The 114,932-nt window shown below is 52.0% G+C and carries 103 protein-coding genes, 1 tRNA gene and 8 pseudogenes (1 of these 112 running past the window's edge); 43 read left to right on the top strand and 69 right to left on the bottom strand.

All coding sequences use genetic code 11. The features are described from left to right. The 7 genes and pseudogenes from JCM12308_RS29920 to JCM12308_RS13440 form a co-directional block, all read right to left on the bottom strand. A pseudogene (locus tag JCM12308_RS29920) lies at positions 1-309 on the bottom strand (type I secretion system permease/ATPase); the annotation flags it as partial. Beyond that, positions 294-482 carry a hypothetical protein gene (locus tag JCM12308_RS29925; RefSeq protein ID WP_054784088.1) on the bottom strand — a complete coding sequence of 63 codons (189 nt, stop codon included), beginning with the start codon at positions 480-482 and terminating at the stop codon, positions 294-296. The gene JCM12308_RS29925 and the pseudogene JCM12308_RS29920, both read right to left, overlap by 16 nt. 265 nt (positions 483-747) lie before the next feature. Further along, positions 748-2,340: a M10 family metallopeptidase gene (locus JCM12308_RS13420; protein ID WP_008548930.1), complete on the bottom strand. Its 1,593-nt coding sequence runs from the start codon at positions 2,338-2,340 to the stop codon at positions 748-750. Positions 2,341-3,081: 741 nt separating this feature from the next. After that, positions 3,082-4,242: a mandelate racemase/muconate lactonizing enzyme family protein gene (locus tag JCM12308_RS13425; RefSeq protein ID WP_054784089.1), complete on the bottom strand. Its 1,161-nt coding sequence runs from the start codon at positions 4,240-4,242 to the stop codon at positions 3,082-3,084. A 58-nt stretch (positions 4,243-4,300) separates the two neighbouring features. Next, positions 4,301-5,857, bottom strand: a complete 1,557-nt coding sequence (locus JCM12308_RS13430) for a BCCT family transporter (protein WP_008549295.1) — start codon at positions 5,855-5,857, stop codon at positions 4,301-4,303. A gap of 15 nt (positions 5,858-5,872) precedes the next feature. Then, complete coding sequence (locus JCM12308_RS13435) at positions 5,873-6,997, bottom strand: mandelate racemase/muconate lactonizing enzyme family protein (RefSeq protein ID WP_008549394.1); 1,125 nt, start codon at positions 6,995-6,997, stop codon at positions 5,873-5,875. 48 nt (positions 6,998-7,045) lie between these two features. After that, positions 7,046-8,398, bottom strand: coding sequence for an FAD-dependent oxidoreductase (locus JCM12308_RS13440; RefSeq protein WP_014284892.1), 1,353 nt, complete (start codon positions 8,396-8,398; stop codon positions 7,046-7,048). Positions 8,399-8,945: 547 nt separating this feature from the next. On the opposite strand from JCM12308_RS13440, the gene JCM12308_RS13445 reads away from it, so the two are divergent. After that, positions 8,946-9,590: a GntR family transcriptional regulator gene (locus JCM12308_RS13445; RefSeq protein ID WP_054784090.1), complete on the top strand. Its 645-nt coding sequence runs from the start codon at positions 8,946-8,948 to the stop codon at positions 9,588-9,590. Positions 9,591-9,671: 81 nt separating this feature from the next. Here JCM12308_RS13445 and JCM12308_RS13450 read toward each other — a convergent pair whose 3' ends face one another. Further along, positions 9,672-9,962 (bottom strand): DUF1330 domain-containing protein, encoded by a 291-nt coding sequence (locus JCM12308_RS13450; RefSeq protein WP_014284894.1) that lies wholly within the window; start codon positions 9,960-9,962, stop codon positions 9,672-9,674. A 483-nt stretch (positions 9,963-10,445) separates the two neighbouring features. Here JCM12308_RS13450 and fucU point away from each other — a divergent pair, with 483 nt between their 5' ends. The 4 genes and pseudogenes from fucU to JCM12308_RS13470 all read left to right on the top strand — a co-directional run bounded on the left by fucU (position 10,446) and on the right by JCM12308_RS13470 (position 14,614). Beyond that, a complete protein-coding gene (gene fucU, locus JCM12308_RS13455; RefSeq protein ID WP_041768324.1) occupies positions 10,446-10,865 on the top strand; it encodes an L-fucose mutarotase in 420 nt (139 codons plus the stop codon). A gap of 216 nt (positions 10,866-11,081) precedes the next feature. Next, positions 11,082-12,608, top strand: coding sequence for a sugar ABC transporter ATP-binding protein (locus JCM12308_RS13460; protein ID WP_054784091.1), 1,527 nt, complete (start codon positions 11,082-11,084; stop codon positions 12,606-12,608). Further along, the gene (locus JCM12308_RS13465) at positions 12,605-13,615 is read left to right on the top strand and encodes an ABC transporter permease (RefSeq protein ID WP_008549151.1); all 1,011 of its coding nucleotides are present in this window, start codon (positions 12,605-12,607) and stop codon (positions 13,613-13,615) included. Before JCM12308_RS13460 ends, JCM12308_RS13465 begins: the two co-directional genes overlap by 4 nt. 55 nt (positions 13,616-13,670) lie before the next feature. Beyond that, positions 13,671-14,614 (top strand): annotated as a pseudogene (locus tag JCM12308_RS13470) (ABC transporter substrate-binding protein). Positions 14,615-14,678: 64 nt separating this feature from the next. Here JCM12308_RS13470 and JCM12308_RS13475 read toward each other — a convergent pair. Beyond that, positions 14,679-16,001 carry an MATE family efflux transporter gene (locus JCM12308_RS13475; protein WP_054784092.1) on the bottom strand — a complete coding sequence of 441 codons (1,323 nt, stop codon included), beginning with the start codon at positions 15,999-16,001 and terminating at the stop codon, positions 14,679-14,681. A gap of 262 nt (positions 16,002-16,263) precedes the next feature. Continuing rightward, positions 16,264-16,899 carry a glutathione S-transferase family protein gene (locus tag JCM12308_RS13480; RefSeq protein ID WP_054784093.1) on the bottom strand — a complete coding sequence of 212 codons (636 nt, stop codon included), beginning with the start codon at positions 16,897-16,899 and terminating at the stop codon, positions 16,264-16,266. Between the two features lie 133 nt (positions 16,900-17,032). Between JCM12308_RS13480 and JCM12308_RS13485 the strand changes: the two genes are divergently transcribed. Then, positions 17,033-17,899, top strand: coding sequence for a LysR family transcriptional regulator (locus tag JCM12308_RS13485; protein ID WP_054784094.1), 867 nt, complete (start codon positions 17,033-17,035; stop codon positions 17,897-17,899). Between the two features lie 34 nt (positions 17,900-17,933). Here JCM12308_RS13485 and JCM12308_RS29930 read toward each other — a convergent pair whose 3' ends face one another. Further along, on the bottom strand, positions 17,934-18,356 hold the full coding sequence (locus tag JCM12308_RS29930) for a helix-turn-helix domain-containing protein (protein WP_208978563.1): 423 nt from the start codon (positions 18,354-18,356) through the stop codon (positions 17,934-17,936). Then, entirely contained in the window at positions 18,326-19,057 is a 732-nt protein-coding gene (locus JCM12308_RS13490) for an AraC family transcriptional regulator ligand-binding domain-containing protein (protein ID WP_208978564.1), read from the bottom strand. Before JCM12308_RS13490 ends, JCM12308_RS29930 begins: the two co-directional genes overlap by 31 nt. Before the next feature lie 227 nt (positions 19,058-19,284). Between JCM12308_RS13490 and JCM12308_RS13495 the strand changes: the two genes are divergently transcribed. The 4 genes from JCM12308_RS13495 (at position 19,285) to JCM12308_RS13510 (ending at position 22,762) form a co-directional block, all read left to right on the top strand. Further along, positions 19,285-19,512, top strand: coding sequence for a hypothetical protein (locus tag JCM12308_RS13495; protein WP_128647401.1), 228 nt, complete (start codon positions 19,285-19,287; stop codon positions 19,510-19,512). A gap of 103 nt (positions 19,513-19,615) precedes the next feature. Beyond that, positions 19,616-20,860 carry an HlyD family secretion protein gene (locus tag JCM12308_RS13500; RefSeq protein WP_208978565.1) on the top strand — a complete coding sequence of 415 codons (1,245 nt, stop codon included), beginning with the start codon at positions 19,616-19,618 and terminating at the stop codon, positions 20,858-20,860. Between the two features lie 107 nt (positions 20,861-20,967). Beyond that, positions 20,968-21,279 (top strand): hypothetical protein, encoded by a 312-nt coding sequence (locus JCM12308_RS13505; protein ID WP_014284901.1) that lies wholly within the window; start codon positions 20,968-20,970, stop codon positions 21,277-21,279. 211 nt (positions 21,280-21,490) lie between these two features. Next, complete coding sequence (locus tag JCM12308_RS13510; RefSeq protein WP_054784096.1) at positions 21,491-22,762, top strand: amidase family protein; 1,272 nt, start codon at positions 21,491-21,493, stop codon at positions 22,760-22,762. Between the two features lie 213 nt (positions 22,763-22,975). Here JCM12308_RS13510 and JCM12308_RS13515 read toward each other — a convergent pair whose 3' ends face one another. After that, positions 22,976-23,344 carry a VOC family protein gene (locus JCM12308_RS13515; RefSeq protein ID WP_054784097.1) on the bottom strand — a complete coding sequence of 123 codons (369 nt, stop codon included), beginning with the start codon at positions 23,342-23,344 and terminating at the stop codon, positions 22,976-22,978. 77 nt (positions 23,345-23,421) lie between these two features. Here JCM12308_RS13515 and JCM12308_RS13520 point away from each other — a divergent pair, with 77 nt between their 5' ends. The 3 genes and pseudogenes from JCM12308_RS13520 (at position 23,422) to JCM12308_RS13530 (ending at position 27,144) form a co-directional block, all read left to right on the top strand. Beyond that, positions 23,422-24,156, top strand: coding sequence for a helix-turn-helix transcriptional regulator (locus tag JCM12308_RS13520; RefSeq protein ID WP_208978566.1), 735 nt, complete (start codon positions 23,422-23,424; stop codon positions 24,154-24,156). Positions 24,157-24,364: 208 nt separating this feature from the next. Beyond that, the gene (locus JCM12308_RS13525; RefSeq protein WP_054784099.1) at positions 24,365-25,318 is read left to right on the top strand and encodes a TAXI family TRAP transporter solute-binding subunit; all 954 of its coding nucleotides are present in this window, start codon (positions 24,365-24,367) and stop codon (positions 25,316-25,318) included. Between the two features lie 69 nt (positions 25,319-25,387). After that, a pseudogene (locus tag JCM12308_RS13530) lies at positions 25,388-27,144 on the top strand (TRAP transporter permease). Between the two features lie 75 nt (positions 27,145-27,219). Here JCM12308_RS13530 and JCM12308_RS13535 read toward each other — a convergent pair. From JCM12308_RS13535 to JCM12308_RS13550, 4 genes are read right to left on the bottom strand one after another with little or no spacing between them, the layout of a single operon-like run. Beyond that, positions 27,220-28,041 (bottom strand): inositol monophosphatase family protein, encoded by an 822-nt coding sequence (locus JCM12308_RS13535; RefSeq protein WP_054784100.1) that lies wholly within the window; start codon positions 28,039-28,041, stop codon positions 27,220-27,222. After that, the gene (locus JCM12308_RS13540) at positions 28,041-29,099 is read right to left on the bottom strand and encodes an ABC transporter ATP-binding protein (protein WP_054784101.1); all 1,059 of its coding nucleotides are present in this window, start codon (positions 29,097-29,099) and stop codon (positions 28,041-28,043) included. The genes JCM12308_RS13535 and JCM12308_RS13540 overlap by 1 nt, the downstream gene beginning before the upstream one ends. Next, positions 29,096-31,306, bottom strand: a complete 2,211-nt coding sequence (locus JCM12308_RS13545) for an ABC transporter permease (protein ID WP_174519195.1) — start codon at positions 31,304-31,306, stop codon at positions 29,096-29,098. The genes JCM12308_RS13540 and JCM12308_RS13545 overlap by 4 nt, the downstream gene beginning before the upstream one ends. A gap of 59 nt (positions 31,307-31,365) precedes the next feature. Continuing rightward, the gene (locus JCM12308_RS13550; RefSeq protein WP_488389902.1) at positions 31,366-32,382 is read right to left on the bottom strand and encodes an ABC transporter substrate-binding protein; all 1,017 of its coding nucleotides are present in this window, start codon (positions 32,380-32,382) and stop codon (positions 31,366-31,368) included. Between the two features lie 161 nt (positions 32,383-32,543). On the opposite strand from JCM12308_RS13550, the gene JCM12308_RS13555 reads away from it, so the two are divergent. After that, positions 32,544-33,572: a LacI family DNA-binding transcriptional regulator gene (locus tag JCM12308_RS13555; RefSeq protein ID WP_054784103.1), complete on the top strand. Its 1,029-nt coding sequence runs from the start codon at positions 32,544-32,546 to the stop codon at positions 33,570-33,572. A 6-nt stretch (positions 33,573-33,578) separates the two neighbouring features. Here the strand turns inward: JCM12308_RS13555 and JCM12308_RS13560 are convergent, their stop codons facing one another. Then, positions 33,579-34,592 (bottom strand): NAD-dependent epimerase/dehydratase family protein, encoded by a 1,014-nt coding sequence (locus JCM12308_RS13560; RefSeq protein ID WP_208609209.1) that lies wholly within the window; start codon positions 34,590-34,592, stop codon positions 33,579-33,581. Positions 34,593-34,890: 298 nt separating this feature from the next. Here JCM12308_RS13560 and JCM12308_RS13565 point away from each other — a divergent pair, with 298 nt between their 5' ends. Further along, positions 34,891-35,517: a flavoprotein gene (locus JCM12308_RS13565; protein WP_083417366.1), complete on the top strand. Its 627-nt coding sequence runs from the start codon at positions 34,891-34,893 to the stop codon at positions 35,515-35,517. Positions 35,518-35,587: 70 nt separating this feature from the next. Here the strand turns inward: JCM12308_RS13565 and JCM12308_RS13570 are convergent, their stop codons facing one another. From JCM12308_RS13570 to JCM12308_RS13580, 3 genes are all read right to left on the bottom strand, one after another. Beyond that, entirely contained in the window at positions 35,588-36,118 is a 531-nt protein-coding gene (locus JCM12308_RS13570; RefSeq protein WP_054784105.1) for a DUF2938 domain-containing protein, read from the bottom strand. Between the two features lie 141 nt (positions 36,119-36,259). After that, the gene (locus tag JCM12308_RS13575; RefSeq protein ID WP_054784106.1) at positions 36,260-37,525 is read right to left on the bottom strand and encodes a vanadium-dependent haloperoxidase; all 1,266 of its coding nucleotides are present in this window, start codon (positions 37,523-37,525) and stop codon (positions 36,260-36,262) included. Positions 37,526-37,638: 113 nt separating this feature from the next. Next, the gene (locus JCM12308_RS13580) at positions 37,639-39,090 is read right to left on the bottom strand and encodes an SLC13 family permease (RefSeq protein WP_054784107.1); all 1,452 of its coding nucleotides are present in this window, start codon (positions 39,088-39,090) and stop codon (positions 37,639-37,641) included. 289 nt (positions 39,091-39,379) lie between these two features. On the opposite strand from JCM12308_RS13580, the gene tsaA reads away from it, so the two are divergent. The 5 genes from tsaA to JCM12308_RS13605 all read left to right on the top strand — a co-directional run bounded on the left by tsaA (position 39,380) and on the right by JCM12308_RS13605 (position 44,822). Beyond that, positions 39,380-39,814 carry a tRNA (N6-threonylcarbamoyladenosine(37)-N6)-methyltransferase TrmO gene (tsaA, locus tag JCM12308_RS13585; protein ID WP_008549072.1) on the top strand — a complete coding sequence of 145 codons (435 nt, stop codon included), beginning with the start codon at positions 39,380-39,382 and terminating at the stop codon, positions 39,812-39,814. Positions 39,815-39,869: 55 nt separating this feature from the next. Continuing rightward, on the top strand, positions 39,870-41,432 hold the full coding sequence (locus JCM12308_RS13590; RefSeq protein WP_054784108.1) for an ABC transporter substrate-binding protein: 1,563 nt from the start codon (positions 39,870-39,872) through the stop codon (positions 41,430-41,432). A 76-nt stretch (positions 41,433-41,508) separates the two neighbouring features. Beyond that, positions 41,509-42,486: an ABC transporter permease gene (locus JCM12308_RS13595; protein ID WP_208609210.1), complete on the top strand. Its 978-nt coding sequence runs from the start codon at positions 41,509-41,511 to the stop codon at positions 42,484-42,486. Positions 42,487-42,490: 4 nt separating this feature from the next. Then, on the top strand, positions 42,491-43,336 hold the full coding sequence (locus JCM12308_RS13600) for an ABC transporter permease (RefSeq protein WP_054784110.1): 846 nt from the start codon (positions 42,491-42,493) through the stop codon (positions 43,334-43,336). Further along, on the top strand, positions 43,323-44,822 hold the full coding sequence (locus tag JCM12308_RS13605; protein WP_054784111.1) for an ABC transporter ATP-binding protein: 1,500 nt from the start codon (positions 43,323-43,325) through the stop codon (positions 44,820-44,822). The genes JCM12308_RS13600 and JCM12308_RS13605 overlap by 14 nt, the downstream gene beginning before the upstream one ends. A gap of 40 nt (positions 44,823-44,862) precedes the next feature. Here JCM12308_RS13605 and JCM12308_RS13610 read toward each other — a convergent pair whose 3' ends face one another. The 9 genes from JCM12308_RS13610 to JCM12308_RS13650 all read right to left on the bottom strand — a co-directional run bounded on the left by JCM12308_RS13610 (position 44,863) and on the right by JCM12308_RS13650 (position 52,879). After that, positions 44,863-45,414, bottom strand: coding sequence for a gamma-glutamylcyclotransferase (locus tag JCM12308_RS13610; RefSeq protein ID WP_054784112.1), 552 nt, complete (start codon positions 45,412-45,414; stop codon positions 44,863-44,865). Positions 45,415-45,494: 80 nt separating this feature from the next. Beyond that, positions 45,495-46,166, bottom strand: a complete 672-nt coding sequence (locus JCM12308_RS13615) for a M23 family metallopeptidase (protein WP_054784113.1) — start codon at positions 46,164-46,166, stop codon at positions 45,495-45,497. After that, the gene (locus tag JCM12308_RS13620; protein ID WP_054784114.1) at positions 46,163-46,711 is read right to left on the bottom strand and encodes a hypothetical protein; all 549 of its coding nucleotides are present in this window, start codon (positions 46,709-46,711) and stop codon (positions 46,163-46,165) included. The genes JCM12308_RS13615 and JCM12308_RS13620 overlap by 4 nt, the downstream gene beginning before the upstream one ends. A 133-nt stretch (positions 46,712-46,844) precedes the next feature. Next, entirely contained in the window at positions 46,845-47,969 is a 1,125-nt protein-coding gene (locus JCM12308_RS13625) for an acyl-CoA dehydrogenase family protein (RefSeq protein WP_208978567.1), read from the bottom strand. Positions 47,970-48,004: 35 nt separating this feature from the next. Continuing rightward, the gene (locus tag JCM12308_RS13630) at positions 48,005-48,439 is read right to left on the bottom strand and encodes an acyl-CoA thioesterase (RefSeq protein WP_008549314.1); all 435 of its coding nucleotides are present in this window, start codon (positions 48,437-48,439) and stop codon (positions 48,005-48,007) included. A gap of 123 nt (positions 48,440-48,562) precedes the next feature. Further along, positions 48,563-48,895 carry a hypothetical protein gene (locus JCM12308_RS29935; protein ID WP_208978568.1) on the bottom strand — a complete coding sequence of 111 codons (333 nt, stop codon included), beginning with the start codon at positions 48,893-48,895 and terminating at the stop codon, positions 48,563-48,565. A gap of 591 nt (positions 48,896-49,486) precedes the next feature. Beyond that, complete coding sequence (locus JCM12308_RS13640; protein WP_054784115.1) at positions 49,487-50,185, bottom strand: glutathione S-transferase family protein; 699 nt, start codon at positions 50,183-50,185, stop codon at positions 49,487-49,489. Positions 50,186-50,358: 173 nt separating this feature from the next. Beyond that, positions 50,359-51,291 carry a LysR family transcriptional regulator gene (locus JCM12308_RS13645; RefSeq protein WP_054784116.1) on the bottom strand — a complete coding sequence of 311 codons (933 nt, stop codon included), beginning with the start codon at positions 51,289-51,291 and terminating at the stop codon, positions 50,359-50,361. Positions 51,292-51,943: 652 nt separating this feature from the next. After that, positions 51,944-52,879, bottom strand: coding sequence for a LysR substrate-binding domain-containing protein (locus JCM12308_RS13650; protein ID WP_054784117.1), 936 nt, complete (start codon positions 52,877-52,879; stop codon positions 51,944-51,946). Positions 52,880-53,004: 125 nt separating this feature from the next. Between JCM12308_RS13650 and JCM12308_RS13655 the strand changes: the two genes are divergently transcribed. The 5 genes and pseudogenes from JCM12308_RS13655 to JCM12308_RS13675 all read left to right on the top strand — a co-directional run bounded on the left by JCM12308_RS13655 (position 53,005) and on the right by JCM12308_RS13675 (position 57,380). Continuing rightward, entirely contained in the window at positions 53,005-53,841 is an 837-nt protein-coding gene (locus tag JCM12308_RS13655) for a transporter substrate-binding domain-containing protein (RefSeq protein ID WP_054784118.1), read from the top strand. A gap of 4 nt (positions 53,842-53,845) precedes the next feature. Further along, positions 53,846-54,819, top strand: a pseudogene (locus JCM12308_RS13660) (amino acid ABC transporter permease). Positions 54,820-54,883: 64 nt separating this feature from the next. Then, positions 54,884-55,690 (top strand): gamma-glutamyl-gamma-aminobutyrate hydrolase family protein, encoded by an 807-nt coding sequence (locus JCM12308_RS13665; RefSeq protein ID WP_054784119.1) that lies wholly within the window; start codon positions 54,884-54,886, stop codon positions 55,688-55,690. Between the two features lie 120 nt (positions 55,691-55,810). Continuing rightward, positions 55,811-56,380 carry a DUF3885 domain-containing protein gene (locus JCM12308_RS13670; protein WP_008549443.1) on the top strand — a complete coding sequence of 190 codons (570 nt, stop codon included), beginning with the start codon at positions 55,811-55,813 and terminating at the stop codon, positions 56,378-56,380. Between the two features lie 40 nt (positions 56,381-56,420). Next, entirely contained in the window at positions 56,421-57,380 is a 960-nt protein-coding gene (locus JCM12308_RS13675) for an alpha/beta fold hydrolase (protein WP_208978569.1), read from the top strand. Here JCM12308_RS13675 and pobA read toward each other — a convergent pair. The 7 genes from pobA to pcaQ form a co-directional block, all read right to left on the bottom strand. Further along, positions 57,369-58,586: a 4-hydroxybenzoate 3-monooxygenase gene (pobA, locus tag JCM12308_RS13680; RefSeq protein WP_054784120.1), complete on the bottom strand. Its 1,218-nt coding sequence runs from the start codon at positions 58,584-58,586 to the stop codon at positions 57,369-57,371. The two genes, JCM12308_RS13675 and pobA, sit on opposite strands and share 12 nt — an antisense overlap. 204 nt (positions 58,587-58,790) lie before the next feature. After that, positions 58,791-59,417, bottom strand: coding sequence for a histidine phosphatase family protein (locus tag JCM12308_RS13685; protein WP_083417357.1), 627 nt, complete (start codon positions 59,415-59,417; stop codon positions 58,791-58,793). Positions 59,418-59,433: 16 nt separating this feature from the next. Continuing rightward, on the bottom strand, positions 59,434-60,135 hold the full coding sequence (locus JCM12308_RS13690) for an HAD family hydrolase (RefSeq protein ID WP_054784122.1): 702 nt from the start codon (positions 60,133-60,135) through the stop codon (positions 59,434-59,436). A 39-nt stretch (positions 60,136-60,174) separates the two neighbouring features. Beyond that, positions 60,175-61,488: a TRAP transporter large permease gene (locus JCM12308_RS13695; protein WP_373282365.1), complete on the bottom strand. Its 1,314-nt coding sequence runs from the start codon at positions 61,486-61,488 to the stop codon at positions 60,175-60,177. A 40-nt stretch (positions 61,489-61,528) separates the two neighbouring features. Beyond that, complete coding sequence (locus JCM12308_RS13700; protein ID WP_054784124.1) at positions 61,529-62,041, bottom strand: TRAP transporter small permease; 513 nt, start codon at positions 62,039-62,041, stop codon at positions 61,529-61,531. A 2-nt stretch (positions 62,042-62,043) separates the two neighbouring features. Further along, positions 62,044-63,078, bottom strand: coding sequence for a TRAP transporter substrate-binding protein (locus JCM12308_RS13705; RefSeq protein WP_054784125.1), 1,035 nt, complete (start codon positions 63,076-63,078; stop codon positions 62,044-62,046). A gap of 247 nt (positions 63,079-63,325) precedes the next feature. After that, entirely contained in the window at positions 63,326-64,264 is a 939-nt protein-coding gene (gene pcaQ, locus JCM12308_RS13710) for a pca operon transcription factor PcaQ (protein WP_208609211.1), read from the bottom strand. A gap of 83 nt (positions 64,265-64,347) precedes the next feature. Here pcaQ and pcaD point away from each other — a divergent pair. The 10 genes and pseudogenes from pcaD to JCM12308_RS13760 all read left to right on the top strand — a co-directional run. Then, positions 64,348-65,042 (top strand): annotated as a pseudogene (gene pcaD / locus JCM12308_RS33005) (3-oxoadipate enol-lactonase); the annotation flags it as partial. Between the two features lie 144 nt (positions 65,043-65,186). Next, on the top strand, positions 65,187-65,546 hold the full coding sequence (gene pcaC, locus JCM12308_RS29945) for a 4-carboxymuconolactone decarboxylase (protein ID WP_054784227.1): 360 nt from the start codon (positions 65,187-65,189) through the stop codon (positions 65,544-65,546). Next, complete coding sequence (gene pcaH / locus JCM12308_RS13725) at positions 65,530-66,288, top strand: protocatechuate 3,4-dioxygenase subunit beta (protein ID WP_054784126.1); 759 nt, start codon at positions 65,530-65,532, stop codon at positions 66,286-66,288. Before pcaC ends, pcaH begins: the two co-directional genes overlap by 17 nt. A gap of 1 nt (position 66,289) precedes the next feature. After that, positions 66,290-66,901: a protocatechuate 3,4-dioxygenase subunit alpha gene (gene pcaG, locus JCM12308_RS13730; RefSeq protein WP_054784127.1), complete on the top strand. Its 612-nt coding sequence runs from the start codon at positions 66,290-66,292 to the stop codon at positions 66,899-66,901. A 9-nt stretch (positions 66,902-66,910) separates the two neighbouring features. Continuing rightward, positions 66,911-67,765, top strand: coding sequence for a CoA transferase subunit A (locus JCM12308_RS13735; protein ID WP_054784128.1), 855 nt, complete (start codon positions 66,911-66,913; stop codon positions 67,763-67,765). After that, on the top strand, positions 67,762-68,553 hold the full coding sequence (locus tag JCM12308_RS13740) for a CoA-transferase subunit beta (RefSeq protein ID WP_054784129.1): 792 nt from the start codon (positions 67,762-67,764) through the stop codon (positions 68,551-68,553). The genes JCM12308_RS13735 and JCM12308_RS13740 overlap by 4 nt, the downstream gene beginning before the upstream one ends. Then, positions 68,553-69,758: a 3-oxoadipyl-CoA thiolase gene (pcaF, locus tag JCM12308_RS13745; RefSeq protein WP_054784130.1), complete on the top strand. Its 1,206-nt coding sequence runs from the start codon at positions 68,553-68,555 to the stop codon at positions 69,756-69,758. Before JCM12308_RS13740 ends, pcaF begins: the two co-directional genes overlap by 1 nt. Continuing rightward, positions 69,745-70,830, top strand: coding sequence for a 3-carboxy-cis,cis-muconate cycloisomerase (locus JCM12308_RS13750; RefSeq protein WP_244271906.1), 1,086 nt, complete (start codon positions 69,745-69,747; stop codon positions 70,828-70,830). The genes pcaF and JCM12308_RS13750 overlap by 14 nt, the downstream gene beginning before the upstream one ends. 32 nt (positions 70,831-70,862) lie before the next feature. Then, on the top strand, positions 70,863-72,251 hold the full coding sequence (locus JCM12308_RS13755) for a M20 family metallopeptidase (protein WP_054784132.1): 1,389 nt from the start codon (positions 70,863-70,865) through the stop codon (positions 72,249-72,251). 209 nt (positions 72,252-72,460) lie between these two features. Beyond that, a tRNA-Phe gene (locus JCM12308_RS13760) sits at positions 72,461-72,536 on the top strand. 194 nt (positions 72,537-72,730) lie between these two features. Here the strand turns inward: JCM12308_RS13760 and JCM12308_RS33010 are convergent. The 9 genes and pseudogenes from JCM12308_RS33010 to JCM12308_RS32765 all read right to left on the bottom strand — a co-directional run. Next, positions 72,731-73,729, bottom strand: a pseudogene (locus JCM12308_RS33010) (tyrosine-type recombinase/integrase); the annotation flags it as partial. Next, on the bottom strand, positions 73,701-73,940 hold the full coding sequence (locus JCM12308_RS13765; protein ID WP_208609212.1) for a hypothetical protein: 240 nt from the start codon (positions 73,938-73,940) through the stop codon (positions 73,701-73,703). The pseudogene JCM12308_RS33010 and the gene JCM12308_RS13765, both read right to left, overlap by 29 nt. Before the next feature lie 79 nt (positions 73,941-74,019). Beyond that, positions 74,020-74,511: a MerR family transcriptional regulator gene (locus tag JCM12308_RS13770; RefSeq protein WP_054784133.1), complete on the bottom strand. Its 492-nt coding sequence runs from the start codon at positions 74,509-74,511 to the stop codon at positions 74,020-74,022. Positions 74,512-75,063: 552 nt separating this feature from the next. After that, complete coding sequence (locus JCM12308_RS13775) at positions 75,064-76,380, bottom strand: HlyD family type I secretion periplasmic adaptor subunit (protein WP_054784134.1); 1,317 nt, start codon at positions 76,378-76,380, stop codon at positions 75,064-75,066. Next, positions 76,373-78,165: pseudogene (locus JCM12308_RS13780) on the bottom strand (type I secretion system permease/ATPase). Before JCM12308_RS13780 ends, JCM12308_RS13775 begins: the two are co-directional and overlap by 8 nt. A gap of 141 nt (positions 78,166-78,306) precedes the next feature. Continuing rightward, entirely contained in the window at positions 78,307-79,482 is a 1,176-nt protein-coding gene (locus JCM12308_RS13785; protein WP_054784135.1) for a galactose-binding domain-containing protein, read from the bottom strand. Next, positions 79,467-79,802 carry a hypothetical protein gene (locus JCM12308_RS13790; RefSeq protein WP_054784136.1) on the bottom strand — a complete coding sequence of 112 codons (336 nt, stop codon included), beginning with the start codon at positions 79,800-79,802 and terminating at the stop codon, positions 79,467-79,469. The genes JCM12308_RS13785 and JCM12308_RS13790 overlap by 16 nt, the downstream gene beginning before the upstream one ends. Continuing rightward, on the bottom strand, positions 79,778-81,103 hold the full coding sequence (locus JCM12308_RS13795) for a calcium-binding protein (protein ID WP_164845310.1): 1,326 nt from the start codon (positions 81,101-81,103) through the stop codon (positions 79,778-79,780). Before JCM12308_RS13795 ends, JCM12308_RS13790 begins: the two co-directional genes overlap by 25 nt. Before the next feature lie 157 nt (positions 81,104-81,260). Next, on the bottom strand, positions 81,261-82,862 hold the full coding sequence (locus JCM12308_RS32765; protein ID WP_083417435.1) for a HAMP domain-containing sensor histidine kinase: 1,602 nt from the start codon (positions 82,860-82,862) through the stop codon (positions 81,261-81,263). Here JCM12308_RS32765 and JCM12308_RS13810 point away from each other — a divergent pair. Next, entirely contained in the window at positions 82,849-83,541 is a 693-nt protein-coding gene (locus JCM12308_RS13810) for a response regulator transcription factor (protein WP_054784140.1), read from the top strand. The genes JCM12308_RS32765 and JCM12308_RS13810 overlap by 14 nt on opposite strands. A gap of 27 nt (positions 83,542-83,568) precedes the next feature. Here JCM12308_RS13810 and JCM12308_RS13815 read toward each other — a convergent pair whose 3' ends face one another. Then, positions 83,569-84,663: an NAD(P)/FAD-dependent oxidoreductase gene (locus tag JCM12308_RS13815; protein ID WP_054784141.1), complete on the bottom strand. Its 1,095-nt coding sequence runs from the start codon at positions 84,661-84,663 to the stop codon at positions 83,569-83,571. A gap of 147 nt (positions 84,664-84,810) precedes the next feature. On the opposite strand from JCM12308_RS13815, the gene JCM12308_RS13820 reads away from it, so the two are divergent. After that, a complete protein-coding gene (locus JCM12308_RS13820) occupies positions 84,811-85,152 on the top strand; it encodes a MerR family transcriptional regulator (protein WP_054784142.1) in 342 nt (113 codons plus the stop codon). A gap of 534 nt (positions 85,153-85,686) precedes the next feature. Here the strand turns inward: JCM12308_RS13820 and JCM12308_RS13825 are convergent. From JCM12308_RS13825 to JCM12308_RS13845, 5 genes are all read right to left on the bottom strand, one after another. Next, entirely contained in the window at positions 85,687-86,559 is an 873-nt protein-coding gene (locus JCM12308_RS13825; protein WP_164845311.1) for an NmrA family NAD(P)-binding protein, read from the bottom strand. A 23-nt stretch (positions 86,560-86,582) separates the two neighbouring features. Continuing rightward, complete coding sequence (locus JCM12308_RS13830) at positions 86,583-87,143, bottom strand: O-methyltransferase (RefSeq protein WP_054784144.1); 561 nt, start codon at positions 87,141-87,143, stop codon at positions 86,583-86,585. Between the two features lie 176 nt (positions 87,144-87,319). Then, positions 87,320-87,883 (bottom strand): OsmC family protein, encoded by a 564-nt coding sequence (locus JCM12308_RS13835; RefSeq protein ID WP_054784145.1) that lies wholly within the window; start codon positions 87,881-87,883, stop codon positions 87,320-87,322. Between the two features lie 81 nt (positions 87,884-87,964). Next, on the bottom strand, positions 87,965-88,780 hold the full coding sequence (locus JCM12308_RS13840; protein ID WP_164845312.1) for an ester cyclase: 816 nt from the start codon (positions 88,778-88,780) through the stop codon (positions 87,965-87,967). A gap of 161 nt (positions 88,781-88,941) precedes the next feature. Further along, positions 88,942-90,294: an adenylate/guanylate cyclase domain-containing protein gene (locus JCM12308_RS13845; protein ID WP_054784147.1), complete on the bottom strand. Its 1,353-nt coding sequence runs from the start codon at positions 90,292-90,294 to the stop codon at positions 88,942-88,944. A 236-nt stretch (positions 90,295-90,530) separates the two neighbouring features. On the opposite strand from JCM12308_RS13845, the gene JCM12308_RS13850 reads away from it, so the two are divergent. Beyond that, entirely contained in the window at positions 90,531-91,433 is a 903-nt protein-coding gene (locus JCM12308_RS13850) for a LysR family transcriptional regulator (protein ID WP_164845313.1), read from the top strand. Positions 91,434-91,689: 256 nt separating this feature from the next. On the opposite strand, the gene JCM12308_RS13855 is transcribed toward JCM12308_RS13850, so the two are convergent. After that, positions 91,690-92,721 (bottom strand): alpha/beta hydrolase, encoded by a 1,032-nt coding sequence (locus tag JCM12308_RS13855; protein ID WP_128647404.1) that lies wholly within the window; start codon positions 92,719-92,721, stop codon positions 91,690-91,692. 317 nt (positions 92,722-93,038) lie between these two features. Here JCM12308_RS13855 and JCM12308_RS13860 point away from each other — a divergent pair, with 317 nt between their 5' ends. Continuing rightward, entirely contained in the window at positions 93,039-93,950 is a 912-nt protein-coding gene (locus tag JCM12308_RS13860) for a LysR family transcriptional regulator (RefSeq protein ID WP_054784150.1), read from the top strand. 562 nt (positions 93,951-94,512) lie between these two features. Here JCM12308_RS13860 and JCM12308_RS13865 read toward each other — a convergent pair. Continuing rightward, positions 94,513-95,388, bottom strand: coding sequence for a LysR substrate-binding domain-containing protein (locus JCM12308_RS13865; RefSeq protein WP_054784151.1), 876 nt, complete (start codon positions 95,386-95,388; stop codon positions 94,513-94,515). A gap of 133 nt (positions 95,389-95,521) precedes the next feature. Here JCM12308_RS13865 and JCM12308_RS13870 point away from each other — a divergent pair, with 133 nt between their 5' ends. Then, positions 95,522-97,111 (top strand): aldehyde dehydrogenase (NADP(+)), encoded by a 1,590-nt coding sequence (locus tag JCM12308_RS13870; protein WP_083417438.1) that lies wholly within the window; start codon positions 95,522-95,524, stop codon positions 97,109-97,111. Here the strand turns inward: JCM12308_RS13870 and JCM12308_RS13875 are convergent. The 6 genes from JCM12308_RS13875 to JCM12308_RS13900 form a co-directional block, all read right to left on the bottom strand. Beyond that, complete coding sequence (locus JCM12308_RS13875; protein WP_444544399.1) at positions 97,108-98,196, bottom strand: proline racemase family protein; 1,089 nt, start codon at positions 98,194-98,196, stop codon at positions 97,108-97,110. The genes JCM12308_RS13870 and JCM12308_RS13875 overlap by 4 nt on opposite strands. Before the next feature lie 62 nt (positions 98,197-98,258). After that, positions 98,259-99,257, bottom strand: coding sequence for a 4-hydroxyproline epimerase (locus JCM12308_RS13880; protein ID WP_054784153.1), 999 nt, complete (start codon positions 99,255-99,257; stop codon positions 98,259-98,261). Positions 99,258-99,277: 20 nt separating this feature from the next. Then, a complete protein-coding gene (locus JCM12308_RS13885) occupies positions 99,278-100,003 on the bottom strand; it encodes an amino acid ABC transporter ATP-binding protein (protein WP_054784154.1) in 726 nt (241 codons plus the stop codon). Continuing rightward, a complete protein-coding gene (locus JCM12308_RS13890) occupies positions 100,000-100,647 on the bottom strand; it encodes an amino acid ABC transporter permease (protein ID WP_054784155.1) in 648 nt (215 codons plus the stop codon). Before JCM12308_RS13890 ends, JCM12308_RS13885 begins: the two co-directional genes overlap by 4 nt. Then, positions 100,647-101,315: an amino acid ABC transporter permease gene (locus JCM12308_RS13895; protein ID WP_054784156.1), complete on the bottom strand. Its 669-nt coding sequence runs from the start codon at positions 101,313-101,315 to the stop codon at positions 100,647-100,649. Before JCM12308_RS13895 ends, JCM12308_RS13890 begins: the two co-directional genes overlap by 1 nt. A 53-nt stretch (positions 101,316-101,368) precedes the next feature. Further along, positions 101,369-102,193 (bottom strand): ABC transporter substrate-binding protein, encoded by an 825-nt coding sequence (locus JCM12308_RS13900; protein ID WP_054784157.1) that lies wholly within the window; start codon positions 102,191-102,193, stop codon positions 101,369-101,371. Positions 102,194-102,497: 304 nt separating this feature from the next. Between JCM12308_RS13900 and JCM12308_RS13905 the strand changes: the two genes are divergently transcribed. Then, positions 102,498-103,736: an NAD(P)/FAD-dependent oxidoreductase gene (locus JCM12308_RS13905; RefSeq protein ID WP_054784158.1), complete on the top strand. Its 1,239-nt coding sequence runs from the start codon at positions 102,498-102,500 to the stop codon at positions 103,734-103,736. A 150-nt stretch (positions 103,737-103,886) separates the two neighbouring features. Continuing rightward, a complete protein-coding gene (locus JCM12308_RS13910) occupies positions 103,887-104,558 on the top strand; it encodes a GntR family transcriptional regulator (RefSeq protein WP_054784159.1) in 672 nt (223 codons plus the stop codon). Between the two features lie 79 nt (positions 104,559-104,637). Here JCM12308_RS13910 and JCM12308_RS13915 read toward each other — a convergent pair whose 3' ends face one another. From JCM12308_RS13915 to JCM12308_RS13920, 3 genes and pseudogenes are all read right to left on the bottom strand, one after another. Continuing rightward, a complete protein-coding gene (locus JCM12308_RS13915) occupies positions 104,638-105,669 on the bottom strand; it encodes an Ldh family oxidoreductase (protein ID WP_054784160.1) in 1,032 nt (343 codons plus the stop codon). 72 nt (positions 105,670-105,741) lie between these two features. Then, on the bottom strand, positions 105,742-105,894 hold the full coding sequence (locus tag JCM12308_RS33015) for a hypothetical protein (protein WP_373282366.1): 153 nt from the start codon (positions 105,892-105,894) through the stop codon (positions 105,742-105,744). Beyond that, positions 105,891-106,632 (bottom strand): annotated as a pseudogene (locus JCM12308_RS13920) (dihydrodipicolinate synthase family protein). The gene JCM12308_RS33015 and the pseudogene JCM12308_RS13920 overlap by 4 nt, the downstream one beginning before the upstream one ends. Before the next feature lie 913 nt (positions 106,633-107,545). On the opposite strand from JCM12308_RS13920, the gene JCM12308_RS13925 reads away from it, so the two are divergent. Beyond that, complete coding sequence (locus JCM12308_RS13925; RefSeq protein ID WP_054784228.1) at positions 107,546-107,812, top strand: hypothetical protein; 267 nt, start codon at positions 107,546-107,548, stop codon at positions 107,810-107,812. 114 nt (positions 107,813-107,926) lie between these two features. On the opposite strand, the gene JCM12308_RS13930 is transcribed toward JCM12308_RS13925, so the two are convergent. The 6 genes from JCM12308_RS13930 to JCM12308_RS13955 all read right to left on the bottom strand — a co-directional run. Then, positions 107,927-108,649, bottom strand: coding sequence for a helix-turn-helix domain-containing protein (locus JCM12308_RS13930; protein ID WP_054784161.1), 723 nt, complete (start codon positions 108,647-108,649; stop codon positions 107,927-107,929). 348 nt (positions 108,650-108,997) lie between these two features. Then, positions 108,998-110,023, bottom strand: a complete 1,026-nt coding sequence (locus JCM12308_RS13935; RefSeq protein ID WP_083417441.1) for a sugar kinase — start codon at positions 110,021-110,023, stop codon at positions 108,998-109,000. Positions 110,024-110,039: 16 nt separating this feature from the next. Then, positions 110,040-111,458 carry a glucuronate isomerase gene (gene uxaC, locus JCM12308_RS13940; protein ID WP_054784162.1) on the bottom strand — a complete coding sequence of 473 codons (1,419 nt, stop codon included), beginning with the start codon at positions 111,456-111,458 and terminating at the stop codon, positions 110,040-110,042. 41 nt (positions 111,459-111,499) lie between these two features. Further along, positions 111,500-112,969, bottom strand: coding sequence for a tagaturonate reductase (locus JCM12308_RS13945; RefSeq protein WP_054784163.1), 1,470 nt, complete (start codon positions 112,967-112,969; stop codon positions 111,500-111,502). A 27-nt stretch (positions 112,970-112,996) separates the two neighbouring features. Beyond that, on the bottom strand, positions 112,997-114,463 hold the full coding sequence (locus tag JCM12308_RS13950) for a UxaA family hydrolase (protein ID WP_054784164.1): 1,467 nt from the start codon (positions 114,461-114,463) through the stop codon (positions 112,997-112,999). A 109-nt stretch (positions 114,464-114,572) separates the two neighbouring features. After that, a protein-coding gene (locus JCM12308_RS13955) for a TRAP transporter large permease (protein WP_054784165.1) crosses the window boundary here: on the bottom strand, positions 114,573-114,932 show its 3' end. Its footprint extends 942 nt past the window's final position; the window shows 360 of its 1,302 coding nt (coding positions 943-1,302); its start codon lies beyond the right edge, outside the window; it ends in the stop codon at positions 114,573-114,575.

Genomic DNA, 114,932 nt, shown 5'->3' on the forward strand with positions numbered 1-114,932 from the left:
GAGCCAGAAGTGCAGCACGAACACCAGACCCAGATAGATCGGCATCCATGGAATATCGAAGAGAGCGGCTGGACCCTGGCCGCCCCAGAACTGGCGCATGGTCTCCAGATCGCGGATCGGGTCGACGTTTTTCCCGGTGTTGCCCATGCGCAGCGGCACGCGCAGGTTGGCAAGGAACGCGGTGCGCGACAGGCGGGCATCGATTTCCTGCGAGATACGCGACAGTCCGCGGGCACGGATGCCTTCCAGCAGAGCAAAGAACAGGTAGAGGATACCGGCGAAGCTGGCGATGATCACCAGTGTTGGCACGCTGTGCTGGCAAGAACCCGGTCATAGATCTGCAGCATGAACATTGGGCCCGTCAGCATCAAAAGGTTGATGACCAGACTTAAAACCCCAACGCCCGCATACCCGGACCGCGACGCACCAAACGCCTCAGATACCAGCGGGCGCTTTGGCTGCCCGTTCTTCGTTGTACTCATGGATACTCCCGAAACCACCTGACCCCAACTCAAGTGCGCAGCATATTCTGACATGGTTGGTCAGAGGCCTAGATGCTGCAAAACTCGTGGTTATGCCCCAATAAAATTTGAGGTGCCTATAGTATGTAAATCGCACACTATTTGAAAGGGCAAAGACGCTAAAATTTTTTCATCCATTCAAATTGAGGCGAACACCGCAAACTTATGATTTAATTAAATAATTATGCAACCTGCCATAAGGGCAGGTTGCACGTTTTTTGGGAGCTTACACGAAGACGAAATCGTCTGCGTTGATGACGCTGGAATCAACACCGGAAAGGGTGATGGAACCACCGTCATAGTTGATCACTGTGTCTGCACCAGTGTCCTGAATGGAGAGGTCTGCAAAGCTGTCTGCGCCGCTTTCAAACTTCATGAAATCAAGGCCATTGGAGAAGTCGATGATCGTGTCTGCACCGCAGTTGATGTTGAATACGAAGGTGTCGCTGCCAGAACCACCGGAGAGGGTGTCGTCACCGAGACCGCCTTCGAGGGTGTCGTTACCAGCATTGGCATAAAGGCCGTTGTCAGCATCGTTACCGATCAGCTCATCGTTACCTGAACCAGAATAAGCATTCTCGATCACGGTATCACGCATGATGGTCATGTTACCGGTCAGACCATTCACGTCAGAGTAAGTCTCTGCGACCAAAGAGATCTTCTGGTCAGCACGAACGGAGCTGAAGTTGATGCTGTCGTTGCCGCCATTGTCCATGATGGTGAACGTTGCTGGGTTCAGATCAGCGATGTCATCGTAGTAACCGCCTGCTGTGGAGTTTTCACCGTAAACGGTGGAGCCGGTACGCAGGTCGGTTGCTGTGCCGTACAGGTCCTGCATAGCGAGAATGTCCGCGATCATCGGAGTCACCACATAGGCGCGGCTTGCGTCCACATTGGTGTTCTCCACCTGATCGAAGTAGGACATGATTGTCGCTTGCCAGGAGTCGTTGGAGTAGTGGTTGTCTACGCCATATGTCGCTGCACCATTGTAGTTGCCAGCATGACCAAGGCCGAGGGCATGGCCGATTTCGTGCACGTAGGTCTGGAATGCATAACCATCCAGATCAGTGCCGTAACGGGCAACCCAATCGGTGCTGACGTTCACGGTTGACGAGAGGATGGTGCTGCCGCGAGTGGTCGAGTTTGCGTAAGCGCCGCTGTCGTTGTCGTCAAATGTGATCTGAGCGTTGGAGCTGACAGTGCGGAACTCAATGCCGGTGACCATTGTCCAAGCCTCGAGAGCCTTGGTTGCCAGCTCACGACCGGAAGAGTTCAAGCCGTTGAGGTTCACGGTGAGAGACTCGCCTGGGCTCACGTCAAATGCGCGACGACCACGACCAGTGCTGTTCCAGTAACCATCTGTCAGCTGAGCTGCAATCTGATCGTTGGTGAATGCGTTCGGATCGGTTGGTGGGTCAGTTGGGCCGCCATCTGCATCAACAGAGATTCTGTAGTCGCCGCTGTAACGGTCGTTATAGGAAGCTGCGCCGATGTAGTAGGTGCCGGTGGTTGTTGCGGTGAAAGTGATTTCGGAGTTACGTCCGCTGCCACCGTCATCGTCTTTTGCAATTTCGTTGGCGTTGGAATCGTAAAGGTACAGATATGTGTCGGAAACGCCCCCACTTCCGATGCCATCCATAGAAATGGTGTAGGTTACCCCTGCCTGCACCTCGAGTTTGATTGCGTCTTTATCGCCGGAGAAACTCAAAGTTCCTTCAAAGGTATCTCCCGATGAAATGGAGTAAGGTGTTGATGTGCTGTAAGGCGCATCGCCACCTTCAATAACTCTGGCTTCCTCACCATGGTAATCTCTAAACATATTATCTCCCCTAGAGTAATATCAGTAGTAAACCATTTAAACGTATGAGACGTGCACTCGAAGGCAATATAGATTTTTGTCGGATTCACAGATGAAAGTAATATCAACACAATCAATAGTTGAAACCTTGACGAGTTTCAGGTGTGCAAATAGAATACGTGATATATTATTTCATGCTTAAAACATTTGATTTTTTCCGTAATTTCAATTCAATATCCTAATATAATTAGATAAAAACACTTTGCCGTCTGATAAAAAATTCTAAAAACTGACCAGTTGATCAAATAATTGTAGTATGTTTTTCTTACGGTCTATTCTAATAAATAGATATTTAATACTTAATTTTATTTAGTGATTCTGCAACTTTAGATTTTCCGGAACTACGTAAAATCGATAGAAATTCACAGGTCCACCGGTGGATCTGAGTGGGGCTGATGGGGTAAGTCGGCACATTAACGGAGCTAATCCGGCAAAATGACCTTAAGGTAACTTGCGTTGCTGAAGCCAGCTAACAAAACACCCCGGTCAATGGGGCTTGACCAGGGTGAGTTGTGGGCAGGGTAATTTGCTACCCAGGGGAAATTTCTTTCCTGAATGGCTCAGAAAGGATTCTCCGCCCCTAAGGGCACTTTGTGAGTACGCGAACCCGAAAAAGTGCAGATGGAGGCGGGGCGGAGAGGGGTCTGCCTGTTTGCTGTGCGAATCTCCGGCCCGTCTAGGGGTGCGAGCCGGGGAAATGCATCAGAGGCTCGCCAAGAACTCCTGGTTCAGATCAATGCCGAGACCCGGAGCAGTTGGTTTGGCAAAACCGCCGTCCACCAGCTCGGCTTCCGGAGTGACAAGATACTTACGCAGCTCGCCGTCAGAGAAGTCTGGATGCACGTACTCAAAGTATGGCGCATTGCCCACTGCGAACTGGTAATGGATCGCGGCAGCGGATGTGATGCCGGTCTTCCAGTTATGCGGCATCACCTGCACATTATTGGCGGTTGCCATCTCGGTAATTCGGCGCAGCTCTGTCAGGCCGCCGCAGCGGTTATAGTCTGACTGCAGCAGGTGTACCTTGCCTTTGGTGATCCACTCTTCGGCTTCAAAGCGGGTGGTGCTCATCTCTGCGCCGCAAATGCGGGAGCGGGTGTTTTCAACCAGCTTGGCGTGGCCGCTGAGATCGTCGTGCTGCAGTGTAGCTTCTGCGAAGTACAGCTCCAGATCCTCAATGGAGTTGAGCAGGCGTGCCACTTCGTACCAGTCGGTGAAACGGTAGAGATAGTCCACCATCATATCGGTGTCATGGCCCAAGATGCCGCGCAGCTCACGCAGGTAATAGGCGACTTCCTTGGTGCTCCAGTCCGCTTTGATTGGCACGCACACTTTCACCGCATGGATGTTGTGGGCCTTGGCTTTCTCCAGCAGCGGCGCGTAGCCTTTAATGGCCACGTCCAAAGACGCATCCACCGGAATGGCCGGGTAGAGCGTCAGGTATGGATGGACCTTGTCCTTGTTGGTGCCGCCGAGCAGTTGGTATGCCGGGACGCCGAGCTGTTTGCCCGCAAGGTCGTAATGCGCCATGTCGATGCCGGAAAGGGCGAACATGCCCATACCGCGCATGCCCTGCCACTGCGTGGCGTCATACATGGCATCCCAGATGGCGTTGATTTCGATGGGCAGGCGACCAATCGCTTTTTCAGTGATGTTGGTTAGCCATTTGTGTTCTGTTTCGATGTTGGCGTAGGCGAGGATCGCATCAGGGGATCCGTCAGCTTCGCCAAGGCCGTAGACACCGTTTTCGTCGGTTACTTTGACGACAACCGTGTTCTGGCTCCAGTTGCTGGCCTGATAATTGACCGGAATGAACTCGATGGATTTGATGGGCGCAACAGCAGGATTGAGTGCCAGTGACATTTTTGTAGCTCCTGTAAGAAAGGCGCCAGTTTTGTAACTGGCGCCCTCATGTGCTTTGTTATTTTTTGCGCATTGGAAGTTCGACGCCGTTGGCAATGTCGCTCTTCAGTTCCTTGATGAAGGAAAGAGCCACGATGCCAAGGATGACGACCATCAACAATCCACCAACCACGGTAGAGATCTGGATGGTACCAAGGTCACCACCAATCAGGTTGATCACGATTGGAATGATGCCGAGGAATAGTGCCCATACAAGGCGGTTCCACAGAGCTGGGTCTGCACCATCTGGCAGTTCTTTGGTGGTCATCGCTGCAAGAGAGAAGGATGCCGCATCAAAGGTGGTTGCCATGAAGACGACTGCGGAAACGCAGAGGCCGATGATGAACAGGGTGCCCAGTGGCAGGTTCGCAAACATGTCGATGATCACGGTGAAGGAAGTCTGGCCGGAAGCCAGCGCTGCTGGTGCATCAAAGATGCCTGCGTCCAGAAGACCAATGCCGTAGTTGCCGAAGATTGCGAAGAACACTGCGGTGCCGAGGGAACCGAACAGCAGGGTGCCCAGAACCATTTCGCGGATTGTACGGCCACGGGAGATCTTCGCGAAGAAGAGACCCTGGAACGGACCGTAGGAAACCCACCATGCCCAGTAGAAGATTGTCCAGTCAGACACAAAGGTGGAGTTCTCTGCGTATGGCTCCATGTAGGTGCTCAGACGAACAAAGTTAGTGACCAGTGAACCAACTGAAGTGGTGAAGGACTTGATGGTGGTCAGGAAGTAGCCGCCGAAGAACAGCACGAACACCAGCAGGCCAATCGCCAGGAAGATGTTGAAGTTGGAGAGCTTCGCCATGCCTTTTTTCAGGCCCAGTGCGGAGCTGATGGTGAACAGGCCAACAACGATTGCCAATGCAGCAAGGTTCATTGCGGTGCCGTGTTCCAGACCCAGCACCTTGGAGATGCCAGCAGCAACAACAGGTGTACCCAGACCAAGGCTGGTCGCACTTGCAGTCACCAGACCGATCATGATGAAGATGTCGACCACGTTGCCCAGTGGGCCTTTGGCGCGTGTACCCAGAACACCCTTACAGGATTCTGAAACCTTCAGAACAGGGTCTTTGCGAACGTAGTAGTAGTAACCGATGGTGATGGAGCAGACGGAGTACAGCGCCCAGGCACTTGGACCCCAGTGGAACATGCCGGTTGTGATGGCCCATTCCTTTGCCAGCTCGGTGCCTGGCTCAAGGCCAAGCGGTGGTGTGGACATGTAATAGATCCACTCACTGGCACCACCCCAGAGGATGCCGGCGCCAATGCCCGCACTGAAGATCATGGCGACCCATGAAATCGTGCTGTATTCCGGCTTTTCATCCGCCTCACCAAGGACGATGTTGCCGTATTTGCTGAATGAGACGGCCAGACAGAAGATCAGCGACAAGATCGCTGCCCACATGTAGAACGCGCCAAATTCATTGGTCAGATAGCTCTTCAGAGAAGAGATGAACGCTTTACCCGAACCCGGTGCAGCAATATCTGCTGCCAGAATGCCCATTGTCGGCAGAAGAACCGCAATGCCGCCGACGAAGAAGTTCGTCTTATCCAGTTGTAGTTTAGCCATGGATGCCCCCATTTATTATTCGAAGACGTAAGAAGCAAAGCTTGCTTCTTTCACTGCGTCCCAATCCATTTCCACGCCGAGCCCGTTGCCCGCCGGCGCGTGCACATATCCCTCTTTGTCTGTGCGGATTTGGGTCTTGCTCGCCAGTTCAAACGCCTCGTAAGGGTAGAACTGCTCGAAGAAGTTGCAGTTGTCGTGAGCCAGAGCGACATGCAGGTTGGCAGCCTGCGTAAGGGTGTACCCCATGCTCTGGATTTCCAGATTCTTGCTGTGGCCGGCCGCGATCGCGAAGCATTTGTTCAGTTGAGTAATGCCGCCGCAAACAGTTGCGTCCTGACGCACGTCTGACCACATCCCAGTGCTCAGTGCGTGCGTAACTTCCTGCAGTGTCAGCAGGCAGTTGCCATGGCTGGAAATTTCAAGATCCGTATTGGCGACAAGGCGCTGATAGGTCTTGAAGTCGTAGTCGGAAACTGGCGCTTCTAGCCATTCCCAGTTGTGGCGTTCCATCCACTTGGCCATTTTCATGGCTTGTTCAGGTGTATAGAAGCCCGCGGTATCCAGCATGAAACGGATGCCGGATGTGCCGTATTTGGCCTCAACAGCTTCCACCAGTGCCACGTCTTTGTCGTAAACGCAGTAGCAGTGCAGTTTGATTGCTGTGAAGCCGTGTTCAATGCAGTCGTCAATGTAAGGGAAGTATTCCTCTACTGTGTCGAACATTGGTGTGGAGGCGTAGGACTTGATTTTAGTCCGTGCGCCGCCAAGCAGCATGTAAAGCGGCATTCCGGCTTTCTTGCCTTTAATGTCCCATGCTGCAATGTCGATTGGAGATTTCGCTGGCAGTCCACCCCAGGTGCAGCGCGCTCCAAGCCAGTTGTTGAGCTCCTGAGTCATCAGCGGGTTTTTGCCGATGAGACCCGGAACGATTGTGCGCAGAGATTCAATGATGCACCGATCAAAGAAGTTCTCTGTGTAGCTCATAGTTGCGCCCAGACCCTCGGTTCCATCCTCGGTGAACAGGCGTACAATGTTGTTGGTGTACAGCAGAGGTTCCTGATTATCCGCCCAGGGAATAGGGGGCGCATTCTCATCAGCCAAAGCATAAAGCTCGACACGGCTAATTCTGCAGTCTTCCATTTTTAACTCCCAGAGTGCCTTGAGGCACCTTCCTTATTGCCCGACTTGTTACAGAGCACTGCCGGCCGCACGCATCGCCTCGCGCAACTCTTTTGTGTCTACATCTCTGTAATTGATCGCTTTTTCGATTTTCTGTTTTGTCGCCACAGCCGCCGCATGGCCCAGCTCAAAGCACTGGGCAGTAACGCGGGCAGAAGCGAGGGCTTCATGTTCAGCACTCAGGCACCGTCCCGCGACAATCACGTTGTCCAGCTCCTTCGGCACCAGCGTGCCGTATGGAACCTCGTAGTAATCTTCCATCAGCCAGTGCAGTTTGCTCTTTTCACCGGCGTGCATTTCAATCGGCCAGGAGGAGCGCACGACGCCATCCTCTGGCTTGTCACAGTTCGCAACATGGTCGTTGGTCAGAGTGTTTTCGCCGCTGATGGTCCGTGTCTGGCGAATGCCCACTTCCGGTGGCATGTCAATCAGCTGAGACTCTTCAAAGCCTTTGATCTTGTCCTTGAAGAAGCGGTGATACTCGCGGGCCTGACGACGGCCATAGACTTCCGCGTATGTGAAGTCAGCAGGGTCCACCACGTTCAGCATGCGGTTGTCCTGACCTGCCAGACGGGTGCAGTTCATCAGGAACACGCCCTTCTGCGGGGTAGGGAATACCCAGACTTTGTTGCGAGGTGTGTCGTACTCTCTGCTTTCATAAGCAGTTTTCAGCTTGTCCATCATGTCAGGCGGGCAGATGGTGTTCTGGCCGAAGTAATCGTAGAAATCGCTTTCCACCACGTCTGACAGACGGAAGATCATGGTTGGGTTCTGGATGGCACCATTATCGCCGAAGCTGTACGCACACCCCGCTTTCGTCACGAGCGCCGCATCTCCTGACGTATCAATGAATGCTTTTGCTTTGAGGAAGGTGCTGCCTGCTTTGGATTCCACACGGATCGCGGTGATCTCGTCTCCATCACGAACCACTTCGGTCATGTAGGTGTGGTAGAGGCACTGAACGCCGGATTCTTCAAGAAGGTCATCGGCGGCTTCCCGCCAGATCAGCGGATCAAAGGTCACCACATGGGTGTTGCCGTAGATTTGTGGAGGCGTTGCACCGCCTTTTGCCTGCAGGCGAGCACGAAACTCTTCTGCGAAACCGAAAACGATTTGCTTGGCGTCTTTGTTTTCGATGTCGTCCTGGGTGAGGAACAGACCGCAGATGGTACCTGAGAGGCCAGCGACCGCTCCGCCTCCACAAAACCCGTTTTTTTCGATGAGGATAGTTTTCAAGCCGTTGCGTGCACTCATAACAGCCGCTGCAACACCAGATGGTCCGCCGCCACAAACAACAACATCTGCTTCAGCAAGAACAGGAGATGCGGTTTCTGCTAGGGCAGTCTCTTTCCAGTTTTTCATGGGCGCTTACCTTGTATGCCACGGTTTATGGCTGTTTGCTTTAGTTCTGAGTCCATGAGGACTGTTTGGGTAAACATATCCTCAAATCTGACATATTAGCAACCTTAAAAGCAAAATGAGGAGGCTGTGGCAATGGTAATAACCCTTAGAAATCGACGATTTTTGCCAAATATACGGCGCTGATATGGCAATTGAATCCGCCTGACATGCCAGTGAAATCATGCCAGTTTCAGAGTATCAAAATGCGATAAAGCGCTCATTACTTTGGCTTTTTCAGTTTGTCTCAAATCTGCAAAGCGCAGCAACTGCCCGAATTCTATGTAGTTTTCGCGTGACAGAATGACACAATGCTGGCAGCTGATAGATTACGGTATGTAAGAGGCGTCCAGGGCTGACATGTCAGGAGATTGCCAAAGGGTCGATAAAGGCCTGTTTCACTGACATAGCAGGAAAAGAAAATAAGAGATTGCTGGCAAAACGGGAATGCACTGTGCTACACTGTGATACAACTGACACAGAAATAACGCTTTTAAAACAGGGGGTAACCGTGCCTCACGAGAAAACGCAGGCGGAGCTTGCTCGCACGGAAATTGAGCGGAAACTGTTTTTCAACGAGCTTGATGTTTCAGCTCTGTACTCTGAAAACAAACTCGCCTCCCTGCTGGATCTGGGCAGAACGCCCGTCCGTGAAGCGCTTCAGGCGCTGGAGCAGGATGAGATGCTGGCGATCCATCCGCGCAAAGGCGTGCAGTTCCTCTCCATCACCGCAGAGCAGCAATTGCAGCTGCTGGAAGTGCGCAAGCAGATTGAACCGATCTGCCTGAGATTCGCTGCCATGCGCGCCTCAACCGACCAGCGCCGGGAAATGCTGGCGCTTGGATCGCTGATCGTGCAAAGCGCGAAGGATGAGGATGAGGTGGCGCTGCTGTCTAACCTGCAAGACATCCACCGCATCGTGACGGAAGCCACCAACAACCCGTATTTCCACCATTCGCTTGCCCGCGTGCAGAGCCAGTCACGCCGGTTCTGGTTTGCCAACAAAGACAAATCTGACAACCTGCTGTGCTCCCGCTTTCACGAGGCCATCATGCGCTCCGTCGCCATGGGAAATGAAGAGGAAGCCGTCAAGCAATCCGGTTTGTTGCTGGAACACCTCACTGAATCCGCCTTCAAGGCTCCAAAGTTCGGTTAGTTCAGGCCGTCAACGAACAGCGAAACACGAGAGGGCGAGTCGCAAGACAGCCCGTTTTTTGTGTCTGAGCTCAGCAGCAAGTTAGTCCAGACCTTCCACAATCACTGTCTCCACATCAGCAATCCCGCGCCGGAAATCTCTGGCGACTCTGTATTCGGGAGAGTTGTAGCAGGTCATGGCAGCGTCCATGCTTTCGAACTCAGCAATCACGTGGCGGTGGTGCTTTTCGCCTTCCATCTGCTCGGCCTTTTCACCGCGGGCCAGAATGGTGCCGCCATATTTGCGCAGTATGCTTGGCGCAGCCTCAGTGTAGAACCGGTAGGTCTCTGGATCCTTGATGTTGATGCGGGAAACCCAATACGCTTTTGCCATCTGTTTTCGTTCTCAAAGCACCATTTTGCATCTGCCTCTGGCCCATTCAAGCGACCAGAAAGAGCGCAGATCTGCATGTCTTTGCACAGTATAAAGCGGGCCTCTGAAACCAATCTTACTGGTTTTGGACCAATCAAAAATTCGGGTAAATCTGACGTTAGGGCGCTTTTCTAAAATGCGCTCAAATTCCGCAAAATGAAAAAATGCTCTTGATTAAACGGAAAGCTTTGCTAACCTGCTAACACGAATTAGCAATGGTTCAGCGCTGCATTTTCCGAGAGATTCAGGGGGCTGTCTCCCGAAGGGATTACCGGAACACTACAGCATCAGCCAAACACCGGAATCAGGGGGCAGAAGGTCTCTCTGCTTCTTCATAGTACATTTATTTGCGGCGGACTTCTGAGCTTTCTTCAACCCTGTCAGCCGTCAGAAAGTTTGCTTTGTCAGTCCGGCTTTGCCGGCGTGTTGTGAGTGGGGGCTCAAGTGCTTAAAGGGATCAACCCGATCATTTTCCCGGAACTTTTAAAGATCCTGCACGAGATGGGGCATGGAGATGAGCTGGTACTCAGCGATGCGCATTTCCCGGCCTATTCCGTTTGCGACAAGGTGCTGCGCGCTGATGGGTGCGAAGCAACCGATCTTCTGCAAGCCATCATGCCTCTTTGGGAGTTGGATCAATACGACCCGGAGAACGTCATGATGATGGCTGCTGTAGAAGGCGACCAGCTGCCGGATGGACTGGTCGACGATTACCAGAACGCTTTGCCAGCAGGTGCGCAAATCACCTTTGTCGAGCGTTTTGCTTTCTATGAGAAGGCGAAGAAGGCGTACTGCGTGGTGGTAACAGGCACCACGCGAAAATATGGAAACGTCATCATCAAGAAGGGCGTGATCCAGGGCTAAAGCGCAGTTCTGCAAGTGGATCCGGTTTCGGATGGAACTGCGCGTGACATGAGACAGCGGTGATTGAGGCGTGGCTCGGGGAGGGGCGGTGTCATCAGTCAGGTAACAACCGGATGTCTCGGCCATATCATTTTGCTGATCTGCATACCGCAGCAACAGTTGGGATCTGTGCGTTCCCACTGAGGTGTGCATGCCAGCTTTGGGGGGAGAAAATAAATGAATACCATCGTCAGAATGACGGGTATTGAAAAGACGTTTCCGGGTGTGCACGCCCTTAAAAATGTGCAGTTTGATCTGCGTGCCGGCGAAGTTCACGCCCTGATGGGAGAGAACGGAGCAGGCAAATCCACCTTGATGAAAGTGCTTTCCGGTGTTTACACCCGTGACGGCGGCAGTATCGAAATCAACGGAAAAGCGGCTGACCCAAAAGGGCCGCGTGAAGCGCAGGAACTCGGAATAGGCATTATCCATCAGGAACTGAGCCTGATGAATGATCTGACGGCGGCACAGAACATCTTCATCGGTCGTGAGCCGCGCCTGCGATTTGGACGTCTTGATGAGGCTGCCCTCAACCAGAAGACCGCTGAGATCTTCAAGAGCATGGCGCTGGACCTGCGCCCGGATGTGCTTGTCGGCAACCTGACCATCGCCAAGCAGCAGATGGTGGAGATCGCCAAGGCACTCTCCTACCGCTCGCAAGTGCTGATCATGGATGAGCCGACAGCCGCGCTCAACGACAAGGAAATCGCCGAACTGTTCACCATCATCCGCCGTCTGAAGGCGGAGGGTGTAGGCATCATCTACATCAGCCACAAAATGGATGAGTTGAAACAGATCTCTGACCGCGTCACCGTGATGCGGGACGGCGAGTATGTGGGCACTGTTCCAGCCGCTGATACCCCGGTTAATGAGATCATCTCCATGATGGTTGGCCGCGAGGTGAAGGACGAGGCCGTTGTGGTGCCGGATCTTTCTGCCGCAGATGTGGCGCTGGAAGTGAAGGGGCTCAACCGTGGCACAGAAATCCGCGATGTCAGCTTCTCGCTGAAAAAAGGCGAAATCCTTGGCTTTGCAGGCCTGATGGGTGCTGGCCGAACGGAAGTCGCCCGCGCCATCTTCGGCGCTGATCCGCTGGATTCGGGTGAGATCCGGGTGGATGGTCACACCTGCAAGATCAACAGCCCGTCTGATGCCGTGCAGGTTGGCATTGGTTATCTGTCAGAGGATCGCAAACACTTCGGCCTCGCCACCGGCATGGATGTGCGCGCCAACGTGGCCATGGCCAGCATGGACCAGTTCTGCAATCGCTTTGGTGTGCTGAATGAGGCTGGCATGGCAGAGGCCGCGGCCAAGTACATCAAGCAGCTGGAAATCAGAACGCCCTCCGACAAGCAAGAGCTCCAGTTCCTGTCCGGTGGCAACCAGCAAAAGGTGGTCATCGCCAAGTGGCTTCTGCGCGATTGCGACATTCTCATCTTTGATGAACCCACACGCGGCATCGATGTGGGAGCGAAATCCGAAATCTACAAGTTGTTGAACTCACTGGCAGAGCAGGGCTGTGCGATCATCGTCATCTCCTCCGAACTGCCAGAAGTGATGCGCCTCAGCCATCGTATTGCGGTGATGTGCGAAGGCCGCCTGACCGGTATTCTGCCCGGCGGCAGCTCAACAACCCAGGAAGACATTATGCGCCTCGCAACACAACGCGACCCGGCAGCGCAAATTGTGAGTGAAGTACAATGACAGACACCACCTTAACTCCGCAAAAGAACCTGATCGGTCGTTTTGTGAGCTCGGGCGCGCACCAGAAGCTGCTCGCTTTCGCCAGCCTGATTGTCCTGCTCATCGGCTTTGGTCTGGCCTCGCCAAACTTCATGCAGATGTCGAACATGATCGCCATTTTGCAGGCGACCTCGGTCAACGGTGTTCTGGCCATTGCCGCAACGCTCATCATCATCACCGGCGGCATTGATCTGTCCATCGGCACCATGATGACCTTCTGCGCCGTGATTGCCGGTGTGGTGCTCACCTACTGGGGCATGCCACTGCCGCTTGGTGTGGCCGCTGCCATTGCCACGGGTGCTTTCTGCGGCCTGTGTTCCGGCACATTCGTTGCTAAAATGAAGGTGCCGCCGTTCATTGCAACGCTTGGCATGATGCTGATCCTGAAGGGCCTGTCGCTCGTCATTTCCGGCACACGCCCAATCTACTTCAATGACACTCCGGGGTTTGACCTCATTTCCCGTGGGTCCGTCATTGGCGCCATCATTCCGGGTCTTCAGATCCCCAATGGTGTGCTGATCCTGTTCCTTGTTGCGATTGCAGCCTCTTACATTCTGGGACGAACTGTACTGGGCCGCTACACCTTCGCACTTGGATCCAACGAGGAATCCGTGCGCCTGTCCGGCGTCAACACGGATGCCTGGAAGATGGGAATCTACGCACTCGCAGGTGGGATCTGCGGCATCGCTGGCATTCTCATCGCATCTCGCCTTAACTCCGCACAGCCTGCCCTTGGCCTCGGTTACGAGTTGGAAGCCATTGCAGCTGTGGTGATTGGCGGGACGTCTCTTGCCGGAGGACGCGGCACCATCATGGGCACATTGATCGGGGCTCTGATCATGGCCGTGCTGACCAACGGTCTGCGCGTGCTCTCTGTTGCTCAGGAATGGCAGACGGTTGTAACGGGCGGCATCATTATTCTGGCCGTCTATGCGGACATGGCCCGCAAGAAAAAAGCTCATGCATAAGATTGGTTGGGGCGCCTTTGCCCCAGCTGCATATTTTTATCGGGAGGAAATACATATGTTTACAAGACGTACTCTGATTGGCGCATTGGCCTCAGCAACATTGCTTGCAACCAGCTCGCTTTCACTGGCAGCAGATAAGGTCTACATCCCGCTGATCTCCAAGGGCTTCCAGCACCAGTTCTGGCAGGCTGTGAAAGCCGGCGCTGACAACGCAGCCGCTGAGCTGAACGTTGAAATCACTTTCGAAGGCCCAGACAGCGAAGCCATGGTGGATCGCCAGATCGACATGCTGGCTGCAGCACTGGCCAAGAACCCGGCAGCTATCGGTTTTGCCGCGCTGGACAGTCAGGCCGCTATTCCACTGCTGCGTCAGGCCCAGTCCGCTGGCATTCCAATCATCGCGTTTGACAGCGGCGTCGACAGTGAAATCCCGCTGGCACTGGCTGCAACTGACAACGTGGCAGCAGCAAGCCTGGCTGCAGACAAAATGGCAGAGCTGATCGGCAAGAGCGGTAAAGTGGCCGTGGTCGCACACGATCAGACCAGCCGCACCGGCATCGATCGCCGCGATGGCTTCCTCAACCAGATGAAGAACTATCCGGAGATTGAAGTTGTCACCGTTCAGTACGGCGGCGGCGATCAGCTGAAGTCCACCGAGTTGACCAAAGCGATCTTGACCGCAAATCCGGATATCAAAGGCATCTTCGGCACCAACGAAGGCTCTGCGATCGGCGTGGCCAACGGTGTTCGTGAAATGGGCAGCAAAGACGTTGTGATCATTGGTTACGATTCTGGCCGCGCCCAAAAAGACGCCGTCCGCAGCGGCTGATGGCAGGCGCCATCACCCAGAACCCGGTCGGCATCGGCTATGAGACCGTCAAGGCAGCCTACATGGCCTCCAAAGGCGAAAAAGTCCCAGCCAACATCGACACCGGCTTCTACTACTACGACGCCTCCAACATGGACTCCCCAGAAATCGCAGCCGTCCTCTACGACTAAACCCGTTGCGTTTCCTTGGTAAATAGAGAAAGGCCTCTCACCACGAGAGGCCTTTTTGCTGCTCTTATCCCTTCGCAAACGCCAACAACTTCCTCAAATCTTGCCTCATTTCCAGCCAGGGTTTGGCGTTGGCTGTTGGGCGGTTCCAGGTTCGCTCTGATTGGCGCATCAGGTGTGCGGCATAGATCGCGGCGAGTATGTTACCGGCGGCGAGGCCTGCGAGGATCCACCAGAGGCCGAGTGTGGAGCCGATGAACAGCAGCGGGAAAACCAAAGCGAAGGTGCGGACCAGCATGATTTTTAGCGCGACACGTGGCATCTGCAGGCCGTTGAAGATAGCGACGGTGACCGCCACGAGGCCCTGAAAGCTGTAGGAGGCAGCAACGATTTTAAAGTAGATGCCGACAAACTCGATCACGGCGGGATCATCGGAAAAGATAGTTGCAATGGTTGGACCGAGTAGGGCGAGGGTTCCGAAGAGCAGGATGCCCAGATAAAACGCAGCTTTGCCCGCAAAGATGATCGCCTGATCGATCCGCTCGTGTTCTTCCGCGCCAAAGTTCTGTGCGATGAAGGGTGTGACCGCCATGGAAACGGCGAAGATGCCGATCAGCGCGAGTGACTCAATGCGCCCTACGATGCCAAAGGCTGCCACCGCTTCTGAGCCATACCCAGCCAGCAGAAAAGTCGTGAACATACCAGTGGTGGGCACAAGCAGTTGCATGAAGATGGTTGAGACGGAGAACTTCATGATCTCAGCAAGACCAGCAAGCGCACCGTTCAGTTTGTTGGTGCCAATCAGCCCATGCCGGATGAGGATCACCATCATACCTAGAAAGATGAAGGCAAAGGAGAGCCCGGTTGCCCAGGCCGCACCTGCCAGTCCCAGTTCAGGAAATGGGCCAATGCCGAAAATCAGCAGGTAATCGAAGACAAGGTTGATTAGGCCTGCGATGGCAAAGATCACCTCTGTCTGCTTGGTGATGCCAATCGCACGTGCAGCCCCGCTGCCTACAATACCCAGCATCAACAAGGGCAGCCCCAGATAGAGCGTGCCCATATAAGCGTCCAGCAAGGGAAGCACCTCAACTGTGGCTCCCAGTGCCGAGAAAGTAGGATCAATAAACTGCCGACCGGCAAAGCTCAAAGATATGGAGACAAGGGCGACCAAAGCCAGCGAAACCATAGTCAGCGTAGCGGCCTTCTCACGTTCATGGGCGCCGACAGCTTTGGCTATGACGGCGGATACACCGACGGAAAACCCCATAAAGAGAGAGGCAAACAGAAAGAAGGCGCTGGAAGAAAACGCCAGTGCAGCGAGCTCGTTGGAACCCAGCATGCCGACGAAGTAACTGTCGACTATCTGGAAGAGAAAGGTGGAGAGCATGCCTAGCTGATGGGAGCTGCCATGCGTAACAACATGGTGTTGACGGGTGTTTCCACCATGGGGTTGGATTGCGTGGTCATGGGGTATCTCGCGGGCTCAGGATTTGGTGGCAGATAGGCGTGGGAGCTTACGAAAGGAGGTCAATATGCTTTTGGAAACTCGCTGAGCCCTGAAGCAGTAGACCCGCTTCAGGACTTGTTAGCGCCTCACCGAAAACCGATTTTATGCTCTCAGTGAGACGCTTAGTGGCTCCATGGGGCCATCAGGCAGCAACTGGCACTTTTGGGGATGTGCCTTGTGCTGCATGAACTTTTAGAACCGCCGGATCTGCTGCCAGCTTGCATACCAATGCGTCGATGTTCTTGTATTCGGAAGTGGACTTTTCAAAACCATAGGACCAGCTGGCCATGGCATAAAGAAAGGCATCTGCAACGGATTTGCCTTCACCCACCATCCATTCTCGGCCTTCCAGATGCTGATCAATCTGGGTAAGGGCTTTGTCGACCAGCTGCTTTGCCGCTGCAGTCACCTCATCATAGCCATTGGCATCCGTGGTGAAGCGCATTGGCGCAAAGACAGGCCAAAAATACGGATGAAGCGTGCCGGAGAGATAAGCCAGCCAGCGGTGCAAGTGAACGCGATCTGCAGATCCAGCAACAGGGCCGATGCCCGCCTCAGGGTTCTGATCAACCAGATAGAGCAGGATCGCAGACCCTTCCGGCAGTGCCAGATCACCATCCACCAGTGTTGGCACCACGCCGGATGGGTTCAGCTTCAGATAATCTTCGGATTTCATGGTCGCAAAATCGATGTGCTCGACGTCATAAGGCTTGCCGATCCATTCAAGTGCAATGTGCATGGCGGTGGCGCAGGTGCCTGGGGCTGAATAGAGTTTCATGGGATTTCCTAACTTCGGTTGGTTGATGTGTTGAACTCGGTGTAGGGAAAAGCTAGGCGGAAACTAATTGTTGCACAATCTGCACTAAATGCGTTTTACTGTTTCCTATATGAGTTAATAGGATAGAGCAGATATGGCTGATCTGAACGCAATCGCAGCGTTTGTGGCTGTGGCTGATGCTGGTACTTTTTCCAGCGGGGCCGCAGCTATTGGAATTCCCAAAGGCAGCATCAGCCGCAAAATCAGCATTCTGGAAGAAAGCCTCGGCGTACGTCTGTTTCACCGCACAACGCGCAAGGTGACGCTCACAGATATCGGGCGCTCCTTTTATGAGCGATGCAAACGCGGAGTAGATGAACTTTCCGCGGCCACTCAGCTGATAGATGAAAGCACAGCAACACCCTCCGGTATCCTACGTGTAGCTGCCCCGGCTGCTTTTGCAGATGGTGTGTTCAGTGATGTGATTGCCATGTATCTGGCGCGTTACCCCAAAACCCGAGTGGAGCTGATGCTCAGTGATGAGTTTCTCGATTTGATCGAGGAGCGGATCGATCTGGCCTTTCGGTTTGGAGAACTGCAGGATTCATCCCTGATCGCCCGCAAACTCTCCACGACCCACCGTATCCTCTGCGCCAGTCCCAAACTGCTGGAAGCTTTGGGAGAACCTAAGAGCCTTGATGATCTGGTGGAGTATCCCTCTATTGTGCATGGCTCAACGTTGAGCCAGAGCTCCTGGCGGCTGGTGGACAAAAAAGGGAGAGAACACATCGCCCGACATAAGCCAAGGCTAGCCGCTCAAAGCATCTCCATGGCTGCCAGCGCTGCAACACTGGGCATCGGCGTCGCCCTTCTGCCCGGCAAGGCAGTTGAAACCGCGCTGGAAACTGGAGAGCTGCAACACATCCTGCCCAACTACGCCACCCCAACCCAGGCCTTTACGCCATCTACCCCAGCAGCAAACACCTCTCCCTCAACGTCCGCAGCTTCATGGACCTACTGAGCAACTCTGACTTACTTGCCAACAGAGACGATGCCTAAAGTTTGGACTTCCGAAACACCGCGGGGGTTGCGCCGGTCCAGCGTTTGAAGGCGACGGAGAAGGCGGCTTGATCGGCGAAGTCGAGGAGGAAGGCGACTTGAGCGATGCTGTCGGTTCCAAGTAACAGGCGCTTGGCCAGATCACAGCGCGCTGTTTCAACCAGTGACTTGAAGTTGGTGCCTTCCTCAGAAAGCTTGCGTGTTAGTGTTCTGCGGGTCACGCACAGTTCTTCGGCCACCTCATCCCCACTTGGCAAGTTACCGGGCAAACGGGAGCGGACGAGCTCGATCACTTTGGCAGACATACCGGTTCGGCTCTTCGGCATCTGGCTGAGCCGTTCCTCGCCATGTTTGAGAAGGTGATCGCGCAAAGCGGCATCTGAAGTGGCTATCGGAAAGTCGAAACCATCCTCTGGCAACTGAATGCCGCTGGCCTTTTGTGCTGAAGAGACTTCGCATCCGGCCAGTTCTGCCAGTGTGGCGCAGTGGTCGGTGTCATCACACTCCAGCAGCACAGACATCTGCCGAAACCGGGACCAGCAATCTGTTCCGTGCGTTTGAGCAGGCCGAACACCAGAAACTCCCGGTGCCTTGGAAACTGATGGGCGCCGATAATGTCGCTCTTCAGACATATGGTCGGGTGATGTTCATCGCCATCCAGTTCAAAACTCAGGTCAGGATCTTCCAGCGCATAGAAGCGCTGCGCGAACCGGAACACTTGCCCCACATTGTCACTGGCCTGCGCCAGATATGCCAGTAATGTCTTCGCCCCCGGAGAAGCCAGACCAGCGCGGGCGGCGAAGGTTGGGTCTTGCAAGGCATCGCAGGCTGTTTCCAGTGCCGCAGCTTCGCGCTGCAGATCGACCCGTCCATTGGCGTCCGCCAAAACGTCGGGTGCAACGCCGACAGCTTCCAGGATTTTATCAAAGCCCAAAGCGGCGGCGGGTTCGCGCCCATAAACCTGAGCTGCATGGCGCAATCGATAGGCGCTGATGCGTGTCATGGCGACTTCCACTCTGTTTGAGAGGGGCGCTTCAACGTTCTTTGCGTCGATTAGCCTCTCAAATGTCCAGAAATCAAAAACCGATGACCAGAACTCTAAAGAACGTCCTTTGCTCATACGTTAATTTACGAACATCAACAAACGGTGCTGCCTAGGACGGTAGCTTTCTAAACGAAGCAAAGGACATTCACCGTGAAGTCGATCATCCTTTCAAGCGTCATGGTAATGGGCGCATTCACCACTGAGCCTCAGCGGCAGGTGGTGAACCACGCTGGTGGGTTCCACCAGGACAGTCTGACAGTTACTCCATTGTCAGCATTGTTGTTTTCTTTCTGGCCTTTCTTTTGGTCGTGCATCTTTATTCCCGCTTTGACCGCTATGCGGAACACAAAGCAAAGGGAACACCGCTTCGCACCACAGTGCCGGTGATGCTGACCGTGGCCCTTGCTTATGAAGTGATGCCAGCTTTGTCTCACTTCAGCATTTTGCTTCCGACTGCGCTGATCCTCACAGCAATCGCACGTGATTTCATGCTGTGGTGGAACCCGAAGATGCAGGAGGCGGAAAAATGATTGAGCTTCTCGTTACTTCTTTTCCCTTCGTCCTGCGGGTCTGGTACCTGCGTTGGAAGGGGATCCCGGTCACCCTGTACAACGTGCATTATGCCTTGGTTTTATGGGTGTTCATGCTCTCGCTGTCTTCTTTGCGGTGTTCTACTACTACCCAAAGTCGTTCACAGGCATCGTGCCCTTCAAAACAGTTCCGGTTGTTGCTGAAAACGGCGGAACAGTCACCGAAGTCTTCGTAACCGGTGGTGATCGTGTCAAAGTTGGCGACCCTTTGTTCAGCACGGAAAGTGCGATGGAACAGGCCAAGGTTGATCACGCCAACCGCAAGATTGACGAGATCAAAAGCGCCATCAAAGCAGCGCATTTGGAAGTGGAAACAGCAGATGCTGCCTTGGATGCCGCCAAAACTGGCCTCAATCAGGCTGAAATGACACTGGCTGATCATGAAGAGCTTAAGATGAAAAATTCTGCAGCCTTCCAGCGTGCCCGATTGGAACGTGCCATCTCTCAGCGAGACACCAGCGTGGCTGATGTGAAAGCAGCAAAGGCAAAACTGGAAGCGGCAAAAGTACAGGCGTACTCCACTCTTCCATCCCAGCTGGCAAGCGCAAAAGCTACTCTTGAGCAGGCTGAAATCGAACTGAAAAAGACACGAGTTTACAGTCTGGTAGATGGTGTGGTTGAGCAAGTTACCCTGCATGTTGGAGCACGAGCTGCTCAGGCCGCGATGGCCCCGGCGATGGTGATCATCCCGGACCGGACCCAGAAGGAAGGCTCCAGAGTGGTTGCAGGTTTCTCCCAAGTGTCCCGAACCGAACTTTACGAAGGCATGGCAGCTGAGATCGCTTGTGAGAGCAACTTCAACATCGCAATGTACCACACAGTTCTGCCAGCCCGGATCACACGGATCCAGAAGTCAATCTCCGCTGGTCAGATGGCTCCGTCTGGAAGACTGATGGAACCGGGAGAACGCGCAAAACGTGGTCAGGTCGTCGCTCACCTCGATCTGGTTTACCCCGAACACCAGAAGTATCTGGTTCCTGGCAGCGGATGCATTGTGCAAGCCTACACAACAGACCTGAAAGGTGACATGGCAGGCGGTTTTACATCCCACGTGATCTCAGCCCTCGGCGTTATCAAGCAGTCGGCCTGCGCGTTAAAGCATGGCTTGGGCTGGCGATGGGAATTGGTCTGGCAGGATCTGCTCACTAAGAGCAAGCGAGCTAACAAAGTCAAAACAATCAAGTTTCTCCCGAAGACGGAAAGCAAACCGATCAAGCAGACATGGATCCGGACTGGTTCCGCTCGGGAGTATCACAGAAGAGAGCAGCCTAACTGGCAATCTGAGTAACCCGTTCTCTTCATCAAAACCCACGGTCCCATACGAGAGGTTCTTTGCAGAGAATCCCAAAGCGCAGAGAGCCTCTCGGGACCACCCAAACAAAAAGAAGAAGAAAAATGAACGTTAAAGCCCTGACAATCGCAGCAGTCGCCCTCTCCGTTGGTTACACAGTTGACTATAACCCAAGACCGTCTCAGCCGGGCACCAAGTCCATCTCACCAATCTCCTTCAAAGTGAGCGAAGCCAATGCCCAGACGGCCTCACAAAACGCCGCTCGCCGGACAGCACGCCGCACATCCCGCCGGGTTAACCGCCGCCACAACATCGCAGGCTGTACCCCATATAACGGCTACTACAACTGCGGCGGCACGTATTATCAGGCCATCACCGAAGACGGCAAAACAGTTTATGTGGTTGTAAATCCATAAGGGAGATTACCGTCCCTCCCAGATGTCCCACCGTCCTGACATCATGGAAGCCCAACCACAAAAGGCCTCTCACCACGAGAGGCCTTTTTTCGTGCGTGTGGAACGTTGAGGTGTCTTAAAACGAGCATGTTGCTCTCTTAGTTTCCAGCTTTGACAGGTTGAAAAACTCGGCTTTAGTATGCGTGGTGAGAGTTGATGGAGGGGTGTTGGAATGGTGGTGGATGATGTTGAAGGGCTTTGGGAGAGGCTTGAGGGGGAGGAACTTCGCGGGGTTTTTATTGGGCTGAACCGGGAACTGGTTGAGGAACTGGTTGTGGCGGCGCAGGTGCGGCGGGCTTCTGGTGAGAAACTGAGCGCAATTGATGGAGAACTGGTTGCGATCAAAGGGAATATCGCGCTGAAAGGGCGGGAGACGACGGCCGGATCGGTGGCGTATTCTACTGAAGTTGAGGATGAGCATGCGCTGGTGGTGCAGCGGGTGATTGAGGCGGGCGGCATCCCCATTGGCCCTGCGAACCTGGCTGAGTTCGCCTATACTGGTATTGGCCTTAATCCGCATTATGGTAATGCGCCCAATGGGTTGGACCGCGCGCGGGTGCCGGGTGGGTCATCTTCGGGCAGTGCGGCGGCGATTTCCAATGGTGTTTGTGATCTGGCGATTGGCAGTGATACCTCTGGTTCAACGCGTGTGCCTGCCGCCTTTCAAGGCATCTGCGGGTATCGGGCGACTATGGGGCGCTATCCCATGGACGGTGTTGTGCCGCTTGGGGCAAGCCTTGATGTGCTTGGACCCATGGCGCGAACCGTTGAGGGCATCTGCGCTTTGGATGCGGTGATGTGCGGCAAGCATTCCACTCATGATACGACGGCAGAAGATCGTGCATTTCGCCTTGTTGTGCCGGATCTGGATGATCTGGGCATCTCCGCTGAGATCATGGAGATGTTTGAGCATAGTATTGATACGCTTTCAGCGGCTGGCATCCAGATTGTGCGGAGAGATTTGCGGCCAATTCTGAAAGCACATTTGCTGTTTGCGGAGCATGGAACGCTGGTGAGCGTGGAAGCGCGGGAGCAAATTGCGCAGTATGTAGACGTGAGCAAGGACAAGATCGATCCGCAGATCAAAGCCCGTCTGGAGCGAGCCTTGCCTATGACGCCGAAGAAGCTGGCGTATTTGCGCCGGCAGCGGGCGGTGCTTCAGTCCGAGATTGAAGTGCAGTTGAAAGGTGACCTGCTATTGATGCCGACAGTGCCAGATGTGCCGCCTCTGATCTCTGAAGTGGAAGAGAGCGTTGAGGCGTTTCAGGAAGCGAATGCGCTGGCCTTGCGGCTGACTATGATCACCGCGTTCCTCAACATGCCATCCCTGGCTCTGCCGGTTGATTTGGAAAAGCCATCTCACAGCATCTCCATTTGCGGGGCTGCTGCGCAGGATGAGCTGGTGCTGGCGGCTGGGTGTGCCGTGGAGCGCGTGCTGCGATAGCGTTGAAGCCACGCGCTCCATGATCAGGCACTCTGCTTTCTCATGGAGGCGGTGGTTTGGTTAGACCGTTTCTGTTTGGTCCGACGAGGCCCAAACTTCGACCGGATGTTCTGATCCATCGGAGACTTCATAGAAGGTCTCTGTGATCTGTCCATCAAGGGTCAGCTTGATGAGGACTAAGTCATTGAATTTACTCGCTTAGGAGAGCTGGATTCAGCTAAATGCTTCGGTAAAGAAGATGAGTTTGTTTCTGTCCAGATCTCTCACATAAGCGGAGAAGTAAGGGCCGCGCTGGTTTGGTTCGCCTTCATCACTTCCGCCCAGCTCAATGGCCAGTTTGTGGAGCCGTTTGACTTCATCGGTAGAGCCTACCCCAAAGCCGACCATGGTGCCGTTTCCGTTTGTCGCGGGCTTGCCGTCAATGGGCAGAGCAGTCGCAAAAGCGAACTCCTCGTTCTGCCAATAGGTCAGCCTGTCTGTCTCGGCAATGCGCTTTGGTCCAGCTTGCTCAAAGAGGGAGTCATAGAACTTTGTTGAGGCGGCGCGGTCGTTGGTGCCTACTGTGAAATAACCAATTTTCATCGTGTGTTTCCTATGTGTTGTACTCAGGTCACCTCGACTTTATTGACAAATAGGACATTTAATGTCCTATTTTTTCGATGGCAGGTACAAATTCAAATGGCAGATTAAGACGGATGGAGTTGCTGGCTGTTCAGCTTAAGCAAGAGGAGCTTTGCACGGTCAAAGATCTGGCGCTTCAGCATGGGGTTAGCGAACGGACGATCACCCGAGATCTTCAGCTGATGCGGGAGCAGGGTTTGCCCATTGATGCGGATCGCGGTCGTGGGGGCGGCGTTCGTCTGGACCGCAACTGGGGCGTTGGCCGGATGAATCTGGCTTACCCGGAGGCGGTGGATCTGCTGATCAGCATCGCGGTGGCAGAGCAGATGGACTCGCCCATGTTTCTGGCGAGCCTCGGTTCTGTTCGGCGGCAGCTGGTGGCGTCGTTCTCACCGGAAAAGCGGCATAAGGTGAACCGGCTGAAGGCGCGTATCCTGATAGGCTCCACAGCCTCCACCTATGTGCAGCGGACGATCAACCCGCCGCCCAAGCGTGTCGTGCAAGCACTGCATCAGGCGTTCATTGATCAGGGTAGTTTGGTCATCAAGTACCAGCGTGAAGATCTGGCAGAATCCAAACGTACCATCGAACCGCACTACCTGATGCTCAACTATCCGGTTTGGTATGTGATCGCATTTGACCATCTGAGGAACGGGCCGCGGACATTTCGGGCAGACCGGATTTTATCCGCTGACATGACCGGAGAGCACTTTCGTCTGTTGCCGAAGGATGCGTTTCAGGAGACTTTGGACAGAAACGGTCTCCTGATATGATTGCCCTGTCATTTAACGTAGGAACGCAGATTTCGCGTAAAAAACGCAAAACTGCGCAAAATCGCGCAAGCTGTTCGTTCTGTCATGCATTCATGAGAAAATTTCCGTCTCAGAGCGATGGTAAGCTGATCCCCCTACTTGAAAGACCTCATATACTCGATAAAATCTCTCAGCAATTTTAAGCATTTGTCGTTCCAGAGGATGATCCATGAAACTATTACATTCCTGCGTGGCTGCTGCAGCACTTGTCGCGTTTTCATTCAGTGCTCAGGCAGAAACCCGTGTTACTTATAAGTCAGCAAAAACCTCATCCTCTTATTACCAGATGGCGGTTCAGATTGCCGAAGCGATGAAGGAAGCTTCTAACGGGGATATCATCGTCACTGTTGAAGAAAGTCAGGGTTCTGTTCAGAACGTGATGGAAGCTGCCGTTCGTCCTGGCAACTACGTTTTCACCACTCCGCCAGTGCTGGTTAAGCTCGCCAAGGGCGGCAAGGCAATGTTTGAAAAGCGCGCCAATCCAAAGTTGGGTGAAATCCGTGCGCTGTTCCCAATCCCGTCTCTGACCATGCACTTCGTGGTTGGCGAAGACAGTGGTATTGAGAGCTTTGCTGACATGAAGGGTAAGAAGATCCTCATCGGTAAAGGCTCCTTTGGTGCGAAAGAAGGCGCTAAGTACCTGAAACTGTTTGGTCTTGAAGGTCAGGTGGAACTGGCAGACGTGGAACTTTCCAACGCTGTGCCTGCGCTGAAAAACGGCCAGATTGATGGCTTCGTGACTGCAGGGTCTTACCCGGCACCAAACGTGATTGAAGCGGCTGCGGGTACCGGCGTGAATGTTCTGTCGCTTTCAGATGATCAGATCGCTCAAACCAAGCGCACCAAACTGGTGATCCCGGCTGGCACTTATGCTGGTCAGGATGCTGACATCACAACAACCTCTCTGCCAGTGGTGGCTTACACTACAACGCAGATGGATGATGATACCGCCTACGCGCTGACCAAGAGCTTCTGGGATCAGAAAGCAAAAATGGGCAAGGGCGCAGCATGGTGGAACGGCGTGGACAAGGATCTGCTGAGCAACATCAGCGGCAAGATCCATCCGGGCGCGTTGAAGTTCTACGATGAAGTTGGTTACACCATCACCGACGCGCAGCGCTAAGCGCATTCATTTCATCAAACATTCAGGCCCGGAGTACACTTCGGGCCTTTCTCTTTCTAGGTTATTTCGTTGAATAGAATTCACCGTTCCATCTGGCTGGTGCTCGGTCTGGCCACCGTGCTGTTTCATCTGGGGCTGATCTTCTCCGGTCTGGTTCCCAATCTGGTCAGCCGTCCTTTGCATATGGCCTTGGCTCTGCCATGGGCGCTGATCCTGATGGCACGTAATCCCCTCGAGAAGGTGACGGGTTATGTGCTCACGGCCTTCGGTGTGTTCGCCGCTGGCTGGATTGCGTGGAACCACTCTGCCCTTGGCGATCAGTATGGCTATCTTATTGATGACTTTCAGGTTTATCTGGCCCTCGGCCTGCTGATCACGGTGCTGGAAATGGCGCGACGAGCCATCGGTTGGCCGCTGCCGCTGGTGGCTTTGATCGCGCTGGCCTATGGCATGTTTGGGCAACATATCCCCGGTGAGTTTGGCTACGCTGGCGTTCCGCTGGAAAGTTTCCTCGGCACCATGACCATCGCCGAAGGGGGATTATGGGGCAAGCTGACGGGAGTATCTGTTGGTGTTGTCGCCATCTTCGTGATCTTCGGCGCGTTCCTCAATGCCGGTGAAGCAGGCGCTGGATTCATGAATGTGGCCGCTGCGGCTGCTGGCAAGCTGAAAGGCGGAACGGCAAAAGTTTCAGTGATTTCATCGGCTTTGTTCGGGTCCATCTCCGGCTCTGCGTCTGCCAACGTGGCCTCTACCGGTGCAATCACATTGCCCGCTATGACCAAGCTGGGTTATCCGCGCGCACTTGCCGCCGCCGTGGAAGCTGTTGCTTCCTCAGGGGGACAAATCATGCCGCCGCTGATGGGGGCAGGGGCGTTTGTCATGGTGGAGCTGACCGGCGTGCCGTACACCGGCATTATGGCTGCTGCGATTTTGCCCGCATTCCTGTACTTCTTCGCGGTCTGGATGGGGATTAATGCCTTTGCCCGGCGCTACGACCTGAAGGGATTAGCGCCAGAAGATCAGCCGGATACGCGCTCGGTTATCATCACGTCGCTGTTCTTCCTCGTGCCATTTACGGTGCTGCTCTGGGCCATGTTCGTGCTGGGTTATACCCCTCAGTATGCGGCGTGCCTGTCCATTATGGTGGCTGTGGCGCTGCTGCTGATCGACAAGAACTTCAAGCTGGATCTGCGGAAAATCGGTGCGCGCTATGAGCAGGCGCTGATGAACTCCGGCAAGCAGGTGGCGATGATCGCCTCGATTATCCTCTGCGCTCCATCATCATCGGCACACTGGGCGTGACGGGACTTGGGGTGAAGATCACCTCACTTATCCTCTCCGGCTCCGGCGGCATGTTGTGGCCCGCACTGCTGCTGACAGCACTGGCTTGCATGGTATTAGGCATGGAAGTGCCAACAACAGCGGCCTATGTGATCTGCGTTTCCGTTGCTGGTCCAGCGCTGATTGATATCGGGCTGGAGCCGCTTCAGGCGCACTTGTTCGTGTTCTGGTTTGCGCTTTTATCCACCATCACCCCTCCAGTCTGCGGGGCGGTGTTTATCGCCGCTGGCATGGTCAATGAGAACTGGCTGAAGGTGGCGTTGTTCGCCATGGCGCTGGGGATCGGCCTCTATCTTATACCATTGGGAATGATAGCAAATCCGACGCTGATCACTCTGGTGAGCTCACCAGCCTGGTCGCTGCTGGCAACGGTGAAAGTGGGGCTTGCGCTCTCTGCGATTTCCTATGGCGTTATCGCACCGTTTTCGCCACTTATTCGCGGTGGGCTGATTGGCGGCGGCGGGGTGCTGCTGTTCATCTGAGCACAATAAAAAACAGGCGCTGCTCTGGGTGAACAGCGCCTGCAAGTTTTGCTAACTCATTGACTACTCGGGAGATTAGGCGAACTGAGTTAGATTGGTGAGGTCCAGAACCTCATCAAAAACCTGTGGGGCAGCGCCCAAAACAGGATACGGGGCGCTTGGGTTCTCAGCGACCGGAAATGGGAGAATTTTTCCGCCAGCTTCTTCGATAAGGCAGTATGCAGCCATGCAGTCCCAGGCAGACATGCGCGGCTCAACGTAGCCAACCAAGCGCCCCGCAGCGACCCATGCCAACATTAATGCACCGGAGCCATAACGAGTGTAGCTCACGCCTGCGGACATAAGGTCTTCGAACATTTTACCGACCTGCGCAGGTGCCACGCGATCATTCGCGCCCACGCCCAGCATGCCAGTCTGCAGGTTAAATCGATCGGTCACCCGTACAGGGGAACCGTTGAGAGTGGTGCCTTTGCCGCGCATGGCCGCAAAGCGCTCCTTGAGGACCGGAACATCGATAATGCCGATGGCGGCACCGTCTTTGTCCATGACGGCGATGCATACGCACCACCCCGGTAAGCCATTGAGAAAAGGAGCAGTTCCGTCAATTGGATCGATGACCCAGGTGTAGCCGGTTGTTCCTTCTACGAAGCCGAATTCCTCACCGAGCAATGCATCCTCAGGAAAATGCTCGGCGATCAGAACGCGGATTTTCTGCTCCACAGCCTTGTCAGCTTCTGAAACGACATCCTGAGGATGCCGCTTCGTGTCGATGTTCAGATCACCACGATTGGCGAAGTGCTCAAGCGCGAGCACAGACGCTTCATCAGCCATTTTCTGGGCTGCGTTGAAGCGTTTTTTCAGCTCTGCAGCTTGGTCTAGAACGGCATCTGTCAACATTACTTACCGCCAATCAGTGCAAGACCGCGTGCATCAAAATCGATGCCAACAGAGGTTCCGTTGCCGAGCAGTTCATCGGTGTTGTTGTCAATCACGAACAGCTGGCCGAGATCGCTGAGCACTTCGTACTGGAAGTGATCCCCCAGATAAGCCGCGCTCTTGATCTTGCCGGTCAGACCGCCGTTCACGTCTTTGCTCAGCTTAATGGAGTTCGCCCGCGCTGCCAGCTTACCCTTACCAACGCTATGGTTCCGACTGCGCAGGTCAAAGCCTTTGCCACCAACAACAACATTCGCGGTGTCTGCATTCACAGCGCTGATGTCACAATCGAGAATGTTCGCTTCACCAATAAAGTCCGCGATGAACTCAGAAGCTGGGCTTTCGTAGAGCTCGTAAGGCGTACCGTCCTGCTCGATGATGCCGTCGCGCATAACCACGATACGGTCGGAAACAGCAAGCGCTTCTTCCTGGTCGTGGGTTACGTAAACGGCTGTGAAATCAAGGCGCTGCTGGATTTCACGGATCTCGGTACGTACCAGACGGCGCAGGCGGGCGTCCAGGTTGGACAGTGGCTCATCGAGCAGCAGAACCTGTGGCTCCAGAACGAGTGCGCGCGCCACAGCTACACGCTGCTGCTGACCACCGGAAAGCTCGGAAGGAAGACGCGGTGCCTTTTCCCGGAGGCCTACAAGGTCCAGCCCTTTCAGAGCCATCTCTTCTGCATCTTTGAAGCCACTGGACTCCAGACCGTACTTCACGTTCTCCAGCACAGTCATGTGCGGGAACAGAGCGTAGGACTGGAACACCATGGAAACGTCACGCTGGTTTGGTGGAAGACGGGTAACGTCATCCCCCCCAATCATGATGCGACCAGATGTTGGGGTCTCCAACCCTGCAATCATGCGCAGGGTTGTTGTCTTGCCACATCCGGATGGCCCCAGAAGGGTTACCAGCTGGCCCGGTTCAATAACCAGATTGAGATCCGGGATTGCAGTAAAGTCGCCGTAGTTTTTGCCGACATTTTCGAAGCGGACCTGACCAAATTTTGCATGTGTCATGCTGCGGCTTCCTTCAGTTTACCCTGAGCAGGAGATTTTTGAGTAGTTTCTGGACGACGGAGTTTTCTTTCACCAACCAGCAGCTGGAAGATGAGAATGACGGTGACCATCACGAAGATGAGGACGGAGCTGTAGGCAATCGCCACGCCGTATTCGCCGTTTTCAACCAGACCGACCACATAGGCCGTCGCCATGTTGTATTTTGCGCTCACAAGGAAAATGACCGCAGAGATGGATGTGATTGCACGCACGAAGCTGTAAACCAGAGCCGCCTGAATGGCTGGACGCAGCAGCGGCAGGATCACTTTCTTCAGTGTGCGTGCACTGTTTGCGCCCAGAGTCAGGGATGCTTCATCCAAGTTCTTATCCAGCTGGGACATCGCTGCCACACCGCCGCGTACACCCACAGGCATGTTACGGAACACGAAGCAGAAGATCAGGATCAGAGCTGTACCGGTCATCTGCAGCGGTGGCAGGTTGAACGCGAGGATGTAGCTGATACCAATCACGGTGCCCGGAATTGCGAAGCTCATCATCAGACCGAATTCAAAGGCGGATTTGCCTGGGAAGTCCTGACGAACGATGAGCCATGCGGACAGGATGCCAACTGCAGCGGTCAGTGGAGCTGCTGCAAGCGCGATCCACATTGTGGTCCAGAAGCTGTTCCACGCAACGCCAGTGAAGGCAAAGCCGTTTTCGAACGAGATGGAGAATGCGGTGATGTAGTGCGCCAGCGTGACGCTGTGGTCCAGACCCCAGACTTTCACGAAGCCGCCGAACAGGATCAAGCCGTAAACTGCAACAGTGAACAGGCTCCACAGGGCAACGATTGTGCCGACTGGGATAGAGATACGCTTTGGCAGTTTCGCATAGCGGCCACCATCACCCTTACCGGTCACAGTCGCGAAGTTACGCTTACCAAGCCACATACGCTGCGCAAAGAATGCAGAGAGTGTGAAGCCAAGCAGGATGATCGCCAGAACAGCTGCGCGGGATGGATCGCTCTGCGCACCAACAACCGCGAAGAAGATTTCAGTTGAAAGCACGCCGCCATTGCCGCCCAGAACCATCGGGTTACCGAAGTCAGCCATGGACTCGATGAAGCCGATCAGGAAGGCGTTTGCCAGGCCGGGAGCCATCAGCGGCAGGGACACTTTGCGGAAGGTTCTCCAGCGGCCAGAACGCATGGTCTGACTTGCTTCTTCCAGTGACGGGCTGATGCCTTCAACAACACCAACCAGAACGAGGAAGGAGATTGGCGTGAAGCTGAGCATCTGCGCAATCCAGATACCTGGCAGACCGTAAATCCAGCGGCCCAGCTCAAGTCCGGTTGCAGCTTCAATAGCTTCAGTAACAAAACCTGTACGGCCCAGCATCAGTGTCAGGGACAGACCAATCACGAATGGAGGGGTGATGATTGGCAGAATGCTGAGGATGCGCAGACCTTTGCGGAATGGCATCTGCGTACGTGTCACGATCAGCGCGAAGGCAAGACCCAGCAGGGTAGAACCAGCAGCTGTCGCAAGAGCAAGGAACAGTGTGCGCCATGCGATGCCACAGGACTTGCCAGCCAGACAGCCGAGTGACCAGATCTGCGGATCAACGATGTTGCGGGCCACACCATCTGTCGAGAAGTTGCCGCGGAAATCCTGAAAGGCGCCGGCGAACATGGACAGAATTGGATAGAAAACAAAGGTCGCTACAAGCAGGATCAAAAGGGAGACGGCAGTCAGAACGATTGCGTCGCCTTTGAGAGCGCCCTTTTCAGCAAGACCAAATGAAATGAAAGTGGTGAATGTGAGAGCAAGAAGAACCGCACCGGCACCGAACGCAGGCTGACCATCTACCTGGCCAAACATTGCCTCCAGCACGCTCCAGTTCCAGCCGCGCAGGCCGATGGAGAGACCTTCCAGCACCATCCAGAACAAGCCCAGAGCACCGATTATGGCAATGGTTTTGCCACGGCGACCCGGCTTAGCCTTCAAGCGCAGATAACCTGCAGCACCAACAAGAACAAACACTGGGAGCAATTGCAGCTTTCCAAGGAAAAGCTGGAAAAAGCCCGGCCAATAGCGCTCTTTGCTCAGGAAATCCAGAACCCATTCGCCGCCAAAAAAGCCGCTGCGAATGTGGAACCAAGGCAATATAAACAACCCAAGGACGCCGCATATGAGTGCGAGGTCCAGCCGACGATTTTCATTTGTCATTTGGAAAGAACCAGATTTTTTGGGGAAACGGGGCAGGCTTCAGCCCGCCCCGATCTCAATCAGTTTGCAGCAGCGCCAACTTCCATGTCCCAGCGTGCCAGCAGGTTTCTGCGGCGGTCGCTGCTTCCGTATTCAGCAAAATCGTAGTCGATCAGACGTACGTTTTCGAGCTTCGGAGCTGCTTCTGGCTGAGTAGAACCCTTGTTGGATGGGATCTGGTAGGAACCAGTTTCAGCCATCAGGTTCTGTGCTTCTGGGGTGAGCACCCAATCGTAGAATACTTTTGCAGCATCTGGGTTTGGCGAACCATCGATGAGAGACATGGAGCCGATTTCGTAACCGGTGCCTTCACATGGAGCGACAACCTCGATTGGGAAGCCTGCTTCTGCCTGCTTTACAGCGTCGTGCATGAACACGATGCCGAGGCCTGCTTCACCGCGGGCTGCAGCCTTAACAGGTGCGGAGCCAGACTTGGTGTACTGTGAAACGTTCTTGCCCAGAGCCAATAGGTATTCAAAGGCTTCTTCTTCACCCATCAGCTGAACGAGAGTAGCAAGCGCGGTGTAAGCAGTGCCGGAAGAGTTAGGATCTGCGATAGAGATCTCACCCTTCAGAGCAGGGTTGAGCAGGTCGGACCAGCACTTAGGACCTTCAATGCCCTTTTTCGCGAGGATCTCTTTGTTGTAACCCCAGCCAAGTGCGCCGGAGTACACGCCTACTGTGCGGTAGCCGGAAGTTTCTGCCTGAGCAACAGCCCATGGAAGAAGTTCTTCAAGCATTGGCGACTTGTAAGCCACTGAGAGCTGATCGTTTGCTGCCTGCAGATGCGGATCACCGGTACCACCCCACCATACGTCCGTCTGCGGATTGCGAGCTTCTGCACGGATCTTTGCATAAGCTTCACCTGAAGAAAGACGGATCATGCTGACGTCAGTACCTGTCTTTTCTTCAAACTTTGCTGCGAGCTTTTCACAAAGTGCGTTGTCAGCAGAGCAGATCATGCTCAGTTCATCTGCTGAAGCTGCGCTTGCACCTGCACCCACAATAAGGGTTGCACCCAACAAAGCTGTCTTAATGGATTTCATAATAACTCCTCCCAAACACGTTGTGTACACGTGTACATAATATAGTCGGCTAAATTTTTGCAATGTCAACTTTATTCCAAGAAAGACTAATTTATTTTATGGATATTTCCTGATATGGAGATGCAACCGTGTACAAAAATCAGCGAAATTTGATGTCGGAAAAAGTGTCTTCAAGAAAGCAGCAGGTCAGGGCTGAGGACGTGGCGCGCCACGCAGGTGTCTCCCGTGTTTCAGTGTCCAGAACCTTCACTCCGGGGGCCAGTGTTTCCGCCGCTACACGCGCTAAGGTATTGAAATCCGCAGAAATACTAGGGTACCGCGTAAACCGCCTCGCAAGCAGCCTCAACCGCTCGGAGAGTGGCATCGTGGCGCTCATCGCAGCCGAGATTGATACGCCGCACCGCTCTGCGATGATCGCTGAACTTTCTGACAAGCTACAGGCCGCTGGTAAGGTAACAATGCTTATCAACACCAGTGGATATGAGGAGCGTGTGAAGGATGCTTTGCTGCAAGCAATCAGTTTTCGCACAGAAGCAGCGATTATTTTGTCTGGTGCACCGGACCCTTCCTTAGCCGACACATGTTTTAGCAATGGCATGAAGCTGGTACTGATCAACCGTGAGGAAGACTTTCCTGGTTCTCTGCAGATTGGGCCGGATAACAGGGCGGCTGGCAAGACTGCGCTGAAGGCTCTTTTGCGTGCAGGATGCAAGCGAATCGCCCTTGCTAACTCCGCAAATGCCACCTGGAGCATCCTTGAACGCCAGAAAGGCTTTGTGGATGCCGCTGACGAAGCAGGGGTTGAGGTTCTGAGCGAAGTGGGCGGCCTCACGTCCTATCAGGCCGGTCTGGAACTGGGCACTGCACTGCTGGATAGGGAAGACCGCCCAGATGGCATTTTCTGTACAACTGACCTGATTGCCTGCGGTGTGATTGATGCTGCACGCCAACGCTTTGGCCTGCGCACACCAGACGATCTTTCTGTCATTGGCTTTGATGATATCGCGCAGGCAGAGTGGGAAGGCTATGACCTGACCACCTTCGCGCAGCCAACGGATCAGATCATCGAGAAGTGTCTGGAATGGTGCACCACAGAGCAGCCGGAGACTGAGACGGTGAAACTGCCTGCCAAGTTTGTTTGGCGCAATAGCGTGCAGAAAGCACGCATCCCGTTGAAGTAAGAAAGATCAGGCTTGCGGCGCGAGCCTGACGTGCTCATAGGCCTCATAAAACTCTGCGAACATCTGCTGAATGCCCCGCATCGGAACCCCAAGGCTGTCACGCTTGCTGAAGTCAAAGCGTGTCGGTGGTTCCGGGTCTTTGCCTAGCGGAGCAGGGAGTGCCTCCAGCGGCACGTACTCCGCAATCTCTTGATAAATCCGTGCCCAGCTCCAGCTTCCGCTGAGTGCAAAGTATCGGCCTGCGGCCTTTGGATTCTCCAGTGCAGCCAAGGACATCTTCGCCAGATTATCTGGTGAGGTCAGCGACATAGAGCCTGCTGGAACTGTGCTGTGCCAACCAGTTTTGCCGTGACGCAGTTTTGCAAGAAAACTGAGAACATGGCCTTTCAGGTGGGATGGCAGGAGCGGAGCACCGACCATCATGCTTGGCAAAAACGTGCAGAGCCGCATGCCATGCTCTTCGGTGAAGGCTTCTGCGGTTGCCTCCATCACGATCTTTTGGGCCTGAGCATATTTCCTTTGCTGGATCTGCATCTCAGCGTCAGAAATGTCTCTGTCCTCGTGTTTTTCAAAGGATGGTGTGGCTGGCTCTGCAGAAGCGGTGCTGGAGCAAAGAACAGCGGTCTTTGCACCTTGTCTCTGCGCGGCTCTCAGAATGTTCAGGCAGGCTTGTTCTGCAGGGCGGATGATTTCGCTCATGCCGCGATCGCGATCCAGCTCGGCAGCAGGTGTTCCATCGGCTCCATGTTTGAGCGTTGGAATGCAGGTGATGAACACGGCGTCAGCCTGCGTTAAGGGCGCATCGAAGCTCTCAGACACTGAGTTATCTGCCGAAAACAGGTGAAGTCGCTCTGCTGCACCGGGCAAACGCATCAAACCGCTGACTTTATCGAGTTGGGAAATGTCGCGCAGGGTGCCGTTGACGCGGTAGCCGCGAGCAAGGGCTTCTTTGACCATATAGGCCCCGGCCAACCCGCTGGCGCCTGCTATGCAAATGGTTTTGACTTCCGCTTTCGACATCAAACCCTCCAGATCCAGCAGCCTCGCGGCTCTTGCTGAGCGGAACTGTGCCAGCACTACATTTTCATTGCACATCGGAAGTTCTGAGGCTGGGTATCAGAGTTGCTGAGGGCACGTCCTCAAGAAACCTGAGGAGAGCAATTCAAAGAAACAATTGGAATATCCGGCCTGATTTGAGGTCATCTGACCCCAGAAAAAGACACCGCGCGATGAGCTGGCTGAGCTGTACAACAACCTCCCCTAGGGTTCAGCAGACTCCGCAATGACGCCAATCGCGCGGGACCTCCATCATTTTGAAATGAATTTCTACAGAGAGGATATTTCCATGGTCACCAATGAGACCCCCGACAAGGCCCGTATTTTGATCGGCGCCAGCGCATCTCTGGATGCAACACTGCTGCCCAACTATCTGCGCGAAATCAAGAATTCGATTGATTGCACGCTCACCGCCATGTTCACCCCCAATGCCATCAACTTTGTGAACATGGACAGCATCGCGCTGTTTGTGGATCGGATGATTTGCGGTGATGATCCGAAGGACTGGGCGACAGACAAGCCAGGCCGTATTGCAGCGGAACATGACATACTCGCCGTCATGCCAGCCACTGCGAACACGCTCTCTGCCGTGGCGCATGGTTCTTCCCTGAACCGCCTGACCACAGTCATTCTGGCAGCGGAGTTCCCTGTGCTGTTCTTCCCGGTGATGGGCGGTCCAATGTGGAAGAAGGCCTCTGTGAAACGCAACGTGGCTCAGATCCGTGAGGATGGCTATGAGGTGTGTGATCCGGTATGGCGCGAGAATTTTGATCCGCATATGGGCAAGATCCACGGCCACCAATCACTACCTGATCCTGAGGTGGTGGTAGAGCAGATCAAAAAGCACCTGCCGCAGTATCAGGTGCGTAGAGAACTTGAGCTCAGTTAAGAGCTGTATGTGACCAACAAAAAGCCCGCCGCTCCGAAGAACGGCGGGCTTTCTCGTGATCCTGAAACTATCAGGATGCAGAGGAAACAGGGGTCTCAACTGGTTTGAAAACCTTGGTTTGAATCCAAAACGCCACGTACATTCCCAATCCGAAAGAGAAATGCGTCATCAGGCTCTTCAGGCGGGCGAAGTCCGGGTTTGGCCGGTTGGAGGCCATGATGCCCGCGCCCAACGCTGGTTGCATGACGAAAAACGGAAACACAATCATGGCAACGCCAAACAGAATGGTCAGGATTAAAGAGGGTTTCTGTAACTGGCGTGTTCCGAAGATCATCACAAACGCGGCCACGAAAATGACGCCGATGATGTAATGCGCTGTCCAGCCAATGGCGCTTTCTCCCGCAATGGGAGCGGCCCGGCGGATACTTTCGTGCGTGAACTGCCCATCCAGCATATGCCCCATCCAGCGGCCCACGACCGAGAAATTGCTCTGCGGAATGCCAAAAAGACTATCTGCTGCAACGGCCCAGATATCCATGAAGAGCGTGGCGCCAATGCCAACAAAGAGAATGCGGAGTGCTAAACCTGTTCGATTTTCCATAGTACCTGTTCCTTTAGATCTGCGGGTGCTTTGCCGGAAGTGGCGCTTGCATGTGCTCCCTTTTCTGGGGTGAAAAAAAAGCAGGCCGCGAGGGGATTGGAGTGCGGCCTGCGAGTGCAAGCTAAGTCAGGAGGAGCTGACTTAGCGGCTGCTTGCACATTTGTTTGTTGTGTTGATTGGTTTCAGCGGTTGCAGAGCCGTTTCAGCCACATAGGAGCCGATCTGATAACCGAGCATGTCGCCAACAGCGTTGGAGCGACGGTAGTGAACACCACCCAGAACGCGGGACTCTGACTCTTCCTCTGCAAACTGCTGGAAGCTGACATAATCCTTGGAAAGGCCACCCTTGCCGTTGAAGGTGAAGGCCATTTGGCCATCGCCAAAGACGGATTCCAGAACCTCCTGAGCCGCGCTGCCACTGGTGCAGTGCTGGCATGGATATTCAGGATGCATCGGTGCAGGCACCAGTGAGCTCCACTCCATGTTGGTCTTTAGAGTTGGATGCTTGTAGCTCTTGCCCAGAGCTTCCATGGCGGTCTGCGGGCGCCACAACGCGTACTCATATTTTGCGTTGAAACCAGCCACCAGAGCGTCTGTTAAAGCCAGGTTGAGAAGCGCGAGGGTGCGGGCTTCTTCCAGCATGGACAGATCACAGGACACACTGCTCTTGCGTGCTATCTGGTTCCACGCACCAGAGCCGGACCCTGCATGAAGCTTAGCGATGAAGACGTTCTCTTCGTTGGTCTGCGTTTCTTTGCCACCCAGCTCAACCACTTCGCTCAAACCGCGCTGATACTGCATGCTGTCCAGCGCTGGCGGCGGCGGCACGCGGAAGTGAGTTGCGGAAGCCAGAACAAACGGTGTCATCTCGCGGATCTTCGGAGCCACCATCTCGCGTGTGGAGGTGCGCTGATAGACGCCAGCTTCTGCCGGGCCCGGAGTGTACTCGGTTGAGAAGTCAGCGTTGTCTGATGCACGCGCTGCCAGAATTTGCTCAGCAACCGCTTGTCCCAGTGCCATGCCGGACTGTGGGTTCTTCAGGTTTGCGAGGCGTTGTTTAGCAGCGGCCAACAACTCGTCTTTGCGCTCTGGCATCAAGGTGGATAGCACATGCACGGCAGCTTGGGTCACAGCTGCTTCAGCGGACGCATCCGGGTTGTTTGGGCCGGTGTAAGCATAAGGGGTGTAGATGCCTTCGACTGCGTTTGCTGCGTCGAACATGGCGGTGTGCAAGATAGCCAATGTGCGCTGACGTTTGGCGCCCGGCCATTTCTCAGCGTTGAACAGTTCAATGGCGGTGCCCTGCCAGTCGGCAGCCAGTTCTGCCTTGGCGGCTCCGCCGGTAATCACAAGCGCCAGAGCGCCGCTGTAAGCAATTGTCTTCAACCATGTAAATCGGGTGGTCATACTAAAACCTCGCAATTTGAAAACGGCTATAGCTAGGGATGGAAATTCACTTTGCACAAATCGAAAGAATGGAAGGCGGGCCTCAGAATTTGTGTGGGCCCGCCTGCCGAGACCTAAAGAAATCCGAGCAGGTACCACCACATCAGATCGATGGGGACTAGGAGGAACAGACTGATGACAAACAGCGTCAGACACAGTTTGATCACGGCCTTGGGTGGCAGGTTGCCAACCTGAATAGCAGCCACCAGTGGAGGGGCCTGAAACGGCAGGAACACGTTGGAAAATGCCATCACCTGCGTCATCAAAACGGTCTGCAAGGGAAGGCCAGTTGCCTCTGCCAGATCACCTGCAACTGGTGTCATCACAGCAGGTACGCCGGGCAGGTTTGTTGCCATGGCAACCAGAGTGGACAGACCTGTGAGGACGGAGAGGTTCCAGATGGGACTATCCTCCGAGAACCCTGCTTGTCCGCCAATGGTCTGAACAATTGCTTCTCCCAGACCTGCCACGGAGATTACTGCGCCCAATCCCATGATCCCCGCAACGAACATCAAAGAGCCGTAGCTGAGATCCTGATTGATGCAGGTTTTGGAGGTCAGCTTAGCATTTGGCCAGAAGCAGGCCAGCGCTGCTGCTAGACCAACCCAGGCAGGACCAATGGGGTGCAGGCTGTCTGTCAGCCAGAACAGCAAGCACAGCGCCAGAATGATCATCAACCGCCGTTCCTGACCGCTGACCGGCGTTGCCTCCTCCGGATCCTCATGAGCGTTTTCAGGCAGTTTGTCCGGGAAGAGGACCAGTGTCAGCCCGATCAGAATGAGAGACTTGAGGATACCCAGAACAGGGAAGTTCAGGCGCAGGTAGTCCCAATAAGAAATGCTGAGGTCATAAAGGCTCTCACTCATCCCCGCGAGGATCATGTTGGGGGCGTTGGCCGGCAGGATTGTGAAGGCTGGCGCAAAGGTCGCGAACGCAGCAGCACAGAGCATACCAGTGCGTCCGTTGGAACCCGGCTTGAACCCGATCTGCGCGGCAAGGGCTGAGATCACCGGCAGCAAGATCATGATGCGGCCAATGGAAGAGGGCACCACGAATGCCAGCGCTACACTGAATGCCACAATGCTGGAGATCAGCCCGGCATAACTGTTGAGCGGCAACCGCATCAGCAAAACAGCCGCGCGCTTATCAAGCTTGGTGTGTTTGATGGAGGCGCCGAGCACGAGGCCTGCAAACAGCAGCCAGAAGGTGGAGGTTTGAAAGCCGGAGAACACTACATCCGGCGGCGCGATACCGATGACAATCGCTACGAAGAAGAAGGCAAGTGCTGTCCAGTATTCCGGTACTACGCCCGTGGCCCAAAGGCCCAGACAGCCAACGGATAAGACCGCAGCAACAGTCATGCCAGCGGGCAGGTAGGCGGAAGCGAGAAAGCCAGCAAGCGTTGCGGCAACTGCAACGCCGATGAACTGCCAGGTCTGTTTGTTGTTAAAGGGGGATTTGACGGTTTCTGGAGCGGGTTGAAGGCCGGAAGCCCGCCGCGGGTTGTGCTGGGTGTGATCTGTCATAGCGACCTGTGATTCTGAGTTAATCCGAATGAGGTGCCAGAACTATGTTTTTTGCCGCTGCTAATAATCCAATCGATTTATCAGAGGCATAGCCTCAGCATTTTCGAATATGCTGATCAAGGACGCCTCAGAAATTCTGAGGTAGGCTATCGGATAAATCGAATTTACTCGGATATCGTCACCAAGTATCGATCTGGTGTTGAGGCGGGCTTTGGCTTTGGGGGCGTTAAGTGTTTAATTTTGCAACCTATTACGGCTTCAAAAAATGAGTAATCAGCAAGAGATCTCTATGTCTTCCAGCATCTCCCTAAACCCGGTTGGTTTCATCCGAACGGGATTTTCAGAAGTGCGCCAATGTCCAAAATCCAGCAGACGTAATCCTGACCAATGTCAGTTGGAAATTTCCTCACCCTATGCGGATGCGCTTTTGAACATCACCATGGCCTCCCATCTGTGGGTGCTGTACTGGCTGCATCATTCTGACGGGACTGCTCTGATCCGGCGGCCTCGTGGAGATGAAGCAGCCCGTGGTGTTTTTGCCAGCCGTTCACCCAACCGTCCCAACCCGATCGGGCTCAGTGCGGTTGAATTGATTAGACGGGACGGCAACGTTTTGACGGTGAGTGGAATGGATTGTGTTGATGGCACACCCATTCTGGACCTGAAACCTTATGTCCCTATAGAAGACCACCAGCCAACCGCGCAGATTGCGTGGCAGCCATGATCAGGAACCTGAGGATGCGCATGTTGCCGTGCGTCCCGCTCAGAAAGTCTGAGGCATGCACCTTTTCCATCACCCCCTCGTGCGCGTTGTTGCCGCGACCCTCGCAGCTTTATTGTTGACCCTTGCAGCGGCCACGGCCGGACCCGTCGGCCAGCTCGTGATAACCGATGCCCGTGGTGACCGTGGTATGTTGGCGCCCTACATTCATGGCAAAAACGGCATCGGGTATCTCTACACCACCTACGTTTTTGACAGTCTGTTGAGCCAGAAGAAGGACGGTGATGTGACACCGGCTCTGGCTAAACGCTGGACTATTTCCCGCAATGGCCTCATCTGCGATATCTACATCGACTTACGTGCCCATTGGCATGATGGAGAGCCGGTAACGGCAGAAGATGCTGCTTTCACCTTCAGCTATATGCAGGAACATCCTTATGTTTTTGCAGATGTAAGGAATGTGAAGGAGGCGAAAGTGCTCTCCCACGATCATCTGCGTCTGCAGCTCAAAAAACCGGATGCCGGATTGCTGACTGGTATGCTGCTTTCCATGCCTGTTCTGCCTAAACATGTGTATGCGGATGTTGCAGAACCGCAGCGCTTTGCTGAGCCAGAGGCTGTGATCGGGAGCGGTCCATACAAGCTGGCGGACTACAACAAGGCGCAGGGGCGCTATGTGCTCGAAGCGAATGCTGACTATTACCTCGGCACGCCAAAGTTCAAGCGCATCGCAATTGTGAAGATGGCAACGGACGCCGCGCTTCGGGCGGCTAAGGCTGATGAGATTGATATCATCTCCTACCTGCCACCAGAGCGGTTGGAACAAGCCAAAGAGAGCGGCCTCAATGTCGTAAAAGCGTTTAGCAATCACTCTGTTCGATTAGGCTTTAATCATGCAGGCCGGTTTGGAAGCAAAGACCTGCGTCACGCCATAGCCTACGCCATCAATCGGCCAGCACTGATCTCGACGGCTTATCAGGACACAGCAGACGTGGCTGATACTGGCTTCTTTCAGGAAGCATCGCCCTGGCATTCTGATGATGTTCACCCGCCGTATGCCTTTAGTCCGCGCAAAGCAGCAGATTTGCTGACAGCGCAGGGTTGGGCTCGTGCAGAGGATCAGCTTTGGTACATCGATGGTGAGCAGGTTGTTTTGCGCGTGCTGGCCAGCAAGCGAGAGACCAAGGCAGCGAAGGTTCTGGCAGAACAGTTGGAGACATTCGGCATCAAACTGGATGTGCGCATCATGGAGCGTGCAGCATTGCAGGATAGTCTGAGCGAAGGCAACTATGATCTGGCGCTTTATGCATCCAGTACTCTTGGTGATCCAAACGGCATTCTGCGCCGCGTTTTTGGAAAGAAGTGGGCCAGTGACAGGTACTCCGGCAAAAAGCTAAGAGCGCTTGCGGATGCCCAGTCCGTGGCGACCTCTCGCCAGCAGCGGCAGGATATTCTGAATGAGTTTCAGGAGGTCTATTCGCAGGAGTTGCCAGCCTATGCCATCGCTAACCCATACATGGTGACAGCGTACAACGATAAGCTTTCCTCTCTTGAGTTCATGCCGGGCGGCGTTGCGATTGGCGTGCCTTCGGCTTTGCATAAATCCTATCTGGTTGACTGACCAGCTTGGTTCACCCAACGCCAGCTGCCTTTGTGCAGCTGGCAAAAGGCAAACATAAAACAGGTAGGCCGTTCTTGTGGTTCCCCCGATACTTATAAATCTTCTGTCCGGTCTTAGTGTCCGTTTGCTGGTGTTCTTCCTGTTGGTTCTGCTTGTGTTTTTTCTGCCGCGCCTGTTGCCGGGCGATCCTGTTGCAATCTTCCTGTCCTCCGACCTTTCGCGGGACTTGAGCGGAAGTGAAGCGGAAGAGCTGCGCTCTCAGTTTGGTGTGGCTGGCGGCTGGCTTCAGCAACTGGGGGAGTACCTATCCAATCTGGTTGTCGGTGATTTGGGGTATTCCGTTCCTCATGCGGCTCCTGTCTCACAACTGCTCAAAGCGGCGATCCCTTGGACACTGCTTTTGATTGCCTGCGCAGCGCCGCTGTTTTTGATTGCGGGAGCTGCTGGAGGAATCGAAGCGGGCAAAGCGCCGGGGGCTTTGTTTGATCGTGTGGCTACAGGCACTGTCACTGTGATTGCCAGTATTCCGCCTTTTACAGCAGCCGTTCTGTTGCTACTGGCCTTTGGCATTTTGTGGCCGGTGTTGCCTGCTGGTGGGGCAGAACCTCTGTTTCCCAGTGATAACCCTTTACAACGTGACTTTGACGTTGCCCGCCACGCCGTACTGCCCGTGCTGGCGCTGTCGCTGCATGAGGTGTCCCGCTTTTACTTTCTGGCACGCGGTGAAGCGATCACGCTGTCTCAGCGGCCTTTCATCATCAACGCTTGTGGCCGCGGCATCAAAGGCTGGCGGCTGCGGACAGCCTACTACGGAAGAAGCCTGTTTCCGGTCTTTCTTGCGCGTATGAGTGACTCGCTGACGGGGTTGTTCGGTGCGGTGTTGTTTGTTGAGATCGTCTTCTCTTATCCGGGCACTGGACACCTGATTTACAACGCTATTTTGGACCGTGACTATGTGCTGCTTCAAGGGGCGGTGATTGTGATGGCGGGGCTTGTGCTGCTGCTCAACTGGATCATCGATGCAGTGGCAACAAGTCTAGCGCGGAGAGGATGAGCTGATGCTTGGTTACTGGTCTCCCGTCACCCAAAGTGCAGGCTTCGTCTCCAAAGGTGCATTGGCTGCTTCCGTCATTTTGATGATGGCTGGCTTCACATTGTCGGAGAGCCTGCCTGCCTACAAAACCAGCCCGGATGTGCTGCATCCTCCCAGTGCAGAGTACTGGCTTGGAACCAACGGTATCGGGCAGGATGTGTTCATTGGTCTGGTGCGTGCCGCGCCCATCACAATCTTTCTTGCCTTGGTGACAGCAACGGTTGCTCTGGCGCTGGCTTTGGCCGCCTCCAGTCTGGCGGCCTTTGGTGGTCCGGCAGTGCGCGGGGCGGTGCTGCGCGTGGTGGATGTGCTGCAAGTGATCCCGTCCATTCTGCTACTGTTGCTTTTGGCGGCCTGGATACAGCCCGGCTTCCTTGGGCTTGTGGTGCTGTTGGCACTGACGGGATGGCATGAGGATGTGCGTGTGGCTCTTCCGATCCTGTTGCGCGAACTGACACGCGAGAACGTGCATTTTGCGCGGCGGATGGGCGCCAGTCGCACCTACTGTCTGCGCCATCACATCCTGCCTGCCATCTGGCCTGCGATTGTGGGGCTGTTTCTGCAGAACGTGCGGCAGGCTGCTTTGAAAAGCGCAGGGTTTGGCTTCCTCGGCCTGACTGATCCGCGTCTGCTCACATGGGGCAGCATGATGCAGGATGCGATGGAGCATCTTTATACAGATGCCTGGGCATGGTTGCTTTTGCCCCCCGCAGGCGCGCTTTCTCTCTTTCTCATCGGGATCCTCATAATTGGTGAAGGGTACTCGCAAAGTGGTGGGCTCACCGGAAAGGAACAATATGATCCGGGTTGAGCAGCTGAACCTGTTTTTCGGAGAGCGTCCATTACTGCAGGATGTGTCCTTTGAGATTGGCCGTGGCCAGACGCTTGCAATCATTGGTGAACCCGGCGGAGGCAAAACCAGCCTTGCCCGATCGCTGATGGGATTGATCCAAGGGCGCAGATTGGCAGCCCAAGAAAAGCCGTTGCCCTCTAGCCATTTCTGCTGGAGCGGAGATGCCTGGCTTGGGGAGATGAATGTGCTGCGTTCTTCTCGTGCTCAACTGCAAGCGATGCGTGGGCGGTCGGCAGGCCTAATTGTGCAGGCACTTTCGGATGCCCTCAACCCGCACCTGACGGTACTGCAGCATGTACAAGAGATGTTAAGGGCGCATGGCTTGAGTGAGAGGGACGCTCGCGAAGAATGCGCCATTGGAAACATTCCTGACAGGCTTTTGCCGCGCTATCCCACTGCCTTGAGTGGGGGAGAAATACAGCGGGTGCTGACCGTGCTTGCCCTTGCGAACTCTCCGGAGTTTCTGATCATGGATGAACCGACAGCGGCGTTGGACAGCTTCAACCGGGAGATCGCGATCCGCTCCTTCCAAAATGGCTCAGAACAACGGTGTCAGATGTTGATCACACACGATATTGAACTGGCCCGACGTTTGGCCACCCATGTTGGTGTGTTGCGCAAAGGCAGGTTGACCGAGATTGGCCCCTCTGAAGATGTGCTGGACAGGCCGCGCAGCATTTACACGCAGCAACTCCTCAAACTCCGCCGTAATGCGGGCAATCCAATGCCATTGCCGGTTTCTTCCAGCGGTGGCAATCCCGCGTTGGAAGTGCGTTCTGGCAATGGGTTGGTCATGGATAGGCTCAGCCATTCCATTGAGAACAGAGGCCTGCTCTCCAAGATATCCGCCTTTGTGCCTGCTGGCAGTTGCCTTGCTATTCTGGGAGGCAGCGGAAGCGGGAAGACCACACTGGCGCGTTTGCTGAGCGGTTATGAGAAGGTGCAGGAAGGCTACGTTTACTGGCAGAACGGAACGGAGCGCGAAAAATCTGTCATCGCTTTGATCCCGCAACACCCTCACCGGGCTATGGCAAGCCACTTCTCGGTGTCTGATGTGCTGAAAGAAGCGCTGATGTTGTCACGTGGAGATCAGGCGGAAGCGAACCGACTGTTAGACCGGGTGGGGTTGCCGACAGATACCGATTTCCTCAACCGCAAAACGCGAGAGCTTTCTGGCGGCGAAGCACAGCGGCTGGTGATTGCTCGTGCCCTTGCCACGCGCCCGCAGTGTCTGGTGGCGGATGAACCCACATCCGCGCTGGATATGCAGGCGCGCAGTCATGTACTGGAGATTTTGCGGGGCGTGATGCGCAATCGCAAAATGGCGCTGGTTCTCTTCACGCACGATCAGGCCGCCGCGCGATCCCTTGCAGACAAGGTCTGTCATCTGGAGCAGGGTACTCTCATTTGCAGTGAGGCACCTGTAACGAATGTGGCGAGTTGAAAAGTGCCAGCACGCCGCTGAAATTGGCGTGCCGGGTTTGTCAGGCTGTGATGACTTCTGAGGCCTGGATTGTGCGCACACGATCGGACAGCCAGTCGAGATCCGGATCAGCAATGCCCAACTCCCGCAGATGGTCAGCGGTGTTCCAGAGGTAATCGCAATTCGGGCCTTTCTCGCCCGCTGCTGTGGCGATGATTTGCGCCTGCTCCTCAGCATTGAAGGAGCCGTATTGCTCATGCTCCCGGTTCACCACATAGGTCAACGCCTCCACTTGCCGTCCATCCTGCAGCTGAAGTGTTGTGATGATCTCCCGGTAAGCTGGATTAAACAGTTCCCGCGCCCGCAAACCTTCCAGCACTTCGTCCTGCCTGTCCTGCGGGATGCCCAATGCAACGCCGCTGCAATAGGATTCTGGTGCCGCATCAAGGGCAAGGACGAGGCCGTGCTGGTCGAAAGTTCCACGGTAGCGCAGAGAGCAAAGGCAGAATCGGCGTTTCCAGCCATCCAGACGGGCTGGCACCTGTTCAACGGGCTCAAAACCGGGGTGCCAGATGAGGGAGCCGTAGCCAAAGACCCAGAGAATGTCGGTCATTTCATTTCCCTTTCAGGGTTCAACGGAAAAGCAAAAAGGGCACCTTGTAAGGCGCCCTTTGGTATTCGTGGTCTGCCGGATCAATCCATGATCAACTGATAGGAAGCAACCAGACTGGTGTAAGGCGGCAGGAACACGGCCTTTGGCTCACCATTCAGCATGATCGTATCTTTGGCATCAAAGTGCAGATGGATCGGAAGCGGACCAAGCCAGTTGTTGGAGATCTTGCCAATGCGGCTGCCCTTGGCGATCTTGTCCATCGGCTTCACCTGAAGCGTTTTCATATCCAGATGCACATAGCGATACAGCGTGCCGGTTGGGCTCTGGATGGTCACACCAAACCGGCCTACATGAGCCACGATGCCATCTTCGGCTGCCACTGCCCAATGCTTGCTGGCTTCACAAGTTGCTGGGCGAATGTCCTGTCCCTGGTGACCACCTGAGGCGCAGAGTGGCAGATCAGCCTTGCGGAACTCGCAGAAATTATCGCGCCATGGATAGGAGTAGTTGGCTGGATCACACTCAGACCCACCGTTGCCCTTGAACCCGCCAGGTGCATAAGCGTGTGAGTTGGCATAGGCTGGGCCGGACTCCACCGGAAAGCGCATCTGCGGGAAGTAGATGGCGTGGCTGGCAACACCCTGACCTGTGTTTTCAATCAGATCTCCCGGCATCATGAAGCGGGATGTGTCGTCGGCCTGAGCGGAGAAGCTGAAGGCCAGCGCCAGGCAAAGAGAGATAAAACGCATCATTGGGCCGCTCCATTCACGACAAGAAGGGTCTGAACGACACTGTTGAGGAACTCTGGCTTACGACACCGCACATCCTTGATCGGGTTGTCGCAGGTCAGGCGGATGGTGTAATGCGCGCCGTAACGGTTGAGGTTGTAATCCGCACCGCTGCCGATGCTCTCATAGGCGACGGCTTGGTGATGACCTGTCAGATCCTCAGTTCCTGTCAGCACGGTGTGCGACCCAAGAATGCTGACCTGCGCGCCCTCTAGTGTATAGAAGGCGACGTAAGCTGATTTCTGGTTGGCGAACTGTGGTGTTTCCATCTTGGCATCGCTGCCGAAAATCAGGACAGGCAGTTCAACAGTTCGCAGCGTACCGTTGGTGGCGGCGACGAACTTTTCGACGGCTTCCGGATCACGCGCCAGCGACCGTTTTGCGGCGATCTTGGCGGCGGACCAGTCGATATCAGTCGGCACCCGCTCTACGCCGTTCTTGGCGAGCGCTGGTGCTGCGGTTGTTGCTGCCAGAAGAGTGGCCGCAAGTGCGACTTTGGCAAATTCCATAAGTAACTCCTGTGAGCTCAAAGAAAGAGCAAAGCCCCGGCAATATCGGGGCCTGCCTGATATCATGCTGTTTCCAGAATGCGCTCCTGCGGTGGCTCTGCTGCTTCTTTTGCAGCCTTGGCTTCCAGTCGTTTCATCTGGCTGATGATGTTGCGTCGGTGCATCTCTTCGGTGCCGCCCACAGCGCAGAAGGCAAGCGCATCCCGGAGGAAGGTGGAGACCTCGCCTGATGGTAGCCTTTGGTGCCGTAAAGCTTGAGAAGATCAATTGCGCCGCTGGTGATCGCCTCTGCGCCAACCAGTTTGGCGATAGAGCAGGTCATGCCTGCTTCCGGTGCGCCAGCCAGTAACTGTTGAAGGGCACCATAGGCAGTCCACTTTGCAGCTTCTGCAGAGATGCGCATGTCGGTCAGCTTCTTCTGCACGTACTGGAACTCAAGCACCGGCACCTCAAAGGTCTGGCGCTGCTGCGCATAGCTCATAGCTGCTTTCAGCATTGGTTCCACCAGCCACGCAGAAACGAGACCGTAATAAAGTCTGCCCAGAGACACGAAAGTGATGAGGTTGCGTAGGCCCTTGCCGGGAACACCAAGTAAGTCACCATAGTGAAGCGGGATGTTGTTGAACTTCATCGGTCCAGTTGGCAGATCCAGATTGCCGAGCTTCTGGTCATACTCACCAACCTCAAGGCCCTGGGTACCAGCATCCAGCAGGATCAGCGAGATGCCATCGCGGGCATGTCCATCCAGCTTGCACACGACGAGCGTAAAGTCCGCCACAGGTGCATGAGCAATGTTGTACTTGGCGCCGTTGAGCACGAAAGTCTCGTTTGGTCCCGGTGTCAGGACGGAGGACGTGGAGCGCACATCTGTACCCGTGTCCGGGTCGGCAATCGCTGTTGCACTCAGTTTGCCCTTCAGGATGCGGCCAAGATAATCCCTCTTCTGCGCTTCCGTGCCAAACAGGTTAAGCGCATGCACCATGCCCGCCTGCGCGATGACGGAAAGCAGAATGCCCGGCGTGCGCACGGAGGAAGCAAGCCCTTCCAGTGCTGCCGTAAAGTCCCACCAATCGGTGCCTTCACCGCCATACTCAGCAGGCACAATGATCTTCCAGAGACCGGCTTCTAAAAGCCGGTCCCAAGTGTCCTGATCAAAAGCCTGTCTGCCAGCATGCAGTGCGGAGTAGTCAACCTGGCTGCCAATTTGAGCATACTTTGCCCGCAGAGCCTGTTGACGTTCATTCCATTGTAGATCCATCAGAGATCTCCAGATTTCGAGAAAAGTGACAGATCTTATGCTGGCTGGTGCATGGCGACAGGTTCTTGAAGTTGAGCCACGGCAGCCTTGAAGTCATCCGGCACTGGATAGGTTGACTGCTTTTCGTAGTCGAACATCACGTGCGTGGAGGAGGCGTTGGCGACGACACGGCCATCCGCATCATCCAGACGCATTTCGTGCTGCATTTCAAAGCTCTTGCCACCAAATTTGGTCACGCGGCTCAGCACCACCAGACGATCGCCATAGAGCGCCTGAGAAACGTAGTCACAGGAGGTCTTCACCATGATGTGCGGCAGCTTCTCAGACTTTGGCAGTTTGAGCAGGTCATGCATGTATTCCAGATACGCAGATTGCATGTAATCGTAGTAGATCGGGCTGCTCACATGGCCCATGGAGTCAGTATCGCGGTAGCGGATTTCGATTGGTGTTTCATAAGCTTTCTGTGTCATGAAATTCCCTCCTGTTGGGGTTTTGAAATTCACTCGTAAACGATGGGTGGGAGGCCGGGGTGGCTTGTAGTGGGCCGTGAATAGTGAAGCCCATGGGCACAGGACCGTGCTTTCTTAAGATTGTTAGAGAAAACTCGTTGGCGGCGCACAGCGTGGTGATGCAGCATCCGCTTCACCTTTGGCACAGACAGCAGCAGCTTGCGCATTGCTGGTGACGAACTTGCGCTCAATAGACGCTGGGATCAGCTTTTCAGGTGCCGGGTGTGTGGCGCAGAGCTTGGGTGTTTTGCCGGTAGAGGAGGCCAGAACCATGTTGTCGGTGTTCATGATAAACACGTCCATCAGCTTCAGCTCGCCGATGTGCTCGTAAATGATAGAATGCAGATGCGGGTAAGCCACCACGCTCAGCAGAACGGATTTTCTGCACTTGGCAACGGCTTCCGCTGCCAGCTCCATCGTGGCATGAAGAAAGACCTCAGCATTCTTGCAATGGCGTGCAGCCCACCTCAGGGCAGCTCTCTCGCAGTTCGTGCCGGTGGGTCCAAGTGTGTGCACTTGTCGGACCCAATCAAAGGACAGTGGGGCTGTTCCTTTTGCCGAATATTCCGGTGTTTCAAGATGTGCATCCATAAATCCTCTGATCCTTCACCTGGAAAGAAAATCTGAAAAATGCCGGTTCAGGAGATGCGCATAGCGCGGCCCCTGACAAACTGCGTTGGCTTGTCATTTTTGTTATGCGTGGGCAGAGAAAGAGCGTTCACAGACCCGGTCGAATCTGTGCTGTGTCACTGCCGGTTGTGAGGTAGGTTTCGTCCCTCGCGTCCAATAATATTTTTTCGTGTGGCCCTATGGAGCCGGAAAGGATTGCTAAGAACAAGATGAAAATACTGATGGCTTCCCTCAGGATAGATGAGGCACCCTTCAGCAAACTTTATATCTGGCAAATTATTGATAATACAATGACTTGCACAAAAAGAAGGCATCGCAGAAAATGCGATGCCTTCTGAACATCTTATGGATTTTGCGTTGCCTGAAGAGTGTGCAGCGTTAGGCTGCGACTGCTTCGCTGACCGCTTTGCGGCCCACACCATCATGAAGATCGAGCATGCGTTCGAACCACATCTGGACAGGGTCCGTTGCTGCAAAAAATGGATCTGCGCAACAGACGTTGCACCACTGCAGCGTGCCGAACAAAACATAGTCAGCATGCATGGCTTTCTCGCCGCCAAGCCAGTCTTGCGTCGCCAGCAGATCGCGCACCGGATTGAGCTTCTCCGGCAAGGTTGCCAGCTCTGCATCACGGTTAGCGTAGACGTCCTCCAGCGATTTTCCGAAGCGCTTTTCACGTGCAGTGCGGAAGTAAGCACGGTCCGCATCACTCATGATGTTGTACATGTCCATCACGGCAATTACAGCCAATGTCGGGTGCAGAACTGTTTTGCAATAACTCTCCACGAAACGTGAGAGATGCAGGCCGCCGTCCCCATCAAATAAGCTTGGTGTGTCGTTGTAGGTGGTTTCCAGATATTGCGCGATCTCGAAGCTGTCGCCCAGCAAGGTGCCCTGATCGTTGAGCACAGGCACGCTGTTATAGGAACCGTCTTCAATGCTGGAAATGTCGCCGAAGGAAACGGGCTTCAGGTCAAACGCGAGTCCCTTGTGCTTCAGGGACATGATGATCTTCCAGACATGCGGGGAATAGTGCTGCCCGGAGGCACCGCTGAGGCTGTATAAAATTCTTTGCATGTGGCTTCTCCCGATGAGAATTAAAAATGAAAAATTCCTCATTATTCCGGATTGTTGTTGTCTTTGACGCCAACTGGGGAGAGCAGCCATCCACCCAATTGGAAAGCAATGTGCAGCGAACTTCAGCCCAGAAGCTGGGCTGAAGTTGTGCGCGTTTGTTTTCTTGAAAAAGATCAGGAGGCGATCAGCGCCGCCTCTATGTTTTGGTCACCTTGAAACGGAATGCTGGTACAGTTGTCTGTTGCCAGAATGGAACGCACCGCTGCGATTACAGGATCGTCGATCCGGCAGGACAAATGCGCAAACAGCACGCGGGCTGATTTTTGCACCTGTGTCAGCAGCACGATATCGCCTTCCTGCTCCCGCGGGTTGGTTGAATTGGCATGCACAAGGCCGATGCCAACGCCGCTGGCGATCAAAGCGCGGGTGACCCCCTCGTCATCCACGTTGATCACGCGTTTTGGCCGGATGCCGTGTGTTTCCAGCAGATCGCGCGCAAGCCGCCCGCAACAGGAGTTGCAACTGGGGTAGATCCAAGGCACGTCTTCCAACGCCTTCCAGTTTACCTCAGAAGCCGACGGCACAAGATTGGCAGGTGCAGCGAGGTAAACGCAGAAATTGGAAATTTCCAGCGTGGAGAGATCGGAATCGTCTTCGCCAGTCTCCGTGTAGAATCCTGCATCCAGACTACCATTGCGGATGCCTTCCAGCACTTTGACCGATGCCCGATGTTGGAGCTCCACCTCCACCTCGGGGAACTCCTGGGACATGGCTGCCAGAAGATTGCTGACCACGCCGGTGCTGGAGTTGCGGCCTGCGCCGAGTGAAAGTTGCCCTGCCAAGCTGCCGCGCAGCCGGGAGGCTTCCTCCAGAAACTTCTGGTGCCTGTCGAGCAGCTGGTGGGCTTCGTTCAGCAAACGCTGCCCATCTGGCGTCACCGCCATGCCTCTTGGGGTGCGCTGGAACAGGGTGAGTCCCAGCGTTTCTTCCATGTTTTTTATGTGCGCACTAACAGCCGGTTGGCTTCGAAAAAGCAGTTCAGAAGCTTTGGTGATGCTGCCCTCACGAGCAACCGTCACAAAGGTTTTGAGTTGATGAATGTCCATCCTTTTCCTTCCAATAAGAAAAGAGTCTCTTGAACGTATTCGGCTCTGAAAAGGACAATAACTGTGCTCAGCCGTTGGCTTTGGGCTAGTATGCTGGCTCCCGCTAAAAGGGTATGCCCTGTCATCAGCCTACGATAACTCTGCAGCTACACCAAGCCAACTTTCGGGGACGTGCTCCGAAACGGGTGAGGTTCCAGCTTCGCTGTGAGGAACCTGCAGGCAGATTGGGTGCCGGTTATTGTGAACGCGGATTGATTCCATCGCGATAAGTAAAATAAATTGTGGTTTTGATGAATATTTTGAGTGATTACCATCATCTACGCAGTTTTGTTTCCGTAATTTCGATTAGTGATTTTAATTTTATTATGTTCATCCATGTAAAAATCTATTTTTATGACTACATGAGATTTATCTATTTAATGTGACAATACATGACTTCAGAATATTGTATAGATTTAAAGTGGAATATTGATAATCACTTAGAGGAATTCTAATTTATTCTTGAGTTTGTTAGGGCGATTTGCTCAAAAAAAGTATCATGCATCTGACGAAATGACGGCTTTCGCAGCACACAACTGGCAATGTGTTTGCGGACCTGTGTGATCTACTCAGAGATTATCCAAGGGCTTTGACAAGCCCGGTACATCTGTTGCTAGCGGATATGCATCGCTTGCATTTCAGCACTCAGCCAGTTGATGAAATCCCACACCTGAGCTGAGGGAATGGAAGTTTCCGGCAGCACGAACTGGAAGGCCCGCTGGCAAGGGAGTGTTTCCCGGAATGGTTCGATCAGCGTACCTGCATTCAGCGCATCTATGACATACAGATCTCTGAGGATGGCAAAGCCACGCCCGGCAATGGCGCTTTGCAGGATCAGGTCCGTGTTGTTGAAGGTGAGCTGCGGGACCATCTGGCCGGAGAAGTCTGGCCAATAGGCTTCCAGATACTTCTGCCAGTGAAACGCCTCGTCCTCATGGATAAAGTCCGCCTTTGCAAGCAATTCAACGGGGGCTGAATGCGGGGCTATCGGCTCGCCTGCCAGTGCTGCCAGATAGCTGGGCGCACACACCACCCGCATCCGTTCCTGTGGCAGTGGGATGAGAGGGGAGGCCCCAAGATCCCCTTCCGTCTTCGGCAACAGGCGCAGAGCCACATCCAGCTTCTCCTCCGCAAAATCAACGAAGCGGTTCGCAGCGCTGATGCGGATGGCCACGTTGGGATGCAGAGCGGAGAACTCGGCCAAACGTGGGACGAGCATAATGGAGGCCAAAGAGGGCGCGATGCCGATTGTCAGCTGTTTTCGCGCTGTCTGGCTAGCCAACAGGTATGAGAGATTCTCTATACCATTGTTGATTGCAGAGACTTCAGAAAGAATATCCTGCACCAGCTCCGTCTGCTCCAAATTGCGCCCGTTCATGCGGAATAGTTTGACATCCCAGCGTTCTTCTAACTGTTTGATATGATATGAGATAGTTGGTTGAGAGACGTTCAGTTCCCGCGCGGCAGCAGAGATAGATTTGTGCCGTGCAACAGCATCCAGTGCGCGTAATTCCTGAAGGGTGGGGACGAAACGTCGGGAGATAGCCATGGGCCTTGTATAGAGTTTTTCTATACATGGATCAATCAGACTGATTTGTCTTGCTTTGAATCGCACCTATAATCTGCCCAAAATTTTGAAAATTGTCCGTCAGAATGACGAAATAGGGGGTTGGGATGTTTAAAAATACCGGAAAAGCCATCATTGGGGCTGCATTGTTTGTCTCTGCAAGTGTTGCTGGTCTGAGCGTGCAGGCTGGAGAGGCTTTGGACGCGATCATGAAGAACAAGACGCTGGTTGTAGGGTCAAACTCCGACTATCGCCCGAACGCGTTCATGGGAGATGACAACCAGCTGCAGGGCTTCGACATCGACGTCTCCAAAGAGATCGCAAAGCGCCTTGGCGTAGACGTGCAGTTCGTTACCCCAGGTTGGGAAGTGATGACCGCAGGACGCTGGCACGGCAGATGGCACATGGTGGTTGGCTCCATGACCCCAACGAAAGCCCGCGCGCAGGTGCTGGATTTCCCGGCTGTCTACTATTACACCCCGGCAGCGTTTGCGGTTCATAAGAACTCCAAAGCCACCTCACTGGCAGATCTGAACGGCAAGGTTATCGGTGTTGTGGGTTCGTCCACCTACCACAAATATCTGGAGCACAAGCTTGAGATTGATGCGGTTGGTGCGCCATCTTTCGAATACGCTGTGACACCGGGTGAGATCAAACTTTACAGCGACATCAACGAGTTCGACGAGCTGTCCCTTGGTGACGGTGTGCGTCTCGATGCGCTGGCGCAGTCCGTTCCTGTCATTCAGCAGGCAATGAAGAAGGGCCTCCCGATCAAACAGCTGGGTGATCCAATCTTCTATGAGCCGCTGGCGATTGCGATCGACAAAGGTGACAAAGAGCTCAACGACAAGCTGGCTGCTATCGTGGATGAGATGAAGAATGACGGCACACTCGCTGAGCTCTCCAAGAAGTGGCACGGTGCGGATTTGGTAAGCGTTAAGTAAGACCATGATCACACTCACCAATGGTGCTTTCAGGCAGGGGCCAGCCCGCCTGAAAGCTGCAGCAACGCTCGGACTGCTGGCCTTCGTGCTGGCGTTTGCTCTGGCTTTCAATCAAGGCCTGATCGGCTCGTTCCTGCGCCCTGCAATGAGCGAGGAAACACTCTCCGGCTGGTGGGGGCGCTTTTCTGTATCCATGGTGATTTTCCTGGCAGTCTCAGGCCTCGGCTATCTGGTCCTGAGCCTGTCCCGCCGGGCGCAGCTGATAACAGTCTGGCTTCTGCTGGCAGCAGGGGCATTTGGTTTCTTTCTCAGTTTTGAGCTGAGCTTCGAGTTCATCGGCAGAAAACTACCCTTCCTGCTGGGCACCGGAGCCTTCACCACACTCTACGTCTCTGCCATTTCCATTTCGCTGGCCTTTGCGTTTGCGCTCATGGGCGCCACGGCGAAACTCTCAGGCATTGGTGTGATTGAAGGTGTGGGGGCGTTTTACACCTCCTACTTCCGCGGTGTGCCGCTGCTTGTGCAGCTCTTCCTGATCTACCTCGGCCTGCCGCAAATAGCTATGTGATTTCGCCGGTGCCAGCCGCCATCATCGCACTGTCGCTGGTGTACGGGGCCTACATGACCGAGATCTTCCGCTCTGGCATTCAGTCCATTTCGGTTGGCCAATGGGAAGCTGCGGATGCGCTCGGATTGCAACGCTTGCTGACCTTCAGAAAAGTCATTCTGCCTCAAGCCATGCGGGTTATTGTGCCGCCGACGGGCAACCAGTTCATCGCCATGCTCAAGGATTCCTCGTTGGTTTCCGTGGTTGGGGTCTGGGACATTATGTTCATTGCCAGAACGCAGGGGCGATCTGACTTCAAGATTTTGGAGATGCTGATCACCGCCTCCATCATCTACTGGGTGATGTCCGTTATGCTGGAGTTTGTGCAACAGCGGATCGAAAACCACTACGCCAAGTCGCTGAAGCGATAACATTACTTTCAATGATTTCAGAGTGCGCTTGCGCAGATATTTAGTACCCTGAAGGGATACGCTCATGACAAATAACAGTGGCATCACCACTCTGCCGAGTGCGGTTGCCGAAAAAAGACCTATTGTCGGCATCCTGGCGAATTCCTCAGAAGAGGCCGGTCTGACAACGCAGACCATTGATGATAAATACCTGACCGCCGCGATGCAGGCTGTCGGAGCTGTCCCAGTCATCCTGCCAACTCTGCTGAGTGACGCAGAACTGGCGCATGTCCTTTCGCTGGTGGACGGTGTTATTCTGACAGGTGATGCTTCCAACATTCAGCCGTCTTACTACCGTTGCGGTGGTACGGTTGAGAGCCACGGCCCATTTGATGACAAGCGGGATCGTGCTGCCTTTGCGCTGATTCGTGCCACGTTTGCAAAGAATATCCCGCTGCTCGGCATCTGCCGCGGCATGCAGGAGATGAACGTGGCCTTCGGCGGCACCATCCGTAACGATCTTTATGAAAACGAAGCCTTCGCGCTGCACCGCCCCATCGACTACAAGCTGCCACCAAAGCAGCGTTATGGTGCAGCCCATCAGCTTTGCCTTGAAGAGAACGGGCTCCTTCGCGACATCCTTGGCGATGGCACCCACTACGTGAACTCACTGCATGAGCAGGCCGTGGACACGCTGGGGGAGGGCCTCATGCTGGATGCGACTTCTGAGGATGGGGTGATTGAAGCCTTCCACCATCCGGAAAAGGAGTTCTTCCTTGGCATTCAATGGCATGCGGAGTTTGAGGCGGTAAACAATCCGGTTTCAACGCGCATTTTCGCAGCCTTTGCTGAGGCCATGCAATGCACAGAACGGGTGAAGGCTTTTCTGTAATTCCTGCGAATTCAAAGAGGATTGCATCAAAATACCTAGGAGAATTCGAACCAATCTCCACTAAGTCTCATCGGATCACCCAATTGTTCTGCTGAGTGGTTGAGACAGGGTTGTATCATTGTGAAAAGGTTCATTGACGAGTGGAAGGGCTATTTTGGGGACTTACCTCCCTACAGCCATTATCTCCGCAATGTGATGCCTGAAAGGTGGGTCAGGTTCCACGCCTTACCAGATGCCAAGCGCTATGCCGAGACACCGGAAGAAGAAGCAATCGTCTTCGACCGGGGCCGCATTCTGGGCAACCGGATCTTGAAGGAGGGGCAAAAATGCCTCTTCGTTGAGTACTTTCCCAACTTTGAAGAATACCCTTTGCCCTATAGTCATAAACTGCTTGATCAGTTTCGGCTGAAATACTGGTTCAAGTGGAAGTATGAGGAAGACCCGTTTGGTGAGCAGGAGACAATTGGCTTCTATGGAAATGAAGTCCGGTGGTTTCCTGAGGTCTATCGAGGCGCCTTTAAAGATGCAGCACATGATGACGAGCGCTTCTTGCTGATGAACCGTGAGAGCTCGCGGATTCTGGCACCTTATGATGGCGGTTTTGACTGCTTCTTGCTGAATGAGGAAGAGGTGACACGCCTTAAGTCTGAGTTTGAAGAATGGCTTTCTCCCTGTAGCTCTGGTCTATAGTATTTCAAAGAGCTGCTGCACCATATGAGGGATGGGACTGATGAAATTTATTGAAGCCGGGGTGCTGAACGTTGCCTATATGGATGTGGGACCGAAATCAGGTGTTCCTGCCATCCTGCTCCACGGCTTTCCCTATGACGTGCACAGCTATGATGAAGTCTCCGTTATCCTCGCCAATCGCGGTTTCCGCTGCATCGTGCCTTACCTGCGCGGCTATGGTCCGACGCAATATCTTTCCCCTCAGACTCCTCGTTCAGGCCAACAAGGAGCGTTGGCGTTTGACCTGCGCTCGCTGATGGTAGCTCTTGAGATTCCGCAGGCGATCCTAGCCGGGTATGACTGGGGTGGCCGTGCAGCCTGCATCGCAGCGGCTCTGTGGCCGGAAAAGGTGAGGGGGCTGGTCAGTGGCGGTGTAGCCTACAACATCCAGAACATCCCGGCAGCCTATCGCCCAGCTTCGCCGGAAGATGAGCATCTGTGGTGGTATCAATACTACTTCCACACCGAGCGTGGGCGAAATGGTTTGGCTGAGAATAGGGAAGACCTAACACGGCTGCTCTGGCAGCAGTGGTCCCCGACCTGGGAGTTCTCCCGCCGCACGTTCCGTGAAACCTCCGAGAGCTTCGATAACCCGGATTTCGTGGATACGGTGATCCATTCTTACCGGCACCGCTTTGGCCTCGTAGAGGGCGATCCGGCCTATGAGAAGATTGAGGTTCTGCTGACCGCACAGCCAAAGATCAACGTACCAGCTATTGCGCTGCTCGGTGCAGATGATGGTGTAAGTCCGCCGCGCCAAAGCCGGGGGCATGAAACCAACTTCAATGGATACTACGATGCCCGTGTGATTGATGGCGTAGGCCACAATCTGCCTCAGGAAAGCCCGGAGGCGTTCGCGGCAGCGATCATTGAGATTGCGGACCGGACAGAGCCTAAGCTTCGCCACAAGGGTGGGGAGAGAGGGATGGGCCTCTCTCCAATCGCTGGATCAGGCAGCTGACAGAGTCAGCGCGTCCAGCTCTTCAAACGGCAATCCAACATACTCTTCCGCCAGAGCCCGTTGTTGGGTTTCGTTTTGCAGCAGCAACTCGTAGCTGTTCTGCTGGATCTTGGCATCAAACCCGTTCATCTCCGGGAACACATGCATCAGCTGTGTCATCCGCCAGGAGAAATTCTCAGAGCTCCAAACCCGGCGCAGAGCCAGTTCTGAATAGCGCTCCAGATGAGTAGAGCGATTGCTCTTGATCTGCTCAATCAACCCGCGTGAGAGATAGAACACATCAGAGGCTGCCAGATTGAGCCCCTTTGCGCCTGTTGGTGGCACGATATGCGCTGCATCGCCAGCAAGGAACATACGCCCGTACTGCATAGGCTCTGCCACGAAGCTGCGAAGCGGCGCGATGGACTTTTCGATGGAAGGGCCGGTGACAATCTCTGAAGCGACTTCCGCCGGGAAGCGGGCCAGAAGCTCTTCCCAGAACCGCTCGTCAGACCAGTCCATAACGCTGTCTGTCAGCGGACACTGAATGTAATAGCGGCTCAGTAGCCGGTTGCGTTGTGAGGCAAGGGCAAAGCCACGCTCATGATAGGCATAAACCAGATCCGGTAGCGGCGGTACTTCTGCCATGATACCTAGCCAACCAAACGGATAGGCACGCTCGTAGGTGCGCAAGATGTCCGCTGGGATTGTCTTGCGGCTCACACCATGGAAGCCATCGCAGCCGGCAATGTAATCACAGTCCAGATGATGCGACTGCCCGTTTTTCATATAGGTCACATAGGGCGCGTCTGCTGTGACGTCATGCAGGGTCACATCTGCAGCTTCATTGATGATATTGCCGCCCGCTTGCTCGCGTGCGTCATACAAATCTTCAGTGATGTCGGTCTGGCCGTAGACCATCATCTCCTTGCCGGTCCATTTGTGCGTATCAATGAAATGGCTCGGGAAACCCTGCCGCGTAATCCATGAGCCCTTTTTGCTCTTGCCGTTCTTGTCCATGCGTTCTGCCAGGCCGTAATCGCGCAGCAGCTGCACAGTACCGGTTTCCAGCAGGCCCGCCCGGATGCGGGAGAGGACATAATCCTTGGTGCGCTGTTCCAGAACAACGCTGTCGATGCCGTTTTCGCTCAGGATGTGAGAAAGTAATAAACCAGCCGGACCGCCGCCGATAATCGCAACCTGAGTACGATCTCTATGGTGGGTCATGAAAAATTCCTTAGGTTCAAAACATCTGTCAGATCGCGGCAATTGGGATATGCGCTAAGTCAGAAGTAAAATGGATTGCGAATACACGTTTGAATAGTGCTCAGTGTTGCCGTTTATGATTGCTATGTAAAATTGATTTATCGGCAAAAATCATAGCAAAATTGCTATGTGAGCCTTTGGGAAATTGATGAGGTGCTCTCGATGTTAATTTGACCTTTGAAGATGGCAAACATCATTGAGTCTTACCACTCTTGAACAGCCATCTTCATCACGTTTCAAATGTGTAATGCTGCAGGGCCTGATGTCATACATAATGTTCTGCAGGTGGGTGTCACTTGAAAGACCAAGCCACCAGTTGATCATGCAGATTATCGAGTTTGCATGACTAACAACCACTGCCCTCTCAATATTGGCCGCATCCAGATGGTTCATGTACTGTTCAATTCTGCTGTACAGCATCCTCCAGCTTTCTCCACCATCATACGGAATCCAATCAAGGATTGGCTGAGTTGGAGGAACTCGGATTTTATCGGCTTCAGCTTTAGGTAGATCCTTTGCTGCTCCGTTGTTCAGCTCACGTAGTTCTGGAGCTTTGACGAGCTGGCCACCGGTTCTTGCAGCTATCCATTTACTCGTCTGGGATGCACGCTTCAGGTCACTCGTAAAAATCGGAGCAGAATATAAGCGAGCATTCTCGGCCAGATATTCAGCTGTTCGCTTTGCCTGATCAATGCCATGTGGTGTTAAGGCGGTATCAGTCCAACCACCCACAACACCCTGCAGCAAATGCTCACTTTCGCCGTGTCTCAAAAGGATAAGTTCGTTCAACATATTGATCGTCGGTGGTTTAGTGAAGGCCTAGAAAGGCTTCGATTTCTGGGTGCAAATCAAGCATATTTCTTGCTGTCAGATATCTACTTGAGGACGGAGCTTGGACACCAACTATTATGCATTTAATGTTCTGAGAGGACGCAAAACCAAAATCAGCTGAGACACTATCTCCGATCATGAGATAGTCATCAGGGTTATTGTTTTGGGCGAGTTCTACTACTCGGTCGAAGCAGGCTGGATTGGGCTTTTCGATACCAGTGTTTCCTGACGAGATGATTTCGTCAAAATAGGTGTCCAGTTCAAGGTCCCTGACCAACTCAGGTAATTCCGGTACATGATTGCTCAGGATGTAATTACTTCCTCCGTTGTCTTTTACGAGTTGAAGTACATCCTCGATGTTTGGTGTAATCTCCCAACGCTTCACATCTAAAAATGTGTTTCTGAAATGTTGCATTAGGTTATCGTCGTCTACTCCACAGGCATGAGCAGCTTGATAGAGGATGGGCTTTATGTTGTCCCACCATTCTTCGGCACCTAAAGCGTCATGCAGCTTTTCTGGGCGATGCCAAGGAAAGCCGCTGGAAAAGTGTGCTTTGATAATCTCGCTATCTGCTACAACATTATAGACGTCTTTCAGAACAACTTTCATTGTGCCTGACCAGAGGCCGGGTAAGCGCGCAATAGTGCCGTCAAAGTCCCATAAGATATTCTTTTTCAATACTCATGTTCCCCAATAACAAAGCAAACACGCTGAAAACTAGGAAAGCAGCTTTGGTAGCCAGAGGGTTAGGGCTGGGAAGCTGACCAGAATGGCGACGCGTACCAGTTCGGCTCCGAAGAAAGGTGCTACGCCTTTGAAGGTCTGGCTCATTGGCGTGTCTTTGGCCAGAGCCGAGATGACGAAGACGTTCATGCCCACTGGTGGCGTGATCAATCCAAGCTCGACCACAATCAGCGCAAGAATGCCAAACCAGATTTTCAGGTCTTCTGTGCTCATGCCATATCCGGCGCCATCGGCACCTTGATACATGCCGCCGTTCAGTTCCATCAGAACCGGCCAGAAGAACGGGATCACCAGTAGCATCATGGACATGCTGTCCATCAGGCAGCCAAGTGCAATCAGAGCCAGCAGGATCAGGATCATCACGGTCATCGGCTCCAGACCAGAGCCTGCAATCCAGGCAGCAGTCTCTTGCGGAAGGCCAATGCGAGACATGAAGATTTTAAGCAGTTCAGCCCCCAGCAGGATCAGATAGATCATACCTGAAGTGGCTGCTGTCTCCTTCAGTGCTTCGATCATGTCTCCAAATGCCAGATTGCGCTGGAGCAGTCCGAACATCATCACGAGGAACACACCCACCGCAGCAGCTGGTGTCGGATTATAGAAGCCGAAGTAGATGCCACCGATGACAAGTCCGAAAACCGTCAGCACAGGCAGCACGCCTAGGGAGGCTGCGAGGAACTCTTCGCGCGTTCCGGCACCCCCAGCAGGACCGGAGGAGGGGCTGACGAGAACGTAGAGCGCGATGACCGCTAAGAACAAAAGAACGGCCAAAATACCCGGAATAAACGCAGCAACGAACATAGTAACGATGTTCGCTTCCACGATCACAGCATAGATGATCAAAATAACGCTTGGCGGGATGAGAATGCCCAGAACTCCGCCAGCAGCGAGCGTTCCAGTCGCCAAAGCGCCTGAATAATTGTAACGCTTCAGCTCTGGCAGAGCCACTTTGCCCATGGTTGAGGCGGTCGCGAGCGAGGATCCGCAAACTGCACCAAACCCAGCACAGGAAGCAATGGCGGCCATTGCAGTACCGCCCTTCATCCAGCCCAGCCACGCATTGGCCGCTCTGAACAGAGACTGGCTCAAACCAGTTTTTGAGGCGAGCGCTCCCATCAGAATGAACAGTGGAATGACAGAGAGGTCGTAGATCGCGAACTGGCCATAAGCCAATGTTTTCAACTGGCTAAGCAGCAGCATCGGGCCGTTGATCAGCGCAATCCCGACCCCGCCGACAAGGATCATGGCGTAAGCAATCGGGATACGGATAACAATGAGGAACACCAAAACGGCGAGGGCACCAAAGCCATAAATAGACTAGCCGCCATCAGGTTCTCCGGATCAGATCTCTGGAGTTTTCACTCAAGGTGATGATCGCGCCAATGCTCAGCAGGAAAAGCGAAATCAAAACAGGTACATACGCATACCAAACAGGGATCTGCAAAATTGCGGTGGTGTATTCGTATTCTCGTTGATCAGACATACCGTAGTACATGCGCCACAAAAGCAGCAGCCCAAACCCAAACGCAATCACAGACGCGATCAATGCAAGAAGCGCTTTCAAACGAGGCCCGGCTTTGCTGGTAAAAATGTCCGCTGTGACATTGGCATCGGTGATTTGGCAGAACGGCAGGAAGGAGAAAACTGCGATAGCAACACCGATCTCGGTGAGCTCAAAATCTCCGGGAAATGGAGCGGCCCACATGTTGCCGAGGGTGGAGTAGATGTTGACTGCGACCACTGCCAGCAGAACCAAACCACCGGCAAGTGCCCATGCTACAATAAGTTTTTCGAAAGCACCGGCAATGCCGGTGCGTCCGAGTTTTTGAAAGGCGCCCATAGCTACTCGCTGTGCTTGGAAATCAATGCCTGTGCTTTTGCAACCATCGCGTTGCCATCAATGCCTTTTTTGGAAACTTCCGAGGTCCACTTTTCTACCACTGGAGCCAGAGCTTCTTTGAAGACAGCTGTTTCTTCGTCAGAAAGAGTGATGTGTTTGTTGCCTGACTTTACTGCGAGGCCGATGCCAAAGTCATCAGTTGCGCGCCAAACTTCACCAACCTTTGCCCACCACTCAGGACCAGATGCATCGCGGAATGCTTTCTGAATATCAGCAGGCAGACCTTCCCAGCGGCCTTTGTTCATGGAAACCTGGAAGACAGAAGTACCAAAGCGTGCTTTGCCAGCACCTTCGATCTGGTATTCAGTCTGTTCCTGAATTTTCAGCGGTGGGATGATTTCCCAAGGAATGAACGCGGCATCAATCACGCCCTTCTGCAGAGCTGTCGGCAGTTCCGGAACTGGCATTGCGGCTGGAGATGCGCCGAGCGCTTCAATCACCCAAGCGCCGGTGCGGGATGGTGTGCGGATGCGCATGCCTGCCATATCAACCGGGCTGCGAACTTCCTTGTCGCGTGTATGAAGGCCTGCACCTGCATGCACATGCAGGAACATGACTTCCAAGCCCTTGTATTCAACTTCAAGGTCGCTCTTGAACATATCGTAAAGTGCAAGGTTTGCAGCGCGAGGGTCATCAAGGAAAACAAACGGCAATTCCATCACTTCAGTGCGTGGAAAAAGGCCAGGTGTGTAGCCATTCAGGGTCCAGACCAGATCAACTACACCGTCACGAGCCTGGTTCACCAGCTCAGGTGGGCGACCACCCAGTGACATGGACGGGTAAATCTCGATTTTGACCTGACCACCGGAATTCTCTTCAACGGCCTTTGCCCATGGTTCCAGCATTTTAGTCTGTGCCGGTGCCTTTGGGCTTAGAAAATGGTGAAGCTTAAAAGTGTATTCTGCCGCGCCTGCCATGGAAACACTGGCAAGCAGAAGCGCTGTTGAAGCGCAAAGGCCTTTGAAATTACCAAACATAAGTATGTGACCCTCCTGAAGAATGGTCTAAACCAGACATGCCTTCCTGATCCTGCACTTGGGACAGTCTCAGCTCCCGAAGGCTGTCGAATTCTTAATCACGATCCGGATGATCCGCCAAGGAAATTCTTAGGAATCACCACTGTGAATTCGGAGAATTACATACACTTTTCAAAATGAATAATGAAAAATACCGTGCTTTTCATGCCGCATTGGGTATCAATATGTACTCCGAAATGATGTCCCTTCAGTAGGCTGGCGCGTGTGTTTCTTCCCGCTCGCTCAGGTCCATCAGAATCTCCGCAAAGCATTGAGCTGCACTGTCCAGTGTCTCGCCTGCACGCATGTTGAGGCCGACCGATCCCACCGTTGCACGGGTATCAATGGGCAGTTCCACAAATTGGCCGCTCTCAATCTCGCGGGCAATCACGCCGCGAGAAATGATCCAGATTGCATTGTACTCCTGAGTGAACGCTCTGCCGAAGGAGTCTGATACCGTCTCGATCGCCTGCTCTGGTTCCGGGATGCCGTGTTCAATGAAGAGACGGTCCACGAAAGGGCGGATAATCGAGGCTGCGGAAGGCATTAGGAGCGGAAAAGCATCCAACTCACTCACGCTGATTTGTGGCTTACCTGCCAGAGGATGGTTCTTGTCGACGGCAAACACAACACGCTCACGGTAGTGTGGTTCAAACACCAGTCCTTGCATGTTCTCGGGTGCGGGAAGGCGGCCCATAACCAGATCCAGTTCACCATTTCGCAGTTGATCCAATAGCACATGGTTCTCACCAGTCACGATATGCAGTCGATTGCGCAACCCCGTATCAAGGAAAGCTTTGACGGCTTGTGGGATGAGCGAAGCAGCGACAGTTGGCAGCGCGCCGATGCGGACCATTGGCCCGTCGCTATAGCTGAGCTGAGATAATGCATTGATGCCGTTACGGGCAGCCGCTAGACTGGTGCCTGCATGGCGCAGGAACACCTCACCATAGTGGGTGATGCGAATGCCTCGCCCGTCTTTTTCTATGAGTGGCTGGCCGCAGATTTCTTCCAGTTCTCGGATAGTCCGCGTCACAGCGGGTTGGGTCAGGTGAAGTACCTCCGCAGCGCGGCTCACGCTGTTCTGGCGGGATACCTCAACAAAAGCTTCCAAATGCCTGAGCTTTAATCTGCGCAAGTTATTCATAACAATCTCAATATGATTAATCTGGATAATATCATTATTCATTTTGAAAAGGGCATGCAATTTATCCGTTTAGGGGGATGTGCATGCACTTCATAGACTTAAACGCGACTACGCTTCACTTCAAAAAGACCAGTTCAGACACAGCTGCTCCAGCGCTTGTTCTGATCAATTCATTGGGAACGGACTTTCGCATTTGGGATGAGTTTCTGCTTCATCTCGGGCATCAAGGCGAAGTGCTGACCTATGATAAACGAGGGCATGGTCTTTCTGGTGTTGGGGATGCGCGTTTCTCCATTGATTTGCATATGCGAGATCTTGCTGCACTCATGGACAGTCAGGGCATCAAGAATGCGGTGATTTGCGGTGTATCTGTAGGGGGAATGATCGCAATGGCGCTGCAGGCAGCCCGACCAGATTTGGTCAGAGGCTCATCCTGTGTGATACCGCACCACGCATTGGTGACCCTCAGGGGTGGCAGGACCGCATCGACGCGATTGAGGCCAACGGGATGGAGGGGGTCGCCGATGCGGTGATGTCCCGTTGGTTCTCAGCAGGCTTTCAAGAAGAGATGCCAGCTTCTGTCGCAGGTTATCGCAACCTGTTGTGCCGGACACCGGTGGATGGATACCTCGGCACTTGCGCGGCCATTCGTGATGCGGATCTGACATGCTCAGCAGCTCAGATCGACGTACCTGTTTTGTGCATCGCAGGGGAGGATGATCAGTCCACCCCACCAGAGCTGGTGGAAGAGATGGCAAACCTCATCCCGAACGCCAAGTTTGAGCGGGTACGCAACTGCGGACATTTGCCGAGCATTGAGCAACCTGAGTATCTGGCGCATCTGGTTCGGCAGGCAATCTCGCGTTGGCCGGGTAACGTTGATCAGCGTGAACAGCGTCAAACTGAAATCTACAAACAGGGAATGCAAACACGTCGCCGGGTGTTGGGGGACACACACGTGAATGCAGCTGAAGTACAAAAGAACAGTTTTGATGCGCCATTTCAGGAACTTATTACTGAAGCCGCATGGGGTCATGTATGGTCAAGGCACAACTGGACATTGCGAGAGAGGTCCATTGTAACTATTGCGCTTCTCGCTGCGTTAGGGCACCTAGATGAAGTGGCCATGCATGTGCGGGCTGCAAGAAACACCGGGGCAACACGGGAAGATATAAGCGAAGCTCTGCTGCACACCGCAATTTATGCCGGTGTGCCAGCCGCAAACAGCGCCATCAAAGTCGTAAAAAATGTGTTCGCGCAGCTTGATGCGTCAGGGGAGTGAGATGAGCAAGCCAACGACCAATGCTGGTCCGTTCTTTCCGCGAGATCGAAACTGGCACCCGCAGGCATTGTCGCCCAATTACAAAACGAGTGTGTTGCGGTCTCCGCAAAAAGCACTTCTGTCATTCGGAAATACAATCAGCGAAACCACTGGGCCGGTGTTTGGTCACAACATGCTTGGTGAGCTGGATCATGATCTGGTGTTGAACTACGCCAAGCCCGGTGAAAGCGCGTTGGGAGAACGCATCATCGTGCATGGTCACGTTATGGATGAAGAAGCCAAACCTGTGCCAAACGCGCTGGTGGAGGTGTGGCAGGCCAATGCAGGTGGTCGTTACCGTCACAAGAAAGACGGCTATCTGGCACCGCTCGACCCAAATTTCGGTGGATGTGGCCGCGTCACCACGGATGAGAACGGTTACTATGCCTTCCGCACCATTCGTCCCGGACCGTATCCATGGCCAAACGGGGTAAATGACTGGCGTCCTTCACATATCCATTTCTCTCTCTTCGGTTCCGGCTTCGCGCAGCGTCTGATCACACAGATGTACTTTGAGGGTGATCCGCATATTCCGATGTGCCCGATTGTTCGAACCATCAATGATCCTGCAGCCATTGAGATGCTTGTTGCCAAGCTGGACATGAACCACACGGTGCCAATGGATGCACGCGCCTATCGATTTGATATTGTTCTGCGCGGACGTCGCTCGACCATGTTTGAGAACCGTATGGAGGGCAATTGATATGACTAAGCTAGAGTATCTGAAAGAAAGCCCAAGCCAGACCGCTGGTCCATACGTTCACATTGGTTGCACACCAAACTTCATTGGCAACGCGGGGATCTTTAAGGAAGATCTTGGTGCCCGCATGGTGAATGAGCAGAGTAAAGGCCAGCGCATCACCATTAAAGGCCGCGTGTTTGATGGAACTGGCACACCACTAAAAGACGCCCTGCTGGAGATCTGGCAGGCCGACAGTGAGGGCCTGTTCAACAGTCCATCGGAAACACGTGGAGATGCAGATCCAAACTTTACAGGGTGGGGACGTCAGCCGGTTAATCTGGAAACTGGTGAGTTCTGCTTTGAAACTGTGAAACCGGGTTCTGTGCCATTTCCAGATGGCAGAGCGCAAGCGCCGCACATCAACTTCTGGATCGTCGCACGCGGAATCAATATCGGCCTCAACACACGCATGTACTTCCCGGAAGAGGAAGAGGCCAATGCCGCGGATCCGGTTTTGAGCCGAATTGAGCATCGCGTTCGTGTCCCGACGCTGATCGCCAAGCAATCCGGCGACACCTACACCTTTGATATTTACATTCAGGGTGAAAACGAAACCGTCTTCTTTGATATCTGATTGATAAATATGGCTGAATTTCTGTCTCTAAAAGATGCGGTCAAGAAATACCTCAAAAGCGGCGACATGGCCGCTTTTGAAGGTTTTACGCATCTCATCCCCCACGCTGCTGCCCATGAAGTCATCCGGCACGGCATTGATGAACTCACCATCGTCCGCATGACGCCGGATCTTATCTATGATCAGCTCATCGGTATGGGCTTGGTCAAAAAGATGATCTTCTCCTATGCCGGCAATCCGGGAGTTGGTTTGCTGCGCCGGGTGCGCGATTCAATCGAAAACGGTTGGCCGCGGTCTATTGAGATTGAAGAGCACTCCCATGCAGCCCTTGCCAATGCATATGAAGCAGGTGCAGCAGGACTGCCATGTGCGGTCTTTCGTGGCTATCTGGGAACAGAACTTCAGCGCGTGAATCCAAACATCAGAAGCGTAATATGTCCCTTTACAGGTGAAGAGCTGGCAGCCGTTCCATCCATTCGGCCTGATGTCGCTTTCATCCATGCTCTCAAAGCGGATCGCAAAGGCAACGTGCTGATTGAGGGTATTGTGGGTGTGCAGAAAGAAGCTGTTCTGGCGGCCACATATTCCATCGTGACAGTTGAAGAAGTGGTTGATGAGCTGGACACGCATATGAACGCTTGCATTCTGCCGCACTGGACAGTTTCAGCCATTTGCAAAGTGCCGGGTGGAGCGCATCCATCTTATGCGCAAGGATACTACGGCAGAGACAACAAGACGTACATCGATTGGGATCCGATTGCTGCAGATCGCGAAAAATTTCAGGCGTGGATGGAAGAGCATGTGTTGAAGCAGGGGCCAGATGTGTTTGCTGGCCGCATCAAAGGGCTGGAGGTGACGTCATGACTGAGCAAGACTTTACCCCGGACGAGATGATGGCCATTGCTGCATCCCGTGCCTTGAGCAACACTGATGTCTGCTTTGTCGGCATCGGCCCTCCATCTGCGGCTTGCAACATCGCGCGCCTCACGCATGCGCCTGATATCACGTTGATCTATGAGAGCGGGACGATTGGCACTGCGCCAGATGTTCTCCCCCTTTCCATTGGTGATGGTGAACTCTGCGATACGGCGCTGACAACTGTTTCTGTAACTGAGATGTTCCGCTACTGGCTGCAAGGCGGAAAGATCACTGTCGGTTTTCTGGGGGCAGCGCAGATCGATCGTTTCGCCAATATCAACACAACGGTGGTGGGTGACTACGACAATCCAACAGTGAGATTGCCCGGCGGTGGCGGTGCACCAGAGATCGCTTCTTCCTCTCAGGAAATCTACATCACCATGAAGCAAAGCAAGCGTGGTTTTGTTGAGAAACTGGACTTTTTTACCTCCTTTGGACACGGGGAGGGCGGTGACCACCGCGCACGTATGGGCATCACGACAAAAGGCCCGACACTGCTGATTACAGACCTTGCCATCTGGAAGCCGGATCCTGTCACCAAAGAGCTGACGGTGGTATCCCTTCATCCGGGTACGACCAAAGAACGGGTGCAACAAACCGTGTCTTGGGCTGTACGTTTCAGTGATGATTTGCAGGAGACCCCTGCGCCGACTGAGGAGGAACTGTCTGTTCTGCGCGCATTGAAGGCGCGAACAGCGGCGGCGCATGCGGGTAACAGAGTGGGGACGGCCTGATGTCAGAGGCATATATTTGCGATTATATTAGAACACCAATTGGTCGTTATGGGGGCGCACTGTCTTCAGTTCGGGCGGATGATCTGGGTGCTCTGCCAATCAAGGCATTGATGGAACGTAACCCTTCCGTGGATTGGGAAGCGGTTGATGAAGTGTATTACGGCTGTGCCAACCAGGCGGGCGAAGACAACCGCAACGTTGCACGCATGGTCGCTCTGCTGGCAGGCCTGCCAGAAGCTGTTCCAGGCACAACACTGAACCGCCTGTGTGGTTCTGGCATGGACGCCGTAATTGCAGCGGCTCGTGCGATCAAAACAGGTGAGTGTGATCTGGTGATTGCAGGCGGCGTGGAGTCCATGTCTCGCGCACCTTTCGTCATGCCAAAGGCAACCACCCCGTTTTCTCGTGCAAACGAAGTGTTCGACACCACCATTGGCTGGCGCTTCGTGAACCCAAAAATGAAGAAGCAGTTTGGCATCGACAGTATGCCTGAGACTGGTGAGAACGTAGCTGAAGATTTTGGCATCTCCCGTACGGATCAGGATGCCTTTGCTGCCCGCTCTCAGGCAAAAGCTGCTGCCGCTCAGGAAAATGGTCGTCTTGCCAAAGAGATCATCGACGTAACAATCCCACAGCGCAAAGGCGATCCGATTATCGTCTCTGCTGATGAACACCCACGTGCAGGAACGACCGCTGAAAAACTTGCAAAGCTGCCAACACCATTCCGCGAAAACGGCAGTGTCACTGCAGGCAATGCATCCGGCGTGAATGATGGTGCGGCTGCGTTGATTGTTGCATCTGCTGAAGCAGTCAAGAAATACGGCCTCACGCCAATCGCACGTGTGTTGGGTGGAGCAACAGCTGGCGTATCTCCGCGCATTATGGGTATTGGGCCTGCCCCTGCTGCAAAGAAGCTCTGCGCCCGTTTGGATCTGCAGCCTTCCGACTTTGATATCATCGAGTTGAACGAAGCCTTTGCAAGTCAGGGCATCGCTGTCCTTCGCGAGTTGGGCCTTGATGAAAGCGCTGAACACATCAACCCGAATGGTGGTGCAATTGCATTGGGTCACCCACTGGGTATGTCTGGTGCGCGCATCACCGGCACCGCTGCTCTGGAATTGAGCCTGCAAGGCAAAAAGCGTGCACTGGCGACCATGTGTATTGGTGTTGGTCAGGGCATCGCAATCGCGCTTGAAAGGGACTGATGTGGTTGTGAGCCTCTTCACAGACCCGGTGTGGAGCGGATTGTTTGGAGACGAGGAGGTAGAAAGTGCCTTCTCACTCGAAGCAACGCTGCAGCACTATCTGGCTTACGAAGTGGCTCTCACTAATGCTTTGAGCGAACATGCGCTCATTTCAGCGGATGCAAAAGAGGCTGTACTCAAAGGTTGTGAAGGTTTCGAGCCAGACCTTGCTGGACTGAAAGCAGGCGTTGCCAAAGATGGTCTGCCAATCCCGGCTTTCATCGCCCAGTTGCGTGCCCGCATAGGTGAGCCGCACGCTTCTGCATGTCACAAAACATCCACCAGTCAGGATGTTATGGATACGGCACTGGCTTTGGCCTTGAAACAAGTCTCACAAGTTCTGACTACTCGTCTGGCAGCAGTGATTGACGCACTCGAGACGCTGAAGTCAGCAAATGCCGATCATACACTTATGGGCCGAACCCGTATGCAAGCTGCCCTGCCAATCACAGCAGGTGATCGCATTGCTACGTGGATTGCACCGCTGGAGCGTTATCAGCAGAAACTGGAAGATGCTGCAAAGCAGGTTTCTGTGCTTCAGTACGGCGGTCCTGTTGGAACTTCCGCAACACAAGGTGAGCATGCCGAGGTTATTGCCTCGCAAATGGCGGTCGAGTTAGATCTGGGAGTACCCACTCAGTCATGGCACACACAGCGGGATGATCTGGTTGATTATGCGAATGTGCTTTCCATGATTTCCGGAAGCCTCGGCAAGCTGGGTGCGGATGTTACGTTGATGGCTCAACAGGGTGTTGGTGAGATCAAACTTACCGGTGGAGGCAGCTCGTCCGCCATGGCTCACAAGCACAATCCAATCAATGCAGAACTGTTGGTTACACTGGCGCGCTACAACAGCACGCAAGTATCCGCCATGCATAGTGCGCTGGTGCATGAGCAGGAGCGTTCAGGCGTTGCATGGGCTTTAGAGTGGATGATCTTGCCTGGCATGTGCATGGCGACGGGAGCCGGTCTTCAGAGTGCATTAAAGCTGCTGCAACAAACAGAGTGGATTGGAGCTCCCTTAAGTGATTAACTGCGCCAACTGAGTTTAGAGGGAGAATGAGAATGTCCAGTCGTAATGAAGCCATCCAACGGGCGGAAACCTACTTCGACAGCGGCGCATTCCTCAAAGACCTGGCACGATTGATTGCAATTCCTACTGAAAGCCAGGAGCCTCACTCTAAGCCCCAACTGATGCGTTACCTGAAAGAAGAGATGCGCCCTCTGCTCGAACGTCTCGGCTTCAAAACGCACATATTCGACAACCCCAACCCAGCCGGTGGACCTTTCCTCTATGGTGAGCGGATTGAAGACCCTAGCCTCCCAACCATCCTCACCTACGGTCATGGTGATGTAGTACGTGGGCAGGCAGGCAACTGGATGGGGGGCAGAGATCCCTTCGTTCTGGAAGAAAATGGTGATCGCATCTATGGCCGGGGGACTGCAGACAATAAATGCCAACACCTGATCAACCTGCAAGCTTTGGGCTGCCTGCTTCAGGAGAAGAAACAACTCGGCTTCAATTGCAAAGTGATTATTGAGACATCTGAAGAGACAGGTTCTGCTGGTCTTCAGGAGTTTTTCGAAGAACACAAGAGAATGCTGGCCGCTGATGTGCTCATCGCTTCCGATGGTCCACGACTGCAAGCGGATACACCAACTGTTTTCACAGGCGCTCGAGGTGCTCAGACCTTCACCTTGCAAGTGAACCTGCGTGATGGTGCAAACCACTCTGGCAACTGGGGTGGGTTGCTTGCTGATCCTGCCATCATCCTTGCCAACGCAATTTCCTGCATTGCTGATGCTCGGGGGCAAATCCAGATTCCGGCCTGGCGTCCAACCAGCCTGACGCCGGACATCCGTGAAGCACTCAGTGAGCTGCCAGTTGGGGATCCTCAGGGACCAACAATCAGTGAAAACTGGGGTGAGGAAGGGCTGACACCTGCTGAGCGTGTGTTCGGTTGGAACTCCTTTGCCGTATTGGCCATGAAAAGCGGCGTTCCAGAAGCCCCCGTCAATGCCATTGACGGCTACGCTTTCGCTGTCTGCCAACTGCGCTATGTGGTGGGAACGGATGTTCAAGGCCTAATTCCAGCTCTGCGCGCTCATTTGGATGCGAATGGCTTCAAGGATGTTGAGATCAGACAAGAAGACCGTGGCTTCTTCCATGCGACCCGTCTTTCTCCGAACAATCCGTGGGTAAAAATGGTCTCTGCTTCCTTGGAGGAAACAAGTGGTAAGAAACCACATGTGCTGCCGAACCTTGCTGGATCATTGCCTAATGAGTGTTTTGCTGAAACTCTCGGAATGCCAACAGTTTGGGTGCCACACTCCTATGCTGGATGTTCTCAGCATGCCCCTAACGAGCACATCCTCAAGCCCGTTGCGCGAGATGCACTGCGTAACATGGTGGCTTTGTTCTGGGATATTTCAGAAAATGGAGCACCCAACTGACAGGTGAGTGTCAACTAAGAACCCTTAAAGCCGATCAAAGCTGCTAAAAGCGCTATGATTTAAGGAGCTTACGAATTTCTGTTGAGTGGACAGTGGAGAAATCAGATTTCTTTGAAAAAAATGCATTTGCCCGCTGGACAGGAGAAATCTGGCACCCTATAAGACGCTCACCTTCGCGGGACGGAAAACAAACCGCCCCAGCAGAATGTGCCCGGATAGCTCAGTTGGTAGAGCAGCGGATTGAAAATCCGCGTGTCGGTGGTTCGAATCCGCCTCCGGGCACCACTTATCTCCTTGAAATTAATAGATAATAAACCGAGCATTCGCTCAGATTTCTCAAAGTTTGACACTTTTTTCGGCATGGTTTGACACTTTTGCTCTAACCGCTTGCTGAACTCTTCCCCGCGCAGAGTGATTTCCTTCTCAAATCGGACTGCAATATCCGACATGCTTTTGCGCAAATCAGCTCCTTTTGCATAAAGCCGTGCCATCGCTTCTGTCTCATGTCCCAGCGCAGCGGCAAGGTCTCTGTCATTCAGCCCAATCTCCCGCAAAATGGTCGCCACCGTATGCCGCAGACCATAAAGAGTAAGACCCGGCTCAATCAGGTTCTTGTCTTCTAATTGGATGCGCAACTTTCTCCACGATGCTCTGAACCCCGAAACAGTCCATGGTTGCCCTCTGGAGTTTGCACAAAGTGTTGGAGCTGAGTGGGTAGGGGCTTCATCAAGAGCTGCTTTCAAAGGTGCAATGACAGGCCAAAAGACCGGAGCTCCTGTTTTGGCTCGCCGGGTTGAGATGAAACCATTTTGGTATTGTTGCTTGGAAAGCGTAAGCGCGTCTTGTGGGCCAAGCCCCGTATACATCATTAAGGTAAGGGCAGGGACCATTTGAGCCGGGGCGTGTTTTAAAACGATCCTGCGCTCATTATCTGTCCAGGGCCTGTTGGCGATTGGAGCGTTCTTAGGTTTGCGGATGGATTTAACCCCAAGCGCAGGGTTTTCTTTGACGAACCCACGTTCTTTGCCCCATGAAAACAGAACAGAAAGCACCTGCTTTACATAGTTTGCAAAGCGCCTCTTATGTTGCTCCTCTGCTCTATCTCTGAGTTTGACAATGAAGGGTGAGGTAAAGCGGGTGAGGGGTGTGTTGTTGATTGGCGCCAGATAATCAAAGACCTTTTGATAGTCCGACTTGGTGCGATCAGCCAACTCAAGGAAGGCAGAGCTGGCTCGATACTTGTCAATCAGATTGCCGAGCGTGCCCGGCCTGCTGGTATCAGCCATTGACATCAAGCTTGTCAGTCGCTCGCATTCCGCCAGAAAGGCAGCACTGCCGATTGGCGCTTTTTCCAGATTGATCGCCTCTCCAGTCTTGCGATGATAACACCGCAGCTTGCCATGCTGGTCTTTGAAGATCTTGAAGCCTTTGACCCGGATCATCGTCATATCAGGCTCCAAGTTGATTGAGGAGATCATCGTCCGATGGACGGCTGTCTTCCTTTAAGCCTTCAATCCAGCGATCCAGATCCTTGACGTCCCAGACCTTACGCCCTCCAGGAAGAAGAACAGCGGGAACCGGGCAATTGGCCAGGAAGCTGGTTGCACTTAGACCGCAATAAGAAGCCGCATCAGCTCTCTTCAGCATGCGATACGGCTGGATACTCAAGTTCAACTGCGCTCTTGCCATATCGATCCCCTCTCGATCTTCAGGCTATAGATGTTTTGATGCCGACAGCATGGGCCTGTGATTTAATGAGCCAAAGCGATTACTCGCTCTCCTCACGAACCTTTGTGCAAGACACCAGCACTTTCAAAAACAAAGCACCACAATCGACAATATGATAGGCAGGCTGACGTTTTGAGCTTCGCATAATCTGAGTGATCGCCTCCAGAAGCTCTTCCAATCCGAGATGCATCTCTATCTGAATATTTTCCTCATCCATTGCATTGTTGCAAAGGCAGAAAACACTACTTTCTGTGCCAAGAATACCAGGCCATTTGTTGGCGAGCTGCTGTGAGACAGTCCCGGCAATCAGCTCTGCAATCGTATTTGTGCAGTGAGAGCGTACCATGTTGTGGTAAGTGGCAACGGCCATCACATCATTAAAGGTATATCGGGTCCAGCCTTGGCGCTCGCCCTCAAGCACCAATTGCTTCCGCCGCCTCCAGACCCGCAACGTCTCGATATTCATCCCAACGATCTTGGCAACTTCGGACGCCGTATATGTACGGCTGTAAGTGTCACTCTTCCCAGTCATGTTCGACTCACTTCTTGAATTGGGTCGAGAGTACCACTTTATCTAAATGGGTCAAGTGAAACGAAAATGAATCTTCTAACTGATTGGTTTAGATGGAGTACTGTGTGTTGGGAGTTATGAAGAAGCTTAAGAGATGGGCTGAATGCTTTGTTTGCGATCTACCACTAACCAGACGTTTGTGTACTTTTATTAAGGATTGAGGCAACGTCAGGCGATGAGGCGATGAGGCGATGAGGCGATGAGGCGATGAGGCGATGAGGCGATTGGTTTGTGGGATAGGAAGTTCTCTACTCGGTATTAAGCGCTCATTGCAGACGTTGGTCAGAGCACAGAGCCTTGCTGGTGTAGCAAGTCGCTTGTGACCATAAGCGGACATTCGTCATCGCTTCGGAGTCACATTGTTCTTTTACTCTTGCTACTTCTGATTGTAGGAATTTTCAGGCTTGGGGTGTGAGTGGCACCCCATTTATGCCAAGCAAATCAACCATCACCTACAGGTGCTGAGACACCAGTAGACAATGGCTAAGTTACTTAGTGCTACGCCATCGCCCCTTACTTCTCCTTGAGTGCATGAGCGATTTGGTCCTGGAGGGGTTTTACGAAGTAGGAGAGGACTGTGCGTTCTCCGGTTTGGATGAAGCCTTCGACGGGCATGCCGGGAACGAGGGTCTGGCCGTTCAGCTTTGGCATCTCGCTTTCCAGGATCTTCAGGCGTGCCAGATAGAACGGCTCGCCGGTGACCTCATCACGGGTCAGGTCCGGGGAGACGTTGAGCACGGCAGCACCCAGCTCCGGCGTGGTGCGCTGGTCGAAGGCGGCAAGGCGCACATAGGCATCCTGCCCAACCTGCAGCTGGTCCACATCGATTGGCTGCACCCGGCTTTCGATCACCAGTTCGCTGTCTTCGGGCACCACCAGCATCAAGGTATCTCCTGGTGCGATCACGCCGCCCACGGTATGAACCGCAAGCTGGTGCACGTAGCCGGACTGCGGCGCGCGGATATCGATGCGTTTCAGACGGTCTTCAGCGGCAACTTCCTGTTCTTCCAGTTCTGCGATCTGAGAGCGGATGGTCTGCAGGTCAGAGAGCACCTTTTCAAGGAACTCCTCATCCAGTTGCAGGATCTGCACGCGCTTTTCGCTGATGGCTTCCTTGGTCTGGGCGATCTGGGAGATCAGCCCGCCGCGGTCACCAATCAGCTCGGCGCGTTCGCGTTTGATGGCGGTGACCTGAGAGGCATTGATCAGGCGTTTTTCCAAAAGCGAGGAGAAGTCAGAAAGTTGCTGGGTGACCAGATCAATGCTTTCTGCCTTGGCATCACGCTGCACCTGCAGGCCTTCAATCTGCTGCTCCAGCTGAGCGATCTGCTCGCCAAGCTGTTTCTTGCGGCCTTTGATGCCTTGCTGGCGGGCGTCAAACAGAGCCTGTTCACCATCCAGAGCTGTGGCGGCGATCTCGTCAGTCTTGGCCAGCTCAACAAGAGTTTGCGGGAAGATCACACGCTGCTCGCGGCGCCATTCGGCAGAAAGGCGGGCTTCCTGAGCCTGCATCTGATGCAGACGCTTGCGGGTGATGGCAAGGTTGGCTTTGACCACAGTCTCATCAAGGCGGAACAGCACGTCACCGGCTTTGACCTCATCGCCATCTTTGACGAGGATCTCACCGACAATGCCGCCTTCCTGATGCTGGACCTTCTTGGCCTGACCATCAACCGCGATGGAGCCGGAGGTGATCACCGCGCTGTTGATCTTGGCAACAGAGGCCCAGCCTCCAAGGCCAACAACCAGAACGCCCACAAGGGCAATACCCCAGCGCAGGTGTTTTTTACGAGAAGACTGAATGGAGGAAAGTGTTGTTTGCTCAGGCATGTGGCACCACGCTCAATGGTCCTGTTTTTGCTGCCGCTGGCGCTGGCTTAGTGCCGGGGGCCGGAGCACCAGCTGGTGCAGGCACGCCGGTTGGGGCGCTGATTTTTGGCAGGACTTCTTCTTTCGGGCCAAAGGCGGCCTGCTGGCCATCCTTTACAACAAGCAGCAGCTCAACGGCTGAGATCGCGCTTGGGCGATGGGCCACCACAATCACGATGCTGCCGTTCTGGCGCATCAGTTTGATGGCGCGGGTCAAGGCCGCTTCGCCTTCTGCATCCAGATTGGAGTTTGGCTCATCCAGCACGATCAGGAACGGGCTGTCATAAAGCGCGCGGGCCAGACCAATACGCTGGCGCTGACCGGCAGAAAGCAGAGCACCGCCTTCGCCAACCTGTGTATCATAGCCATCTGTCAGGCCGGTCACCAGCTCATGCACATTGGCAAGCTGGGCGGCTTCGAGAATTTTCTCGTCATTACGCTCAGGTGCAAAGCGCGAGATATTTTCAGCAATGGTGCCGTCGAACAGTTCCACGTCCTGTGGCAGGTAGCCGATGGCGGTGCCAAGGCGGTCCTCAGACCACTGGCCCAGCTCGGCGCCATCAAGGCGCACGGAACCGCGATGGATCGGCCATACGCCCACAAGGGCGCGCACCAGACTGGTCTTGCCGGAGCCGGACGGACCGATGATGCCCATGCCGTCTCCGGCCTTGAGCTCAAAGTTGACGCCGGCCAGCGTGACAGCGCGCGCACCTGGAGGGGCCGTTGCGATCTGCTGCACATTGAGGGTCTTGCTTGGCAGAGGCAATTCGGTTTCTGGTGCGCTTTCATCCAGACCTTCCAGCGCTTTTTCCAGACGGGCACGGGCCTGACGGGCAGCGATGAACACGCGCCACTGGCCAACGGCCTGCTCAACAGGAGACAGAGCACGGGAGGTGATGATGGAGGCTGCAATCATGACACCGGGAGAGACTTCCTGCAGGATCGCCAGCCAGGCGCCAACAGCCAGAACGGCGGAGCCGAGCAGGAAGCGGAAGGCCTTGATGGCGGTGGCAAACAGGGAGGCGCGGTCACCTGCCTTGGTCTGAGCATCATAAAACCGGGCGTTGGCTTCATCCCACTTGTTGGTGAGCGTGGAGCTCATGCCAAGGGCGCGCACCACTTCCGCATTGCGGCGGGCGCCGGTGCGGGTGTTGCTGCGTTGAGCGTTCTGCGCAGCCAGTTCTTTGGCAGGCGCACGGCTCATGAACTCGTTGGCAAGCACAAGCGACAGAATGATCACGCACCGGCCAATGCCAGAATGCCAAGCCAGAAGTGCAGCACGAACACCAGACCCAGATAGATCGGCATCCATGGAATATCGAAGAGCGCGGCTGGACCCTGACCACCCCAGAACTGGCGCATGGTCTCCAGATCACGGATCGGGTCGACGTTTTTGCCGGTGTTGCCCATGCGCAGCGGCACGCGCAGGTTGGCAAGAAACGCGGTGCGCGACAGGCGGGCGTCGATCTCCTGGGAGATACGCGACAGGCCGCGGGCGCGAATGCCTTCCAGCAGGGCGAAGAACAGGTAGAGGATACCGGTGAAGCTGGCGATGATCACCAGTGTTGGAACACTGTGGCTGGCCAGAACCCGGTCATAGATCTGCAGCATGAACATTGGGCCCGTCAGCATCAAAAGGTTGATGACCAGACTTAAAACCCCAACGCCCGCATACCCGGACCGCGACGCACCAAACGCCTCAGATACCAGCGGGCGCTGAGTTGAAAGAGATTGTAGAGAAGACATGTTTCACTCAGGATCAGTAAGTACGGAACCTATTAAGGCAGGCCAGACAGATCGCAGCCGTTTCCGGCCTAACCAAAATTGACAATCCCACCAGTGGTCAGAGAGACACGGGCCGTCTCTGGCCCGTGTCCTATCGATTTCTTAGGCTATGAAATCACCGTAAATGTCGATTTCGGCAATGTGCAGATAGTCTCCATCTGGGTGAGTGACGAGCACTTGATCACCAACAATACCCCCAATATCAAACATCTGATTATGGTCTGATGTCAGTTCGGAAGATGTCCAAACCACATCCCCATCATCCAGTATCTTGATTTTCGCTCCGATCAAGCGATCACTTGTGAGATCGTTATCCTGACGGTTCTCAAGGTCGATAAACTCAATCAATGCATCTTCACCCAGATTGATCCTCAACCAATGAGATTTATCGCTCCCCTTTGTGTGGTTGAATGTTCCGGTGTCACCGTCGAGCACGTTGCTTACGAGATGTTTGTTGGCGCTGGACATGGTGCTGGATTGCTTGACGGCGCTGAAGTCCAACGTGTCTGTCAGGTTTGTGAACTCATCGTTGTACGCGCGTTCAGCTAGTGCGGATGTCGCAATGGTCACATCGTATTTTGATGCATCGGTTTCATTTGCTGAGACACTTGTGAGGAAGGACGATTTATCCAGTCCTGTCCAAGTCACTGAGTTGCCACTATCAATAGCAAGGCTGTTGCCTGATTTGGATAGCGACTTCATCAGCGCATTGTAATCCGACTTACTGAGCCCTTCGAAGACCAAAACATCTTTGGTATCCAGGTCGGTGATCGTGTCTTTGCCAGAGTCCCCGGTAAACACAAAGGTGTCAAAGCCGCCACCGCCAGTCAGACTGTCGTTTCCACCAGCACCTGATAGGATGTTCTCACCATTGTCACCTTTGATGGTGTCATTCCCATCTGATCCAATCACATTTTCGAAGTAATACAAGACATCGGTATCTTCCGTAATGTCTTTATCGCCATCATTGTTGGTCACAATCGAATAAGTTGCATGGGAAACTGAGTAGTAGATGCCAAGATTTTCATTCCAAATCTTTGTGCCCAGATCAACGACGACGGAATCAGCTCCAAAGAAAGCTATAGTATCGCTGTCGGCAGAGCCGTCGAGGTTCTCGCCGCCATTGATGATATCTTTGCCTGCCCCTCCAAACAAAAGATCATCACCACCCATGCCATACAAAACCACCTTATCAGCGTAGTATCCGCTCTCTTGAGCAGTTTTGTTGGCCTCTGTTGGCACAAACCCGCCGAGGATGTCATTCAGATTAGTCCCCACCAAGTGTCGTTGTCATCTTCATTGTCGTAGATCGTCCAACCTGCATAGGCGCCCAAATCCATGTAAGCCACACCGGAGCCAGCCATTTCGCCGGTCCAACCTTCATCCAGCTCCTGTATTTCGTCTCCGAAGTAGAGGCTGGTTCCGTCATAGCTGACATAGCTTTCCTTCAAACTTGCTCTGAGCCCATCCATAATTTCACTATTGATCGTGGCACCCTTGCCATTTACGGTCATATAGTCTGGAAAGAAATCAACAAGGTCGTCAGCCCATTTGACGCTGAGGATTTCGTAGTCTACGTTGTCGCGATTGTCCCGCAATGTGAATGCGTAATCGTTACCCGGCTCCCATGCGAAGAGGTAGTTTTCACTAGCACCTTCCGCGGTATTCCCCATCGGATCAGGATATGATCCTCCAGCGGATTGAAGTCATTGACTACAGCTTCAGAAGTCGTGCCCCAGTCTGCATCAATGGTGAAAGTTGTTTTCCGGGAACCCGTCATTTTATAGAAGGTGTCAAAACCGGAGGCTACGGCTCTTACAGTATTTCCGCCCAGCCAAGCCAATTTGCTATAGCCCCCAAAACCGGAGACCAGCAGGCCGGCCGTATCCAGGATCGACGTCCAGCTGTTTCCCTTATCGCTGAAGGCTGCTGAAATATCGAGAACGAAGTCACTGGTGTAATCGGTGCTGCCATCGCCAATGATGAACATGTCTGCACCAGAACCGCCCCAAAGCTGGTCACTCACGGTTTGGTCTTTCATCGAGCCGGAGGAGATAATATCGTTCCCTGTTCCTCCATAGATTGTATCAGCGCCCGTGCCGCCATCCAGAATATCATCGCCGTCATAACCGTAGATTGTGTCGTGGCCTGAACCACCATAGGCTATGTCGATATTGTCTGTTGGGCCATACAAAGTATCATAAAATGCTGCCCCATGAATGATGTCATTACCTTCACCACCATGCATTTTGTTGGCGCTTTCCGCGGTATTGCCGGATGAGCCACCCCAAATTGTATCATTTCCCTTGCCGCCTTTGAGCAGATCAGCTCCTGAACCGCCGTAGATCGTATCCACGCCATCTCCGCCTTCAATGTGGTCATCGCCTCCATAACCGAAGAGCGTGTCGTTTCCTTTCCCGCCATAAAGGGTGTCGTTATGTTGTGTACCCTTCAGCGTGTCATCACCACCCTCCCCATAGGCAGTAACTCCATAAGACAGACCACTAAAGTCGGCGATATCATTCTGACCGGTGAAGTTGAAGATCTCAATATTGTGTGCCGTGACAGTTAAGCTACTGAACGAGTTTGTATATTCAGTTCCGTATCCCCCTACGACTGTGACCGTGTCTTTGTCGACAACTTTAAGATCAATCGCTGCGATGTCCGGGCCATCGTAGATCAAAGAATCTATGCCATCATAACCGTAGTAATGGAGATGTGGGTTTTTCTTTGCTTCTCCGCTTACCTTGCGCAATGATGCAAGAGTAACATGATCACCCTGGTCGGAACCAAAAATGTCGAAGTTACTCTTCTTCTTTTTGATTCCACTGAATGTTTCCCTACCGGTAACATACTCATTTTTGCTATTGATGTATCTTGATCCCATTTGCTTATCCATGTGCCAGGCCGTGCATTCCATGCCGCGCAAACGTCAGGTATGTGCGTTGCCTTGTTTCCCAGGACAGGATTGTCCAGCTCATACATGGATACTGCGGGCCTGACTTGAGATCTCGTGACAAACTGTGACAAACGCCTGCCACAGTTTGTCACTCCGATTAATCGTAGGCATGCAGAGGAAGGCGAAGCACTGCTTGCAGCCCTCCTGTGGGGCCGTTCAGCAAATGGACGCTGCCGCCGTGGTCGACCATAATTGTCTTGGTGATCGTCAGACCTAAGCCAGTGCCGGGTACATGTTGGGTCAGGCGCTCGAAGGGTTGGAACACGCGTTCGAGTTCATCCTCCGGAATGCCTGGGCCTTTGTCGGAGATGGTCACAATAGCTTCATCTCCGTCTTTTGATACACAAGCGCGGGCTTCTCCACCGTACTTACAGGCATTTTCAACCAGATTAGACAGACACCGTTGGATCGCGTTTACGCGACATGACACGATCACAGGTTCTGCGTCTGTCATCTCAACAAGTGCACCTTGCCCGTAGTGTTCTTCAACCACCACATCCAACAAAAGTGCAAGGTCAACCTTTTCAAGATTACCATCTCGCATCACTGCACGCGAGAATGACATGATCGAGTCAATGTTGGTCTGCACACGATTTAGACGTGTCTCGATCTGGTTCTTTGTAGTGTCCGGTTCAACAGATCCAACAAGCCGCTGGACCGCTGCCAAGGGGCCTTTAAGATCATGAGCAAGGCTGCGTAAAAGGCCGATTTGATAATCCACGGTCTGCGTGACACGCTCATTCATCCGATTGAAGGACTTGATGATTTCTTGAGTGTCGCGTGGGCCTTCTACAGCCAACTGAGACGCCAACTCACCACGACCAAGTCGCTCTGCCTGATGCGAAAGATTCCAGAACGGCCGCATAATGCGTCTGCTGATTAATAAGAGGACTATCGCGATCAAAAGTGAGGCGAGGCTTGATATTATGAGTTTCGTGTAAACTGAGTTGATCGGTGGTAAGCGCCTGAGCTGATAAACAGTTAGCCAATCGCCTGTAACATCATGGCGCAATGCTACTCTGTGAACTTCAACGCGTGGTTGGCTCCGAAGTAGGTTCATAAAATTGCCTGGCGGGGCTTGTTTCTCTTTAAAAACCCACTCCGGGACACTTTTGCGGTCAAACTCATGCACCCAAAGTGTTCGCGGAGGTTCTCCCAATCCCAAAATCGGTGAGCGTTCTGCAACCATCCCCTGGCGGGGAGGGGGAGTTGGATAGCCTCGTTCTGTGACAACAACCTCTGAGACAGGTAAACCTGCTCGTGTGTACCAGGAAAGCGCTTCGGCCTCGATATCTGGACGGCGCACATCACCTTCAAGGACGGGCTTTTGAGGTCCCCATTCCATATGAATAGCTGGATTGGATAGGGATTGCGCATACCTTGCTCTCTGGTCTTTTGGCAGGATAAGACCTCCGCGAAAAGACTGGCCAGCCAACGTGATATGACGGGTTGTTTGACCTTCAGTCACAAGTTGCACGTCAGCAATGCGTGCTACAATCACATTTATAACTTGAACTGCCAGCACCAACCCGATGACGAGCAACATAAGTTGTTGACCGAGCGTAAGACGCAACGACAACCTCATTGTTTTTATCTTTCTAATTTGGCATTGGCACATTTTGACGCGAAGACTGCATCTGATGGGCACGCTGCAAATCCCATTGAATAGTTGAGGCCTGCACTTGATGAGTGAAAGCATTTTGATCGTGGACGATGATCACGCCCTCGGGGAGGAGCTGGGAAAAGCTTTGATCACCGCAGGTTACACAACTCATCGCACGACGAGTGTCCCTGAAGCTCGTCAGGTTTGGAACAAGACGAAAATTGACCTCTGCTTAGTCGACATCGTTATGCCTGGCCCCTCTGGCAAAGTGTTTTGCCGCGAAATCAGAGAGCGTTCTGATGCCGCTATCATTATGATGAGCTCACTCAGCGATCAAGACACGATCATTGCACTGCTTGATATTGGTGCTGATGACTACATCGTCAAACCATTTACTTTTCCGGAGATGATGGCGCGCGCAAGAGCCGTTTTGCGTCGTCGCAAAGATCACATCCAGCCACATTCAGCGTCTACACTGCAGATTGGAGACTGGACATTCGATCTTCAGTTGCGCCGCCTTTCCAACGCTGACGGTCTTGCTGTACCACTCACGCAAAGCGAAGCAACGGTTCTTCGATTTTTTGCGCAAAGCCCTGGCGTTGTTTTCTCCAGAGAAGACATTCTTGCCGTTGCGCGGACACGCCAACATGCTGGCAAGGACGACCGTTCTGTTGACACCCTAATCAAGCGTTTGCGGCGCAAGATTGAGGTTGAGCCTTCGAGCCCCAAACACATCCTGACGGAATGGGGCAAAGGCTACACTTTCCAGAACTGACAGGCTGGCGAGCTCACCACACCACATTCAATTATTGACTGGGGCTTCTCTACCCAAAGCTCTGTTAAACTTACTCAAGAACAGATCTTTGCCCTTAATGAGACGCGTAAGGAAGTTTCCGACTGTCATCAAAGACAAGAAAGAGTTCCCTTTTTCAGGACCAAGGGGGATGAGGATCATTTGCTTGTTATCAGGTGCAAAGGCTTTCTGTTCTTCCAGTTTTTTGCCTTGAGAGACAGCACGCAATAGCTTGGCAAGCCAAGGTGCTTGCCGGTTAATTGCTATAACTGTCATGGGATCACCGTTGTCAGCGACATCTCCAACGGCAAACACATTCGACAAATCAGATGGGCGCATCCAGGGATCGACTTTAACTCTGTTGGCGCTGCTCTTTTCGACGCCCGGCAAAGCTTCCAGTAGCTCAGAACGTGCACGCGATCCAATGACTGGGAATATCAAGTCGGCAGAGATCTGATCTCCATTGCTGAGTTTCAATGTCCCTGAGTATGGCTCATTCAAGCTTTTCAGGTTCTCAGCCATAGCTCCAAGAATGACTTTGACACCTGTTGCTTTCAGCTTTGCTTCAAGATTACGGCCAAGACGACTTGGGAAGTCTGGGAAAAGAGTCGAAGCAGACGAAACTAATGTAACTTGCTTGTCAGGCATAAAGTGAGAAATCTCACCCGCTAACTCAGTCCCAACCGCACCAGCACCAACTATCGCGACAGAACGAGCAGCCTTCAGTTGTTGATGAACATCTGCGTGATCATCAAGAAGCGCTTTGATGCTATTTTCCTTTGGTTTGAATGGTGTCGCATTCGCAGAACCGGTTGCCACAATGATGTAATCGGCAGGCACATGTTCTCCATGTTCCAGCAAAACTCCGTTCGCCTCGACACTCTGCGCCCTTCCATGAATTATGGAGCCCTGCTTGAGCAAGCTATCATAGGGGATTAAGGCACGTTCCAGGATCTTTGGCTGGACAACCGCTCTTACCATTGCAGGCGTGTGAACAAAATGGGTGTTCTGCTCAATGAGAGTTACGTTCATATGCGCTTCTAAAGATTTAGCTAGCTCAATTCCGGCAAACCCGCCGCCGATTATTGCAACACGCTTTTTCATTGTTTTTGCCTTCCGAAAATACGATGAATGCTCACAAGGACCTGAGTAAGCCGCTTGTAGGCAGCATGACTGCTTGAGCGCAGCCTCTAATTAAGGTATGTAATAGTAGATATCGCAAACCATGGACCATTGTCAACGGTATATATTATGAAGATTGGCGAACTAGCAGAAGCAACCGGCCTAACCAGAGATACCATTCGGTTCTATGAGCGGAATGGGCTGATCAAATCTGAGGCAGGCAAACAGGCAACCAACTCCTACCGTGACTATCCGGAGGAGCTGGTTTTCCGACTGAATATCATTCAGCAAGCAAGAGATGCAGGAGTTTCCGTCTCTGATATTAAAGCAATATTCGACGCACTGGACGGAAGCTGTGACCCCGCTGACGCAAAACTGGTAGTGGCAGAGAAAATCGCAGAGTTGGAAGCGAGTAAGCAGCAGATAGAAAGCACGATTGCCTTCTTCAAACAACAGCTTGCCAACTTGTAGTTCGAGCCGATGTTTGGGGTAACCATGCCAGCGTTTGTATGACTTGCTGCATTGCCATGAAGTAAATCATGCGAACGAGAACAGATTAATATTGGAGTTAAGCAGTTTTACAACTCATCGAGTTGGAGTAACCTATCATTAAATCATCAAGTAAGCGATAATTCACAAGTAAAATTGTAGAGTGTTAGATGGAGATCTGGCGAGCCTTTAAGCCAACTCTGCATACTTCAATCCTGGATTGAACTAGCTGAATGTCCGCTGTTGGCCCCATGCATCATTGATATTTGAATAATAGTTGCTATGAGTAGAAGTGCGCGGTGATAGTATTATTATATATGGTAGATATCTCGTAGCGTATTAATTCTGCAAATTAGAGTGCTTGTCGGTATAGCAATTTTGTTTTAGTAAGCAATAGTAGCTCGCTACAGATATTACTTTAGGTTTGCATTAAAATAGATAATTTAGATATTTACATTTATACTATAGTATCCGAAGAAATAAGCCATTCGGATACTATAGTATGTATCGACAAACTCAGAATGCGGTTTCCACAAACGCTTCAAAGCCTACATTTACACCTGAGAGCTCATTCCCGTTAAACTCTGCAACTAGTAGATCGTTGTCGATTCCGCGATGCAGCTCATTAAACAACTTCGCGTAATGCTTGCTAAAACCGATATGCGGTTGCGTATAGGCTTCGATGGATTGTTCATCAGTAAGTTCAAACACGCTGACATCTTTTCCGACTTTGCGACTAATAATCTTAGCCACCTCCAAAAAGCTCAGATTTTCACCGTGAATTTCATCAATAATTTTTCCCGACCACTTGTCTGACGTTAACCAGCTGACGGCACGATCTGCAATGTCATCAGTAGAGTTGTATATCGTTTTGCTTTCAGCTTTGACCGGGAGAGGGATTATGCCTTTCTCATCAATAGGATTTTTAAACCAGAGGAAGTTTTCCATGAAATAGCAAGCTCTAAGATGTACAACACTTGCAGCAGTACGATTGAGTTCTTGCTCAACATGGAACAACCCAACAATTGGTCCTGTCCCATATGGCAGGTGTCCTCCATATGATGATTGAAAAACAACCCTAGGGATCGCATTTGCAATCACCGCATCACGAAATTTTTTGCCTTGTTCAATAAAATCCTGGAGATAGGTATCTGAGCTGTTACTCGGAGGGACCACCATATAAAGAACATCCAAATCAACTGTGCTTTCAATGAGTTGATCTAAGTCAGTAATGTCACAATTAGTGACTTTTACTGTGTCCCCATACGTTTCATAAGATTTTTCCGGTCGATGATCTAACAGGACTAGGTCGTGCTCTGAATCGGAAATCAAACGGCGCACTATTTTACTTCCAACGTTGCCACGCGGCGTAGTAATACCAACCTTCATTTTTTTCTCCATCGTGATGATATTTATGTAGAGCGGTCAACTTTCTGCAGAACGAATGTGTCGCCTGCTTCGATGGGGCTCTGTGCCTTCCAGAGTTTAGGGTTAGAAAACTCATCGGAAAGCTTCTTAGCTGTGTCTCGATCCGCTAAGGCGATGTTTGCACAGACGAGGTAACCTCCTGAATTTAAGAGATTTTGTAGCTTCCGAATGATCGGAATAGTGGGTGCAAAACCATCAAAGAAAATTAAATCGTATCCAGGTGTCAGCTGTTTGAGTGTCCTTTCAAAATCACCATGGAACAATGTTACTTGTCTGGATAAGCCAACTTCTTTGATATGTTGGCTAGCGAGCTGAATGTGAGTGGCATCCGCATCAATTGTGTCTACTAGCGCAACTGGTGAACTAGAGGCCAGACAACATGCTGTATAGCCAAGTGCCGTTCCCAACTCGAGAATACGCTTTGGACGCAGAGCTGTTGCCAACTTTACGAGTGCGGCTCCATCTTCATATGTGTAGGCTCCACAACCGTGATCTTGTTGATGTCGTCGAGTAGCCTCTTGAATTTTTATGTACGGATCAACCATCTTAAGAACAGCCCTTCTTACTCGAATGAGACAACCTTTTTATCGTGTTAGTGTTTTTCTATGGGCTAGAACTTCTTTTTTTATATCAAATCATACCAACGACGTTTCTCTATCGGATGTGTTGCATTTAAGAAATAAGGCAAAGAATCCAGTTATTTACAGTGTTGAATACTAGGCTAATGAGTAGCGCCATTGTGTATGCACTTAATAGAACCAGGTACCGCACGAATAATTGATTGGAGTGCTATGCAGCTTTGTTCCGTTAACTTCGTTAGTGCCTGAATTACTTCAGGATCTTCCTGACTTTCTATAATGATGCTCACTTCGACCCCATTGCTCTGGCCTTCTTGACTCTGAGTCGCTGGTTCAACGGCAAGCATCGTGCTGAAATGCATTTTTAACTCAACCTTGAGGCTTTCAATCGCGATTTGTTGATGGTGTATGAACTCTTGCAGATGTGTCAGAAGACAGAAAGCAACACCAGAAGTGAAGTAGCTCAGAGGAGAGGGAGCTTCATCACTTCCCCCCATTGCTTTCCCCTCATCACAGTGAATAACAAAGTTGCTCCAGCTTGGCGCGTTAGGTTCAACCTCGGCAATTTTTTGCATTCCATTCAGGGGTTTGGCGACGACATTCAGCTCAAAGTCGAATGAAGATCCTCTGCGTGGGGGCTTGAAAGGTGTAACTTCAAAACTTTCTGGTTGAACAGCTTCTGCTTTTTTTGAAACAAGGGGAAACATTTTGAAGATCCAACTCTCAGACTATTTTATTATTATTTGTCGAAGTCGCGTATAAACATGCCTACACAGCGACTATATTTGTCACTTGACTGACACAACTTGATCTAATGCCTTTAACCAGTTTTCTAAGTGCCAGATATTTTGAATTTTACCGTTTCTAATTTCTAGAATGTCAGTTGCTTCTACTTCAAAGCTTTGACCATTTGTTTCGTAACCAAATAATGACGTCTTAGGGGTCCCGCGTATTATCGATCGGACAACCGTTTTCCCGTCACCTGTGATGATATCCACGTTTTCAACGCTAAAGTCTGGAATGAGTTCTAAGAACTGCGCTATGGACCGCTTCATAGCCTCAGGTCCAGCTTCGGACCCAGCATGGGTCGGATGGTTCACCAGTGTTGGTGCCATGATTTCTGAGAAAACTGTTAGATCTCTCGTGTTGAATGCTGAGTACAAAGCTTCAACAATCTTTATATTTGTGTTGTAAGCCTTTACCCTTGAACGCTCCCCATCACATGAAGCAACTTCTCTTATCGGGGCCGATGACATAAAGCGTTGGCCATCAGGCGTTACATAAGATGCATTTAACTCCATTTTCGAAAAGTCAAAAACATCGACGACGTTTGCTCCACTTGCTTCCGTCCAACTCAGCAAGATCAGTTCAGAAGTAAGATCTTTGCGGTCTAATGTCTCGTTTGCTGACTTGCCTGTTTCACCGTTCGGAGCACTGATATAGGTCCAAGTCAGTGCATTCTCTCCAGTAAAACTTACACACAAGTGATAGTCCGACACTGCGTACTCAAAGCTACGGCCTGACAACTGTGTATTACTGTAGCTTAAATCTTGCGCGCTGAGTGGGGCACTCATTGCGAGAATAGCCGCCAGTGTCCAAGACATGCACTTCATATTGAGCTCCTTAAAATTAGCTAGGAGTTAATATCGAGAAATGCCTCTTATTCCGCAAATGAATATATCGGATTTAGAAAATTCGAAAATCGAATATTATATTGTAAGCTTTCACTAGATCCAGCTTTGGCACTGAAGCTGTTTGTAAGGTTTTATGGGTGCTTATAGCCGTAGATCAACAGAGGATTTTGTCGGCCATGCAAATGTACTGGCGTCAACCTGATCCAGTGTTTGCTTTCTTCAGACGAACCCGCTGCTTGCATAACAGCATGAGAAGCAATGATCTCCATATTGGCTTCTTTGGTCAACTGCTCCAATCTTGCAGCTGTGTTTACAGCATCACCTAAGGCAGTGAACTCCAACCGTGTATCGCTTCCAACTACTCCAGCAAATACTCGACCATGATGTATACCAATACCAACCTTCACCGAGTAACGGTATTTCTTAGCTTGGTCACGAGCCCACATTCTCACATTCATGGAAATTAGTCTCGAACACATTATTGCGCGTTGTGCGGTGGACGCGCCGTCAAAAAGTAAGAGTGCTCCATCTCCAATGAACTTGTCTATGATAGCATCTGTCTCCTCACTAGCATGTTGAATTATTTCACGAAATTCAGAAAGGAAAATACTAATAGTCTTGGGATCTTGCATTTCAGACCACTTAGTGAACCCTCGAAGATCAACGAATAAAATCGTCATATCCCTGAGCTGACCTTCTCTAAGCTTTGAGAGTCTCCCCTCAGCCAATGTTTCTACAACTTGAGCGGGCAGATATCGAAACAAGTTCGCTTTTTGTTTTGCTTCAATAATTGATTGACGGAGCAGCCAGCGAGCTCTTTGAACTGCAACTACAAGCATTGTACCTAACAATGCAGTTAATACTATTCTAAGAGAGTTTGGCGGTGCCCCAAAGGCTAATGCTATCCGATCATTGATATCAATCGCCAAGACATCCGGTTCCCAAGAGACCAGAATAGATAGGCCTGAGACAAGAAGAAGAGTTACATAAGTTTGCAATAGCGGATTAAATCTGAGGGCCCCAAATGCGAGTACGAGTGGAGCAAGCCAGACTAGAGGCATTGCGAAAATAAAGTCTCCAGAAATCATTGAGTTAATGAGTGAAAACCAGCCATTCAAGAAAAGAAAAGCACAATCTGCTGTAACTGCGACCCAGCTCATCCAAAATTTGAACGCGTTAATCTTGATGATAAGGATACTTACGATGCCAACAATCAGATAAGAAAGGCACGACACTATCGCAATTTTAACTTGCCGACCGAGGTAGTCTTCACCTATCTGCTGCACATCATCGATAGCAAATATGATGGCTGCCAGAACTCCTAAAGAGACGATTATGCGCATCGCTGCAACAAACATCTCTGCATCAATTTCGGCGGCTCTGAGAAGGATGACTTCATCATCACTTATGTGGCGATGTCTATAATATACTCTGTCTTTTAGTTCTTGGAACTTGCTTTTCTTGACTGACTTACTTTCTCGCATGCCTGTTGCTTCTTATCTTACAGAGCTCAAACTTTTCTATGAAGCAGCTGAATTAGTTTAGGCTGTCCCGCGCGTTCGAACTGCTTTGTGATTACTATTTAAATTTCAAGTTGAGTGAGTAAACATATTCATTCATCAACTCTGCTCTTTAAGCTTGATCTGAACGTTAAATCGCTGCATTTAAATTATTCATCAAATGAATTTATCGGATTTTCTAAATGCGAAAATCGAATTTAATGCGCTACAATGCTAGTCATCTAGTTGTGTTCCAATCATTGATGAGAACACGCAACGTAACCACTACAGCCTCTGAACTAAACATGAGTCAGCCTGCTGTTAGTCGGGTTCTGGCGCACTTGAGAGAAATGTTTCGCGATCCCCTCTTTATGCGAAGTAGTGAAGGTATGGTGCCATCTGCGCGTGCTTTGGCAATTGCAAATCAAGTTTCAGTAATTGTTGATGATCTTGCAGACCTAATCTCGCCAGAAGAGTTTGAACCATCCAGATCTGATCGTGTCTTCCGAGTTGCATCCACGGACTACGGTGTAAACACCGTCCTCCGACCACTCTTTGCTAAGCTGAGTCATCTAGCTCCTGATATTCAGGTCGAGATTGTACCTATTTCAATAGATAGTCAGAAGGAACTTACTAACGGTTCGCTAGATTTGCTTTTGTTTACGACTGTATCTACGGAAACAAACTTCAGTTCAAAATTTCTATTCAAAGAATCGTACTCTGGAATTTGCTGTGAAACTCACAACTTGGCAAAACAGAAAAAAGTTGGTTTAGAGGAGTATCTTAAATGGCCGCATATGGTTAGCACCCCGCTAGGTCGTAAAGGTAGCGTCGTAGACCGAAAGTTAGCAGAACTAGGCAGATCTCGCCATGTCGCATTGCGGCAACCATACTTTACAACAGCACCGTTACTGTTACTAAACAGTGACTTGGTTCTAACAATACCAACTCGTTCCGCAGTTTTGATGTTAGAGATCGCTCCTTTGAAGATTTTTCAACTTCCATTTGAAGCTCCGGGCTTTGAGTATAATCTCTACTGGCATCCACGGAGTGATAACGATGCTGCTCACCTTTGGTTCCGAGAGCTTCTTTGCAAACAAGTAGACCAATCAAGGCAGTTATAAACGCGTATGGTTTTTGTTATGGCCGAACATCATTGCGTTCAACTCGATGGAAAACAGGCGCATCAGCTCCAAGCGCGAGCCTGGAGGCTGAATCTTATATGTTGCGATGCTGTAGCATTACAGGAGGATGCTTGTCTTTTGATATCTTCTGTAGCATCGGGTAACGCCAGCAATCTGAAGTGATCAATTTGGTTTTGTTACTCCACTTAAAAGAATCTAAGTTGCTAGAAAACGAAGGTTGCCTAACATGTCACCCTTACATTTCGCTTGCTGAGGTATTGAACCACTGATCAATATGGTCTACCGCGCGTTTAATAGTTGGGATATCATCGTAGAACTTTGTTTGGAACTGATCTTCAAACCAAACAAGTTTTTTGTTCTCAGTGGCGATTGAACTAAATAGCTTCTTCGGGATTTCGGGGCCGCTTGCAGCTTTGTCGGAATGAATGACTAGTGTAGGCTTGTTAAGCTTCTTGAGATCAGTTTCGGTATCACCATCCCAAATATCTAAGATACTCATCCGCGTAATGCGATTTTCCCATTGTCCACCTTTGCCATTGGCGTTGGTTGCCCATGGCATATACCAATCATAAATTGGCTTGAACTGAAGCAAAGCTTCTTCTTCTGGTGTTCCTACGATTGGAACGTACTCAACCTCTCCAGTTTGCTCGTATTTTTCTTTAGCGACTTTTGCCTTCTCAAGCAGCGCCTGCAATTTTTCTTCACCACCGTTGTATCGTACAGCAACGTCAGGATGCAGATAGTGACCGGCCACCAATGAAACAGACTTAATGCGCTTATCTTGAGCAGAGGCACGTGCCATCCAGTTTATACCTTGGCAAATTCCAAGGCCGTAAATTTCATCGGCATTAACGGATGAGACCTGACTTAAGTAATCGATAGATGCGATGATATCTTTTGTTTTCTGCTCACCATTTTCATATCGACGAGGTAAACCTTCACTTGCACCGTGATAAGTCGGGTCAAAAATCAAAGCTGTATAGCCTTTAGCGGCCAGTTCTCTCGCATAAAATGTTGGCGCTTGTTCTTTCACGAAACCAACTGGGCCAACAATGGTCACTGTCTTGTTGTTGGGATTTTCAGGTTTGAAGAGTACGCCTGAAAGTGTATTTTCACCGCTCTTGAACGTAACAGGCTCAATGCTAAATGCATCGTTTGTGTCATTTGCAGAAGCGTTCGCACTGATCATGGAAAACGCTACCATTGCTATTTTGATGAGGGATTTATAGCGCCCTGTTGAGCATTTGTTGCTTGAGTGTTTTATCATTGGGAGACTCCATTATGAAAATAGAGTAAGGAACACAATGCCACCTGCACAGTCGAACGGAAGTTACTTCATTAGAATTGCTTGATATCGACAAAGGGAATGTCTAACCTGTTTGGTTAAAGCAAACCATTGAACAGATTAAATCTTCTGCAGAAAGCACTATCAGTTTTTATTTGCGAATGTACCAACTGCTAGCATTAAGCAGAAATCTACTTCCCCCCTCAAATAGCATTTCTAAGATCTATCCATTTTCAACTTGATCCTTACCTCTACTAGGAATAGAAAAAAATATTGAGTTGAAAAATGACTAATTAAGTATGATACTCATTCATATTATGGATATATTAGACATCCCACCACGTCAGTTGCTGTTATTTGTAGACTTGTGTCAGACTTCATCAATCACAAAGACAGCCGAAAATCTGGGTTTGAGCCAACCTTCTGCCAGTCGTCACTTGTCGATGCTTCGAGATGCTTTAAGGGATCCACTCTTCGTTCCGGCAGGTAGAGGGCTCGCTCCAACACCAACAGCAATACGTTTACTGCCGAAAATTGATAGCCTCATTCATGAGTATGAACGCTTACCAGGAGCGGCGGCCATATCTCCTCCTGAAATGTCAGGGATCGTCCGATTTGCAACAACAGATTATGGAGCGATGGTTGCACTTGGTCCTGCGCTGCAGAGAGCAAACAATGAAGCACCCAACCTAGCTTTTGAAATCTTCCCGCTTGAAAACGACGTGTTTGCTAGATTGATTGACGGTCGGTTAGATTTTGTATTCTTTTCAGACGACCCAGTTCGCGATGGAATTGAGCATTATGACCTTTTTGAGGAAGACCATGTCTTCATAGTCAGGAATGGTCATCCGTTAACTCAGCGCCAAAATGTAACCAAACAAGATGTTGAGGAGTACTCGCGATTACTCGTGAACATTATAGGAGATAGGCACTCTTACGTCGACGATGATAGTCTCGGTAAAGCAACTCCAGGCATGTGGGTTCCTTACTTCGCTGCAGCCCCATTTCTCGTTACTCAAAGCGATATGGTGATGTCTATTCCCAAACGTGCAGCTGATAGTTTTGCAGCTTCGCTGCCAATGACCATTCTTCCCATATCTCCAGAGGAAGAACCGTTTACCTATCGATTGCTCTGGTCCAAGCAACTGAACGATGATCCAGTTATCAATTGGATGAAAGAACTAATTCGGGATGAGACGCAGCAGACATAACCAGAGGACGATGCATGACATCTAGGGTACTCCGAATGGTTTAAGTCGCTTCAGGAACTAGTTTGAATGCTTTGCATTGCGCCTCCACGACGACGTCTACGCTAGCCGGTTATCAACTGTTGACCTCAAGGCTTAGCTTAGTTAGAGCCTCAAACTGTCTGCGACTGCTCTATAAGCAAGCGAAGTTCCGCTTTAGCTAATAGCCTCGCTGCACCTGCGTAGTTACGTGCTCGATACAACGTCAGCATGGTCGCAAAGTAACCCGTTCATGTTGGTGGTTATACCTTTGTTTACCCAGAAAAGTTCTTGAGAAAATGAGACTGAGATCACCTCTGTGAGAGCTAATACAACCTTTGATGGAAACCCTTGAATGACGGCTTTTGGCCCACTTTAACCCTGTCACTTTGCAGCGTGTTCATAGTTTGCCATTGATGTAGGTGAAGATTGACGGCAGCTAAGGCATAGCCGAAATTGAGCACGACCTCATAAAGTAGATGGCTGATTGTAGAAAGTGCATGTTTTCTGAGGCGACTTCACATATATAGCAGAGCAAAATTGACACTTACTCACAAATTGAACTCCCCTCAATCCAATCCAGAAAAACCAGTAGTCCTTTTCTCTCTTGTTGTTTGTCTGGGTAGACCAGATAGTAATTTCGCAAGCTTGGTACGGTGAGGCCAAGAAGCTGAATGAGGCGGTTGGATTTTAGTTCATCTTGAATGAGTGTTGGGTCCATCAGAGCAACACCAATACCAGTGGAGCAGGCTTCCAGGATTTGGGAGCTGTTCTGGAACTCTAGGCGAGCGGTGGGAGCGTTGAAGGGTTCTCCAAGGTGGGAGAAGAACTCCGCCCACTCTGTTAGAACCTGTGTGTTGTAAAGAAGGGGCGCAGAAGCAAGGTCGGTTAGGTTCGAGATGGTTTCGTACATCTGAGGAGCGCAAACTGGTGTGAGTTTTTCGCTTAAGATCAGTTTGGAGGTAAGGCCCGGCCAGCTGCCTTTTCCACGTCGAATGACGAGGTCCAGATCTTCTGTTTCAAAATCTGATTTTTGAGTACTGGTCTGGATTGCGAGTTCCCAATCTGGATAACGCAACTGAAAGTTTTCGAGCCGGGGCATCAGCCACCTTGTGGCAAAGAATGGTACAACGGACATCTTGATTGTACGGCTGCGCTTGGGGTCCATCACCACGTCTGTTGCTCGCAGAAGGATTTGGATCCCCTGCTGTACATTGCTGAAGTAATACTCACCAATTGGCGTAAGGGTTACACCTCTTTCAATGCGTGTGAACAGCTTGGTGTTGAGTTGCTGTTCAAGTTGGCGAACCTGATGGCTAACCGCTGAGGGGCTGATGCATAGCTCTTGCGCAGCCTTATTAAAGCTTAAAAGCCGTGCAGCAGCTTCAAATGTCCGCAAACTGTTCAGAGATGGATAAGCCAAAGGTGATCCCGTGAATTTGGATAGCTGTATAGGTGAGTATTTACTCATCTATATAAGAATTATCACCTTTTGTCTGCCCAGGCGCTGCTGAATAAAATGCCTCAATCATTTCTCAGTTATATATGGAGGCAAAATGATGGACCCGACAGGCAAACTCCTGATCAATGGTGAGTGGATCATCAGCACACAATCAGGAACTTTTTACGCAGAGAACCCGGCGACTAGTGAGGAACTTCCAACGGCATTCTCTCAGGCGACTTCGGAGCATGTTGAAGCTGCGGTGGGTGCTGCAACAGATGCATTTGCTGTCTACTCTAAGATCTCAGCTGTAAAGCGTGCGAGCTTTTTGGAAGCCATTGCTGGAGCAATGGAGCGTACCGCAGATCAGATTGTGGAACGGGCAGGGTTGGAAACAGGCCTTCCGGATATGCGGCTGCGCGGTGAACTTGGTCGTACCACCGGGCAGCTGCGCTTGTTCGCAAACCTATTGAAGCGGGGAGATTGGCAGAGACCAGTCATTGATCGAGCTGATCCGGATCGCCAACCAGTGGCAAAACCGGACATCCGGCTCACACAAACCCCGCTTGGTCCTGTTGTTGTGTTTGCTGCAAGCAATTTTCCGTTGGCATTTTCGACAGCAGGTGGAGACACGGCTTCTGCGTTGGCTGCGGGATGTCCGGTGATTGTGAAAGCACACTCTGCTCATCCGGGAACCTCGGAACTTGTTGCGAACTGCATTCTTTCGGCAATTGAGGAAACTGGCGTGCCGGCAGGGACGTTTGCATTGCTTCATGGCCCGGGCAGAAGCCTTGGTTCTGCGCTTGTGCAACACCCTGGGATCAAAGCTGGTGGTTTCACAGGTTCTGTTGCGGGCGGTAGGGCCCTGTTTGATCTTGCTGTGCAGCGCCCTGAACCAATTCCGTTTTTTGGTGAACTTGGGTCAACCAATCCGGTGTTTCTTCTGGATGAAGCTCTTGCGAGCAAGAATGAAGCCATTGCCCAGATGTTCGTTGGTGCAATGACACTAGGTGCAGGTCAGTTCTGCACAAATCCCGGAATTTTGGTCGCAAAGCGGAGTGATGCAACCACTTCATTTTGTGAGTTGGCTGCAAGTCTGATTGCTAAGCAAGGTCCGCAGACTATGCTCACCTCTGGAATCTGCGCAAGCTATCGTGAAGAGAACAGTCAGCGGCAAGAGGAAGTGTCTGTTCGTGTTCTTGCTCAGGCACCAAACGTCAATGGCAATGAGGCGCAGCCTGTTTTGATGAGTGTGTCAGCAGTTGACTATCTTGCAAATCCGCAGTTGCAGGAGGAGATTTTTGGGCCTTCAGCCTTGCTTGTCCTTTGCGAGAATGATGAGGAGGTGCAAACGGTTGCGGCAAGTTTCCATGGTCATTTGACCTGCTCAATTTTTGCTGAGGAGGCTGATGTCAAAGCAAGTGCGGAACTGGCAAGCACACTGCAAAACAAAGTTGGCCGGGTTGTCTTCAATGGCTTTGGGACTGGCGTTGAAGTCTGCGCTGGGATGTCTCACGGTGGGCCGTACCCATCTAGCACCAATGTTCAGTCAACGTCTGTTGGGGAACGTGCCATTGACCGCTTTGTACGCCCATTGTGTTTCCAGAACACTCCGGACGTCTTGCTGCCAGATGAGCTGAAAGACGCAAATCCGCTTGGTGTTTTACGTCTGGTCGATGGTGAATGGACCACGAAAGCGCTCTAGCCTGCTAAAGAAAAACACCCGCAGATCTTAAATCTGCGGGTGTTCTCGAGCCAATGCTTATTTAAACCATGTATCGGCGAGCCGATAACCAGTTGGGAATGGGTCTTCAGGATCGACGCCATACTGCGAAATCCCGGTGAGCCACGCACGACCTTTGATCTGTGGCTTGACTGCTTGCAGATCTCCGACCTGCGAAGTTCCGAGGATTTGACATTCAAACTCAGTATCCAGAATTGAGCGATGAATAAACTTCTCTCCAACCTTAATTTCGCCTCTGGCATGCAGCAATGCCAATCGGGCTGACGAGCCTGTGCACATGGACAGCGATCAAGGCGTCCTGGGGAGACGATTACAGCATTCTTCGAGGTTTTAACGCCGTCTTTTGTCTCGAGAGGACCAGTGAATTGTGTCTGATTGACCGTATGGATTTCGGGAATTTCCGGATGAACTGAAGGCAATTGCTCGGCTGCTGCTTTTTTCAGAATCTCACCAATTTCAACCAGATCCCGTGACTCAGACGGGTGTAGTGAAAAGCCAAACTCTGCGGCCTCTGCAATCACATAGATCATGCCACCATAAGAGACATCAACACGTCTGGAACCGAAACCGGGTACGTCAATGATGCGATCACGGTGCATGACAAATGATGGAATGTTATCGAAAGAAATCCTGCGGCATTTCCCGTTTTCACATTCTGCTGTCACGTGAACGAGGCCTGCTGGAGTATCAACCACCACTTTTGTGAAGGGTTCAGCCATCGGCACCATGCCGGTTTCAAGTGCAGTTGTTACAGTGCAAATGAGGTTTGAGCCGGACATGTGAACGTAATAGTCTGACTCCATAACGATCATGCCGAAATCTGCATCTGGATGGCACGGTGGTGTGATGTAGTTTACGGAGGTGTTTACGCTTCCGCGTGGATCGGAGAGCAGCATTTGCCGGACCCAATCCATATTATTTTCCATATTAATGAGCTTATCAAGCATGGTTGCACCCGGGGGTGGGAGCAGACCGCCTGTGATTACACGCCCGACTTCACCTTCGGCGTGGGCACCCACGACCGTAATCATATTATTCAGTTTCATGAAAATCTCGTTTGTCTGGCGAGCTTGATCGTATGGCATCAAGCCCGCCGCAACTGGAGGGATCAGCTCAATTGGAAGCCATGAGCGAATGGATCGCGATCATCAATGTAGATCGTGTTGTGACCAGTTATGCGTGACCAACCACCAATGCTTGGATAGATGCAGAGGATCTCACCAATCTTACCGACACTCTCGACCTTGCAATTGTACAGAGTGCCGATGATGCTCTCATGTACGAACTGATCGCCGCATTTGAGGGTGCCGCGTGCAAAAAGTTGAGCCATGCGCGCAGATGAGCCGGTTCCACAGGGCGAGCGGTCAATGGCTTTGTCGCCATAAAACACTGCGTTTCGTGCATCGGCTTTCTCGTTAATGGCCTTATCGCACCACATCACATGGCTGACACCTTTGATCCTGGAATCTTCAGGATGCACTGGCTCAGTCACTTCCTGGATCGCCTTTCTGACTTTTTGGCTTAGCCCGACGAGTTCGGATGGTGATTGAGCATCAAGTCCTGCCCAGTTCTCTTGCGGTTCTATGATTGCGTAAAAGTTGCCACCATAAGCGATGTCAAAGGTAAGTTTGCCAAAGCCCTCTACCTCAACAACTAGATCGCTGGCGTGAAGATAAGAGGCAACATTGAAGATGCGGACTTCTTCAACATGGCCTTCTGTAAGCGAATACTCCGCATCAACCCGTCCGGCAGGTGTTTCAATTGCCAGTTTGCCGGGCACTCTTGGGGAAACAAGGCCTTCCTCAATGGCATAGGTTGTTGCTCCAATCGTGTCATGACCGCACATTGGCAAGCAACCGCTTGTCTCGATGAAGAGGTATCCGATGTCGCAATCAGATCGCGTTGGAGGATACAGGATTACTCCGGACATAACATCATGGCCGCGCGGCTCGAACATAAGGCCCTGACGCACCCAATCGTGGTTTTGGAGAAAGTCCTGGCGGAAGTCTGCCAGGCTTTCACCGGTTAGCTCGGGGGCGCCTCCCGTGACAACCCGACATGGGTTGCCACAGGTATGACCGTCGATACAAGAGAATGTGTGACGCATCTTAAGTTACCTCCCTTGGATTAGTGAAGTACACGTTCAAGGAACTGCCGCGTCCTCAACTCACGAGGATCATTGATGACCTGTCGGGCGTCACCAATTTCGCAGATTTTTCCTTGATCGAAGAAAGCCACGCGGTCACTGGCTTCGCGGGCAAATGGGATTTCGTGCGTGACAATAATCATGGTCATGCCTTCGTCTTTCAGCATGCGCATGGTGTCCAGCACTTCGCCTACCAGCTCAGGGTCAAGTGCCGATGTAACCTCGTCAAACAGCATGTATTCCGGTTCCATCGCCAGAGCGCGAGCAATGGCAAGGCGCTGTTGTTGCCCACCGGAAAGTTGACTTGGATAGTGGTTCAGCTTGTCGCCTAGCCCAACATGTTCCAGATGCTTTGCGGCCAGATCCAGTGTGTCTTTGCGCTTCATGCCTTTGACAACGCGCGGAGACAGAGCAACGTTTTCAATGGCACTGAGATGCGGAAAGGCATTGTATTGCTGAAAGACGATCCCGATCTTTTCGCGAAGCTTGTTCAGGTCTGTTGCTTTGTCGAATACATCGATTTCGTCGACAAGAACCTTGCCATCATCAATGGAATGCAGGCCATTGATGCACTGAAGCATGGTAGATTTTCCGGATCCAGAGCCACCAATCAGACATAGGACTTCGCCTTTGTCGATGGTCAGATCGATACCCTTGATCACGTGATGCTGGCCAAAGGACTTTTGCAGATTTTTTATCTCGATCATTGCTTTAGTTTCCTTTCAAGTGTCTGGCTGTACCGTGAGATCGGGTAGCAGATGATGAAGTAGAACAGACCGGCCCCAAGCAGGATCAGGATTGCTTCATTGGTTCTGTTGATCAGGATTTGGGAGGCGCGAAGAAGTTCGATGTAGCCAATGACACCAACAAGGGCGCTGTCCTTGGTTAGGCCAATCACAAGGCCGATCCAGCTTGGAAAGACCACGCGTAAGGCGAGAGGAGCCGTGACATATCGCATTTCAGTCCAATAGCCCATGCCGAGTGAACGGCCTGCACGGCGCAGTTCTGGCCTGACGGCTTGCAGTCCGGCCTGCACAACTTCTGAGGTGAAGACCCCCATGTAGGAGCTGAGCACAATCGTACCGGACCATAACGGGTTAAGCGGGTACCCGGCGATGGCAATGAAGCTGTTGAACAGCACAAATTGGATAATAAGCGGAACGCTGCGTGTCACGTCCACATAGGGAGCGACGATCCAACCAACCAGACGACTGGAATCTCGTAGCCAGCCCAGGGCAATCCCAAGCACTGTGCCAAACAGTGTGGCTAGTGCTGTCAGCAAGATTGTTTTACCTGCACCATCCAGCAGGAAAAGCAGGTCTGACCATGATAGGCCTGAGTAAGCAGACATCAGCGACCTCCTTTAAGAAAACGCCATTGCACGAGCGCTGCAAGGCCCAGAATGATCTTGGCGATGACGTAGTACATGGCAGCAGCAACGAGGAAGAACTCGAAGGTACGGAAGGATCTGGATTGGGCAAATTGAGTTGCTCCAGTAAGTTCCTTGAGGCCGATCACCATACCCAGTGACGTGTTTAGAAGAGCCCACATCGATTGGTTCATGATGGGGCGGAAAGTTACGCGGAACACTTGCGGTAAGACGACGTAACTGTAGACGCGAAAAGAGTTCATGCCGAGGGAGTGCGCTGCTGCATATTGCGTTTGCGATATGGAGTTGAAACCACCCCTCAGGATCTCAGCAAGATAACCGGCATTGTTAAATGCGATTGCGCCGAGGACGGCTGCATAGCTGGATATGTTTATCCCTAGAGCACCGAGGCCGAAATAAGCGAGATAGATCTGAAGCAAGCAAGGCGTGTTTCTGGCAACTTCGATCCAGACAGAGGCCAACCTGCTGGCTATGGAGCCCTCATTGCGGCGTGCAACTGCAAGCAAAACAGCCAGTGTAATACCGATCAGCATCGAGAACACAGCGATCTGCAAGGTAACAATTGCACCCTCTGCAAGCTGAGGGATTTCCTGCCAAACGGTCCTCCAGTGAAAACTGTAGCCAAACATGGAAACACCTGTTGGTTGCTGGGCATCAGAGATGCCCAGTCAGTTGCTGAAAATTAGTAGTAGGTGTTCGGAATAGTCAGCGCAGGCACTTCATCTGAGCGGAAGTACTGTTTGTAAAGCTCTGCATATCGGCCAGATTTCTGCTGCTCCCAAACAAACAGATTGGCCCAACGCAACAGTGAGTGGTCGTTTTTGTTAACGGCGATGGAAACCAGATCAACCGTGAACGGTGCTTCTGAACGGATCTCCAGATTTGGGAAGTTGCCGCTTGCAATTAGGTCTGCTGCTTGAGCGCTGGATCCAATAATTGCCTCAACTTTACCCTGACTGACGGCCAAATAAGATTCAGCATCAGATCCAAAGCCTGTGTAGTTGCCGTTCGGATCATCCCAATTCTCAAAATGTTCAAGGAAGAACTGTTCCGGAGTAGTGCCGACAACATTACCGACAGAGCGCCCCTTAAGGTCTTCAAAGCTCTTAATGTCGCTGTCTTTCTGAGTGATGACGACATTGGTGTACACCACATAAGGCATTGTGAATGCGACGGTCTTAGCGCGCTCAAGAGTGTTTGATGCGGATGCGATCATCACATCCACGCGTTTGGAAACAAGGGCCGGAACACGCTCTGGGGAAGGGGTTTCAACGACCTCTGCTTCTACTCCCAACGCTTTCGCCATGTCTTTGCAATACTGAACATCAAAACCATCAGGCTCGTTGCTTGAGTTACGAAAACCGGCAGGCGGAAAGTCCAACATCACGCCACATCTTAAAGTGCCTGTGCCAATGATATCGTCAATCTCATCCGCCTGCGCAGGGGCTGTTGAAGCAATAAGTGCAGCTCCGACAAGAGCAAAAGAGTTCCGGATCAGTTTTTTCATTTGTCATCCTCCCAATACAACTCGGCCTGACAATCAGGTCGATATTGCCTTATTGACAAATCATATGATTGGATCCAATAATATCATTTGTCAATATCTGATTTTGGAAAGACTCATTGAGAGGCCTTTCTGAAGGCGGTGGAGAGCCTCGATAAACCGAGGGTCAAAGCGGTTCAGATGGAATGAAACAAGCAGGTTTTGCTGCTTGAAACCGGAATATCAGCCAATGCAAAGTTCTCGGAACCTGCACTGGGAGTTAACAAAGAGCAGAGCGTTATGGCGTTCAGCCTTTCAGGAGAAATCCATGAGCAAGACGATTGTTTTAGGCGCAGGTATTGTTGGGCTGTCTTGTGCCTATTATCTGATCCAAGCAGGCAAAACAGTTGCGATCGTGGACCCTTCTCCGGAAGGGGACAAAGCCTCTTTTGGAAATGCAGCAGGCTTTGCTGTGACTGAATGCATACCTGCAGGAGTACCAGGATTACTCTTCAAGCTTCCAAAGTTGCTTCTAGATCCATTAGGACCGTTGTTTCTGAAGCCAACACATGTACCTGCGATGTACCCCTGGTTGTTAGAGTTTCAACGCTCGAGCAGTAAACGTCGCGTCTTAGAGATCGCGCCTGCATTAGCAGCGCTGAATGATCGAACGTACAAGGACTTTGCCCCAATCCTTCGCGATCTTGAATACGAGCGACATGTCCATAACAAAGGGTGCCTTGTTCTCTACAATGATCGCAGTTCATTTGAAAAAGATCGCTTCTCCTGGGATTTAAAAGCAAAGCACGGTGTAAAGTTTGAGCAGTTAAACGCTCACGAAGTACGAGAGCTAGAGCCTGATATTGGTCCCAGAAAACAGTTTGGCGTGCTTCAGACTGACTGGTCTCACATCAGTAGCCCAAAGCAGTTGATGGACCGGTTCCTCAATTGGGTCAAAGATCAGGGAACCGAAATTATTCGCGAAACTGCTGTCGCACTTGAACATTCAGAACGCGACGTTTCAGTTCGACTTGGAAATGGTGAGGCTCTCACCGCCGATGATGTGGTCGTCGCAACAGGAGCCTGGTCCAAGTCTCTGGCAAACAGTATTGGAGACAAATGCCTGCTGGAGTCTGAGCGCGGCTACAACACGACCTTCAAAACTCCGGGCATATCTTTGTCCCGAGAGCTCCTATTTGCCGAAGAGATGTTTGCAGTTACCCCGATAAACGAAGGACTGCGCGTGGGAGGAGCCGCTGAGTTCGCGGGTTTGAAAGCGCCACCAAACTATGAACGAAGCCGGGCTCTTGCAAAACTAGCATCTAGGATGCTCCCGAAATTGCAAACAGATACAGGTGACCAATGGATGGGGCACCGTTCAGCGACGCCGGATAGTTTGCCAGTGATCGGCTCCTCGCCCAAGGTTAGAGGTGTACATTACGCATTTGGTCATGGCCATCTGGGTTTGACCCAGGGGCCCGCAACAGGCCGACTGATTGCAGACCTTGTTCTAAGGAGAGAGCCCATTGTTGACGTAAGGCCTTATGGGATTGAAAGATTTACGTGAGGCATGACCGTACTCTAGTGCTTTGTCTCACCTGATTGGAGTAAGCTGGCTTGTTGATAGAAGTAGATGACTTGATGAATTTGATAGAGCGAACCATTATTCAGGAACATAGTATCCAATAAGGCGATTTGAAAAAGTAAGAGGCAGAACATGGAATTGAAGCGGTCTATCAAACGACAGAGTGTTCCAGATGCTCTTGCTGCTGACATTCGCCAGAGGATCTTAAGCGGTGAGTTTCAGGACGGCGATCAAATTCGTCAGGAGCAGATCGCCGAAGAATATGAAGTCTCGCGCATGCCAGTGCGAGAAGCCCTCCGACGCCTGGAGGCTGAAGGGCTTGTCGCTTTCCACGCACATCGCGGAGCTATCGTGACAGAGCTTTCTCTCGATGAAATTGCAGAGATGTATGACCTGCGTGAACTCATTGAGATTGAAACACTCAAAGTTGCCATTCCAGCTATGACTGAAGCTCATCTCGAAGCAGCTCGCGAAATTCTGAGCAATCTTGAAAGTGCTTATGAATCTAAAGATGTAGCGGCTTGGGGAGCTTTAAATACTCAGTACCATGTGGCTCTATGTGCATCTTCGGGACGCAAACAATCACTCGCATTCATCAAACAGATCAACAGTCAGATAGAGCGCTACATTCGCCTTCAGTTGAAGGCTGAAGGAGCGATGGATAAGGCGGAAGATGAACATCGCCAACTGCTCAAGCTGATTGAAGACAAGAACGTAGATGCAACTGTCGAGCTTCTACGCAAGCACATTTTAGATTCAAAAGAAGGTATGCTCGCTGAAGTCGCCGCTCATCGTGCTGCTTAGATTTGCGTGTTCCCGTGATTGCAGCAAGAGGATCAAAGAGGCCTTTAAGCTAATGTGGCCTCTTGAAATCTTATGCAGCCTAAGTCACTTGCTCATGATTAAGCAGTTTCAGAATGTCAGCATAAAGAGCTTTAGGAATCTCGATTGCATTTCGTTTCAGATTTTTCGCGCGCGCCTCATATCGTCTCTGCGATGGAAGGCGTGCACCCTGATCTACGATCTGCGAAAACAACCTTTCAGCGCGAGCATTGTTCTCCTTAGTTCTGCCACCGGACAACAGATGAGGATCGAAGGCTATGATCAACTCTCCATGATACGGTGTTGAACCTTTGCCGCCGTCAAACTCCAGGCTCTCAATGCTTGTCAGATCATCGATCAGTGGGCCAGCAAGCAACTCAATCATGATGGAGAGTGCAGAGCCTTTGTAATCGCCGAATGTGAGCATAGCTCCGTCCAGTGCAGCTTCCGGGTCAGTCGTCGGATTGCCTGCGCTATCAACGGCCACACCTTCCGGCAACGGTCGTCCTTCTCTACGGTGCAGCTCAATCTCTCCGCGTGCAACAACACTGGTTGCAAAGTCAAATGTGAAAGGCTTTTCTCCAATGCGCGGCCAGCTGAATGCGATCGGATTGGTGCCCATGGTTCCTTTGGACCCGCCTGCCGGAGCAACCCAAGCATGGCTGGGCACCATGGCCATAGCAGCCAAACCAGCTTCTGAAAGCTTTTCAACTTCAGGCCAAAGTGCCGAGAAATGGTAGCAATTATTGATTGCTAATGCCGCGATACCCATTTGCCGTGCTTTTTGGACAAGCAATGGCCGCGCTTTTTCAAAGGCGACCAGAGAGTAACCACCGTGTGCATCTGCGTGCACTGACGCAGGAGAGGGCTCAGATATAGTGACGCCAGCCTCTCCGTTCACATGGCCGGCTCTGATGGTATTGGTGCAAACCAGCAGGCGATATAAGCCATGTGAATGGCAATCATCCAGCTGACATGCACAAATAACATCAGCGATGCTTCGTGCATGGTCTTCATTAAAGCCATTGCTTTGCAGCACCGAAAGACTGAGCTCATGCGCATCTTTCAAACTGAGTGTAACTTGCTCAACCATAACGTCCCCAGTCTTTAAATCTATCTGGTGTTGCCGAACCCTGCGGCCCGGCAACAGATATTCCTTCAGGAACTACAGTGTTTTCAAGTCTTCAATGGCTTTTTGGACCGTGCTGATAACATACTCACGTTCTTCCCCGACCAAAGGCAGGCGCGGGGCACGTGTCCACTCCGGCGCGCCATAAACCAGATGTTCTGCCAGTTTGATGTATTGGACCAGCTTCACGTGCACATCCAAATGATATGATGGTGTGAGCAAATGATAGAGCTTGCGGCTTCTTCATAGTCGCCTGATTGACAGAGGTTGAACAGCTTAACTGCTTCTGCTGGCCAGACATTTGTCATGCCAGACACCCAACCAGTCACGCCGAGTGCGGAGCTTTCTACGATCAGGTCATCAACACCACAGAAGATGCTGAATCTATTGCCAAACTCCACATAGAGATCGGTGACACGACGCACATCACCAGTCTCTTCCTTAATGCATACAATCTCAGGCACATCCTTCAGCAGTCTCAGCGTTTCAATGTCTACATCCACGCCATAGGCGATTGGGTTGTTGTAGATCATGATCGGTAGATCAGAAGCGCTGGCAATGCCTTTGTACCACTCCGCGGTCTCGCGAATATCGGTCTTGTAACCAAGGCTCGGGAACACCATAAGCTTGTGCGCCAAAGCTCTTATAGAGCGCAGCGTTTGCTTTAGCGTTTTCAAGCGTAACTTCAGCAAGACCAGAAAGCACAGGCACGCGCCCATTCGCCACTTCAACAGCCCGGCGAATAATAGCTTCGCGTTCTTCCATGCTCATCGAAGCATTCTCGCCAAGCATCGGCAAGACGATCACCCCAGAAACACCATTCTCGATCAGACGATCGATACTCGCCTTCGTGGCTTCAATGTCCACTGCCCCAGCTTCAGTCAACTTCGTCGTCACCGCCGGAAACACACCCGTCCAATTAATCATACCGCATCCTACCTCTCTACATTGATTGATGGATTGGATATTGGATACAATAATATGATTTGCGTGTCTACCTGAATTTGAAAAGAGCTTTTGTGACGTGTTGAGGTATTAATTGCTTGCGGGCGTAAACTTCTTGAGCGGTGTATCTTCTTGCTGCGCTAGGTACGTATTCGAAAACGCTTGATCGGTTGTGCCTCAGCATGCCCGTTGTTGGTCCTAGGCATCCTAAAGTAGTCATCCTAGTTATCAATTTTAACGCTGCAACGGACGACTGCTTTGGTCTGCAAAGAGGCTTCTTGCTCTTCTAAAAAGCGGTTCCCAGGGCCCTCACAATTCTGCTAGCCGGGAGCTACTAGAGGTTGAGAGTAAGTTGTGACTAAGAATAAGGTAATAACGTCGGCTTGCTTGCCGATAGTCCTCTGTGTGCTCTCGTGAGCGAACCTACTTCTCCTTCACAACCGATCTGAACAACTGTGGGTCCTTCCCAGCCCTTCCTCGTCCTACGGGGAGTTCAGCAGAGCAGGGCTTGCGCTTGTGTGGGGTTTGCGGAGGCTTGGTGTTTATGTTCATGTTGTTGTTCTCATGTTCTAACCCCGCTAATCTTATGGGTTTATGGGATTTTTCACCTTCATCTCATTGACAGTTTAAACAATCCATCGCATGGTTTAAGCGAGGCGTCGAAACCTCTCACAGAGCGGTCACCGCTGCCGTTTACAGGCGGTCTTTTTGTGTCTGGAGTTAGGTCTTCAAACACAAACTCTCGCTTATGGGCGGGAGGGCGGTGAATACAATACTTTGCGGGGGAATAAACCCGCCTGTCTCTGTCAGGTTTCGAACCTCCCGCTCGCCAGTGGGTTGTCGAAAGCCTTCTGCTGAGTGGTTTGTTCAACAAGCCGACAGAGAGGGCTTAATGATGACTGATACTGGAAAAGAGAAATGTGCCCATACGTCCCTTCGCAATGAAGTGGATCAGCTTCGCTTATCAAGCAATCACCTCAAAAATCTAGTTTATTCCATGAGCGTGGTGATGAGTGAACGTATGGAACACACTCAGGAATATGAAGCGTTGCTGACGCTGTTTGATACTGTGCGCACTCACATCAATGATGTGCAGGAAAGCGGTGAGAAGATTTCCGAGCTGCTTGATCCCTGTGCACTGGAAATCTCTAAAAGCAAGTAAGTTGGAATGATGAGAGGCTTGCCTCTTAAGGAATATTCTGGCTTGGGAAGCGTGAGCTTCTCAGGCCTTTTTAGTGTGTGGCCGCTGAGGTGCCCAAAGTACTGAGAAGGGCATTCACTGATGGAGTGCTGCTTGGCTGCGTTCTAATCGTTGCCTTTCTTTTGCAACTTCTTCTTTCAAGAACCAATGGCCGGTTTCACCGTCATGTTTCGAGAGTTTTTGGGATAAGGCCTTTCTCTTTGAGGTCTTACAAAGAACCTCAAAGAGTGGGTCTGATACTGAGATAAACTTGGATGTTCGATTGAGTATCTGCATTGCTGCTGCTTTGGCGCTAGATGATACTGATTGAAGTTCACCTGTATTATTATTTGTATATTTATCTTTATTTCGTGGTGCTCTCACGTCACCCTTTCGCTGCTCATTTTGGCATGTTTTTTGGTCTTTTTTGTCACTGCAACCGTGTTCAGGCCGCGAGTTTGGTACGACCATAGGTGCTCTGCTGTCACGTTTTTCATCCCCTATAGGACAGAAGGCATAACGATTGCTTTGCCCACGACCACGTGCGCGTTGAGCTTTAAAATATCCAGCTTGTTCTAGCTTCTTCAAAGCCCGGATCACTGTTCTTCTGCTGGTGCCTGCATCCTCTTCAAGGCGAGAGATGCTTGGCCAGGCATCTCCGGTCTTTGTATTGAAGTAGTCGCACAGCGCGATCCCCACGACCTTCTCTGAAGCAGAAAAGTTATGATCCCGGCACAGCTTGCTAATCCAGACAGCTTTGTCGCTGTATTGGATGGTTAAGCTGTTACAATGCTGTATCTTACCAGTTGAGCCACTCATCATTTCCTCCCCCACTTCAGCAGGCGAGAAACCTTTGACAAAATTCGCCCTGTTATTTGACGTTTAAATAGCGGTTTGACGTTTTGTACGGATCTAAGCCATTGGAAAATAGACAAGAGTTCAGGATTGAAAATCCGCGTGTCGGTGGTTCGAATCCGCCTCCGGGCACCACTTATCTCCTTGAATTACTAGATAATAAACTAAGCATTCGCTCAGATTTCTCAAGGTTTGACACTTTTTTTCGGCATGGTTTGACACTTTTGCTCCAACCGCTTGCTGAACTCTTCCCCGCGCAGAGTGATTTCCTTCTCAAAACGGACAGCAATATCCGACATGCTTTCTCGCTTCTCAGTTCCTTTGGTGTAGGGAGACACTATGTTCGAATTTGCTTCCGGCGGTTTTGATTATCGCTCCTTTAAACTGAACTACATTAGCCGCGATGGAATGAGCCTCTTTCGCTGCTTCAGATGTTGTTCGCTCTAACAATCTTGAACCAACATATCCTGCGGCAAACGAGTCTCCTGCTCCGGTGGTATCGACTGGGATAATGTCGCTTTGTGGGGAGACGGTGGTTTTCTCTCCGTCCTTTAAGATCAAGCAATCATTACCGCCATCTTTTACGACAACCTCTGTTGAACCCCATGAAGACCAAGTGGTTGCGATCATATCTTTTGATGTCCGTTCCCAAAGAGTGATGTGATCTTCCTTTGAGACAAGCGCGATATCAGCTAGCTTTGCAAGTTGTTTATTGGTTTGGCGGCAAATGTCATTATCAGGCCACAGGTCTGCCCGGTAGTTGGGGTCGTAGGCGATGAGGCAATGTGGTTTCACAATATGTAGCGCTTCAATCAGATTGTGTCGTTGTACTTCATCCAGAATGGCGAGTGATATACCGGAGAGGTACAGGCAATCGTAGGATACCAATAGCTCAGCAATTCTTGCGGAGGTCCAGCGGTCAAACATGTGGCGGGCGGCAGATGCTGAGCGCCAATAATGGAAGTAGCGCTCACCAGAAGCGTCGTTTTCGATTATGTAAAGGCCGGGCGTACGCCCCTCAATGCATTGAAGCGCATTCGTGCGGATACCTTCGCTTTCAAATGCAGCAACCATTTTTTGACTGTATGTGTCACTTCCTACACCTGTAATATAAGAGACATCCAGTTCGTCGCTGAACAGATGCGCCAGATAAACTGCAGTATTGAAGGTGTCTCCAGCAAAAGACTGCTTGAACAAACCGTTTGCTGTTGAAGTAAGTTCCAGCATGCATTCTCCAATGCAGGCGATGGATTTTCTTTTTGGATTTAACATTGAGAGGCCCGTACACAACATCAGCAAAAGGTGAAAAAATGAACAGCCAACGATGCCTGTGATCATGTTGGCTGTATCAATGCTAGAGAGCGATATTCAGTTCAAAATAGCGATTTGCATTGTTGAAACTGATATCCTGAACCATGCCACCAAGCAGCTTCATATCTTTTGGCGCTTCGCCATCAATCACCCAGGTGCCGATCATGTTACAGAGGATTCGACGGAAGTACTCGTGGCGGGTGTACGACAAGAAAGATCGACTATCTGTCAGCATTCCTATGAAACGTGACAGCAGGCCAAGTTGGGATAACTGCTCCATTTGACGCAACATGCCGTCTTTTTGGTCGTTAAACCACCAGCCAGACCCAAATTGGATTTTGCCTGGAATCCCACCACCCTGGAAATTGCCGCACATGGTTGCAAGCACTTCATTGTCTCTTGGATTAAGCGCATAAAGGATTGTTTTCGGCAGAGCGTCTTCTTCGTCAAGTCTATTGAGCAGTCTACTAAGTGGTTGTGCGATCAGGCCGTCATTGATGCTGTCGAAGCCAGTATCTGGTCCCAACAGGCTCAACATACGGGAGCTGTTATTGCGAAGTGCACCAATATGATACTGCATGGCCCAACCGCGGTGCGCATATTCCTTGCCCAGATAGATCAAGACGGCTGTTTTAAATGCTGCGGCTTCTTTTTCACTGACGAAGGAACCGGAAAGGCGGTTTGAAAGGATGTTGTTGAGCTCAGCTTCAGAGGCTTCTTCATAAACAACTGTATCGAGAGCATGATCGGAGATTGTGCAGCCGTGCGCTGCAAAGTGGTCTAGCCGCTTAGACAGTGCAGCACACAAATCTGCGAAGCTATTGATTTCAGTATCAGACACTTCAGAGAGCTTGGCGATGTAATCGACATAGCCTGTTGCGTTGATCAGAAATGACTTATCGGGGCGCCAGGATGGGTTCATCCTAATAGAAAAACTATTGTCTTCCGCTGTTTTCTTATGCGCCCTTAGATCATCAATTGGATCGTCAGTTGTACCAACCATACGCACATTCATTTTTCTCATGATGGAGCGTGCTGAAAACTCCGGTGAGGCCAGCATTTCATTTGCACGGTTCCAGATATTCTCAGCTGTAGCGCCATTTAACAAACTATCATCAATTCCGAAGGGGCGGCGGAGCTCCAAATGTGTCCAGTGATAAAGCGGGTTGCCGATGGTTGCTGGTACAGTTTCAGCCCATTTCTGGAACTTTTCACGGTCAGATATGTCTTTGCCAGTGCAATACTTCTCTTCAACACCATTGGCACGCATAGCACGCCATTTGTAGTGATCTCCTTTGAGCCAGATCTCTCCGAGATTTGCGAACTGATAGTCGTCAGCAACTTGCTCTGGCGGCAGATGACAATGGTAATCAATGATCGGCATATCCTTCGCGAAGTCATGATAAAGCTCGCGTGCGACTTCAGAATGAAGAAGGAAATCGTCAGTTAGAAAAGTGGTCATTTTGATACTTTCAGCTGGAGAAATATCGGGATCTGGAACAGTTAGGAAGATGCAGCACCAGTCCAATCCGCTAGGCGATCAAGCGTGAATGGTTCAGCTTGAAGGAATGCAAGTGCTTCAAGTATCAAAGCCACTAAAGCATCACTTACAATAGACTTGCCCCAGAACGCTTCTTCACTGAGAAACGCTCGGATCATAATGTCTGTGCCTTCTGTAACTTGCAGAGTGTTGAGCGTCCCAAAGCGCTCGAGGACTTCGTCAGCGTCACGGGCTGGAAGTTCCTCAGCGTGCTTGAAAGCGCCAGTATAGAAAGTCAGCCACGCAGCAAGAGAAAGTGCCATGTATCGAGGAGGCTTGCCCTTGGCGGCAGTATAGCTTTCAAATCGCGGAAGATTTCGGGTTTGAAACTTTGCAATGCCATTGAGCGATATGTCATGCCAGCGATGCTTAATGTATGGATTGGAGAAGCGGCGCAGGACCTCGTCGCTAAATGCGCTCAGTTCATCTTTCGGCAATGAGAGGAATGGGATGATTTCCTCCTGCAACATACCTTCCAGAAATGCTCTGCCGACAGGATGTTCGAGTGCTGACTGCACGGTTTCAGTTTGAGAAAGTAATGCGAGCGGGCAAAACCCAGTGTGAGCGCCATTGAGGATTGCCACCTTTCGCTCTTTGTAGCCATCTGCATTGGAAGTTATCAGTGTGCCGTTGTCATACTCTCCCAAAGGTAAGAGTAACTCAGGTTGATCTTCTCGTTTCTCAATGACAAGAAAATGAAAGAGCTCTGCAGTCACCATCAAAGGGTCTTCATAGCCAAGCTCTGCCTCAAATGTCTTCGCTTCATCACGAGGATAACCTGGAACAATGCGATCAACGAGCGTGTTGTAAAATGCAGAATGTGTACTGATCCAGTTGACGAACTCTGTTGGTAGTTTCCAATCACGAGCATGCTGGAGGACAATCTCTTCAAGAGTGTCCCCGTTCTTTTCTATCAACTCACATGGCAAGAACTGAAAACCAAGCGCGCCTGAGCCACCGCAGCTGTGGAAGCGCTCTAGGAGTAGCCTCGTTACTTTTGCAGGAAATGAAACTGGCGGTTCATCCTGAAGCTCACAGTCGGGCACATAAGTGATGCCTGCCTCTGTGGTGTTGGAGATAACCGTTGCAAAATCTGAGTTTCTCGCGAGAGCAAGAACATCATGCCACTCGCTGGCTGCTGACATTTCTTTTCGAACACATGCGACCTGACGAATGTCAGAAACTGGTTTCCCTTCCCGATCAACCCCACGAGTGATTGCGGTGTATGCGCCGTCAGACTCATTGAGTGAGAATGGGATTCCACCGTCAATGGGCCGGACCACAACAACACCAAAGTCAGTACCTGCGCGTTCATTCATACGATCAATTTTCCAATCCATGAAAGCGCGTAGGAAGTTACCTTCTCCGAACTGGATCACTCTTGGTGTTGGGCGAGGACGACCTGCCAGGTTTTTCTCTGAGATACGGTTCATAAATCTATCTCCTTGTGATGTTTCCAGCTACAGAGTGACGCCCGTCTTGAAGATGACGATCTCTTGCATACGATTGATTTCATTGAGTGTCTGTTTGCCGCTGGCGACTTGCATTAAGTAGTCTGCAAAGTCAGTGCACAGCTCATCCATATCCGTATCGTCGTGAACCAGCGTGCCTGCTGAAAAATCGATCCAGTGCTTCTTCCGATCAGCAAGCTCAGTGTTGGAAGCGACTTTTACGGTTGGAACGACAGTCCCAAGAGGGTTGCCGCGACCAGTTGTAAACAGCACCATATGACAGCCCGCGGCTGCCAGAGACGTGATCGCCGTTCCATCATTTCCGGGAGCTTCCAGAAGGTTCAGTCCGTTCTTGCTTAAGCGATCCTGATAGCGCAGTACGTCTGTAACGATCGAAGTACCTGCTTTCTGCGTGCACCCAAGAGACTTCTCTTCTAGCGTGGTGATCCCACCCTCTTTGTTGCCGGGCGATGGGTTCTCATAAATGGGCTGATCGTGGTCGATGTAATACTGCTTGAAGTCATTAATCAGTGAAACGATGTCAGCAAACACAGACTGGTTTTCAGCGCGCTTCATCAAGATACGTTCAGCACCGAACATTTCAGGCACTTCTGTAAGAACTGTGGTACCACCTCTGCTGCAAAGCCAATCGGACAAAGCGCCCAGCAATGGGTTTGCCGTTATGCCAGAGAACCCGTCGGAACCTCCGCATTTCAAACCAATCCGCAAACGATCAACACCTACCGGCACACGTTTGTCGGAGCTCAGAATGCCTGCAAGATCCTGCAGGTGGCGGTATGCGGTTTCGAACTCATTTTCAGTTTCTTGGGCGACCATGCAGCGCAGACGTGATTGATCGGGCATCTCCAGGTTTTCGAGGAACTCGGTAAGCGTGTTGTTCTCACAGCCGAGCCCCATCACCAGAACGCCACCTGCATTCGGATGCATGACCAGATTTTGCAGAATTGTGCGCGTATTAACGTGATCATCACCAAGCTGGGAGCATCCAAAAGGATGCGCCAACACAGTTACTTGGGTGCCTTCAGGAAGTTCTTCGCTGCGTTCAAACTGACGTGCAACGGCTTGGGCAACACCATTTACGCAGCCAACAAGTGGCACAATCCAAAGATCATTACGAATGCCAATGTCGCCGTTTGCTCGTTCAAATGCCAAAATCTGCGGAACTTTTATCTCACGTTCCCGTTGCTCTGGTGCACCTGAGTATGTGTAAGTCTCGTCGGTCCTAAGTCCGGTCTTTAAGTTATGTGAGTGAATATGGTCTCCGCATTTGATTGCCGAGCGCGCACGTCCAATGGAAGCGCCATACTTGATGACATGCTCACCTTCAGCAATGTCAGCTCGTGCAATCTTGTGACCTGCAGGTATATCTTGAAGGAGGCTAACGCCTTCAATAACTTCATTTTTCTTGAACGACTTCAAAGCAACGAGAACAGTATCATCGCGATGAATTTGCATGTGGGATCTCACGGTGACTCCAGACCATGTCTATCCGTGCAACAAACACGGGCTTTTCGCTGATTTTGAGGGAGGGGTTTGAAGGGTGACAGTGCACCCTTCATGCTGGTCAGTGCATTCCAAACAGACCCGGTAAGAAGAGTGAGAGCTCTGGAATGTAAATGATAGCTAGCAGCGCAATCAGTAGAGCACCGAAGAATGGCAGCATTGGTCGGATCATGTCGTGTAGTTTGACATCTGAAACCGAACAACCGACGAACAGCGCCGCTCCAACGGGTGGAGTGCACAAGCCGATACACAGGTTTGCGACCAACATAATCCCAAAATGCACTGGATCCATGCCCAGATCTTTTGCAATTGGCAGAAAGATCGGAGTGAAGATGAGAACGGCTGGTGTCATGTCCATGAACACACCAACGATCAACAAGATCACATTAATGATGAGCAAGATGACTATAGGGTTCTCAGA

The sequence above is a fragment of the Pseudovibrio denitrificans JCM 12308 genome (assembly GCF_001310815.1).
Classification (GTDB): Bacteria; Pseudomonadota; Alphaproteobacteria; order Rhizobiales; family Stappiaceae; genus Pseudovibrio; species Pseudovibrio denitrificans.

What these genes read in the sequence shown, in the direction of transcription:
- JCM12308_RS13950 (WP_054784164.1), bottom strand. Translation starts at nt 114,463, where the DNA reads ATGCAAATTCATCGCGATGATACTGTTCTCGTTGCTTTGAAGTCGTTC.
- JCM12308_RS13735 (WP_054784128.1), top strand. Translation starts at nt 66,911, where the DNA reads ATGGCTGAATTTCTGTCTCTAAAAGATGCGGTCAAGAAATACCTCAAA.
- JCM12308_RS13925 (WP_054784228.1), top strand. Translation starts at nt 107,546, where the DNA reads ATGACTGATACTGGAAAAGAGAAATGTGCCCATACGTCCCTTCGCAAT.
- JCM12308_RS13610 (WP_054784112.1), bottom strand. Translation starts at nt 45,414, where the DNA reads ATGACCGACATTCTCTGGGTCTTTGGCTACGGCTCCCTCATCTGGCAC.
- JCM12308_RS13895 (WP_054784156.1), bottom strand. Translation starts at nt 101,315, where the DNA reads ATGTTTGGCTACAGTTTTCACTGGAGGACCGTTTGGCAGGAAATCCCT.
- JCM12308_RS13485 (WP_054784094.1), top strand. Translation starts at nt 17,033, where the DNA reads ATGGCTGATCTGAACGCAATCGCAGCGTTTGTGGCTGTGGCTGATGCT.
- uxaC (WP_054784162.1), bottom strand. Translation starts at nt 111,458, where the DNA reads ATGACCACTTTTCTAACTGACGATTTCCTTCTTCATTCTGAAGTCGCA.
- JCM12308_RS13775 (WP_054784134.1), bottom strand. Translation starts at nt 76,380, where the DNA reads ATGCCTGAGCAAACAACACTTTCCTCCATTCAGTCTTCTCGTAAAAAA.
- JCM12308_RS13755 (WP_054784132.1), top strand. Translation starts at nt 70,863, where the DNA reads ATGTCCAGTCGTAATGAAGCCATCCAACGGGCGGAAACCTACTTCGAC.
- JCM12308_RS13900 (WP_054784157.1), bottom strand. Translation starts at nt 102,193, where the DNA reads ATGAAAAAACTGATCCGGAACTCTTTTGCTCTTGTCGGAGCTGCACTT.
- JCM12308_RS13435 (WP_008549394.1), bottom strand. Translation starts at nt 6,997, where the DNA reads ATGGAAGACTGCAGAATTAGCCGTGTCGAGCTTTATGCTTTGGCTGAT.
- JCM12308_RS13475 (WP_054784092.1), bottom strand. Translation starts at nt 16,001, where the DNA reads ATGCTCTCCACCTTTCTCTTCCAGATAGTCGACAGTTACTTCGTCGGC.
- JCM12308_RS13620 (WP_054784114.1), bottom strand. Translation starts at nt 46,711, where the DNA reads ATGGAATTTGCCAAAGTCGCACTTGCGGCCACTCTTCTGGCAGCAACA.
- pcaQ (WP_208609211.1), bottom strand. Translation starts at nt 64,264, where the DNA reads ATGAATAACTTGCGCAGATTAAAGCTCAGGCATTTGGAAGCTTTTGTT.
- JCM12308_RS13835 (WP_054784145.1), bottom strand. Translation starts at nt 87,883, where the DNA reads ATGTTTCCCCTTGTTTCAAAAAAAGCAGAAGCTGTTCAACCAGAAAGT.
- JCM12308_RS13840 (WP_164845312.1), bottom strand. Translation starts at nt 88,780, where the DNA reads ATGTCTTGGACACTGGCGGCTATTCTCGCAATGAGTGCCCCACTCAGC.
- JCM12308_RS13880 (WP_054784153.1), bottom strand. Translation starts at nt 99,257, where the DNA reads ATGCGTCACACATTCTCTTGTATCGACGGTCATACCTGTGGCAACCCA.
- JCM12308_RS13700 (WP_054784124.1), bottom strand. Translation starts at nt 62,041, where the DNA reads ATGGGCGCCTTTCAAAAACTCGGACGCACCGGCATTGCCGGTGCTTTC.
- JCM12308_RS13630 (WP_008549314.1), bottom strand. Translation starts at nt 48,439, where the DNA reads ATGACACAGAAAGCTTATGAAACACCAATCGAAATCCGCTACCGCGAT.
- JCM12308_RS13860 (WP_054784150.1), top strand. Translation starts at nt 93,039, where the DNA reads ATGATACTCATTCATATTATGGATATATTAGACATCCCACCACGTCAG.
- JCM12308_RS13650 (WP_054784117.1), bottom strand. Translation starts at nt 52,879, where the DNA reads ATGGCTATCTCCCGACGTTTCGTCCCCACCCTTCAGGAATTACGCGCA.
- JCM12308_RS13905 (WP_054784158.1), top strand. Translation starts at nt 102,498, where the DNA reads ATGAGCAAGACGATTGTTTTAGGCGCAGGTATTGTTGGGCTGTCTTGT.
- JCM12308_RS32765 (WP_083417435.1), bottom strand. Translation starts at nt 82,862, where the DNA reads ATGCTTTCACTCATCAAGTGCAGGCCTCAACTATTCAATGGGATTTGC.
- JCM12308_RS13580 (WP_054784107.1), bottom strand. Translation starts at nt 39,090, where the DNA reads ATGACAGATCACACCCAGCACAACCCGCGGCGGGCTTCCGGCCTTCAA.
- JCM12308_RS13815 (WP_054784141.1), bottom strand. Translation starts at nt 84,663, where the DNA reads ATGAAAAAGCGTGTTGCAATAATCGGCGGCGGGTTTGCCGGAATTGAG.
- pcaF (WP_054784130.1), top strand. Translation starts at nt 68,553, where the DNA reads ATGTCAGAGGCATATATTTGCGATTATATTAGAACACCAATTGGTCGT.
- JCM12308_RS13855 (WP_128647404.1), bottom strand. Translation starts at nt 92,721, where the DNA reads ATGATAAAACACTCAAGCAACAAATGCTCAACAGGGCGCTATAAATCC.
- JCM12308_RS13830 (WP_054784144.1), bottom strand. Translation starts at nt 87,143, where the DNA reads ATGGTTGATCCGTACATAAAAATTCAAGAGGCTACTCGACGACATCAA.
- JCM12308_RS13655 (WP_054784118.1), top strand. Translation starts at nt 53,005, where the DNA reads ATGTTTAAAAATACCGGAAAAGCCATCATTGGGGCTGCATTGTTTGTC.
- JCM12308_RS13765 (WP_208609212.1), bottom strand. Translation starts at nt 73,940, where the DNA reads ATGGCAAGAGCGCAGTTGAACTTGAGTATCCAGCCGTATCGCATGCTG.
- JCM12308_RS13565 (WP_083417366.1), top strand. Translation starts at nt 34,891, where the DNA reads ATGAATTTCTACAGAGAGGATATTTCCATGGTCACCAATGAGACCCCC.
- JCM12308_RS13510 (WP_054784096.1), top strand. Translation starts at nt 21,491, where the DNA reads ATGGTGGTGGATGATGTTGAAGGGCTTTGGGAGAGGCTTGAGGGGGAG.
- JCM12308_RS13555 (WP_054784103.1), top strand. Translation starts at nt 32,544, where the DNA reads ATGTCGGAAAAAGTGTCTTCAAGAAAGCAGCAGGTCAGGGCTGAGGAC.
- JCM12308_RS13615 (WP_054784113.1), bottom strand. Translation starts at nt 46,166, where the DNA reads ATGATGCGTTTTATCTCTCTTTGCCTGGCGCTGGCCTTCAGCTTCTCC.
- JCM12308_RS13845 (WP_054784147.1), bottom strand. Translation starts at nt 90,294, where the DNA reads ATGCGAGAAAGTAAGTCAGTCAAGAAAAGCAAGTTCCAAGAACTAAAA.
- JCM12308_RS13675 (WP_208978569.1), top strand. Translation starts at nt 56,421, where the DNA reads ATGAAATTTATTGAAGCCGGGGTGCTGAACGTTGCCTATATGGATGTG.
- JCM12308_RS13500 (WP_208978565.1), top strand. Translation starts at nt 19,616, where the DNA reads ATGGGTGTTCATGCTCTCGCTGTCTTCTTTGCGGTGTTCTACTACTAC.
- JCM12308_RS13930 (WP_054784161.1), bottom strand. Translation starts at nt 108,649, where the DNA reads ATGAGTGGCTCAACTGGTAAGATACAGCATTGTAACAGCTTAACCATC.
- JCM12308_RS13465 (WP_008549151.1), top strand. Translation starts at nt 12,605, where the DNA reads ATGACAGACACCACCTTAACTCCGCAAAAGAACCTGATCGGTCGTTTT.
- JCM12308_RS13590 (WP_054784108.1), top strand. Translation starts at nt 39,870, where the DNA reads ATGCACCTTTTCCATCACCCCCTCGTGCGCGTTGTTGCCGCGACCCTC.
- JCM12308_RS13910 (WP_054784159.1), top strand. Translation starts at nt 103,887, where the DNA reads ATGGAATTGAAGCGGTCTATCAAACGACAGAGTGTTCCAGATGCTCTT.
- JCM12308_RS13885 (WP_054784154.1), bottom strand. Translation starts at nt 100,003, where the DNA reads ATGATCGAGATAAAAAATCTGCAAAAGTCCTTTGGCCAGCATCACGTG.
- JCM12308_RS13640 (WP_054784115.1), bottom strand. Translation starts at nt 50,185, where the DNA reads ATGCAAAGAATTTTATACAGCCTCAGCGGTGCCTCCGGGCAGCACTAT.
- JCM12308_RS13605 (WP_054784111.1), top strand. Translation starts at nt 43,323, where the DNA reads ATGATCCGGGTTGAGCAGCTGAACCTGTTTTTCGGAGAGCGTCCATTA.
- JCM12308_RS13490 (WP_208978564.1), bottom strand. Translation starts at nt 19,057, where the DNA reads ATGAGCAAAGGACGTTCTTTAGAGTTCTGGTCATCGGTTTTTGATTTC.
- JCM12308_RS13430 (WP_008549295.1), bottom strand. Translation starts at nt 5,857, where the DNA reads ATGGCTAAACTACAACTGGATAAGACGAACTTCTTCGTCGGCGGCATT.
- JCM12308_RS13935 (WP_083417441.1), bottom strand. Translation starts at nt 110,023, where the DNA reads ATGATCACAGGCATCGTTGGCTGTTCATTTTTTCACCTTTTGCTGATG.
- JCM12308_RS13540 (WP_054784101.1), bottom strand. Translation starts at nt 29,099, where the DNA reads ATGACACATGCAAAATTTGGTCAGGTCCGCTTCGAAAATGTCGGCAAA.
- pcaH (WP_054784126.1), top strand. Translation starts at nt 65,530, where the DNA reads ATGCGTCAGGGGAGTGAGATGAGCAAGCCAACGACCAATGCTGGTCCG.
- JCM12308_RS13505 (WP_014284901.1), top strand. Translation starts at nt 20,968, where the DNA reads ATGAACGTTAAAGCCCTGACAATCGCAGCAGTCGCCCTCTCCGTTGGT.
- JCM12308_RS13420 (WP_008548930.1), bottom strand. Translation starts at nt 2,340, where the DNA reads ATGTTTAGAGATTACCATGGTGAGGAAGCCAGAGTTATTGAAGGTGGC.
- JCM12308_RS13625 (WP_208978567.1), bottom strand. Translation starts at nt 47,969, where the DNA reads ATGGATCTACAATGGAATGAACGTCAACAGGCTCTGCGGGCAAAGTAT.
- JCM12308_RS13560 (WP_208609209.1), bottom strand. Translation starts at nt 34,592, where the DNA reads ATGTCGAAAGCGGAAGTCAAAACCATTTGCATAGCAGGCGCCAGCGGG.
- JCM12308_RS13665 (WP_054784119.1), top strand. Translation starts at nt 54,884, where the DNA reads ATGACAAATAACAGTGGCATCACCACTCTGCCGAGTGCGGTTGCCGAA.
- JCM12308_RS13515 (WP_054784097.1), bottom strand. Translation starts at nt 23,344, where the DNA reads ATGAAAATTGGTTATTTCACAGTAGGCACCAACGACCGCGCCGCCTCA.
- JCM12308_RS13705 (WP_054784125.1), bottom strand. Translation starts at nt 63,078, where the DNA reads ATGTTTGGTAATTTCAAAGGCCTTTGCGCTTCAACAGCGCTTCTGCTT.
- JCM12308_RS13450 (WP_014284894.1), bottom strand. Translation starts at nt 9,962, where the DNA reads ATGGCAAAAGCGTATTGGGTTTCCCGCATCAACATCAAGGATCCAGAG.
- pcaC (WP_054784227.1), top strand. Translation starts at nt 65,187, where the DNA reads ATGCAAACACGTCGCCGGGTGTTGGGGGACACACACGTGAATGCAGCT.
- JCM12308_RS13850 (WP_164845313.1), top strand. Translation starts at nt 90,531, where the DNA reads ATGCGCTACAATGCTAGTCATCTAGTTGTGTTCCAATCATTGATGAGA.
- tsaA (WP_008549072.1), top strand. Translation starts at nt 39,380, where the DNA reads ATGTCTTCCAGCATCTCCCTAAACCCGGTTGGTTTCATCCGAACGGGA.
- JCM12308_RS13890 (WP_054784155.1), bottom strand. Translation starts at nt 100,647, where the DNA reads ATGTCTGCTTACTCAGGCCTATCATGGTCAGACCTGCTTTTCCTGCTG.
- JCM12308_RS13795 (WP_164845310.1), bottom strand. Translation starts at nt 81,103, where the DNA reads ATGGATAAGCAAATGGGATCAAGATACATCAATAGCAAAAATGAGTAT.
- JCM12308_RS13545 (WP_174519195.1), bottom strand. Translation starts at nt 31,306, where the DNA reads ATGACAAATGAAAATCGTCGGCTGGACCTCGCACTCATATGCGGCGTC.
- JCM12308_RS13480 (WP_054784093.1), bottom strand. Translation starts at nt 16,899, where the DNA reads ATGAAACTCTATTCAGCCCCAGGCACCTGCGCCACCGCCATGCACATT.
- JCM12308_RS13575 (WP_054784106.1), bottom strand. Translation starts at nt 37,525, where the DNA reads ATGACCACCCGATTTACATGGTTGAAGACAATTGCTTACAGCGGCGCT.
- JCM12308_RS13870 (WP_083417438.1), top strand. Translation starts at nt 95,522, where the DNA reads ATGATGGACCCGACAGGCAAACTCCTGATCAATGGTGAGTGGATCATC.
- pcaG (WP_054784127.1), top strand. Translation starts at nt 66,290, where the DNA reads ATGACTAAGCTAGAGTATCTGAAAGAAAGCCCAAGCCAGACCGCTGGT.
- JCM12308_RS13525 (WP_054784099.1), top strand. Translation starts at nt 24,365, where the DNA reads ATGAAACTATTACATTCCTGCGTGGCTGCTGCAGCACTTGTCGCGTTT.
- JCM12308_RS13425 (WP_054784089.1), bottom strand. Translation starts at nt 4,242, where the DNA reads ATGTCACTGGCACTCAATCCTGCTGTTGCGCCCATCAAATCCATCGAG.
- JCM12308_RS13460 (WP_054784091.1), top strand. Translation starts at nt 11,082, where the DNA reads ATGAATACCATCGTCAGAATGACGGGTATTGAAAAGACGTTTCCGGGT.
- JCM12308_RS13520 (WP_208978566.1), top strand. Translation starts at nt 23,422, where the DNA reads ATGGCAGGTACAAATTCAAATGGCAGATTAAGACGGATGGAGTTGCTG.
- JCM12308_RS29925 (WP_054784088.1), bottom strand. Translation starts at nt 482, where the DNA reads ATGAGTACAACGAAGAACGGGCAGCCAAAGCGCCCGCTGGTATCTGAG.
- JCM12308_RS13810 (WP_054784140.1), top strand. Translation starts at nt 82,849, where the DNA reads ATGAGTGAAAGCATTTTGATCGTGGACGATGATCACGCCCTCGGGGAG.
- JCM12308_RS13945 (WP_054784163.1), bottom strand. Translation starts at nt 112,969, where the DNA reads ATGAACCGTATCTCAGAGAAAAACCTGGCAGGTCGTCCTCGCCCAACA.
- pobA (WP_054784120.1), bottom strand. Translation starts at nt 58,586, where the DNA reads ATGACCCACCATAGAGATCGTACTCAGGTTGCGATTATCGGCGGCGGT.
- JCM12308_RS13915 (WP_054784160.1), bottom strand. Translation starts at nt 105,669, where the DNA reads ATGGTTGAGCAAGTTACACTCAGTTTGAAAGATGCGCATGAGCTCAGT.
- JCM12308_RS13875 (WP_444544399.1), bottom strand. Translation starts at nt 98,196, where the DNA reads ATGAAACTGAATAATATGATTACGGTCGTGGGTGCCCACGCCGAAGGT.
- JCM12308_RS13685 (WP_083417357.1), bottom strand. Translation starts at nt 59,417, where the DNA reads ATGTTGAACGAACTTATCCTTTTGAGACACGGCGAAAGTGAGCATTTG.
- JCM12308_RS13825 (WP_164845311.1), bottom strand. Translation starts at nt 86,559, where the DNA reads ATGAAGGTTGGTATTACTACGCCGCGTGGCAACGTTGGAAGTAAAATA.
- JCM12308_RS13440 (WP_014284892.1), bottom strand. Translation starts at nt 8,398, where the DNA reads ATGAAAAACTGGAAAGAGACTGCCCTAGCAGAAACCGCATCTCCTGTT.
- JCM12308_RS13570 (WP_054784105.1), bottom strand. Translation starts at nt 36,118, where the DNA reads ATGGAAAATCGAACAGGTTTAGCACTCCGCATTCTCTTTGTTGGCATT.
- JCM12308_RS13600 (WP_054784110.1), top strand. Translation starts at nt 42,491, where the DNA reads ATGCTTGGTTACTGGTCTCCCGTCACCCAAAGTGCAGGCTTCGTCTCC.
- JCM12308_RS13535 (WP_054784100.1), bottom strand. Translation starts at nt 28,041, where the DNA reads ATGTTGACAGATGCCGTTCTAGACCAAGCTGCAGAGCTGAAAAAACGC.
- JCM12308_RS13770 (WP_054784133.1), bottom strand. Translation starts at nt 74,511, where the DNA reads ATGACTGGGAAGAGTGACACTTACAGCCGTACATATACGGCGTCCGAA.
- JCM12308_RS13645 (WP_054784116.1), bottom strand. Translation starts at nt 51,291, where the DNA reads ATGGACATTCATCAACTCAAAACCTTTGTGACGGTTGCTCGTGAGGGC.
- JCM12308_RS13740 (WP_054784129.1), top strand. Translation starts at nt 67,762, where the DNA reads ATGACTGAGCAAGACTTTACCCCGGACGAGATGATGGCCATTGCTGCA.
- JCM12308_RS13820 (WP_054784142.1), top strand. Translation starts at nt 84,811, where the DNA reads ATGAAGATTGGCGAACTAGCAGAAGCAACCGGCCTAACCAGAGATACC.
- JCM12308_RS29935 (WP_208978568.1), bottom strand. Translation starts at nt 48,895, where the DNA reads ATGGAGCTGGCAGCGGAAGCCGTTGCCAAGTGCAGAAAATCCGTTCTG.